General features: G+C 40.3%; 98 protein-coding genes and 2 pseudogenes (1 of these 100 cut by a window edge). 32 read left to right on the top strand and 68 right to left on the bottom strand.

Annotation, left to right across the window (positions count from 1 at the left end; genetic code table 11):
* Positions 1-366: 366 nt before the first annotated feature.
* Positions 367-852, bottom strand: a complete 486-nt coding sequence (locus HNW13_RS05460) for a VOC family protein (RefSeq protein ID WP_101086938.1) — start codon at positions 850-852, stop codon at positions 367-369.
* 336 nt (positions 853-1,188) lie between these two features.
* On the opposite strand from HNW13_RS05460, the gene HNW13_RS05455 reads away from it, so the two are divergent.
* Complete coding sequence (locus HNW13_RS05455; RefSeq protein WP_124013279.1) at positions 1,189-2,220, top strand: IS630 family transposase; 1,032 nt, start codon at positions 1,189-1,191, stop codon at positions 2,218-2,220.
* 110 nt (positions 2,221-2,330) lie between these two features.
* Here the strand turns inward: HNW13_RS05455 and HNW13_RS05450 are convergent, their stop codons facing one another.
* The 5 genes from HNW13_RS05450 to ppsA form a co-directional block, all read right to left on the bottom strand.
* Positions 2,331-2,963 carry a 3'-5' exonuclease domain-containing protein 2 gene (locus HNW13_RS05450; RefSeq protein ID WP_243756169.1) on the bottom strand — a complete coding sequence of 211 codons (633 nt, stop codon included), beginning with the start codon at positions 2,961-2,963 and terminating at the stop codon, positions 2,331-2,333.
* 145 nt (positions 2,964-3,108) lie between these two features.
* Entirely contained in the window at positions 3,109-3,528 is a 420-nt protein-coding gene (locus HNW13_RS05445) for a MarR family transcriptional regulator (RefSeq protein WP_192115060.1), read from the bottom strand.
* A 128-nt stretch (positions 3,529-3,656) separates the two neighbouring features.
* Positions 3,657-4,112 carry a DUF1285 domain-containing protein gene (locus tag HNW13_RS05440; RefSeq protein ID WP_101086935.1) on the bottom strand — a complete coding sequence of 152 codons (456 nt, stop codon included), beginning with the start codon at positions 4,110-4,112 and terminating at the stop codon, positions 3,657-3,659.
* Between the two features lie 9 nt (positions 4,113-4,121).
* Positions 4,122-7,169, bottom strand: a complete 3,048-nt coding sequence (locus HNW13_RS05435; RefSeq protein WP_192115176.1) for an FAD-binding and (Fe-S)-binding domain-containing protein — start codon at positions 7,167-7,169, stop codon at positions 4,122-4,124.
* Positions 7,170-7,299: 130 nt separating this feature from the next.
* The gene (ppsA, locus tag HNW13_RS05430) at positions 7,300-9,669 is read right to left on the bottom strand and encodes a phosphoenolpyruvate synthase (protein WP_192115177.1); all 2,370 of its coding nucleotides are present in this window, start codon (positions 9,667-9,669) and stop codon (positions 7,300-7,302) included.
* Between the two features lie 126 nt (positions 9,670-9,795).
* Here ppsA and HNW13_RS05425 point away from each other — a divergent pair, with 126 nt between their 5' ends.
* Both HNW13_RS05425 and HNW13_RS05420 read left to right on the top strand, forming a co-directional pair.
* Positions 9,796-10,608, top strand: a complete 813-nt coding sequence (locus HNW13_RS05425) for a pyruvate, water dikinase regulatory protein (protein WP_101086934.1) — start codon at positions 9,796-9,798, stop codon at positions 10,606-10,608.
* Between the two features lie 206 nt (positions 10,609-10,814).
* On the top strand, positions 10,815-11,879 hold the full coding sequence (locus HNW13_RS05420; protein WP_192115061.1) for a 3-deoxy-7-phosphoheptulonate synthase: 1,065 nt from the start codon (positions 10,815-10,817) through the stop codon (positions 11,877-11,879).
* A gap of 153 nt (positions 11,880-12,032) precedes the next feature.
* Here the strand turns inward: HNW13_RS05420 and HNW13_RS05415 are convergent, their stop codons facing one another.
* Entirely contained in the window at positions 12,033-13,256 is a 1,224-nt protein-coding gene (locus HNW13_RS05415) for an HD domain-containing phosphohydrolase (RefSeq protein ID WP_101086932.1), read from the bottom strand.
* A 400-nt stretch (positions 13,257-13,656) separates the two neighbouring features.
* On the opposite strand from HNW13_RS05415, the gene HNW13_RS05410 reads away from it, so the two are divergent.
* The 7 genes from HNW13_RS05410 (at position 13,657) to HNW13_RS05380 (ending at position 18,482) form a co-directional block, all read left to right on the top strand.
* Positions 13,657-14,373, top strand: coding sequence for an SIMPL domain-containing protein (locus HNW13_RS05410; RefSeq protein ID WP_162023308.1), 717 nt, complete (start codon positions 13,657-13,659; stop codon positions 14,371-14,373).
* Between the two features lie 4 nt (positions 14,374-14,377).
* The gene (locus HNW13_RS05405) at positions 14,378-14,929 is read left to right on the top strand and encodes a histidine phosphatase family protein (RefSeq protein ID WP_192115062.1); all 552 of its coding nucleotides are present in this window, start codon (positions 14,378-14,380) and stop codon (positions 14,927-14,929) included.
* 96 nt (positions 14,930-15,025) lie between these two features.
* Complete coding sequence (locus HNW13_RS05400) at positions 15,026-15,292, top strand: Rho-binding antiterminator (protein WP_162023310.1); 267 nt, start codon at positions 15,026-15,028, stop codon at positions 15,290-15,292.
* Positions 15,293-15,459: 167 nt separating this feature from the next.
* Complete coding sequence (locus tag HNW13_RS05395) at positions 15,460-15,897, top strand: acyl-CoA thioesterase (protein WP_101086928.1); 438 nt, start codon at positions 15,460-15,462, stop codon at positions 15,895-15,897.
* A 182-nt stretch (positions 15,898-16,079) separates the two neighbouring features.
* A complete protein-coding gene (locus HNW13_RS05390; RefSeq protein WP_101086927.1) occupies positions 16,080-16,742 on the top strand; it encodes a response regulator transcription factor in 663 nt (220 codons plus the stop codon).
* The gene (locus tag HNW13_RS05385; protein WP_192115063.1) at positions 16,742-17,356 is read left to right on the top strand and encodes a DUF938 domain-containing protein; all 615 of its coding nucleotides are present in this window, start codon (positions 16,742-16,744) and stop codon (positions 17,354-17,356) included. The genes HNW13_RS05390 and HNW13_RS05385 overlap by 1 nt, the downstream gene beginning before the upstream one ends.
* A gap of 280 nt (positions 17,357-17,636) precedes the next feature.
* Positions 17,637-18,482, top strand: coding sequence for a D-hexose-6-phosphate mutarotase (locus HNW13_RS05380; RefSeq protein ID WP_192115064.1), 846 nt, complete (start codon positions 17,637-17,639; stop codon positions 18,480-18,482).
* 182 nt (positions 18,483-18,664) lie between these two features.
* Here the strand turns inward: HNW13_RS05380 and HNW13_RS05375 are convergent, their stop codons facing one another.
* The 6 genes from HNW13_RS05375 to HNW13_RS05350 all read right to left on the bottom strand — a co-directional run bounded on the left by HNW13_RS05375 (position 18,665) and on the right by HNW13_RS05350 (position 24,008).
* The gene (locus HNW13_RS05375; RefSeq protein ID WP_174839642.1) at positions 18,665-18,838 is read right to left on the bottom strand and encodes a hypothetical protein; all 174 of its coding nucleotides are present in this window, start codon (positions 18,836-18,838) and stop codon (positions 18,665-18,667) included.
* A gap of 198 nt (positions 18,839-19,036) precedes the next feature.
* A complete protein-coding gene (ushA, locus tag HNW13_RS05370; RefSeq protein WP_101086924.1) occupies positions 19,037-20,755 on the bottom strand; it encodes a bifunctional UDP-sugar hydrolase/5'-nucleotidase UshA in 1,719 nt (572 codons plus the stop codon).
* A gap of 312 nt (positions 20,756-21,067) precedes the next feature.
* Positions 21,068-21,736 (bottom strand): dienelactone hydrolase family protein, encoded by a 669-nt coding sequence (locus tag HNW13_RS05365; protein ID WP_192115065.1) that lies wholly within the window; start codon positions 21,734-21,736, stop codon positions 21,068-21,070.
* Positions 21,737-21,866: 130 nt separating this feature from the next.
* Positions 21,867-22,094: a DUF3389 domain-containing protein gene (locus tag HNW13_RS05360; RefSeq protein ID WP_101086922.1), complete on the bottom strand. Its 228-nt coding sequence runs from the start codon at positions 22,092-22,094 to the stop codon at positions 21,867-21,869.
* A gap of 99 nt (positions 22,095-22,193) precedes the next feature.
* On the bottom strand, positions 22,194-22,676 hold the full coding sequence (locus HNW13_RS05355; protein ID WP_101086921.1) for a peptidylprolyl isomerase: 483 nt from the start codon (positions 22,674-22,676) through the stop codon (positions 22,194-22,196).
* An 84-nt stretch (positions 22,677-22,760) separates the two neighbouring features.
* Positions 22,761-24,008 (bottom strand): lytic murein transglycosylase, encoded by a 1,248-nt coding sequence (locus HNW13_RS05350; RefSeq protein ID WP_182743914.1) that lies wholly within the window; start codon positions 24,006-24,008, stop codon positions 22,761-22,763.
* Positions 24,009-24,493: 485 nt separating this feature from the next.
* On the opposite strand from HNW13_RS05350, the gene HNW13_RS05345 reads away from it, so the two are divergent.
* Positions 24,494-24,853 (top strand): DUF2750 domain-containing protein, encoded by a 360-nt coding sequence (locus HNW13_RS05345; RefSeq protein ID WP_041413601.1) that lies wholly within the window; start codon positions 24,494-24,496, stop codon positions 24,851-24,853.
* A gap of 64 nt (positions 24,854-24,917) precedes the next feature.
* Complete coding sequence (locus tag HNW13_RS05340; RefSeq protein ID WP_192115066.1) at positions 24,918-25,577, top strand: hypothetical protein; 660 nt, start codon at positions 24,918-24,920, stop codon at positions 25,575-25,577.
* 25 nt (positions 25,578-25,602) lie between these two features.
* Here HNW13_RS05340 and HNW13_RS05335 read toward each other — a convergent pair whose 3' ends face one another.
* A complete protein-coding gene (locus HNW13_RS05335) occupies positions 25,603-26,544 on the bottom strand; it encodes a chemotaxis protein CheV (RefSeq protein WP_192115067.1) in 942 nt (313 codons plus the stop codon).
* Positions 26,545-27,060: 516 nt separating this feature from the next.
* Between HNW13_RS05335 and HNW13_RS05330 the strand changes: the two genes are divergently transcribed.
* The 4 genes from HNW13_RS05330 (at position 27,061) to HNW13_RS05315 (ending at position 29,984) form a co-directional block, all read left to right on the top strand.
* Complete coding sequence (locus HNW13_RS05330) at positions 27,061-27,651, top strand: LON peptidase substrate-binding domain-containing protein (protein ID WP_101086917.1); 591 nt, start codon at positions 27,061-27,063, stop codon at positions 27,649-27,651.
* A gap of 137 nt (positions 27,652-27,788) precedes the next feature.
* Entirely contained in the window at positions 27,789-28,451 is a 663-nt protein-coding gene (locus HNW13_RS05325) for a sigma-70 family RNA polymerase sigma factor (protein ID WP_101087219.1), read from the top strand.
* Entirely contained in the window at positions 28,444-29,127 is a 684-nt protein-coding gene (locus tag HNW13_RS05320) for a ChrR family anti-sigma-E factor (protein WP_162023315.1), read from the top strand. Before HNW13_RS05325 ends, HNW13_RS05320 begins: the two co-directional genes overlap by 8 nt.
* 683 nt (positions 29,128-29,810) lie before the next feature.
* A complete protein-coding gene (locus tag HNW13_RS05315; protein ID WP_011637775.1) occupies positions 29,811-29,984 on the top strand; it encodes a hypothetical protein in 174 nt (57 codons plus the stop codon).
* Between the two features lie 223 nt (positions 29,985-30,207).
* Here the strand turns inward: HNW13_RS05315 and HNW13_RS05310 are convergent, their stop codons facing one another.
* Complete coding sequence (locus HNW13_RS05310) at positions 30,208-31,179, bottom strand: 1-aminocyclopropane-1-carboxylate deaminase/D-cysteine desulfhydrase (RefSeq protein WP_192115068.1); 972 nt, start codon at positions 31,177-31,179, stop codon at positions 30,208-30,210.
* Positions 31,180-31,375: 196 nt separating this feature from the next.
* Here HNW13_RS05310 and HNW13_RS05305 point away from each other — a divergent pair, with 196 nt between their 5' ends.
* Both HNW13_RS05305 and HNW13_RS05300 read left to right on the top strand, forming a co-directional pair.
* Positions 31,376-31,789: a YccF domain-containing protein gene (locus tag HNW13_RS05305; RefSeq protein ID WP_192115069.1), complete on the top strand. Its 414-nt coding sequence runs from the start codon at positions 31,376-31,378 to the stop codon at positions 31,787-31,789.
* A 156-nt stretch (positions 31,790-31,945) separates the two neighbouring features.
* The gene (locus HNW13_RS05300; protein WP_162023317.1) at positions 31,946-32,413 is read left to right on the top strand and encodes an EVE domain-containing protein; all 468 of its coding nucleotides are present in this window, start codon (positions 31,946-31,948) and stop codon (positions 32,411-32,413) included.
* Positions 32,414-32,600: 187 nt separating this feature from the next.
* Here the strand turns inward: HNW13_RS05300 and HNW13_RS05295 are convergent, their stop codons facing one another.
* Entirely contained in the window at positions 32,601-33,389 is a 789-nt protein-coding gene (locus tag HNW13_RS05295) for a TIGR00266 family protein (RefSeq protein ID WP_059743964.1), read from the bottom strand.
* Between the two features lie 173 nt (positions 33,390-33,562).
* A complete protein-coding gene (locus HNW13_RS05290) occupies positions 33,563-34,492 on the bottom strand; it encodes a LysR family transcriptional regulator (RefSeq protein WP_101086911.1) in 930 nt (309 codons plus the stop codon).
* A gap of 219 nt (positions 34,493-34,711) precedes the next feature.
* Here HNW13_RS05290 and HNW13_RS05285 point away from each other — a divergent pair, with 219 nt between their 5' ends.
* The 3 genes from HNW13_RS05285 to HNW13_RS05275 all read left to right on the top strand — a co-directional run bounded on the left by HNW13_RS05285 (position 34,712) and on the right by HNW13_RS05275 (position 37,704).
* The gene (locus HNW13_RS05285; RefSeq protein ID WP_192115070.1) at positions 34,712-35,872 is read left to right on the top strand and encodes a homogentisate 1,2-dioxygenase; all 1,161 of its coding nucleotides are present in this window, start codon (positions 34,712-34,714) and stop codon (positions 35,870-35,872) included.
* Between the two features lie 70 nt (positions 35,873-35,942).
* On the top strand, positions 35,943-36,983 hold the full coding sequence (gene hppD, locus HNW13_RS05280; RefSeq protein WP_192115071.1) for a 4-hydroxyphenylpyruvate dioxygenase: 1,041 nt from the start codon (positions 35,943-35,945) through the stop codon (positions 36,981-36,983).
* A 103-nt stretch (positions 36,984-37,086) separates the two neighbouring features.
* Complete coding sequence (locus HNW13_RS05275; protein WP_011637783.1) at positions 37,087-37,704, top strand: LysE family translocator; 618 nt, start codon at positions 37,087-37,089, stop codon at positions 37,702-37,704.
* A 41-nt stretch (positions 37,705-37,745) separates the two neighbouring features.
* Here the strand turns inward: HNW13_RS05275 and HNW13_RS05270 are convergent, their stop codons facing one another.
* Positions 37,746-38,924, bottom strand: a complete 1,179-nt coding sequence (locus HNW13_RS05270; protein WP_182743919.1) for a GNAT family N-acetyltransferase — start codon at positions 38,922-38,924, stop codon at positions 37,746-37,748.
* A 145-nt stretch (positions 38,925-39,069) separates the two neighbouring features.
* Here HNW13_RS05270 and ggt point away from each other — a divergent pair, with 145 nt between their 5' ends.
* From ggt to HNW13_RS05245, 5 genes are all read left to right on the top strand, one after another.
* Positions 39,070-40,788 (top strand): gamma-glutamyltransferase, encoded by a 1,719-nt coding sequence (gene ggt / locus HNW13_RS05265; RefSeq protein WP_243756220.1) that lies wholly within the window; start codon positions 39,070-39,072, stop codon positions 40,786-40,788.
* A 457-nt stretch (positions 40,789-41,245) separates the two neighbouring features.
* Entirely contained in the window at positions 41,246-42,862 is a 1,617-nt protein-coding gene (locus HNW13_RS05260; protein WP_192115072.1) for a methyl-accepting chemotaxis protein, read from the top strand.
* Between the two features lie 80 nt (positions 42,863-42,942).
* Positions 42,943-44,166 carry a hypothetical protein gene (locus HNW13_RS05255; protein WP_162023324.1) on the top strand — a complete coding sequence of 408 codons (1,224 nt, stop codon included), beginning with the start codon at positions 42,943-42,945 and terminating at the stop codon, positions 44,164-44,166.
* A gap of 11 nt (positions 44,167-44,177) precedes the next feature.
* Positions 44,178-44,573, top strand: a complete 396-nt coding sequence (locus HNW13_RS05250; RefSeq protein ID WP_192115073.1) for a phosphate ABC transporter substrate-binding protein — start codon at positions 44,178-44,180, stop codon at positions 44,571-44,573.
* Positions 44,574-45,164: 591 nt separating this feature from the next.
* Positions 45,165-47,264, top strand: coding sequence for a bifunctional 2',3'-cyclic-nucleotide 2'-phosphodiesterase/3'-nucleotidase (locus tag HNW13_RS05245; protein ID WP_182743923.1), 2,100 nt, complete (start codon positions 45,165-45,167; stop codon positions 47,262-47,264).
* A gap of 126 nt (positions 47,265-47,390) precedes the next feature.
* On the opposite strand, the gene HNW13_RS05240 is transcribed toward HNW13_RS05245, so the two are convergent.
* Together HNW13_RS05240 and cobB are read right to left on the bottom strand one after the other, a co-directional pair.
* Positions 47,391-47,837: an ATP-binding protein gene (locus HNW13_RS05240; protein ID WP_162024356.1), complete on the bottom strand. Its 447-nt coding sequence runs from the start codon at positions 47,835-47,837 to the stop codon at positions 47,391-47,393.
* A gap of 31 nt (positions 47,838-47,868) precedes the next feature.
* Positions 47,869-48,591 carry a Sir2 family NAD+-dependent deacetylase gene (gene cobB, locus HNW13_RS05235; RefSeq protein WP_182743924.1) on the bottom strand — a complete coding sequence of 241 codons (723 nt, stop codon included), beginning with the start codon at positions 48,589-48,591 and terminating at the stop codon, positions 47,869-47,871.
* 358 nt (positions 48,592-48,949) lie between these two features.
* Here cobB and fur point away from each other — a divergent pair, with 358 nt between their 5' ends.
* Positions 48,950-49,381, top strand: coding sequence for a ferric iron uptake transcriptional regulator (gene fur / locus HNW13_RS05230; RefSeq protein WP_101086900.1), 432 nt, complete (start codon positions 48,950-48,952; stop codon positions 49,379-49,381).
* 158 nt (positions 49,382-49,539) lie between these two features.
* Here the strand turns inward: fur and HNW13_RS05225 are convergent, their stop codons facing one another.
* From HNW13_RS05225 to sdhC, 9 genes are all read right to left on the bottom strand, one after another.
* Positions 49,540-50,466: an AEC family transporter gene (locus tag HNW13_RS05225; RefSeq protein WP_192115074.1), complete on the bottom strand. Its 927-nt coding sequence runs from the start codon at positions 50,464-50,466 to the stop codon at positions 49,540-49,542.
* 137 nt (positions 50,467-50,603) lie between these two features.
* The gene (gene sucD, locus HNW13_RS05220) at positions 50,604-51,476 is read right to left on the bottom strand and encodes a succinate--CoA ligase subunit alpha (protein ID WP_101086898.1); all 873 of its coding nucleotides are present in this window, start codon (positions 51,474-51,476) and stop codon (positions 50,604-50,606) included.
* Complete coding sequence (gene sucC / locus HNW13_RS05215) at positions 51,476-52,642, bottom strand: ADP-forming succinate--CoA ligase subunit beta (RefSeq protein WP_101086897.1); 1,167 nt, start codon at positions 52,640-52,642, stop codon at positions 51,476-51,478. Before sucC ends, sucD begins: the two co-directional genes overlap by 1 nt.
* Positions 52,643-52,718: 76 nt before the next feature.
* Positions 52,719-53,915 carry a 2-oxoglutarate dehydrogenase complex dihydrolipoyllysine-residue succinyltransferase gene (gene odhB / locus HNW13_RS05210; RefSeq protein WP_182743925.1) on the bottom strand — a complete coding sequence of 399 codons (1,197 nt, stop codon included), beginning with the start codon at positions 53,913-53,915 and terminating at the stop codon, positions 52,719-52,721.
* 28 nt (positions 53,916-53,943) lie between these two features.
* Positions 53,944-56,766, bottom strand: a complete 2,823-nt coding sequence (sucA, locus tag HNW13_RS05205) for a 2-oxoglutarate dehydrogenase E1 component (protein ID WP_101086895.1) — start codon at positions 56,764-56,766, stop codon at positions 53,944-53,946.
* A gap of 202 nt (positions 56,767-56,968) precedes the next feature.
* Positions 56,969-57,676 (bottom strand): succinate dehydrogenase iron-sulfur subunit, encoded by a 708-nt coding sequence (locus HNW13_RS05200; RefSeq protein ID WP_101086894.1) that lies wholly within the window; start codon positions 57,674-57,676, stop codon positions 56,969-56,971.
* Positions 57,677-57,692: 16 nt separating this feature from the next.
* The gene (gene sdhA, locus HNW13_RS05195) at positions 57,693-59,459 is read right to left on the bottom strand and encodes a succinate dehydrogenase flavoprotein subunit (protein ID WP_101086893.1); all 1,767 of its coding nucleotides are present in this window, start codon (positions 59,457-59,459) and stop codon (positions 57,693-57,695) included.
* Positions 59,460-59,807: a succinate dehydrogenase, hydrophobic membrane anchor protein gene (sdhD, locus tag HNW13_RS05190; protein WP_101086892.1), complete on the bottom strand. Its 348-nt coding sequence runs from the start codon at positions 59,805-59,807 to the stop codon at positions 59,460-59,462. It abuts the gene before it with no gap.
* Positions 59,801-60,175, bottom strand: a complete 375-nt coding sequence (gene sdhC, locus HNW13_RS05185; protein ID WP_101086891.1) for a succinate dehydrogenase cytochrome b556 subunit — start codon at positions 60,173-60,175, stop codon at positions 59,801-59,803. The genes sdhD and sdhC overlap by 7 nt, the downstream gene beginning before the upstream one ends.
* 429 nt (positions 60,176-60,604) lie before the next feature.
* Between sdhC and HNW13_RS05180 the strand changes: the two genes are divergently transcribed.
* Positions 60,605-61,891, top strand: a complete 1,287-nt coding sequence (locus HNW13_RS05180; RefSeq protein ID WP_101086890.1) for a citrate synthase — start codon at positions 60,605-60,607, stop codon at positions 61,889-61,891.
* 299 nt (positions 61,892-62,190) lie between these two features.
* Here the strand turns inward: HNW13_RS05180 and HNW13_RS05175 are convergent, their stop codons facing one another.
* The 38 genes and pseudogenes from HNW13_RS05175 to HNW13_RS04990 form a co-directional block, all read right to left on the bottom strand.
* Entirely contained in the window at positions 62,191-62,367 is a 177-nt protein-coding gene (locus tag HNW13_RS05175) for a hypothetical protein (RefSeq protein ID WP_192115075.1), read from the bottom strand.
* Between the two features lie 477 nt (positions 62,368-62,844).
* Entirely contained in the window at positions 62,845-63,192 is a 348-nt protein-coding gene (locus HNW13_RS05170) for a hypothetical protein (protein ID WP_192115076.1), read from the bottom strand.
* Entirely contained in the window at positions 63,189-64,616 is a 1,428-nt protein-coding gene (locus HNW13_RS05165; protein ID WP_192114076.1) for an IS4 family transposase, read from the bottom strand. The genes HNW13_RS05170 and HNW13_RS05165 overlap by 4 nt, the downstream gene beginning before the upstream one ends.
* Positions 64,617-64,682: 66 nt before the next feature.
* Complete coding sequence (locus HNW13_RS05160; protein WP_192115077.1) at positions 64,683-64,982, bottom strand: hypothetical protein; 300 nt, start codon at positions 64,980-64,982, stop codon at positions 64,683-64,685.
* Between the two features lie 105 nt (positions 64,983-65,087).
* A complete protein-coding gene (locus tag HNW13_RS05155; protein WP_192115078.1) occupies positions 65,088-65,567 on the bottom strand; it encodes a hypothetical protein in 480 nt (159 codons plus the stop codon).
* An 80-nt stretch (positions 65,568-65,647) separates the two neighbouring features.
* Entirely contained in the window at positions 65,648-66,421 is a 774-nt protein-coding gene (locus HNW13_RS05150) for a ChaN family lipoprotein (protein WP_192115079.1), read from the bottom strand.
* A gap of 51 nt (positions 66,422-66,472) precedes the next feature.
* The gene (locus tag HNW13_RS05145) at positions 66,473-66,916 is read right to left on the bottom strand and encodes a hypothetical protein (protein ID WP_192115080.1); all 444 of its coding nucleotides are present in this window, start codon (positions 66,914-66,916) and stop codon (positions 66,473-66,475) included.
* Between the two features lie 119 nt (positions 66,917-67,035).
* Positions 67,036-67,239, bottom strand: a pseudogene (locus HNW13_RS05140) (ISAs1 family transposase); the annotation flags it as partial.
* Positions 67,240-67,315: 76 nt separating this feature from the next.
* Entirely contained in the window at positions 67,316-68,566 is a 1,251-nt protein-coding gene (gene ltrA, locus HNW13_RS05135; RefSeq protein WP_192115081.1) for a group II intron reverse transcriptase/maturase, read from the bottom strand.
* Between the two features lie 560 nt (positions 68,567-69,126).
* Positions 69,127-70,047: pseudogene (locus tag HNW13_RS05130) on the bottom strand (ISAs1 family transposase); the annotation flags it as partial.
* 79 nt (positions 70,048-70,126) lie between these two features.
* Positions 70,127-70,882, bottom strand: coding sequence for a TIGR02594 family protein (locus HNW13_RS05125; RefSeq protein ID WP_192115082.1), 756 nt, complete (start codon positions 70,880-70,882; stop codon positions 70,127-70,129).
* A gap of 125 nt (positions 70,883-71,007) precedes the next feature.
* Entirely contained in the window at positions 71,008-71,475 is a 468-nt protein-coding gene (locus HNW13_RS05120) for a hypothetical protein (protein ID WP_192115083.1), read from the bottom strand.
* Between the two features lie 34 nt (positions 71,476-71,509).
* Positions 71,510-71,926: a hypothetical protein gene (locus tag HNW13_RS05115; RefSeq protein ID WP_192115084.1), complete on the bottom strand. Its 417-nt coding sequence runs from the start codon at positions 71,924-71,926 to the stop codon at positions 71,510-71,512.
* 125 nt (positions 71,927-72,051) lie between these two features.
* Complete coding sequence (locus HNW13_RS05110) at positions 72,052-72,366, bottom strand: hypothetical protein (protein WP_192115085.1); 315 nt, start codon at positions 72,364-72,366, stop codon at positions 72,052-72,054.
* Between the two features lie 2 nt (positions 72,367-72,368).
* Positions 72,369-77,363 (bottom strand): RHS repeat-associated core domain-containing protein, encoded by a 4,995-nt coding sequence (locus HNW13_RS05105; RefSeq protein WP_192115086.1) that lies wholly within the window; start codon positions 77,361-77,363, stop codon positions 72,369-72,371.
* A 6-nt stretch (positions 77,364-77,369) separates the two neighbouring features.
* Positions 77,370-78,314 carry a hypothetical protein gene (locus HNW13_RS05100; protein ID WP_192115087.1) on the bottom strand — a complete coding sequence of 315 codons (945 nt, stop codon included), beginning with the start codon at positions 78,312-78,314 and terminating at the stop codon, positions 77,370-77,372.
* Complete coding sequence (locus tag HNW13_RS05095; protein WP_192115088.1) at positions 78,311-79,411, bottom strand: hypothetical protein; 1,101 nt, start codon at positions 79,409-79,411, stop codon at positions 78,311-78,313. Before HNW13_RS05095 ends, HNW13_RS05100 begins: the two co-directional genes overlap by 4 nt.
* 21 nt (positions 79,412-79,432) lie before the next feature.
* Complete coding sequence (locus tag HNW13_RS05090) at positions 79,433-79,723, bottom strand: PAAR domain-containing protein (protein WP_011637812.1); 291 nt, start codon at positions 79,721-79,723, stop codon at positions 79,433-79,435.
* A 42-nt stretch (positions 79,724-79,765) separates the two neighbouring features.
* The gene (locus tag HNW13_RS05085; RefSeq protein WP_192115089.1) at positions 79,766-80,119 is read right to left on the bottom strand and encodes a hypothetical protein; all 354 of its coding nucleotides are present in this window, start codon (positions 80,117-80,119) and stop codon (positions 79,766-79,768) included.
* Between the two features lie 2 nt (positions 80,120-80,121).
* Positions 80,122-81,978 carry a type VI secretion system tip protein TssI/VgrG gene (gene tssI / locus HNW13_RS05080; protein ID WP_192115090.1) on the bottom strand — a complete coding sequence of 619 codons (1,857 nt, stop codon included), beginning with the start codon at positions 81,976-81,978 and terminating at the stop codon, positions 80,122-80,124.
* Between the two features lie 70 nt (positions 81,979-82,048).
* Complete coding sequence (locus tag HNW13_RS05075) at positions 82,049-82,528, bottom strand: type VI secretion system tube protein Hcp (RefSeq protein ID WP_101086880.1); 480 nt, start codon at positions 82,526-82,528, stop codon at positions 82,049-82,051.
* A gap of 366 nt (positions 82,529-82,894) precedes the next feature.
* Positions 82,895-85,501, bottom strand: a complete 2,607-nt coding sequence (gene tssH, locus HNW13_RS05070) for a type VI secretion system ATPase TssH (RefSeq protein ID WP_192115091.1) — start codon at positions 85,499-85,501, stop codon at positions 82,895-82,897.
* A gap of 19 nt (positions 85,502-85,520) precedes the next feature.
* Positions 85,521-86,528 carry a type VI secretion system baseplate subunit TssG gene (gene tssG / locus HNW13_RS05065; protein WP_192115092.1) on the bottom strand — a complete coding sequence of 336 codons (1,008 nt, stop codon included), beginning with the start codon at positions 86,526-86,528 and terminating at the stop codon, positions 85,521-85,523.
* On the bottom strand, positions 86,525-88,354 hold the full coding sequence (tssF, locus tag HNW13_RS05060) for a type VI secretion system baseplate subunit TssF (protein ID WP_192115093.1): 1,830 nt from the start codon (positions 88,352-88,354) through the stop codon (positions 86,525-86,527). The genes tssG and tssF overlap by 4 nt, the downstream gene beginning before the upstream one ends.
* Entirely contained in the window at positions 88,351-88,839 is a 489-nt protein-coding gene (tssE, locus tag HNW13_RS05055; protein ID WP_242445137.1) for a type VI secretion system baseplate subunit TssE, read from the bottom strand. Before tssE ends, tssF begins: the two co-directional genes overlap by 4 nt.
* Before the next feature lie 8 nt (positions 88,840-88,847).
* Positions 88,848-89,636, bottom strand: coding sequence for a type VI secretion system accessory protein TagJ (locus HNW13_RS05050; RefSeq protein ID WP_192115094.1), 789 nt, complete (start codon positions 89,634-89,636; stop codon positions 88,848-88,850).
* 14 nt (positions 89,637-89,650) lie between these two features.
* Positions 89,651-91,186, bottom strand: coding sequence for a type VI secretion system contractile sheath large subunit (gene tssC, locus HNW13_RS05045; RefSeq protein ID WP_192115095.1), 1,536 nt, complete (start codon positions 91,184-91,186; stop codon positions 89,651-89,653).
* Between the two features lie 51 nt (positions 91,187-91,237).
* The gene (gene tssC, locus HNW13_RS05040) at positions 91,238-92,731 is read right to left on the bottom strand and encodes a type VI secretion system contractile sheath large subunit (RefSeq protein WP_011637822.1); all 1,494 of its coding nucleotides are present in this window, start codon (positions 92,729-92,731) and stop codon (positions 91,238-91,240) included.
* Complete coding sequence (gene tssB, locus HNW13_RS05035) at positions 92,731-93,231, bottom strand: type VI secretion system contractile sheath small subunit (RefSeq protein WP_101086874.1); 501 nt, start codon at positions 93,229-93,231, stop codon at positions 92,731-92,733. Before tssB ends, tssC (HNW13_RS05040) begins: the two co-directional genes overlap by 1 nt.
* A 41-nt stretch (positions 93,232-93,272) precedes the next feature.
* Complete coding sequence (gene tssA, locus HNW13_RS05030; protein ID WP_162023341.1) at positions 93,273-94,379, bottom strand: type VI secretion system protein TssA; 1,107 nt, start codon at positions 94,377-94,379, stop codon at positions 93,273-93,275.
* A gap of 287 nt (positions 94,380-94,666) precedes the next feature.
* Positions 94,667-95,434 carry a protein phosphatase 2C domain-containing protein gene (locus HNW13_RS05025; protein ID WP_192115096.1) on the bottom strand — a complete coding sequence of 256 codons (768 nt, stop codon included), beginning with the start codon at positions 95,432-95,434 and terminating at the stop codon, positions 94,667-94,669.
* Positions 95,425-96,156, bottom strand: a complete 732-nt coding sequence (tagF, locus tag HNW13_RS05020; RefSeq protein WP_162023343.1) for a type VI secretion system-associated protein TagF — start codon at positions 96,154-96,156, stop codon at positions 95,425-95,427. The genes HNW13_RS05025 and tagF overlap by 10 nt, the downstream gene beginning before the upstream one ends.
* On the bottom strand, positions 96,138-99,686 hold the full coding sequence (tssM, locus tag HNW13_RS05015; RefSeq protein ID WP_192115097.1) for a type VI secretion system membrane subunit TssM: 3,549 nt from the start codon (positions 99,684-99,686) through the stop codon (positions 96,138-96,140). The genes tagF and tssM overlap by 19 nt, the downstream gene beginning before the upstream one ends.
* A 23-nt stretch (positions 99,687-99,709) precedes the next feature.
* A complete protein-coding gene (gene tssL / locus HNW13_RS05010; protein ID WP_101086869.1) occupies positions 99,710-100,999 on the bottom strand; it encodes a type VI secretion system protein TssL, long form in 1,290 nt (429 codons plus the stop codon).
* Positions 101,000-101,023: 24 nt separating this feature from the next.
* The gene (gene tssK, locus HNW13_RS05005) at positions 101,024-102,352 is read right to left on the bottom strand and encodes a type VI secretion system baseplate subunit TssK (RefSeq protein WP_192115098.1); all 1,329 of its coding nucleotides are present in this window, start codon (positions 102,350-102,352) and stop codon (positions 101,024-101,026) included.
* Positions 102,353-102,376: 24 nt separating this feature from the next.
* Entirely contained in the window at positions 102,377-102,847 is a 471-nt protein-coding gene (tssJ, locus tag HNW13_RS05000) for a type VI secretion system lipoprotein TssJ (RefSeq protein ID WP_101086867.1), read from the bottom strand.
* Between the two features lie 18 nt (positions 102,848-102,865).
* Positions 102,866-104,218: a type VI secretion system-associated FHA domain protein TagH gene (gene tagH, locus HNW13_RS04995; protein WP_192115099.1), complete on the bottom strand. Its 1,353-nt coding sequence runs from the start codon at positions 104,216-104,218 to the stop codon at positions 102,866-102,868.
* Between the two features lie 53 nt (positions 104,219-104,271).
* Positions 104,272-106,257, bottom strand: coding sequence for a serine/threonine-protein kinase (locus tag HNW13_RS04990; RefSeq protein WP_192115100.1), 1,986 nt, complete (start codon positions 106,255-106,257; stop codon positions 104,272-104,274).
* A 319-nt stretch (positions 106,258-106,576) separates the two neighbouring features.
* Here HNW13_RS04990 and HNW13_RS04985 point away from each other — a divergent pair, with 319 nt between their 5' ends.
* On the top strand, positions 106,577-107,068 hold the full coding sequence (locus tag HNW13_RS04985) for an OmpA family protein (RefSeq protein WP_011637833.1): 492 nt from the start codon (positions 106,577-106,579) through the stop codon (positions 107,066-107,068).
* A 395-nt stretch (positions 107,069-107,463) separates the two neighbouring features.
* Here the strand turns inward: HNW13_RS04985 and rhlP are convergent, their stop codons facing one another.
* Positions 107,464-108,306 (bottom strand): rhombotarget lipoprotein, encoded by an 843-nt coding sequence (rhlP, locus tag HNW13_RS04980; protein ID WP_182744349.1) that lies wholly within the window; start codon positions 108,304-108,306, stop codon positions 107,464-107,466.
* 320 nt (positions 108,307-108,626) lie between these two features.
* On the opposite strand from rhlP, the gene HNW13_RS04975 reads away from it, so the two are divergent.
* The 3 genes in view from HNW13_RS04975 to HNW13_RS04965 are tightly spaced (at most 12 nt apart) and all read left to right on the top strand, a layout consistent with a single transcriptional unit that may run on beyond the window.
* Positions 108,627-109,700, top strand: coding sequence for an efflux RND transporter periplasmic adaptor subunit (locus HNW13_RS04975; RefSeq protein WP_192115101.1), 1,074 nt, complete (start codon positions 108,627-108,629; stop codon positions 109,698-109,700).
* Between the two features lie 12 nt (positions 109,701-109,712).
* A complete protein-coding gene (locus HNW13_RS04970) occupies positions 109,713-112,964 on the top strand; it encodes an efflux RND transporter permease subunit (protein ID WP_192115102.1) in 3,252 nt (1,083 codons plus the stop codon).
* Positions 112,961-115,343, top strand: partial view of an efflux RND transporter permease subunit gene (locus tag HNW13_RS04965; protein WP_192115103.1) — the 5' portion only. It continues 683 nt past the right edge of the window; 2,383 of the gene's 3,066 nt are visible here — the first part of the coding sequence; the start codon lies at positions 112,961-112,963; its stop codon lies beyond the right edge, outside the window. Before HNW13_RS04970 ends, HNW13_RS04965 begins: the two co-directional genes overlap by 4 nt.

The raw sequence follows: 115,343 nt of genomic DNA, 5'->3' as shown, positions 1-115,343 counted from the left end.
TGAATTTAAGGACGTTGAAGACTCTTTACAATAGAATGCATGAGCCGGACAGGCCTTTCTCGCACATCTGACCTATATGGATATTGGAAATGTCGTTATGATATCGGAAACATCATTGACCCTGTGCTTCAAGGCATCCTGCGTATCAGAGTCAGGCTAGCTTTCGTTGGCCATGTTAGTTTTCGGTTTATATGCGATGAGAAGCTAAGCATTACCTTAATTAAGCTTTACCACTTGTTTGATGGGTTAATGTGAACGGAGTTTCTAATCCTGAAATACTCCAATGTAGCCTAGAAAATTTACCGCCAGACATAAAAAAGCTACCTTTTGGTAACTTTTTCATGTTGCGCAGAGAAGCTTAAAAAATTACTCGTAATCAGTAGAATAAGTTTCTTCATAGGTGTGCGAGTAAAGTTCAAACAAGTTACCAAACGGATCTTCTAAGTACACCATTTGGGTTAGATTGTTGTCGTCTTCTGGGTGGTAGCGCATGATATCCATACGAGCTTTACCGCCATATTGCACAGTACGTGCAATTGCCCCCTCAAAATCATCTGTTTGCAAACAAAAGTGGAAGATACCAAGACGGGTGAAATCAACTTCATGACGTTCTTGACGATCTTTCATTTCAAACATCTCAACACCAATACCGTCAGTCGTGACTAAATGTGCAATGTTAAAGCCTTTGAAGCCTTCACCAAATACTGCCACACACATTCTGCCAATAGCAGTTTCACGTTCTTCTTGAACCTTAGTGTTACCCATTACCACTCTTAGACCCAGCGCTTTAGTATAAAACTCAACCGCTTTATCCATGTCGCCAACCATCAAACCTACGTGATTCATTTTCATAACTTACCCCTAAAAACTATTGATTGATTCGTCATTTGTTTCGATGGAGTAATCTTACAGTGAACTAATAATAAATAAAAATTATCAAATATTATCAAATTAATAACTAAAATTTATGACAATTGATTGGTCAAAAAAGTAAGTTTTATCAAGTAATGGCTTAGCCAGAGTTAATATGACAGATTCAGCACAGCAAAGAAGCTTGAAAGCAATCAAGTAGAAATCAAATAGCAGGTTTTATAAATGAGTAGGTAAGCGCAGAGCCAAAGCGGACAGTTTATACCCGTGATCATTGAAAATGCTTGATTTTGTCCCAAATGGGATCATCATAGCCCCATGAAACAAATTACACTCTCGCCAGAACAAAAAGTAGCATTGGAAACTCGACATAAAAGCTCGAGTGATAGGCGTGAGTGTGATCGCATTAAAGCCATTTTACTACGCGATGAAAATTGGCCAACGCCAATGATTGCCCAAGCGTTACGTATTCACGAAACGACCGTAGTTCGATACATTGATGCCTATGCTCACGACCAAAAACTCACGTGTAATAGTGGCGGCTCCTTAAGTTATCTGAGTCAAGAGCAAACTGAACTATTGATTGCACACCTGTGTGAGGTGACCTACTTGCATAGCCATCAAATAGTCGCTTATATCTCAGAACAATTTCAGATTAAGTACACAGTGTCAGGCCTCAATAAATGGCTGCATAAACATCAGTTCAGCTATAAAAACCCTAAAGGGGTTCCTCACAAATTTGATGAAGACAAACAAACGGCTTTCATTGAATATTATGAGCAACTAAAATCCTCGTTAACCCCTGATGAACCGTTATTATTTATGGATGCGGTTCATCCGACCCAAGCCACAAAAATCACCGCAGGCTGGATAAAAAAAGGCGTTGATAAACCGATAGAAACGACGGGAAGCCGAACCCGTATTAACGTGGTTGGTGCAATCCGACTTGGTCACTTAACAGAAGCGGTCATTGAGCAATATAGCAAAACGGTTAACGGTGCATCCATCATCGATTTTTTAAACCAAATTAGAGCGCGTTACTCAACAAGTGGTGTTATCCATTTGGTGCTTGATGGCGCTGGATACCATCGAAATGCCTTAGTAGTTAAAGAGGCTAAAAATCTGAATATAACATTGCATTACCTGCCGCCTTATAGTCCAAATTTAAACCCAATAGAACGATTGTGGAAGGTAATGAATAAACATGCGAGGAATGGGCAATACTTCGCAACGACAAAAGAATTCCGACGAAAAATCACTGACTTTTTTAGCATCACCCTCCCCGATATTGCCGATACACTCGGTGATACAATTAATGATAACTTTCAGAAATTAAAACCTGCAGTTTGAATTCACTTGAGTATATAAGCACCTAACTCATCGCGATCAGCTATATTCACTTGGCCAAATAACTGTATATTGTCTATTGATTGGTGAGAGACTCACATGCTTTAGGGAGATTAATGGCTCTGTCTTTCTATTTCTAGTTCAATTTCTAGTTCTATTAATAGTGCGGTATGAGCATCATTTGCTGCGTATTTTTTTTGATGATCGTGTAGAGGAAATATTGACCAATTTGATTGTTGTGCGCTCTTTGAGAGCCGTTGATTAAAAAATATCGCAACCGCAACTCTAGCGCCAACGCGTTCTTTAATTTGCGTAAAACGCATCACTTTTGAAGATAGTTCTTCTGTATTGACTAATTTAATTCCAAATTTTCTAAAAAGAATTTTTTTATCTTCTTTCAACCCAAAACCTACCTTCCTTATTGTTGGGTCAGATAATATTTCTGCGATTGCAGTAAAGTTTTCATAAAATTTAGTAGGAAATAAGAATACTTTAGATTTTGTGGCTACCTGAATTAGATGAGGTCCATCACTGACCTCACCTTTTATAAAACAAGGTTTACTCTCTGTGTCAAACCCTAAACAAAAGTGTGTTCTTAACTCCGCTATTGCACTTATCGAGTCTGCTTTATTTGTGACAACGATTATATTATCTAGACTAATACCATTATAAATGGGTAAATCACGAATTTGTTCCTTTGTTGGCCTTTCCATTGGATCCTTATTTTCCAGAGAGTCAGTATTCATTGTGCTATTTACAAGGCATAAATCGCTTCTTGGATTTGCCCGATGCCACATCCAAATTATTAGATAAAGGTTTACTTAACCTGCTTACTTTACACGACAAATTGCATGATCTTAGGCCATAAAGAGCGCTAGTCACCGTTAAAGATTATTGACTAAACTGATTCACTTTATTTAACAGCCGCATAAACTCATCTTGCTCGTCATCAGCTAATGCCGCTAAAAAACGTTGATTGACCCACTCAGCTTCATGAATTAAATCTTGTTGAAGCGCTTTACCGTTGTCGGTTAAAAATATTTGGAATGCGCGGCGGTTATCCGCTTCTTGATGACGGGTGATAAATCCCTGGACTTGCAGATGGTCCAGCAGACGAGTCATGGTGTAATTAGCCACATCACAACGTTTAGATAACTCAGTTTGGCTTAAACCTTCCTCTTGCCATAAGGTAAATAATACCGGCCAAAGTTTACTGTCTAAGTCGTAGCGCTTTAAGCGCGTATCAATTTCTTGCTGCAAGGCAATATTAAGATGAGAAATCAGGTAACTTAAACTTTCAAAGCGTTTCAAATGATACCTCCTACATCGTCAGTGAGATAAATTGACTGTGTTAAGACAAATACTAATGCCTACACTGCAGTTCAACCACACTTGAACAGATTTTAGATTACCATCTCTATACGTTAAGAAAAGCTCTTTTAGTCAAAAGATAAGTATTCATTGATATAACGATAATAACAGGCTCGGTTTAATTGCCCCACCAAGCCTCTGATTAATGGCGCGTATATGCCATCATCTGTGACGATAATATCTGCGATATTAATGGCTGAGAGCTGCGTACCTATGCTGCTGGTAAATATCAACTGACTATCATTTACCTGAACTTCCGTTAATGCGGCTTGATGATAGTCCACCAGCAGGAATGGATAGGCTTCAACGGTAACTTTGACTTTTTCGACCGGGGTGATTAATAAATACTCATTGTCGATACAGTGCAAAATACTACTGAACAAAGCCGCAAACTTTGCAGGCAACGGACTATTGAGGTAAAGCCAATCGCCATTAGCTTGAATATGAAACAGCGCTTCATCACTGCAAAGTGCCACACCTTGAGGGTGAGTATACGAACCTAATGCTGCTGTTTCATCTGTCATTATGCTTACCTATCCGAGTAATTTAAGTAGCGCTTCTATAGGGTGTTGCGGTTTAAAACCAGCAAAGCGTTTAACTTGGCTACGACATGAATAACCAGATACTAATACTTGGCTATGCTCAGCAATTTTCTCAATGCTTGGTTGCCAAGACATTTCAAATAACTGCTCTGAGCGTTCAAGGTTTTCCAGTTCATGGCCATAGGTGCCCGCCATACCACAACAACCTAAATTAACGCTGCTTAGTTTGGCACCAAAGTGGCTAAATATCGCTTTCCATTCATTAGCCGTATTAGGTTTGGCTGTCGATTCAGTACAATGACTAAACCAGGTGAATTGCGGTGCATCTGTTGCTAAAGCAGATGCTTCACTTCGGTTTACTACTACATCGGTTAACCACTCATTGGCCAATAGCACCTCAAATGGCCCACGACGCTGACCTAAGACCTCTTTGTATTCGTCGCGATAACATAATACTAATGCAGGATCTAACCCCACCATCGGCATGCCAAGGGCATGTACGCGGTTTAAGAAATCGGCACTGTTTTGCGCTGTTTTAGCAAATTTGTCTAAAAAGCCTTTAATATGAGTCGGTTTGCCATTGGGCTTGAATGGCAGTAATACGGGGTTAAAGCCTAACTTTTCGATTAATTGAATAAACCGATAAACCAAACCTGCATCGTAAAAACTGTTAAATGGATCTTGCACTACTAATACATGTTTACTGCGCTGCGCTTGCGGAATTGCGCACAAGGCTTCTAAATCGTAACCACGGCTAGCATGACCATCTAAACGCTGTTTTAGTGTCGGCACGGATAACTTAGGCGCATCTACATAACCAATGGCTTTTTTAATCACCCACTTGCTCAGCGGATTTTGCGAGGCCAAATTAGTCAATTTAGGCATCGCGGCCATCAGTGGTAAGGAATCTTCGATACCTGCAACTAAATAATCTTTGGCTGGACGTAAATAGCGTTTGTAGTAAATATTAAAGAACTGGGCTCTAAACTTAGGCACATCAACTTTAACCGGACATTGGCCCGAACAGGCTTTACAGGCTAAACAACCTTTAAGCGACTCCATAACTTCGTGCGAGTAATCATAGTCGCGCTGGTTATTGAGGGTATTTTGAGTACGCTGCATCCACCCTAGTGGTTTAGATTTTGCTAACGCGTCAACATCAACACCTTCTGCTTCAAGTAATCGCAACCATTCGCGCATTAATCCAGCACGGCCTTTAGGTGATTGCACTCTATCGCCAGTGACTTTAAATGACGGACACATTGGTGAGTAACTGCTGTAATTAAAACATAAGCCATTACCGTTACAGTTCATCACATCTGGAAAAGCATCACGCACTTGAACGGGGATTTGTCTGTCGAAACTGCCGCGTTTGGCGCTGTCGACGTTAAACATTAATGGGCCAGATTTAGGAGGCGCCACTAATTTACCTGGATTTAAGCGATTATCAGGATCAAACAAGCCTTTGATTTGCTCAAGCACAGCATAAAGCTCATCACCAAACACCGCAGGGCCATATTCACCACGGACACCTTTACCGTGTTCGCCCCACATTAAACCGCCATACTTAAGCGTTAAGGCGGCAACTTGATCAGATATCACTTTCAGCAATTGCTCGTCGGCAACATCACACATATCTAATGCTGGTCGCACGTGCAGTACACCTGCATCCACATGACCAAACATACCGTATTGTAAATTATGGCTATCGAGCAGTGCACGAAACTCCATAATATAGTCGGCTAAGTTTTCAGGTGGTACGGCGGTATCTTCGGCAAACGCTAATGGTTTACGACTGCCTTTTGTTGCACCCAATAAGCCAACGGCCTTTTTGCGCATGGCATAGATACTGTCAATATCCGTTCTGTCGGTAATAACTTGAAAACCCACTAAACCAAATTGTTGTTGGCTGAGCTGCCCACTGAGCATCTCTTCTAGCAAAGCGACTTTCTGTTTCACATCGTCATCTTCGCCAGCAAACTCGACCATATTAAGCCCTTCAATGGTCTTATTAGGTACCGCTTTAATTTGCTCGGCAACTGAATGCCAAATAATGTCTTCGCGGGCAAGGTTTAGTACTTTTGAGTCAACCGTTTCGACTACCGTTGCTTTAGCTTGTACCAATGATGGGGCATGACGCAACGCAGATTCAAATGAATCATATTTGATGTTGACCATCATGCGGGTTTTCGGCAATGGGGTCAGGTTTAGCTTGGTTTCGGTGATCACCGCAAGCGTACCTTCTGAGCCCGTTAAAATACGCGATAAATCAAACTGGCTTAAATCATCGTTCCACACATGCTTTAAATCATAGCCCGTTAGAAAACGATTCAATTTTGGAAAACGTTCAATGATGGTGTCACGCTTTACGCGACAAACTTCTGCGACTTGACTGGCAATGCTATTTCCTAGTTGGTTGTCACTAAAAGGTTGCTCAGCCAGTTTATCTTGGTCGATTGGTGTGGTGGTTAATACGCTGCCATCAATCAGTACACTGGTTATGCCTAACACGTGATCGGAGGTTTTACCGTAAACTAATGAACCTGCACCTGATGCATCGGTATTGACCATGCCACCAACAGTTGCACGGTTTGACGTTGATAAGTCGGGACTGAAAAAGAATCCATGTGGACGTAAGGCGTCATTTAACGCATCTTTCACTACACCGGCTTGTACCCTCGCCCAACCTTCCTCGGCATTAATTTCTAGCACTTGGTTTAAGTGGCGTGACACATCTAAAATTAATCCGTGGGTAAGCGATTGGCCATTTGTTCCCGTTCCGCCGCCACGCGCACTAAAGGTCACTTGTTTATATTGTGGTTGTGCCGCTAACGATAACACCAGCTCGACATCTTGTTGATGTAGAGGATATATCACCGCTTGGGGCAAAAATTGATACACCGAATTATCGGTTGCCTGAATAAGCCGCGCACTGTAACGCTTGTCTATTTCACCTTCAAACTCGCTTTGTTCAAGCGCGTCAAGATACTCAAGATAGATAGGTTCTAATGTTTGTTTATGTGATAGCAAAGGTAACATAGAGGACTTATTATTTATTGGCATATTGTAACCATTATAAACAAAAAAAAGCCGCTAAAAAGCGGCTTTTATTACAACTTGATAAAAATACAGGTTGGAGAATAAATAAACCTGTAATTTTTACTCTTACTTAGCCATGTGCTTCGGCTAAATATAACCAAGTGTCAATGACCGTATCAGGATTAAGTGATACAGAATCAATACCTTGTTCAACTAACCATGCAGCAAAGTCGGAATGATCTGATGGGCCTTGGCCACAAATCCCCACATAAGCACCTTTTGCTTTAGCCGCTTTAATGGCCATTGAAAGCAATGCTTTTACTGCATCATTACGCTCGTCAAACAAGTGACTGATGATTCCTGAGTCACGATCAAGCCCTAATGTTAACTGAGTTAAGTCATTTGAGCCGATAGAGAAACCATCAAAATGCTCAAGGAACTGGTCAGCTAGCAAGGCATTTGAAGGTAGTTCACACATCATGATAACGCGTAAGCCATCTTTACCGCGCTCTAAGCCTTGCTCTTTCAGTAACTCAATGACTTGAGATGCTTCATTGACGGTACGAACAAATGGAATCATCACTTCAACGTTGGTTAAGCCCATTTGGTTACGAACACGTTTAATCGCTTCACATTCAAGCGCGAAACAATCGCGGAATGATTCAGAAATATAACGGCTAGCACCACGGAAGCCCAACATTGGGTTTTCTTCATCTGGCTCGTAACGGTCACCACCAACTAAGTTTGCGTACTCGTTCGACTTAAAGTCAGACATACGTACGATAACTTTCTTCGGATAGAAAGCCGATGCAATAGTGGCAATACCTTCAACTAAACGCGCAACATAAAACTCAACAGGCGAGTCATAACCCGCGATCATTTCGTTGATTTCATTTTGCAGTTCAGCAGTCTGACCGTTGAAATCAAGCAAAGCTTTAGGGTGAATACCAATCATGCGGTTAATGATGAACTCTAAACGCGCTAAACCGACACCTTCGTTAGGCAAACGTGCAAAATCAAATGCACGATCTGGGTTACCCACGTTCATCATAATTTTCATTGGCAAAGGAGGTAATGTATCAACACGGTTAGTGATGATTTCAAAATCTTGCTTACCTGAATAAATTAAACCGGTGTCGCCTTCTGCACAAGATACTGTGACGATGTCGCCCGTTTTGATACGGTCGGTAACATCACCACAACCTACTACAGCGGGTACACCTAATTCACGCGCAATAATTGCAGCATGGCAAGTACGACCACCACGGTTGGTCACAATCGCACTAGCACGTTTCATGATAGGTTCCCAATCTGGGTCTGTCATGTCGGTCACTAACACGTCACCGGGTTCAATTTGGTCCATTTGATCAATCGAGGTTAATACCTTCGCGATACCGGTACCAATTTTATGACCAATTGCACGACCTTCACAGATCACGTCACCCTTCGTTTTTAAGTGATAACGTTCAATTAACTGGACATCTTCACGACTTCGAACCGTTTCTGGACGAGCTTGAACAATATACAACTTACCGTCGTTACCGTCTTTTGCCCATTCAATGTCCATCGCACGGCCATAATGCTTTTCAATAACCATTGCTTGCTTAGCAAGCTCCATGACTTCGTCATCGTTAATAGAGAAAATACGACGCTGTTCAGCAGAAACATCTTCAATTTTAACTTGCTTGCCATGGCCAGCATCATCAGAGTAAACCATCTGAATCAACTTACTGCCGATATTTCGGCGCACAACAGCTTTATGCCCTTGCGCTAAAATCGGTTTGTGCACATAGAATTCGTCTGGGTTAACTGCGCCTTGTACAACCATTTCACCTAAACCAAAAGATGAAGTGATAAAGACAACGTCATTGTTTCCTGACTCAGTGTCCATGGTAAACATCACACCAGAAGCTGCTTTGTCTGAACGTACCATACGTTGTACGCCAGCAGATAAAGCCACACCTTGATGTTCGTAACCTTGATGAACACGATAAGAAATTGCACGGTCGTTAAAGAGTGAGGCATAAACATGCTTAATTGCTAGCATGACCGCATCAAAACCTTTAACGTTTAGGAATGTTTCTTGTTGGCCTGCAAAAGAGGCATCTGGCATGTCTTCAGCGGTAGCTGATGAACGCACTGCAAATGACGCTTCTTGAGTTTCGCTTGACAACTGCTCGTAAGCTTCACGAATAGCGTCTTCTAATGCCGGCTGGAATGGGGTTTCAATAACCCACTGTCTGATCTGCGCACCTACTTTTGCCAGTTTATTGACATCATCAACATCCAATGTCGCCAGAATGTCAAAAATCTTCTGGTTAACTCCACTTTGTTCAAGGAACTCATTGAACGCATGCGAGGTCGTTGCAAAACCGCCAGGAACTTGAACCCCTGCATTAGCCAGATTGCTGATCATCTCTCCAAGGGATGCATTTTTACCGCCAACCTTGTTTACATCGACCATGCCTAATTCTTGATACCAGAGTACGTATTGCTGCACAGTTTTATCTCCGCAAGTTTTTATTTCAGTGGCCACTTCACACGAGGGCAAGAGCATCTTACACTCCCATACAACAAGCGTAAATCTATAATTTTATTTGTAATTTTATTACTACAAGAGGTCAGAATGACACCAAAAGTATTCTATATTTCAGATGGGACCGCGATCACAGCAGAGGTTTTTGGACATGCCGTACTTTCGCAATTTCCTATAGAATTTGAAGCACTTACGATTCCATTCGTTGAAACAATTCAGCGAGCTCAAAAAGTTAAGCAACAAATAAATGATTGTTTTATTACAACAGGCGAAAGGCCGCTTGTGTTCCACTCAATCATTAATCCTGAGATCCGCAATGTGATTTTTTCGAGTGAATGTGTCGATTATGACTTTTTGAACACCTTTGTTGCGCCACTAGAACAACACTTAGGGGTACAAGCTAAGCCTTTATTACACCGAACTCATGGTAAAAGTAACCATGGTTATGAAACCCGTATCGATGCGATTAACTACACCATGGAGAATGATGACGGCCAAACCATGAAACATATGGATAAAGCTGACATTATTTTATTAGGCGTGTCTCGTTGCGGTAAAACGCCATCAAGCTTATATCTGTCAATGCAGTTTGGTATAAAGGCTGCAAACTACCCGTTTACTGAAGATGACATGGATAACCTCAAGTTACCTGAAGCATTGAAACGCAACAAATCAAAGCTCTTTGGCTTAACCATCGATCCTCATCGTTTGCATGAGATACGTCAAAGCCGCATGGAAAATAGCCGCTACTCTTCATTAAGACAATGTCGACTTGAAGTGAAAGAAGTCGAAATGCTGTATAAAAAAGAACGAATTCCCTTTGTAAATACCACCAACCATTCGGTTGAAGAAATTGCCACCAAAATTCTTGATATCACCGGTTTAGAACGTCATATGTTCTAATTTATAAACAATCATTTTTTGCATGAAATAGAATGAAAAACCACCAAAAGACGAACTTAACCCAGGTTGATTCGTCTTTGCCTTTTACGGCAATCTGTTTTTTAACCGTTAGAATCCGAGGCTAAGCCTCGCATCTTGAACTTCTTTGGGTATATAATCCCGTTCAATATGATGCAGATGCATCTCACGATTTCTCGGTAATATGCATGACAATTAAAACAGATGAACTCAGAACAACCTTATTAAGCAAAGTTATTTCTCCTGCTCAGTTGGCTTCAGAATATCCATTAACGCAAAATGCTGCAGACTACTTGGTTGCGCAACGTCGTGAAGTAGAAGCAATTATTGCCGGAGAAGATCAGCGCTTACTGGTCATCATTGGCCCTTGCTCAATCCATGACACTAAAGCAGCACTCGAATATGCAGAGCGTTTGTCGGCCTTACATCATGAACTAAAAGATGACTTGTGCATTTTAATGCGGGTGTACTTTGAAAAACCTCGTACCATTGTTGGTTGGAAAGGCTTAATTTCAGATCCAGATTTGGACGGCAGCTTTAGCCCGAATAAAGGCTTGCGAATGGCGCGTCAGTTATTACAACAAATCACTGAACTCAAGTTACCTATCGCCACTGAGTTTTTAGACATGGTAAACGGCCAGTACATCGCAGACCTTATTACCTGGGGTGCTATTGGTGCACGTACTACTGAAAGCCAAATTCACCGCGAAATGGCTTCTGCATTGTCTTGCCCTGTTGGCTTTAAAAATGGTACTGACGGTAACATCAATATCGCTGTTGATGCAGTACGTGCCGCACAGGCGCCGCATATTTTTTACTCTCCAGATAAAGACGGCGCTATGGCGGTTTACCGTACCCACGGCAACCCATTTGGACATATTATTTTGCGTGGTGGTAAAACCCCAAATTATTCAGCTGAAGATATTGAAGTTGCACGCGCACAGCTTGAACAAGTGGGCGTAACTCAACGTATGGTGGTTGATTTTAGCCATGGTAACAGTGAGAAACAGCATAAAAATCAGTTAAATGTTGCCGATAGTATTATGTCTCAGCTGCGCAGTGGTAGTACCGCAATTGCAGGTATTATGGCAGAAAGCTTTATGATTGAAGGCAACCAGAAAGTGGTTAAAGACGAACCATTAGTGTATGGCCAAAGTATTACCGATGCGTGTTTGCATTGGGCTGATTCTGAAAAACTTTTACGTGATTTAGCTCAAGCTTCAAAAGAACGTAAAGCCTTGCTAGTACAGTAAGAGCCTCGCTATGGGTTAATGGCTGGCAAAAACAAAGCCAACTAAAATCCTGTTTATATATCGGCTCTATTATTACCGTAACTGTATAATATTGTTTAACAATGCCAGTCCCCCAGGACTGGCATTGTTGTTTATACGTCTCTATCAATAACGTTAATCCTCTTCGAGTAAAGATGCTTTTGACAACACAGAAAATTGTTCACTAATGACCATAAAGCTATCGACCAATTTAGGGTCAAAGTGTTTACCTTTTCCTTCAAGAATCAACGCCATCGCTTCTTCATGACTAAAAGGCCTTTTGTAACATCGTGGTGAGGTTAATGCATCGTACACATCGACTAAGGCTACAATTCTGGCTGACAACGGGATAGATTCGCCTGCTAACCCATTAGGATAACCACTGCCATCCCACTTTTCATGATGGGCGCCGGCAATGTCACGTCCCATTCGTATAAATGTACACTGAGGGGCATACGCTAATAAACTGTTAAGCACTTTTTCTCCAATCACTGGATGAGCCTTAATCTGCTCAAATTCTTCTACCGATAAGCGCCCTGGTTTTAACAAAATATGATCGGCGATACCCACTTTGCCAATATCATGCAAAATGGCTGAGAGGCTAATTTCTTGAATAAAAGCGTCAGTTAACTCTTCTGGAACATGTTCATCGGTTAATCTTTGTTTTGCCAGCATATTGGCATACTGCTGCATTCTAATCAGATGCGCACCGGTTTCATTATCACGATACTCTGCCAATTTAGCTAAGCCCATAACCGTTGCCGTACGAGAGGCTAAAGTGGACTCTAATGAGTGAGTTAACTTACCCAATAAATAAGAGGTCGACTGAGTCACTATTGCATTAGTGACGAGAAAGTTAATCACCACTACGTACCAAATTAAGGTTGAAAACCCGTTTATATCAGGCCATACAACAAGCTCATAATGATAAGCGATACCGATTAATAATAACGATATACCATTAGCCACCTGGGCCCATACCGCCATTTTTTCGCCAAGAAGAATACTGCTCAAAGGAGGGAAAACGAATAACCAGAAAAAACCTGCCCCAGAAGGGCCAATAGCGAGTAAAAAACCGATGCCGATACCAAATGCAAGATAACACCCAATAGTAAATTTTTGTGTATCGCTAATTCGTGGATAAAACAAAATGAATAATAATACCCCGTAAGCCACAGTATCAAATAGTGCCATGCCCCAAAGGTTTTGAACAATACACAGATATACGCTGGTGATGTAAATCGGGATACATAACAAAGCCAACACACTAAACAGTCGCGTGAAAATGATCCGACGCCATATTGGTAAGCCATCATCAAAACCATGTTGAATAAGCGGTGCTGTTAACCGAGATGACATATTAATTCCTTTTAAAACGATGTAAATCTAACACCATTACATTCCATTAATCGCGCAAACAGACTTATTTAGATGACCGAGTCGTATAAATGTCAGATCGATTTAAATAACAACATGAGCCAGTCATACGCCAACCTAAGTATTGTTGCTAGACAAGCATTAAGCAAAACTAGGATTAAAATTAATCCATAAAACCAATATTCAACTCATATTCGATTATGATTGTCATTAATTTGGGTGCTTACCATTGCCAATAATCCATAATATTAGCGAAAATATTGACGTTTCATGACGTTCCATGACGGTGTGATGCGACAATTAACACGCTATAACAAAAAGTAACGTTAGCCACAAAGCCAACGCTACTCCATCACTCCCCACCTATAATAAGGATGTTGTTATGCAAAGTTCGTCTCGTAGTGCTGCTATTTTCGGAATATTAATTGCACTGGGCTTAGGCGCATTAGGCGTATTACTCAAACAAGCCATTGTTGAGTACAAGTTACTCGACCGCAGCGTCACGGTAAAAGGCCTGGCAGAAAATGAATATCCTGCCGACATCGTCATTTGGCCGATACAATTCACCGCAGCCAATAATAATCTCGATGAACTGTACAAACAGCTTGAAACACAAAACAACCAAGTGGTTAACTTTTTAGCCGAACAAAATATCGATCCCAAACAGATCACTCTCGCCGCGCCCACTATTACCGATAAATTGGCGCAACAGTATGGTGGAAATCAACCAATAGAATTGCGCTATACGGCGTCGCAAACCATTACAGTATATTCTAATGACATAGATAAAGTTCGTGGTGCCATGCCTCAATTAACTGAGCTAGGTAAAATGGGAATTGTTTTCTCACAAAATAACTATGATGCCCAAGTCGAATATATTTTCAGCCGATTAAATGACGTTAAACCAAAAATGATCGAAGAGTCGACCACTAATGCACGTTCAGTTGCTGAAAAATTTGCTACCGATTCACAAAGCCGATTAGGTAAGATAAAAAAAGCAACTCAAGGACAATTCAGCATTAACAATAGAGATAAAAACACGCCATATATTAAACAGGTACGGGTCGTATCTACCATCGAATATTATTTAGCGGATTGACACCATGAAACAATTAATCATTAGAGTCGTTTTCGGCTGTATCAGTTTAATCAGCGCATCACTAATGGCACAAACGCCAATCGTTGCTCCGATTGCGCTTGACAATACCGCCGTAGATAGCAATACCAAGAGCAATCAAGTTATTTTTATTGTCAGACATGCCGAAAAACTTGCAGGCAAAGACCCTAGCTTATCCGCACAAGGACAATTAAGAGCGCTACGTTTAGCTAAAGTACTATCTAGTACGCATTTAGATAAAGTGTACACAACGGATTATAATCGCACCCGTGAAACGGCCACCGCCGTAACGCAAGATCAGCAAGTGGATTTAAGTGTTTATGATCCACGTGATATGGCTGCATTTACCCAATATCTATTAACTCAACAGGGTAGTATTTTAGTGGTCGGACACAGTAATACTTCAACAGATTTAGTTGAAGGTCTCGGGGCAGAAAAACAAATACCCATTGCAGATGCAAGTGAGTTTGATCGCCTATATATAGTGACCCTCAATGCGAACAAGCAAATGGTTTCTACTGTGTTGTTACGCTATTAACGGGTCATTGAAAGTGAGTAAATGATAGCTGGTAAATGATTGTTCGTGAGTAATGGTTTTTAGCAAAAGACATAGCAGACAAAATAGGAGACGGACATGAACCCAATTAAATGTGAGATTTACGATTATATTGAGATCATCTGTTTGTATCGCTATAGGGTCAAACTAACATTAACAGATGGAACCCATCTTCAAGGTCAATTTGATCGAACATTGTATGTCAGTCGCAATCAACAAAAACATGAAGCCATTGCGGGCATTAATCAACAACAGCAAGCGATTGAAGTGATATTAACCGATATCACTTCAATTGATGTTCTCAGCAAAAATGCCTCATTTAGCCATATCTCGTTAATCGAATAGTTTACTCTACCCAACTCATCGGAACATTTACCTTAAAGGCCCGCGAAATTTGGCCCTTGGGTGACTAAACAGGCGCTACGACATCGACAGAGATCCACGCAATACAGTATAATACGCGGCTTTTTTCGCTGAATTCTTTGTTGATCTGCATAACATTAGGTAGTTGTATGTCCCTTGCTCAAAACCCTGCTCAAACTCAAAACCATTTCCCTGATGACATTGCTGCACGTATTGCTCAATCAGAAGCGCGCGTTATAAAGGCTATTTTCCCGTCTAATACCAATCACCATAACACCTTATTTGGTGGTGATGCTTTAGCATGGATGGATGAAACAGCCTTTATCGCCGCCACCCGTTTTTGTCGTAAATCATTAGTGACCGTCAGTTCTGACCGTATCGATTTTAAAAAAGCGATACCCGCAGGCAGCTTAGCAGAGCTGATTGCTAATGTGATTCATGTTGGTAATACATCACTCAAAGTTGAAGTGAACATTTATGTCGAAGATATGTACAACGATCATCGAGAACATGCAATACGCGGAGTATTTACTTTTGTTGCGGTAGATGAAAACAGAAACCCAACCCAAGTGTGGCCACACAATTAATACACCCTTGCTAATGTAGTCAGATAGATGGCTGCATTAGCACTTTATTTACTCGACTAAAGTCTATAATTTTACGGTTTTTATTCAAATCAATCACAATGTGACATAAAGCAATAGAATACTCGATTACTTTTCTGTTACATTGAGTTTATCTTCACGTGCAACATAGAATAAAAAACGCCATGAAGCTCGAAAATTTAAACATCATCATTGCAGATGATCATCCATTATTCCGTAATGCCTTAAGGCTAGCGCTGAGTAATGCGTTTGAACAAACTCAATGGTTTGAGGCCGATAGTGCCGAAGCGTTACAAAGGGTTCTTGATCAAAAAGAGACCCCATTTGACTTAATCCTGCTGGACCTACAAATGCCTGGATCGCACGGTTACTCAACCCTGATCCACCTTAGAACTCATTATCCAGATATCCCCGTAGTGGTGATATCTGCCCATGAAGACATCAATACCATCAGCCGAGCGATACATTATGGCAGTAGCGGATTCATTCCTAAATCTGCGTCAATGGAAGCGTTGGCAGAAGCATTAAATGCGGTGTTATACGGTGATATTTGGTTGCCAAAAGGTACTCAAATCGTGCCAGTTTCTGATGACCCAACCGATAAAATGGCCAGCCGATTATCAGACTTAACCCCGCAACAATATCGCGTGTTACAGATGTTTGCAGAAGGGTTACTCAACAAACAAATTGCTTATGATTTTGGGGTATCAGAAGCAACCATCAAAGCGCATGCCACGGCGATATTCCGAAAACTGGGTGTTCGCAATCGCACTCAAGCGGTGATAGCATTGCAGCACTTAGAAATGGACAGAATTGATATCTCGTAATGCCTCAATCATTATCGCTACAACAGCTGCCTTTTTCACAAGCGTGTGAAAATAATAAACAGCCTATCTTAACCCTATTGGCAGAGTGGTTTGCCAATAGGCAACATATACTCGAAATAGGCAGTGGTACAGGCCAACACAGCGTCTATTTCGCTGAACACCTTCCTCATGTCCGCTGGCAACCAAGTGACCAACAACATTATTTACCTACCCTACAAGCTCGACTCAATTTGCAAACACAACCCAACTTACAACAGGCCATCGAGCTTGATGTCACTCAACCATGGCCCCTGCTTGTATCTGATATAGATGCCATATTCAGTGCTAACACCTTGCACATTATGAGTAAGCCAATGGTTGAAGCGTTCTTTGCTGGCGTTGGTAGTGTATTGCTTAATTCAGGCTCATTAGCAGTTTATGGTCCCTTTAATTATCAAGGCCAATTTACCAGTGACAGTAATCAACAATTCAATTTATGGCTGCAACACAACAACCCTGATAGTGGTATCCGTGATATTGAATGGATCTGCCAGTTAGCACAACAACAAGGGCTAATACTTCAAGAAGACATCGCCATGCCAGCCAATAACCGTCTGCTACATTTTAGTAAATAACCTCAACTCTACATTAGAGATGGGTTAAATCGATACAGTGTGATGATTTCAAATCTGTAATATCAAAACGCGTTATTTTGCTCACAAGGCGAGTTGAACTCGTAATCGCTTATCTATGGCAGTGATGCAATGCTTGGTACTGAATCAATAGCGGTTTGATGTTTACTTATTGACTAAAGTTGACCGTTAACACCCGTAAATCATCCAAACGATTAGTGACTTACTTGCCAAAAACCTTGTAAGCTATCGACTAGAGTCAAAATACACAAGGACACACACTATGGGTTCGGTTACCACTAAAAGACATCCCAATGGTCTTGATTATGTTGCTGTTGACACAGCACTTTGCCAAGCACGTATTTTTATGCAAGGTGCACAAATAGATCAATTTATACCTGTAGGTAAAGCACCACTATTATGGGTTTCAAGTGCAGATGATTACCAACCTGGTAATGGTATCAGAGGAGGAATCCCCATTTGTTGGCCTTGGTTTGGTATGAGCGACACTCCAGGGTTTCCGCAGCATGGTTTTGCACGAAACAAAACCTGGTCGCTTGAATCAGTCAAAATGCGTAACCAATTAGTAGATTTAGTTTTCACCCTGCCCGCCAGTGAAATGGATAAACAATATTGGCCCCATAATACCCAAGTAAAGGTGCTATTCACCTTAGGCGAAACCTTATCAGTCAGCTTGGTGAATACTAATAATGGAAATGATAACGTGAAGCTTACCCAAGCATTGCATAGCTACTTCCCTATTGAAGATATTCATCAATTGCAAGCGAGTGGCTTTAGCGGGTCACAATACATTGAATTTGGTGAAGGGCCGTTTAAACAAGTCGATGATGTCGTTAAATTTGAACGAGAAACCGACAGGGTTTATACCCTATTAGGTGATACTCAGAAGTTACATACACAAAATGGCACCATTGTAGTCAGTCGCGAAAACAGTCAATCAGCGGTTCTTTGGAACCCTTGGATAGACAAGTCGATGCGCCTTTCACGCTTTAATGCAGACGATTACTTATCCATGGTGTGCTTAGAAGCCGCTAACGTGTTGGAAGACTGCGTGGTGTTAGCACCTGGACAAAGTCATACATTAACCACTCATATTGGCTGGAAATAACACACCTAATTGAGTGAGATAAACAGCCATTCAGAGAACGTCATAGCTTTATAATAGAAAAGGCAACCTAGGTTGCCTTTGTTACTTTCAAATATCCATTTACGATTTCAATACTCTGCCCAATACCATCATAAGCAATTCAACAAGCAACCTCTGATAACCGATAACTGTTTAAGTTAATATTAACTAATGCTTCTATTTTTAGATTTTTTAAACAAGCCAAACCAAAAGGCTGTTTCAAGCAATCCACCTGCCACAAAAAAAGTCACCGCTCCCGTTTGGCTACCGGCTAGATAACACGTTAGTGCAAGCACAATTAAAGTGACTAACAACAATAATCTGTAGGTACCTGTCATATTAATTTCTCTCAATCCTATACATGCACTGTTCAACAATAGTAACAAAACCTATTGATTACATTACCGCTTTATTAAACCACGAGTCAACTAAACTCTCGCCAATAAAAAAGGCAGCCGAAGCTGCCTTTGTTGCAATCTAACCTTAGCTCGGAATAATAAATGGGTACCCCATCTATTAACCTAAATTGAGTTTAATTAGTTTGCAGTAACTTCACAACCTAATGGGCTGTTTGAGTTTTCATAAACAATGTCACCTATTGGCGCATAGTCAGCGGCAGCAATAGTGCCTTTGTCTTTGAAGAAAGTGTATAACACTTCAGCATCAACATAACCTGTTTGGATTGGGTCTAATGTTGGATAACCGTCACCGCCAGCAGCATTAAAGCTTGGTACAGTGAAGCTATATGAATCAGTGGCACTGTAATCTTTACCATTAATTTCACTGATAGCTACTGTTTGCGCAGTACAATCAACCGTCATTTTCACACCAGTGATTTGTGCATAAGCACCAGAACCACGTTGGAAAGATGCTACAGTATTAAGATACTCAGTCACTTCTGCACCTGTCATAGTGCTCAACGTTACCATGTTGCCAAAAGGCTGCACAGTTAACACGTCACGATAAGAAATATCACCCGCTTGAATAGAAGCTCGTACGCCACCAGAGTTCATCACGCCGATATCTGCACCCACTTTAGTACGCTGTGCTTCAGCAACTAAACGACCTAAGTTAGTTTGCATATTACGTACATTTGCACGCTCACCGTCTAATAATGCATCTGTAGTAGCAATAATCTCATCAAGTTGGCCTTGACCACGTTCTTGGTAATAAGAAAGTAGTGCTTTTAAATCTGCATCGGCTGTGATTTCATCAGCAACTAAAACTTTAGTTTTGTTACCTTCAGCATCTTCAACCGTTTTCTTCAAATTAACCGGAATTAACTTGTAGCTTGCAAGATGAAGCTCACCGTTGAAATATTCAAAATCAGCACGGCCAACATACTTACCCCATTCATGAGCTTGCATAATGTAAGTGCCATTTTGCATGTCAGGAGTACAAGCGTCACCAGGAGCAAACTCTGCATAGTCGTTAGTATCTGGTTCCATACATACAGGGTTTTGTGAGTGACCACCAATAATGGCACTTAAATCACCTGCAGCTAGTGCGCGAGCTAATGTTACATCGCCAGGAGCATTACTACCATTTTGCGCATCAGCATAGTGACCCATATGAGTCGTTGCGAAAATTAAATCAGCGGTATCTGCAGCTTTAATTTCTGCAATCACTTTAGCTGCTTCAGTTGTTGGGTCAGTAAAGGTTAAATCTTTAATAAATTCTGGGTTACCGATTTTAGCCGTGTCTTCGGTGGTTAAACCGATAACAGCAACACGAACACCGTTAACGTCAAACACTTTATAAGCATCAAAATAACGAGTACCGTCTGCTTTATAAATGTTTGCCGCAAGCATTGGGAAGTTTGCTACTGAACGTTGAGAATCTAATACTGCTAATGGGTTATCAAATTCATGATTACCGACAGCCATTGCATCATAGGCAATTTCGTTCATACCGATAAAATCTGGTAATGCATCTTGTAAATCTGATTCTGGAACACCTGTGTTGATGTCACCGCCAGATAGCAATAACGTTTCGCCACCGTTTGAACTGACTTCAGCACGAATTTGGTCGATCAACGTCTTACGCGCTGCCATACCATATTCGCCATCACTGTTAGACCAAAAACGGCCATGGTTATCATTGGTGTGTAATACTGTGAATATTTTACAATCTGCACCTGCTTCGGCACATGTTGTTGGTGCTACGACTGCTGTATTGTCGTCGTCACTGCCACAACCGGTTAACGCTGCTAGTACAGCCGTTGCGACTAATCCTTTAATTAACATATTTGTCATGATTTACCCCGATGTTATAATTTATATTTTTAAATCCGTGAATTATCCTATTCACGGCCAGAATGATAACAAAGATTGGCGGATTTTGATGTCATTTTTATGACAGAATGTGATTTTAAATACACTATTTAACAGCAGCTTACCCTTTAACAATTCCCTGAGAAAAACAATAACCATGTTAACGGGCTTGTTAATGCAAAGTAAAAAAATGGCTTAAGCATTTTTACTGCTAAGCCATTTAAATAGATTGGTTTTTTAAATACTACGTAACACCATCGATTATCCCAAAAAAAGAACAATACTTATTTTGCATTATTTCAAAACTTGTTGTAACCATTGACCAATATCAACAAGTTGATTAGGTAATACGCTGTGAGCCATAGGATAGGTTTTCCAAACACTCTGATAACCTGCTGTTATCAGAGCATCATGTGCCATTTTTCCGGCAAACATAGGGACTACATCATCTTGCTCACCATGATTTTGGAAAATGGGAGTATGAATATTGGCGTCAGCAAGTTGCTCTGGCAATGCTTCTCCACCAGGTAAATAACAAGATAATGCCATAATACCTGCCAGTTTTTGTTCAAAACGCAGACCGGTAAACAAACTCATTACTCCGCCTTGACTAAAACCCGCTAAGACTATTTTATCTGCTGGTATACCGATGCTGATTTGATCGACGATTAGCTGACGTATTGCTTGCTCAGACGCCATAACACCTTGGATATCTGCACGGTCATGCAAATCCATGCTTTTGATGTCGTACCATGAACGCATCACAAACCCGCCATTAATCGTCACAGCTTGCTCTGGTGCATGAGGGAAAATAAAACGAATACTATGCTGACTATTTAAGCCTAATACTGGTACTACTGGTGCAAAACCAGCACCAGAATCGCCTAAACCATGTAACCAAATGACACAAGATGTTGCAGGTGATTGCGGTTCAATCACGATTTTATCTAACTGAGCAGTCATATTTATTAATCCTATCAATACAGTCACAATATTGGTGGCTATCTTACGTTAATTGATTTTTAACATCGAACGATTCACGTTTAAACATCATAAATAATCTAGTGTATTCAGATAGATTTATGACTAATGGCTATTGTGCGTGGATCCCGGTGTGATCAAGTAACGCCTCTAATTGCGCTGGATTATCGAGTTTGAGACTCCACCGCACCGTCCCCGCATCGGCAACAATCACTAAACCTTGATGAAAACAGCTAATATCATCTACTGACGCAGCAAGCACCAGTTGACTATCATGAAACCGGCATTGAATCTCATGCACAGTGACAATAATTTTACCCAAAGAAAAATCAATAACCATAATAACTCACTGTAAAAACAAAAATCCCAAGTATTCACTTGGGATTTATACAAGAATTAAGTTGCTGTTAAATTAAGAATTAACAGCAAATCAATCTCATTAGTGGTGATGACCACCGGCACCATGGGCGTGGCCATGAGCAATTTCTTCATCTGACGCATCACGAGCACCGACAATTTCGATGTCGAATGTTAATTCACGGCCAGAAAGTGGATGATTAACATCAACCGTTGCCATGAATTTACCCACTTTAATGATGGTAACTTGACGTTGACCTTGTTCAGTGTTCACCACTGCAGCCATGCCAGGTTTCCATACTTTTGCGCCGACAAGATGTTTAACTGATACACGCTGCTCTGAATCTTCTTGGCGTTCACCATAAGTGTCAGCGGCTGGCGGAGTAATAGTAAACTTTTCGCCAATTTCTTTACCATTAATAGCAGCTTCGATACCAGGCATCATGTTGTCATGCCCATGCAGATATGCAATCGGCTCACGACCTTCATTTGATTCAAGCACATCGCCTTTTTCATCACGTAGCGTGTAATTAAACTGCACTACCATATCGTCTTTAATGATCATTATCGTTCCTTAACTCTAAAATTTGCCGAAGCTTAGCAAAAGCGTGCTAATGCATCCACAAAAAAGTAGCCTTTTAGGTGGCCATTATAATTTGATGCCTAATGCATTAAATGTTTGTTCGTCAGGAAATCCATCCGCAATTAGCCCTTTTTGCTGCTGAAAAGCTTGCAACCCTAGCACTGAATTACGACCTAAAATGCCATCTGGCTTACCGACATCAAACCCAGCATCATTCAGTTTTTGTTGTAATTGCTTTACCGTTTCTCGGCTTAACCTTGGCTGCTTAGGTACCGCACGTGTTAATTCCGCACCACCATTAATTCTGTCGGCTAAATGACCGACTGCTATGGCATAAAATTCAGAGCGGTTCCAACGCATAATCACATTAAAGTTGTCATACCCTAAGAAAGCTGGACCCGTATGCCCTGCTGGTAAATATAAAGCGGCTTGCATATCTGGTGTCGATAACTGCTGACCATTAGATTGTTTAATATCAAGCGCTTGCCATTTTACTAATGGTAACGGGTGTTTACCGCCCAAGTAAGCAAACGGGTAATCAACAGGTAATAATACTTCTCGTCCCCATCGCTCATCTGCTTTCCAACCTAGGTGTTGTAGAAAGTTAGCTGCAGAAGTTAATGCATCCACTTCACTATTCCATAAATCGGCAATACCATCACCGTCACCATCTACTGCATACTTACGATAGTTAGTTGGCATAAATTGGGTGTGCCCCATCGCCCCAGCCCACGATCCAACCATTTTGTTATCTGCGAAATTATATTGCTGCTTTAACTTCAACGCTTGTAATAACTCGCCAGTGAAATAATCGCTACGCCTTGGATCGCATGCTAGCGTTGCCAATGAATCGAGCACTGGCATGCTACCTTTGTAACTACCAAAGTTGGTTTCTAGGCCCCAAAAAGCAACAATATATTGCCCAGGCACACCATACTCTTTTGTTAGCTTAGTTAATAATGACCCATGTTTGGCCATCATTTTTCTGCCTTGTTCAACCCGCCATGGTGTGACGCGTTTGTCGAAGTAATCACCAAAGCTAGTGGTAAATTCTGGCTGCTGATTATCTAATTCAATCACCCTAGGGACAAACTTTAAATTTGCCACCGTTGTATCGATAATCTGCTGTGAAATCCCTGCCGTTTTTGCTTTTTGCTGTAAATTAATCACACAGGTAGCAAAATCGGGATGCTCTTGAACTGGAGTAACATCAACAACAGGATCGGGTGATGCCGACACAGCACAGGCACTCAATAAGGTGCTAGATACAAACATTGAAGCAATAAACACAGAAAAACGTCTTTTATGAGCCATGAACAACACTTATTTTACAAAAATGAATATTGAATATCGTGACGCATCGGCTTTCAGTAAACAAGACCTGTTAACATTAAACCCTGTTTATTTATGCCAAATTCAAGTGAAAAATAACAGCACCGATGACAAGTGATTAATAATGAAGCCGTCACTCAAAACCACAGACACTCGTCTTAATCGCTGCACTTGATTTGAGTCATACAAACAGCTTGATAAATAAGCGGGTCAATAACGCCAAGACTATCGATTGATTTAAATGACCCAACGAACGACAGCGAATACAGTTACAACATTGACGCATTTAATCGTGTTAGTTTCTAATAAGAGACTAAATGCCCGATTTGCGTCTAGATTCTGGGGCAATTTAGTTTCTAAATGACCACCAAGGATCCTCATAAACAAAATTGTCATTAATTAAGCCTTTTCCTTATTCATTGAGTCCGTATAATGATGTTAATTCTCACTCATTTAAGCGATTTATCATGACAGAACAAACAGCAGCACTAACAGGCTTTATCGAAAGCGTAAAACAACATCAAGTCTTATGGGGCTTACAAGATGAAACAGGTGAAGGTTGGGTTGTATGTGACTCATCAGAATTTGAAGAAACTGATGTTATGCCACTTTGGTCAAGTGAAGCTGCTGCAAAAAGCCATTGCACTGATGAGTGGGCAGACTACAACCCAGTGACTATTACACTGACTGAGTTTTTAGAATACTGGGTAAGTGATTTAAATGATGACGGTGTATTAATAGGTGTTGATTGGGAAGCTGAACAAGAATGCCTAGAAATTGACCCTATCGTATTGGCTAAAGAATTAGTTGATTTTGAAAAAGAATAATCATTAATTGATTTGATCTTACTACCCAAGCTGTTCAGCCATTGAACAGCTTTTTGATATTATTATGCCCATGCCTACACTGATTGATATTCCTTTTGACAAACGCCACACCTGTTGGTTTTGCAACGAACCCAGTAATCATATTTTTGATTACTATAGAATGACTCACACTCCCCACCCCTCTCTAGCCATTCCTGCTTGTAAAGAATGCCATATGTTAGCCAAGAAAAATCTGCTGACCTCTATTTGGGATTGTCGAGATGCGGTTAAAGATAATTTAATGCATATATATAGCAAAGACTTGGCGATTGGCATTAATTGGACTAAGCAAGAACTCGAAGAATCAGATTTTGATTGTATGATTTTTGGTGGATTTAAAAAAAGTGCCTGGATGATGTATCAAATAGCCCAAAGTCGCATGAATGCGCGGGGCTGGCCATTAAGTCTGGACGGGGTTTTACTTGAAGGCGAAATAGCGGGTGACAGTAGTCAATATCATACCGGTTTCGAGTTTGACGATATAATGTTTACCTCTCTAACAAAAGCCATTAGCCACTATAGCAAGACCTTATCTTTAGACAGTGATTTTTTACAGCAACTGGTTACCTTACTTGGTAAAGCTCAATTTGGCCATGCTGTCAAAATAGCGAGACTCAATATTGGTATCACCCCAGGGCATCAACGTCGTATTCTTGACGAGTTAATCGAAGATATGGATCAATAAAACCACTTAATCATTCAATTGTGGCCTAACTAAGAATACTCCGTAAACGATCTTGAACAACGCTGACTAATAAGTCGGGCTGGAATTTAGAGATAAACTCATTACAGCCGACTTTTTTCACCATCGCTTGGTTAAAGCTACCGCTTAAAGAAGTATTGAGAGTAATAAAGAGTGCCGCCATTCGAGGATCGTTACGCACCTCAAAGGTCAACTTATAACCATCCATTTCGGGCATTTCGGCATCAGTAATCATCATTAGCAATTCATCGGCAACCAGTCTGCCTTCATCAGCCCACGATTGTAATAATCGCAAAGCTTGTAATCCATCTGACGCCTCAATAATCTCTATACCAAGTTGATTGAGAGTGTCCCTTACTTGTTTACGCGCCGTTGACGAATCATCCACAATTAATATCTTACGACCAGGCATGTAAGAAACGAGCGCTTCATCTAACACACCGTCAGATAACTTCACATCGTAATCAATAATCTCAGCTAATACCTTCTCAACATCAATAATAGACACTAATCGTAAGTGTCCTTGGTCTTCAATTTTCGTTATTGCGGTTAAGTAATTATGTCCGCCAGTGGTTTTGGGCGGCGGCATAATATCACTCCAGGTCATGTTAACGATATTCTCGACTTTACCGACTAAAAAAGCCTGCACACTGCGGTTATACTCGGTAATAATCAAGTTACAATCGTCATTCACTGGCATCGGCGAGAAACCAATCGCTTGTCGTAAATTAATCACTGGGATCGACATCCCTCTAATGTTGGCTACTCCATAAACATTATGATTACTGCCGGGTAACTTATTTAAGGGTGGCAACTTAACCACTTCTTTGATTTTAAATACATTAATGGCAAACAACTGGGTTGAGTTAATGCGAAACAACAACAATTCTAAACGGTTTTCGCCAACTAACTTAGTTCTTTGATCTACCGTATCGAGCACTTTTCTCATGAACAGGTTCCACCTAAAAACATACAAGCAACATCAAAGATGCGTCATCATTAACAAGGGTAATTATACTTAAAAAATATCATTAAACAGTGTTGAATCAGGATTTATGCCGCAAAAATAAAAAATATATATAAACAAGATCAAAAAACACCCCTAATACGTAAAATGTTTAATTCGAAACTCGAGTTATTTCATCTCACAAACGTTCTACTAAAGTTAACACCAATAAAAAGACTCCTGAAACCGCGGCATCAATTCACCCTCGGTTTTGCTTTGTTAAGTCTGTCGGCTGTTATCCTAATAGATAAGCCTGTTACTGTTGTAAAACCATTTAACTCAATTAATACTTAAGACGTTCATATGAATAGCCCGTCTTGATAATGCATTTGAGCATAACTTTTCACACATAACACAATATAATTTGGCATGTTTAAACCACAGATCAAGGTGATCATTAACCTGTTTGTGTACGTACAACAGTGTAGATTATTCGTTAAAAGTCATTCAGGGGCCGTTATGATCATCCCATTATTCCCATTACCGATTTGCTTGTTACCTCAAGGATATACCCAGTTACGTATTTTTGAACCTAGATATAAACGCTTAGTATCAGAATCGCTAAAAAGTGGTGTTGGTTTTGGCTTATGTATGTTGGCTGATGATAAAAAAACCATATTACCCATGGGCACATTAACCCAGATTATCGACTTTGAAACGCTTGAAGATGGCTTATTAGGTATTAGTGTGCAAGGGCAAAAAACGTTCATTATTAACAAAATAAGTGTTGATAGTGACGGTTTAAAGCGTGCCGATGTCAGCTTAATTGATTCTTGGCCGTGCGATATCATTGAACGACAAACTGAACAGAGCCACGATCACACTGATGAGCGTAAAAAAGATAAAGCACTTAGCAATACGTTAAAGCAAATTTTACAGCAATACCCACAGCATCTTGCCCACTATTCTGAAGAAAACTTTAATGATATTGCGTGGGTTTGTCAGCGATGGCTTGAAATTATCCCATTGAGTTCCAAAGAAAAATATCAGTGTATCAATAGCCATGATCATCAATTAGCTAAATCATTCTTAGCCGACATTATAAAATAATACAGAACTGTGATCCGAACCCAATAATGCCACGTATAAGATAATGATACTGCAGCTTGTTTGAGCTCAGGATAGCCACAGCATAATGACGTAATCTCTTATGCTCAATGAGTTATTTATTGGATGCGGGTGAAATAATGGAAAATGTTCAATCACAAAGCACACAAAGTCGTTATGATAAGGGGCATCTTGCACAAAGATCCCTAATTAAACTAAGCGGTGCTATGAAATCAAACGAACCCAATCCAATGGCTGATGAGCTTGCGTCATTAATGATGCAGGTGGCTAATGATCGATGCAAAGCATCTTTTGCAAAACTTTTTTCGCATTTTGGCCCAAAAATTAACTCTTTTGGTGTTCAGCGCTTAAGCCAACAGGGCTTAGCCATGGATTTAGTTCAAGAGACAATGACTCGAGTATGGACAAAAGCCCATCTTTACAATGCAGACAAAGCAGCGGTAAGTACTTGGGTATTTACCATCATGCGTAATCAATGTTTTGACATGCTCCGTAAAGTACAACATAACCGTGAAGATTCTTTCGGTGATGATATTTGGCCTTTATTTGAGTCTGATGAAGCTGAAAACAACGACGATGATTTTTTATTATCGGCAACTTTATTGCTGCATGTAGAAGAATTACCTCCTCTACAACGCCAAGTAGTACAAGGTATTTATATGCAAGAGCTTACTCAACAAGAGTTAGCAGACAAACTTAACATTCCAATTGGAACGGTTAAATCACGACTCAGACTTGGCTTGGAAAAATTAAAAAGCTTTATGGAGAAACACTATGATTAATTACCACCCAGACCAGCATTTGCTGTCTCTCCATGCTAAAGGCGAGTTGCCGCTATCGATGTCGATTGCTATCTCCGCTCATGCTGAATTGTGTCCTCATTGCCAGCAACAACTTGACCAGGTGACAATTGCGTTGTCTGAGCAACAGTTTGAGTCGGCCGTAAAAACTCAGTCGGTAGACACTAATAATAATCAATTAGACGCACTACTCGAGCAGCTATTAAATTCAACCTTAGATACTTTAGAGGTTGAACAAGCTAGTACAGTTGATCCGATTGAAGACAATAGCGTTAGTATTAAAGGTCAGCATTATCCGCTGCCTAAGGTATTTCGTAAGCAAATTAATGCTTCTTGGCAGGGTATTGGTAAAGTCAGCCGTTTGAGACTCGATACCGGAGAGCCACAAGCAAGAGCAAGCTTGTTGCATATCGCAGCAAATGGTGAAATTCCTGAACATACACATAAAGGTGCAGAGCTAACATTACTGCTCGCAGGTGAGTTCAGCGACTGTTACAACACCTACAAGCCTGGTGATTTTATGCTGCTTGATAAAGAGCACCAACATTCACCAAAAACACTTGAAGGTTGTTTGTGCTATACCATTGTCGATGCCCCGTTATACTTCACTAAAGGGTTCAGCAAACTATTAAATCCAATTGGCGATTTACTTTACTAACCATTACGTTAGTTTCTTAAAATGTTAACTACTAAGGTTTGTGCATCGACAACTTGGCCGCTATTTATCATTAAGTTGTACCAGCAATAAGGGATGATGAGTGAATTTTCGTCATCCCTTTTAACACTATCGACATCCGAGCAAGGTGAGAATTGTCGATGATTAGTCACTAATTGCTATTTTTTAATCGAAAACTGCATTAATTTGATTAAAAATTGAAAAAGACTATTGCCATATGCAAACACTCAGTATATTATCCACACAGATTTAGTTTTCTTGTTAATTTTGGTTACCTACCTGTAAGTCTGCTCAACTTCACTTCGTAAATAAACCCAAGACAAGCTTCTGTACATCGTTTTTGATTTCAATTGATTTCTGTTGATATGATAATTTAAATTATATTCACGTCATCTTGTTGTCATAAAACTATGTTTAACTTACAAAGTTAAGTACTAAATATGTATTAATTTTTTTATGGCTATATGTCATGTGACAACATCAATGTTGCAAGCATAAAATAGACCTTAATCAACTATTTACATATCAACACTTGATTAGTGAGTAAAGGATAGGTTAAGTTAAATCTCGAAACATTAATCTTTTGCAACACTAAAAAATGCCAAGGATATTTTATTGAACAATTTTCTCACCTAATGGTGAATATATAAGAAGGAGTGTGACCTATGTCATACAACATGAATGGACACGAAATTTCAGTTAGCTTTCCGGTTAACTCTATCTCGTCAAACAAGAATTCAATTGCTTTTACCGACAGCCTAGGTAAAAACAAAAAAACCTTTTCAAAACGTATTGAAGCATTAAACTTCATGAAATGGTTAATCTCTGCCAATAAGTAATACCCCCTAACGCTTTGCGTTAATCATTTGCTCTGTTATTTAATAAACTCATTTCTCGGTATTCTCCTCTCACTTACCGATGTTTATTAAAACAGGGCAAAATGAATAACTCACTCGCATCATTTTAAGTTATTCTTCAGCGTTACATCCCAGTTAACCCCTCTAAAATATCTAATTTTATATCAACAACTTATAGAAAAAACATCTTGCATTCACCCTGTAATTAAACAGTGTGCGAAAATTTTCGTTGGTATCTTGGCAACATTGTTTTATTTCCCAAAACTCCCCCCTGATGTATATAGAGAATATCGGTTGCATTGGCAGTTTTACTATTCAAATAATGTTGTAACACTAGAAATCCAACCGGGTCGTACAATAATTCAAATTCAATTCCCGACTGGCATACTGTATTCCACATATCAAAACAACGTCGTGATAGTTTGCCAAAATGATATTTATGACCATCATTAATAATTGTAGGAAAATAAACCTCATCGACTAATTGTGAGAATTGTTGACGTAAATATTCATCCCCTCCCACGGTACTGCAAGTTAACACCTCAATGGTAAAAACTTTCGTTAATGATAAATGAGCCAATTGTTGAGTAAGTTGTTTATTTAAATAAGCCGCAGTGGTCCCCGTACCTGAGGGTAAAAATACCTTTAGCTTATTTTTTTGTTGATCTTGCGCCCATTGAATTATTTCACAGGCAAGTTGTGTTATCCCGGTTTCGGCATACTCACAACGCCCACCTTCAGGAATAAAAAGTAATTGTTTTTTATCTGCGTAGCTTGGATTCGATGAAACAATATATTGCATCGCATCGTCTAAATGCATACTTTGAAGATTTTCAACATCGGTCAAATGACTAACATCAATAATATTGGCGCCATTTTGTATCGCAGCGGCATAATTGCCTTGAGGATGTTGTAATAAAAACTCGCTGATATGGCTTACATAGTAATCAAATTTCCACCCTTGCCGCTTAGCCAATACTGACATGGAATATAATGAGTTGGCTTGGGCCGAACCCGATGCCACTAGTTGGGTAATATGTGAATAATCATGATGTAAAAAATGATAAAATTTACGTGCTTTATTACCACTAAAATCAGCATGTAATAAATCATCTCGTTTAATGTAGATGCTGCGGCCAGCAAAGTTCATCGTTTGCACTGGGCTTATCGAAAACATGAATTGTCTCAATCAACTGTAATATGAGCATTTTAACTAAAAAATGATAAATCTCATCGATTCATTTGCGTGAATCCTCGCACTGTTCTATTTATACAATACCACAGCAACACTTAATCCTTAATAATCAACAAATTGAAAACATGGCATGAAAATGGCTTTATATTGAGAATATTGACTATTGATAGGAATGAAAATGTCTCTTTTACGCTTAATCTTTAATATTGCTTGGTTTTTAATGGGTGGTTTTGTTATGGGCCTAGCTTGGTGGTTTGTTGGAATACTGTGCTTTATCAGTATCATTGGCATCCCATTTGGTCGTGCTTGTTTTGTTATTGGCGAACTGGCTTTCTGGCCATTTGGACAAGAGACCGTTAACCGAAAACACATTTCAGGCCAAGAAGATATTGGCACTGGCACGTTAGGTTTGGTGGGTAATGTAATATGGTTTTTATGCTTTGGTATTTGGCTCGCGATTGGTCATCTAGTCCATGCTCTGGCTTGTTTTGTAACGATTATAGGTATTCCGTTCGCGTTACAACATCTTAAGTTAGCCTTATTAAGTTTAACCCCTATTGGTCAAACCGTTATTGCCAAACCGACTTATTAACATTCGTTAATAACCGCTGAATGACCACTGTTGTAAAAAGCCGATAGCATAATGCTGTCGGCTTTTTATTTGCCTAATCGTATCTGCACCGTGTACATTGCCATTCTTAAGCACTGAAAGGTTATTCAGTCACTTTAAAGACAATAATGGGATCACATGAACTATTGGTTAATGAAGTCTGAACCAGACGACTTTAGTATTGATAATCTACAGATGAGTAAGCAGCAAACTGTTGCTTGGCAAGGTATTCGTAACTATCAAGCACGTAATTATATTCGCGATCAAATTACAATTGGCGATGTAGTGTTGTTTTACCACTCTAGCTGTAAAGTTCCTGCCATTGTGGGTTTAGCAAAAATTAGCAGTGAAGCTCAAATTGATAGCAGTGCTTTTGATAACCGTTCACCGTATTTTGATGCAAAATCTAACGCTAATGCGCCTCGATGGTGGCAAGTCGATATTCAATTTATGGCCAAATTTTCTAAGCCTGTGAGCTTGAAGCAATTGAAAGCCGATCCCGCGCTGCAAGATATGGTATTAGTGGCTAAAGGTGCCCGCCTGAGTATTCAGCCCGTCACACAGTTGCAATACCAACACATTATGCAACTAACAACCTTAGAATAATAACGTTAGATTGATGACCTTGCATCGGTAACCTTGAATTAAAACAGACCAGCTTGTCAGCAGGCCAGTAAACATCTTCTTTAAATCAGCCTCCTAAAGACAGCTCAGACTACGTAAACACTATTAGCTATAAATAGTCTGAGCTCAAATACTAACGGCACAGTGATAAGATCACGCAATGCCCATGTTAGTTAATCATTCGCCCTATTCCGCCAAGTACAGAACCTTCACCTTGGTCTTTGCCACCACTTGATGGTGCATGAGCAATAATTCTGTCAGCCATACGAGAAAACGGTAAGCTTTGTAACCACACAGTCCCATGGCCTTTTAAGGTTGCAAGGAACAAACCTTCACCACCAAATACCATCGACTTTAATGAGCCTGCACGTTGTATGTCATAATCAATTCCGGGAGTGAATCCAACTAAACAACCGGTATCGACCCGCAATGTCTCACCGTGTAATTCTTTTTTAATCAGTGTCCCACCAGCATGCACAAACGCCATGCCATCACCTTTAAGGCTTTGTAGAATAAATCCTTCACCACCAAAGAAACCGGTGCCTAATCGCTTATTAAACTTCATGCTTACTTGCGTGCCTAAGGCTGCCGCTAAAAAGCTGTCTTTTTGGCAGATAAGTTCGCCTTGATGTTGAGCTAAGTCTATAGCCAAAATAGTGCCAGGAAATGGCGCAGCAAATGCCACTTTTCGTTTTTGTTGACCTTGATTAGTAAAGTGGGTCATAAAAATACCCTCACCCGAAATGGCCCGTTTACCTGCACCAAGTAGCTTGCCAAAAAAACCGGATTCTGGTTCAGAGCCATCACCCATTCTGGCCTCAAACATAATGTCTTCTTCGAGGTAAGTCATCGCACCCGCTTCAGCAATAACAGACTCATTTGGGTCTAATTCAACTTCAACCAGCTGCATACTAGAACCTATAATTTCATAATCTACTTCATGACTTTTCATGCTCATTTTCATTCCTTAAAAATTTATTTAATGTTTGCAGTTGCCCAATTCAGTATTAAGGCATTATTCCTTATGGATGATTTAAGGTAACAAAATGATCATCCATTTAACATGACAACATTTCAATAAAATATCCGCGTTCTGTTGCCACTGCATTTGTTTACCAATTGTGTCCATCGTTAACCTAAACCCGCACCGCTCAATCCTGATTGTTGTTGTAATTGATATTGAGCAAATTCTTGCAAAATAAGCTCGGTAAATAACTGCCCAGCTCGCCCAAGCGGACGTTCAAGTGTGGACACTAATTGCGGTGTAAAACTAAAGCGATTACCACCAATAAAATCAACTTCAATAAGTAGTCCTTGATGTAATTCTTCGGCAATTAAAAAATCCGGCATCCAACCAAAACCCAGGCCTTTTAGTAAGGCATTTTTTTTCATGATAAAGCCTGACAAATAAAAGACTTTATCGCCGCCAAATTGCATTTCATCACGGTCACGTTTACCAGGAGATGAATCTTCTATGGTTAACTCAACATGTTGTTGCAATTCAGGCAAACTAATGTCTTTAAGCTGACTTAATGGATGTTGAGATGACGCGACTAGCACGCTGGTAATAGCAGGTAGCGGTTTAGGATGATAAGAGGGGCCAGTACGATAATCCTTAACCAGCATTAAGTCGGCCTGGTCGCGCTCAAAGCGATGCTGTACCCCGCCTAAAAACTCCATATTAAGCTGCACTTTAGTCGGTATGTTGTGTTCTGACATGCGCTTAAGCGCGGTCATGATCGGTTCCATCGGTAAAGCACCGTCTATCACTAACTCAAGTTTGGGCTCCCAACCCTGACTAAAACGACTGGCCAGATGTTCAATATTGGCTAAATGCTGTAACAGTCGTTGTCCTTCGGCCAAAATAACCTTCCCTTCGGGTGTTAATTCCGCTCGATAATGATCTCGATTAAATAATGTCACGCCGAGATGTTGCTCTAGTTTTTTAATCTGATAGCTTACTGCCGATTGCGCCTTGTGTAATCGCTCTGAAGCTTTTGCAAAACTTCCTTCTTCAACAAGTACTTGCAGTACATTAAAGGCATCGATATCTATTCGCATAAGATTTCCACTGTCCCGTTATCCATACACAAATGTAAAGTTAACATAACAATCTAAAAAATAGATTGTGTTGAGTTATTTATTATTCTTTTTTTTGTTGATCTTTACCACTAAATTGTAAGTTAGATCACATATTGGTTTGCCCAATGCGATTAGGCCATAACAACAAATAACATAAACGCCACGACACTCGCAGTCGATTCACCATAGGACAATCAGATGCCATTCTATGTTAAACAAGGTCAGATCCCGACCAAACGTCACATTGCCTTCGAAAAAGACAATGGCGAGTTGTACCGTGAAGAATTATTTTCAACCCATGGCTTTTCGAATATCTACTCCAATAAATATCATCACAATATGCCAACCAAAGCGATAGACGTTCAACCTTATTCGTTATCTCATGGTGAACAATGGCAAGACTCGTTAATTCAAAATTATAAATTAGACTCGCGCCAAGCCGACTGCCAAGGCAACTTTTTTAGCGCCCGAAATAAAATATTTTTCAATAATGATGTCGCCATGTACACCGCGAAAGTGACTGAAGACACCAATGAGTTTTATCGAAATGCCTATGCTGACGAAGTGGTGTTTATTCACGAGGGTGAAGGCCAATTATTGAGTGAATACGGTGTCATTGAAACCAATAAATGGGATTACTTAATTATTCCACGCGGGACGACGTACCAACTTAAATTTAACGATTATCAAAATGTACGCTTGTTTGTTATTGAATCATCCTCAATGGTCGAAGTGCCAAAGCATTTCAGAAACGAATACGGCCAAATGCTTGAATCTGCACCTTACTGTGAACGAGACATTCGTACGCCAACCTTGGCTGATGCCGTGGTTGAAAAAGGTGAGTTTCCGTTAATGTGTAAATTTGGTGATCGCTATCAAAAAATGACACTGCAATGGCATCCATTTGACTTAGTAGGCTGGGATGGTTGCGTTTATCCTTGGGCATTTAACATCAGTGAATATGCACCAAAAGTTGGCAAGATTCATTTACCACCGTCTGAGCATTTAGTGTTTACTGCACACAATTTTGTCATTTGTAACTTTGTGCCACGCCCATACGATTTTCATCCGAAATCGATACCAGCACCTTATTACCACAACAACATCGACAGCGATGAAGTCTTGTATTACGTCGATGGTGACTTTATGAGCCGTACAGGCATTGAAGCGGGCTATATGACGTTACACCAAAAAGGTGTGCCGCATGGGCCTCAACCTGGTCGCACAGAAGCCTCTATCGGCAAAACCGAAACATACGAATATGCGGTGATGGTTGATACCTTCGCCCCACTGAATTTAACCGCTCATGTCAAAAATTGCATGAGTGATGATTACAACCGCTCTTGGTTAGAAAACTAAGACCACATTTATAGCTAACCCAAGTCACCAAAGAGTGATTGCGTGTTGACATAAAATAAAGGAAAACAAAATGGCAAGCGAACTAAATCCACTGGGCCTTTTAGGCATTGAATTCACCGAATTTGCTAGCCCAGATACAGAATACATGCACCAAGTATTCATTGATTTTGGTTTTTCGATGTTAAAAAAAGCCAAAAATAATGACATTGTTTACTACAAACAAAATGACATTAACTTTCTATTGAATAAAGGCCGTGCAGGGTTTTCTGCAGAATTCGCCAAATCTCATGGTCCGGCTATTTGTTCAATGGGTTGGCGTGTAGAAGATGCACAGTTTGCATTTACAGAAGCCGTTGCCCGTGGTGCAAAACCAGCCGATGATGCCAATAAAGACATGCCCTACCCAGCTATTTACGGTATCGGCGACAGTCTGATTTATTTTATTGACACTTTTGGTGAACAAAACAATATTTATCAAACTGACTTTGTCGATTTAGAACAGCCTATCGTAACGCCTGAGAAAGGCTTTATGGAAGTCGACCATTTAACCAATAATGTCTACAAAGGCACCATGGAAAAATGGGCTAACTTTTATAAAGACATCTTTGGTTTTACCGAAGTACGTTATTTCGACATCAGCGGCGCTCAAACTGCTTTGGTATCTTATGCGCTACGCTCTCCAGACGGCAGTTTCTGTATCCCGATTAACGAAGGTAAAGGCAATAACAAAAATCAGATTGATGAATACTTAGGTGAATACAATGGCCCAGGTGTTCAACATCTGGCATTCAGAAGTCGTGACATTGTGGCCTCTCTCGATGCTATGGAAGGCACCTCAATCAAAACACTGGATATTATTCCTGAATATTACGACACCATTTTCGAGAAGTTGCCACAAGTGACCGAAGATCACGACCGTATCAAGCATCACCAGATTTTGGTTGATGGCGATGATGACGGTTATTTATTGCAAATTTTCACCAAAAATCTTTTTGGGCCTATCTTCATTGAAATCATTCAACGTAAAAATAACCTTGGCTTTGGCGAAGGTAACTTTACCGCGTTGTTTGAATCGATTGAACGCGATCAAATGAAACGCGGCGTGCTGTAATTTTATAGACACTAAGTGATACATAAAAACCAGCAAATTGCTGGTTTTTATCATTTTAGGCCTTTACACTCTGCCATCTACATTCTAATCAAAGACCTTTCTAATGCCAGATTACGCCGTACTCGCTGTGTTTATTCCAACGTTCTTTTTTGTGTCTATCACCCCCGGTATGTGCATGACTTTAGCCATGACACTCGGCATGAGTATTGGTGTACGCAGAACCTTATGGATGATGTTAGGTGAATTAGTGGGCGTGGCGTTGGTCGCCATTGCAGCAGTACTTGGGGTTGCTAGCATCATGCTAAATTACCCACAGGTGTTCGATATTCTTAAGTGGGTGGGTGGCGCTTACCTTGGCTACATTGGCATTAATATGTGGCGTGCTAAAGGCAAAATGGCCATCATCACTGGTATTGAAGTTAAAGCCAGTCGCATGAGCTTAATCAGCCAAGGATTTATTACCGCGATTGCCAACCCTAAAGGTTGGGCTTTTATGATTTCGCTATTACCGCCGTTTATTAATGTAGATAATGCCGTTGGGCCACAACTCGCCGTTTTGCTTGGTATTATAATGGTCACCGAAAGTGTGTCGATGCTGGCTTATGCCAGCGGCGGTAAGAGTTTACGATTATTTTTAAGTCGAGGCGATAATATCCGCTGGATGAATCGTATCGCCGGAAGTTTAATGATACTGGTTGGTATTTGGCTAGCGCTAGGCTAACCCAGAAAGCACATTTGATGAGTAATTAACCTCATACTATTTTATGTATTTTCAATCGATTTATACGGCAGTTGTTCGCACATTTGCTGTATATAAATGTCGATATGAGCTTGCTCTTGTTGACAAAAAGCACCGATGGCATCATTAAAACCTTCATGAGCAACAAAATGGCTTGAGGTGGTTTTCACAGGACGAAAACCTCGAGCCACTTTATGTTCGCCTTGTGCTCCTGCATCAAAAACTAATAATTGATTAGCGATAGCGTACTCAATGCCTTGGTAATAACATGCTTCAAAATGGACATAGTCGCATTCTGTTAACGCCCCCCAATAACGACCATATAAATGCGTGTCTGACACAAAATATAATGCTGATGCCACTAATTGTGCGTCACTATTTTCAATCAATAATAATCGGATCATTGAGCCCATTGTTGCTGCTATCTGCTCAAAGAATGCTGCCGACAAGTACCCTTTATGACCAGAACGCTTTAAATAAGTATTTTGATAACAACGCACAAAATCCTGCCATTGCTCTGCACTCGCCTTATCGCCATCGATAAATCGGAATTGTAGCTGTTGCCTTGCAGAGATTCGTTCTTTAGTGATGTTTTTGCGTTTACGTGACGTTAATGTACTCAGAAAGTCATTAAAATCAGCATAATTTTGGTTGTGCCAATGAAACTGACAACCAACACGCTCCATTACCCCTGCTTGTGCAAACTGTAGATGTTGCTCGGTATTGGTAAATAAACAATGCCAAGATGACCAACCCTGTTTAATGACAGTTTGTGACAGATAGGTTTGAATACCGTCAATCAAGGGCTGTTGATCGTGTTTTGGTAACCTTGGGTCAATACCAATACGTCGCCCAGTTGTAGGAGTAAAAGGTATACTGCCCACAAGCTTAGGGTAATAGCCTATATTGTGACGCTCATAAGCTTCTGCCCATGCCCAATCAAACACATATTCCCCCCAAGAATGACTTTTAAGGTACAAGGGCATCAATGCAATAATATTATCGCCATCCATCACCATAAGGTGCATCGGCGTCCAACCCGTTTCAGCACTAACACAGCGACTCATTTCCAGAGCGGATAAATATTCATGCCGGGTAAAAGGATGAGATGATCCAAAAAAGATATTCCATACTGAAGAATCTATATTGCTAATACTATTAACAAATTTATATTGATAAACTCGCGTTTGTGTTTGTTCCACCCACACCTACCCTATAATAATTAACACTCAACCGCTAAAACTCATACCAATTATTGCTATCATGTGGCATGTTCTATCACAGTATCTTCTCAATACACACCAAGGATTGATCGTGACACGATTCCCTAAATTAACACCGCTTTTTTTGAGCACCGCATTAACACTCACACTTTGTTATCCTGCGCTTCATATTGCTGACAGCCAAGCAAATGAAGCTTCAATCTTCAGTGAAATGGCAACGGCTCAGCCAATCTATGCTAAGCATGGCATGGTTTCAAGCCAAGAAGCCATAGCTAGCCAAATTGGTGTTGATATTTTAAAACAAGGTGGCAACGCGGTCGATGCGGCCGTAGCAGTGGCATATGCACTTGCAGTAACCTTACCTCGCGCGGGTAATATTGGTGGTGGTGGTTTTATGCTAGTGCATTTAGCCGAGCAAAATAAAACCATTGCTATCGATTACCGTGAAACAGCCCCAGCTAAAGCGCACAAAGATATCTTCCTTGATGAACAAGGCAATGCAGTTGACAAACTCAGTCGTGAGCATGGACTAGCTGTGGGCGTACCTGGAACCGTTATGGGGATGGAACTGGCCTTAAAACAATATGGCACCATGAAAATGGCGCAAGTGATCAAGCCTGCGATTAAGCTCGCCAAAGACGGTATAGTTGTTACTTCAGATCTATCAAACTCATTAGCGGGCCTTAAATCTCGTATTACCCAATGGCCAAGTTCAGCAGCAATTTTCTACCATGCCGACGGCAGTAATTATCAAGTCAATGAATTGCTCAAACAACCTGAGTTAGCACAGTCTTTATCGTTGATTGCCCAGAAAGGTAGTAAAGGGTTTTATCAAGGTGAAACGGCTGAAAAAATTGTCTCTGCGGTCCAAAATGCTGGCGGGGTAATGAGTTTAACTGATTTAGCTAACTACAAAGTTGTTGAGCGCGAACCGGTTCGAGGTAATTATCGAGGCTACGAAGTGGTATCTATGCCGCCGCCATCTTCAGGGGGTATTCATATTATCGAAATGCTCAATGTACTCGAGCAATTCCCCATTGATAAATTAGGCCACAATAGCGCAAACACTTTGCATCTTATGGCCGAAACCATGAAATATGCCTATGCTGATCGTAGTGAGTATTTAGGCGACCCAGATTTTGTTACTGTGCCTGTAAAACAATTGACTAGCAAACAATACGCAAAAGAGATTGCCAGTAAAATCGCCATCAATAAAACCACCCCTAGCAGCGAAATTAAGCCGGGGAAACTAGCACCATATGAGAGCGATCAAACTACCCACTTCTCGGTTATCGATAAATGGGGCAATGCTGTTGCTAACACCTATACCCTTAACTTCAGTTATGGTTCAGGCTTAGTCGCTAAAGGTACTGGGATTTTATTAAACAATGAAATGGATGACTTTTCGGTTAAACCAGGTACCCCTAATGGTTATGGCTTAATTGGTGGGGAAGCAAATGCAGTGCAAGGAAATAAGCGCCCTCTTAGCTCCATGAGTCCAACCATGGTAATGAAAGATGGCAAACCTTTCATTGTTACCGGCAGCCCTGGTGGCTCGCGGATTATTAATATTACGCTGCAAATGATCATGAATGTGATTGATCATAACTTAAACATTGCCGAAGCAACTGCTGCTGCACGTATGCATCACCAATGGTTACCTGATTTTATTTGGGTGGAACATACATTGAATCGCGATACTATTTCATTACTTGAAGCCAAAGGTCACAAAGTGAAAGTGCAAGAGTCGATTGGCAGTACTCAATCGATAATGATGACAGAGCAAGGTCTTTTTGGCGCTTCAGATCCAAGACGCGCGGGTTCTGCCGCCATCGGCTATTAATACCATTAACCATTACCCTTAAAGCAATAGCGGCTTTACATAATCTAAAGCCGCTATCATTGATAATAAAGTAACAAAAATCATTAACAATATCGTTCTCACGCTAGCGGTACTTACCTAATTCGAAATCATTTCGAATACATAAAAAGTTCATCTTGATGGTTCACAATTAAAATATGTTAAATCAAACATAAACTATATTAACTCACAAAAAATAACATATTCATCGGCTATCAAACTTGTTTATAATCATAATGTTAAATGAACACCTCATTCAGGGGTGAATAATATTTTATTATATTAAAACAAAATCAATATTGTATTTCCAACGAGTTGAACAATACTAACATCGCAATGTGATTGTTTATTAAGCTTTAGCTTTTGTTAGTGATTTTATCCCATTATTTAAAGTGATATTATTGTAACCATGTTAAATAAATTGATTACATAAGGTTATATGCTGCTGACAAATTTAAAAATTAAGCACAGAATTACCCTACTTACTGTTGTCGCCATTTTGTCGTTTGTGATTTCTTTAATTATTAACAATCAAACTGGTGAAAACAATGCACAACGGTTAAACGGACTTCAAAACCAACTTTATCCCGCACTTAATCTAGCAACCATAAATCAAGGGTTGTTACTGCAATTAGATCAAACTATTCAGTCAGCAATAACCACAGGCGAAGAAGACAGCTTAGACATAGCTAAAACGATGGTGAAGCAAATTACGGATAATTTAAATGAGTTAGCCATTTTACTTCCAACTGAAGAAATAAATACAGAACAATTGATTCGTGACATTACCCTTTATCATGAAAATGCTAGAAGCCTTGCTGCCGAGTTTATAAAGGATGATGTTGACTTTAGTAAAATTCAAACTCAAGCGACAGATAATGCCAAGCGATATCAAACTTTAGTTAAACAATTTGCGGCCAAGAAGAAAGATTATTCAACAGAGTTTGAGCAACGGATCCAATTAACCATAGCCAGTACTGAACGTGCAGAAAATAGTCTAATGCTCATTGGTATTGCGGCTACAGTCGTCATGATTGTAGTAGGAGTCTTAGTTAATAAATCAATTATTAGTACTATCGACAATGTAACCCAGTCACTTCGTAACATATCCCAAGGTGAAGGCGATCTACGATCACGGATTCAGTATGCAGGCAAAGATGAAATAGCACAGCTTGTTTATTGGTTTAATCAATTTGTGTCTAAACTTCAATCGTCTATTGCCGATACAAAGAATACCACTGAAAATTTAACCGAAGTTGCAGCAACGTTACTCAGTGGTAGTCAATACAGTGAACTCAATGTACAGCAACAAAATGAATCCATTGAGCAGATTTCACAAGCCATGAAAGAAATGTTTGTCAGTGTCACTCATATTGCTGAATACGCATCAAGCGCAGCGCTTGATGCTGAGAATGCCAACACTGAGGCAAAACAAGGCGTTGTTATTGTTAACGATGCTGTTATTACCATTAATACCTTGGCTGAAGAAGTACAGCAAACTGCGGTTGTCGTTAATCAATTGGACGCATATACCCATAATGTTAATGACATATTAGACACGATAAGAAGTATTGCAGATCAGACTAATTTACTAGCACTTAACGCTGCGATTGAAGCCGCGCGTGCTGGTGAACATGGGCGCGGGTTTGCGGTAGTTGCAGATGAAGTCAGAACATTGGCCTCTAGAACACAAACCTCGACCCAAGAAATCCAACAAGTGCTACAAGAATTACGCTCCACGTCTAAACAAGCCGTTGACGCGATGGCTCGTGGTATTAACACTGCAGCAATAGGGGTTAAATCAACCTCTTTAGCCGGTGAAGCCTTACAACGTATCACAGGTAAAGTGAGTGCAATATCAGAGGTTAATGACCAAATTGCGGCTGCCACCGAAGAACAACATACAACTTCGGTGTTGATTCAGCAATATGTAGCTGAAATGGAAGCCGGTTCACAGAAAGTCAGGGTAACGACGGCTGATATGGGAGGGATCAGTGTTGATATTCAAAATATAAGTGAAAGACTACAATCAATTACTAACCAATTTAAGGTGTGAGATTGATTGTAAATGCAGTAGCAGAAAACCAAAAATATAAGCCCTAAAGGCATATTGAGTGATGATCAAGGAGTAACACCATGCAGTTTAATTTAAAAGTATTATCTGTTGCAATATCAATGGCAATGATACCTAACCTAGCAACAGCAGATGAAGCTGCTGATGCAAAAATAGCTAAGTTAGAGCAGCAAGTTCAAACGCTGCAAAAACAACAAAATGCTAGCCTAACTGACAAAGTAAAATTTAACGGCTTTATTAGTGGAGCCTATATCAGCTCTGACAATGATGCTGGTTATAATAATGCAGATTCAAGTGCTGATTTTAACGAAGACAGTAAATTAGGGCTACAAGGTACCTTTAACATTTCTGACAATACTCAAGCAGTATTACAGTTAATGATGCGCGGTAAATACGACTGGGAAGTTGAAGCAGAATGGGCCTATTTATCTCATCGCTTTGAAAACGGCGTCAAGATTCGTGGTGGTAAACTGCGAGTCCCTTTATTCATGTACTCTGATTACTTAGATGTTGGCTACGCACAGCCATTTGCTCGTCCACCACAAGAAGTATACGGCGCTATTCCGTTTTCGTCTTACACAGGCGCTGGCGTGTCATACGATGTTGAATATGATGACTCAACCTTAACAATGCAAGCCTTTGGTGGTGAGTCAGATGTTAAAAATTCAGCGGTTGAACTCAGTAACCTTATGGGTGCTAACCTGAGCTGGACTGACGAAATATGGACTTTACGTGCCGTATACGCTCAAGCACAACTAGACGGACCTATTGTTAATGAAGTTGACGTAACATTAGCGCCTGGAGTGAACACCCAAGCGAACTATACGGTATTAGAACTTGATGATGATAAAGGTTCTTTCGTCGGAGTGGGTGCAAGTTACGACAATGGTGAAGTCATTGCGATAACAGAATGGACTCGTTCAGAAATTGATAACGCTTACCCTGATATTGATTCTGGTTACTTAACATTAGGCTATCGTATTAAGGAATTTACGCCTTACGCTACTGTTGCTTATACGAAAACTCAAGATAATGATGAGCGTCTACCTTTATCTACAGCGGCTGCAATTCAGATGGTCGCCTTTAATGCTGAACGTATGGCTTACAGTATTGGTTTGCGATGGGATGCAATTGATAACGTTGCGATTAAATTTGATGTCACCTACGCCGATGATTTTGGTGACACTTCAGGTGGATTCTTAGGCAACAACTTGGACACGTCAACAGGTAAATTCACTTACGATGACACCTTGATTTACACCGTTAAATTCGACGCAGTATTTTAAGGGGTATGATAATGAAAAAATTATTAACAATTTTAGCACTAAGTTTAACTGCCGTTACCTCAGCTAATGCTGCTGTAGTGATTATTGGCAATCCTGCTGCTGCAGATATTTCAATTAATGATGTAAAAAAAGCTTTTTTAGGAAAAGGTGATTCTTCAGTCGTCGTTTACGAATTAGAAGAAGGTAATCCTATTCGCAGTGAGTTTCATCAAGCTGTTACCGGTAAGTCAGATGCTCAACTGAAAGCATTTTGGTCTAAGCAAGTCTTCACAGGTAAAGGTACTCCACCTCCTGCGGTTTCTGGTGCAAGTGCGATGAAATCAGCAATTGCAAGCAATCCAAATGCCATTGGCTACATTGATGAAGCAGACGTTGATGCCACAGTAAAAATCATACTGAAGCCATAGATTGATTACTACTGTGATTAACTCACCATAAAAACGTGAGCACATAATCACCGATCTTAGTTAATTGGAAGATGAAATATAAACCGAGTAATGATATTTATTGCTCGGTTTTTTTATGACTAACCTAATAAAAAATCAGCACCAAAACTTGTTTGGTTTATAACCATCATTTATAACGTCGAATTAGATGATGACGAGCAAAAGCAATATATCGCACTCTATCCTTAATAGCTTATCGAGTTAAATTTAACAATTCAATATTACGTAAATTCTGGCGAATATAAAATACTCAATTATTCGTTGCGTTATTTCGCCACATTTTTGCCGAAGAAAAATAACACCACTTATTAACATTGACACCGTAACATTAACATTGCGTAGCCTGTTATCATTTCTGATGATGATTAATTGCGCAATCTCACTCACGAATAGATTTTATTTAGCCTTGTATCACAATTTATTCATATCTTATGCTTATAATCAGCGCGGTGTTTTCATTTTATTATCAAAATAGTTAAGGAACGTTAACACTACGTAAGAGGCAAAAACAAAAAATACGCCTCGGGGTCAAATAAATATAGAGAGTAAATTATGTTAAATAAAACACTTCTTGCCGTTGTTATCGCTGGTGCACTGGGACTCGGCGGTTGCGGCTCTGATAATGACGATCAAACAAGTACTGTTACTGCAGATATCAAGTTACGTGTAATGGAAACGACTGATCTTCATACCAATATGATGGATTACAACTATTACTCAGGGAAAGATGATAAGACCATTGGTCTGGTACGTACAGCAAGTTTAATCAATGCAGCACGCGCCGAAGTCACTAACTCAGTTTTATTAGATAACGGTGATTTATTGCAAGGTAGCCCTATGGGAGATTACATTGCCAATAAATTCAAAACTGACAGCAACATGTTAACCGACACACACCCAGTGTACAAAGCAATGAATACACTAGATTATGAAGTAGGTAATATTGGTAACCATGAATTTAATTATGGCTTAACATTTCTTGAGCAATCAATATCGGGTGCAAATTTCCCCTACATTAACTCGAACGTAATTTGTGCTGATAAAGATGGTTGCTGGGGTGATGTGCTATTTAATGAAAACATGTTCACACCGTATATCATTAAAGACAAAGTTGTTATCGATGTTGACGGTAATGAACACACAATCAAAATCGGTTATATCGGTTTTGTACCACCACAGGTTTTACAATGGGATAAAGCTAACTTAGACGGTAAAGTTGAAGTCTTAGGCATTGTTCAAGCGGCTAATAAGTTTATTCCGCAAATGAAAGCTGAAGGTGCTGATATTATTTTAGCCATTCCGCATTCTGGTATTGGTTCAAGTGAAAACCCTGGCGATCCATGGGCAGAAAACGCCACTTATGCACTCACCAATGTTGATGGTATTGATGCTATATTCTTTGGCCACAGCCACTCAGTTTTCCCAGCCGCAAGCTATAGCGATTTACCGAACACTGACGTAGAAAAAGGGCTATTAAACGGCATTCCAGCTGTAATGCCTGGTCGTTGGGGTGATAACTTAGGTGTGGTTGACTTAGTTGTACGCCAAGTAGAAGGGAAATGGACCGTAATTCATGAAGAATCAACGGCTAAAGCACGCCCAATTTACGACAATGCTAATAAAGTAGCATTGGTTGAAGGTGAAGCGAGCTTACGTGATGCAATTGAAATTGAACATAATGGTACTATCGAATATGTTAGCCAACCTATTGGGGTTGCTGCCGCTAACATGTACAGCTTCTTAACGTTAGTTCAAGATGATCCAACGGTTCAGATTGTATCTAATGCTCAAATAGCGCGTGTTAAAACATTAATTACTGATGATTTAAAAGATTTGCCAATCTTGTCAGCTTCGGCACCATTTAAAGCCGGTGGACGTTATGCTGAAGGAGATGCAAGCCAATATGTACAAGTTGATGCTGGCGACCTTTCGTATAAAAACGCAGCTGACTTATACCTTTATCCAAATACTATGGTTGCAGTTAAAGCCACCGGTGCGGAATTAAAAGATTGGTTAGAATGTTCTGCCAACCAGTTTAATCAAATTGATCCAACCATCAGTGCCCCACAAAATTTAATTAATCGCGCAGGCCACCCAACCTATAACTTCGACGTTATTGATGGCCTAACTTACAAAATTGATGTAACTCAACCAACTAAGTTTGACCGTAGCTGTGAAGTTGTTAACGCCGGTGCTAACCGTATTGTTGACTTAGCTTACACTGCTGCCGATGGTACGGTTATTACGGGTGATGATTTAGCCGCTATGTCATTTGTAGTGGCATCAAATAACTACCGTGCATTTGGTGGTTCATTTGCGGGCACCGGTTCTGACCACGTAGTGCTAGAACTGCCAGATACCAACCGTGATGCATTATCAGCTTATATTACTGAGCAATCACAACCAAATGCAACTGGCGGATATGATGCTATGGTCGATCCATCAGCTGATTACAACTGGGATTTTAAAACTATTGATAATGCAACTGTTGCATTAGACATTCGTTTTGAAACTCAAGATAGCGATGTTGCTGACAAGTTTGTTGCTGATAATCAACAACGTAAAATGGTGAAGTTACCTACAACAGCTGATGTTGTCGCAGGCTTTGCGATTTATAGCATCGACCTAACGACACCTGTTGCTGCTAAATAATTATTAGCGGACTCAATACAAAGAAGGCGCTTTATGCGCCTTCTTTATTTTTATAGTTCTGGCCTAAAATATGGCCACACAACTTAAATACAGTCACCATTATTTAAACAATGAGTTTGCAAACTATTACTCTTCAAACAACTGCGCCATTTTTTGAATATGCACTAATGAAACGTGATGTTGATTTCGTTGTGCACAAAGCTGTTGATGTTGGTCATCATCTGGATTCCCTACTAATACCACTTTAACTTGATAGCCTAACGCTTTTGCTGCTGCGTCATAAGCCATAAATTCCCACTTGGCGATATTAGTATTATCACAAATAACTATTGGTTCATTTCGCGCCAACGCCTGAATAAAAGCCGTTAAATTAGCCTGATGATATTGGCCAATTTTTTGCGGATTAAAGCGATATTGTCCCTGTTGATAAAAATAGCGATCTGTAGAGAATAGACCATGCTGTCGGATATGAATCGCCTGCTCAATGCCTTGAGAAATAATAAATTGTTCAACCCAATAAGACTTACCACTGCCAGGTAAACCACGCATTATAATCGCCAGCTTTGACGGCATCACGTCATTTACCGCTCTATCAACTAACGTTTCACTCACTTCCAACCACCTTACCTGCTAAAATATCGTCAACTAACTTAGGTAAAATATCACCCGCTTTTCCGGTAAAATGATATTGAAACTGACTATGACGGTCTGCAGGATCAAGGTTAACCTCCACAGTTTGAGCACCGTGGTGATTCGCACTATCGACAAAGCCTGCCGCGGGATAAACCGTACCAGATGTGCCAATCGCAATAAATAAGTCACAGTGGTCTAAAGCGTCGTGGATTCTGTCCATACCAAAAGGCATTTCCCCAAACCACACAATATGTGGCCGCAAGCGTTTTCCCGGGATACAACAAGTGCAACAGTTTTCAGCACCAAAAGGTTCACGTAATACAAAGGTTTGTAATGATTGTGGGCATCGACCTTTTGCTAATTCGCCGTGCATATGCAGTAATCGTTTAGACCCTGCCCGCTCGTGTAAATCATCAACATTTTGGGTTATCACTAGCAATTCACCCGTAAATTCTGTTTCAAGTTTCGCGAGTGCTAAATGTGCTGCATTTGGAATGACATCATCACTGTGTAATTGTTGCCAGCGGCTATTATAAAAACGCTCCACTAACTCGATATCTCTTGCATAGCCTTCAGGAGTGGCAACATCTTCAATATGATGCTGTTCCCATAAACCATGCTGATCTCTAAACGTGCTCATACCCGACTCAGCTGAAATACCTGCGCCGGTCAGCACTACAATTTGCCGGTACATTGTTTGTCCTTTATTGTGATGATGTAAAATAAAATGTAATGACTTTTAATACAATATCAAAAATACGTACTCAGGTTACAAAATGTTGTCACTACACGGTCTAAAAATTCACATAAAATTCATGTTATAGATTTGATAATAATATCGGATATCCGAATAGGTACAATAATCCCTTAGTATAAGTAAGCTTATTGAGAGATCCTTAACAAATAATATCAGCTTAAGTGACTGTTTTACTAAATATCCTCTATATAGGTTGATAAAGCAGCTTAAGAGGTTTATGTTTTTAGACTCAAGACATATAATGATTAGAATATCCACCGATGAACCGATTGGTTCTGCAATCAAGAGATTAGCAATGACAGATGGAAATCAAGCACTCAAAAAAGCCGGATTAAAAATAACTCTGCCGCGAGTTAAAATTCTAGAACTGATGCAATCCCCAGACAACCAGCATATCAGTGCAGAAGACTTATATAAAAAGTTACTCGAAATAGGCGAGGAAATTGGTCTCGCTACTGTATACAGAGTATTAAACCAGTTCGATGATGCGGGCATTCTAAATCGTCATCATTTTGAAAGTGGTAAAGCGGTGTTTGAAATGTCGACTCAACAACACCATGATCATTTAGTGTGTTTAACCTGTGATAAAGTGATTGAGTTTACTGACGACGTAATTGAACGTCGCCAAGATGAAATCGCCATGCGTCATAACATCAAGCTGACTCACCATAGCTTGTACCTTTATGGCCATTGCACCAATGATACTTGTGATCACGCTGACGAATAGTCAGTATGTGAGCAACAAACAAACCAGCAAATTTGCTGGTTTTTTATTGGTTGAAATTTATCATCTGCATCACTTTTTTGGGGAAAAGTATAAAACCGGGAGTCGTGCATAGCACACAAGTGCGGATGGCATTGTAAAGTCTTATTAAATAAATACGCTTAAATTAACAGTGTTAACCATAGACTGAAACTCAGCACAGATAGCAAGGTCGATAATACCACTGTGCTGCCCAAGGTTGATTCATGCTGTTTAAGCTCTGTAGCAATTAAATAAGCATTAACACCTAATGGCGAGGCGCTAAGTAACACTAACATGGCCGTATTTTGTAATGTTAACTGAAACACAAAATGCGCCATCACATACACTAATGCGGGTAACAAGATAATTTTCAAACTGCTTGCCACTAATGCTAAACGCCAATGATCGCCAATCCGATAGAAACTTAAATTAGCGCCTAGAACAAATAATGCACAGGCTAATGCCGGTTTTGCGAGTAATGCTAGCCCTGCACTAAGCTGATCCCCCAAGTTAATACTTATCGCATTAGCTAAAATGCCCAAGCTAATGCTCATCACCACCGGATTGAGTAGCATAGAGCGAGTAAATCGACGCCACGAAAAGCCTTGCTCTTGCGCGCATGCCGCTAAGATAAATGTCAGTGCAAACAGGGTGGCGCTATGAAAAGTAATGATCATAAATACCTGCCCTATCATTGCTGGGCCTAATGCCGCGATAATAATGGGTAAACCTACCAATACCGTATTGGAATAACTGGCGCCCAACGCGAATACCGCACTGGCATCACACCCCTGCATCGCTATTGGACTAAAGTGTCGATTAATTCGGTAACCTATAGCAAACACTAACAACACTGGTAAATAAAAAGCCAGCAATGCAAATGGATCAATGCTTTGCGCTAATGGTGCTGCCAGCATATTGATAAATAAAAATGCCGGAATACTAACATAAAAAGTAAATTTGCTGATCCCGGCAATGTGTTCTTTATTAAAGAAACCCACTCGGGTTAATACAAAACCTAATACCACCATAAAAATTAACGGAAATATAATACTGATGATGGCCATACTTACCTTACAAATACCGAACTAAATGCCAACTGATTGTCTATTATAATAATATGAAAAATATAACAGTATGAAAAATAGTGTAAAAAAAACCAATAAAAAAGGCGCCTAAGCGCCTTTTTCAAGCCGAGTAAATATTACCAGCCAGTACGAATACGTAGTGCTTTACCAATGTCAGCTAAAGAGCGAACAGTCGTAACGCCTGCAGCTTCAAGAGCAGCAAACTTATCTTCAGCAGTACCTTTACCACCAGCGATAATTGCGCCAGCATGGCCCATGCGCTTACCTTCTGGTGCAGTAACACCAGCAATGTAAGATACAACAGGCTTAGTTACGTGTGCTTTGATATATTCAGCAGCTTCTTCTTCTGCATTACCACCGATTTCACCGATCATTACAATCGCTTCAGTCTGTGGATCGTTTTGGAACATTTCCAATACGTCAATGAAGTTAGTACCAGGAATTGGATCACCACCGATACCTACACAAGTAGATTGGCCGAAACCTTCATCAGTAGTTTGCTTAACTGCTTCGTACGTTAATGTACCAGAGCGTGAAACAATACCAACTTTACCAGGTAAATGGATGTGACCAGGCATGATACCAATCTTACATTCACCAGGCGTGATAACACCTGGGCAGTTAGGACCAATCATGCGAGTGCCAGTTTCTTCAAGCTTCACTTTCACTTGCAGCATATCAAGTGTTGGGATGCCTTCAGTGATACAAACGATTAACTCAAGGCCAGCATCGATTGCTTCAAGGATAGCATCTTTACAAAAAGGTGCTGGTACGTAGATAACAGTTGCAGTTGCACCTGTTGCCGCTACAGCATCTTTAACTGTGTTAAAGACTGGAAGACCTAAGTGAGTTTGACCACCTTTTCCAGGAGAAACACCACCAACCATTTGCGTGCCATAAGCAATCGCCTGTTCAGAGTGAAAAGTACCCTGACCACCAGTGAAACCTTGACAGATCACCTTGGTATCTTTGTTAATTAAAACAGACATTATTTGCCCTCCGCAGCTTTAACAACTTGCTCAGCCGCGTCAGTTAGACTTGTAGCCGCGATGATATCAAGACCAGACTTAGCCAATACTTCACGACCTAATTCGGCGTTAGTACCTTCAAGACGAACAACAACTGGCACTTTAACGCCAACTTCTTTAACCGCACCGATAATACCTTCAGCGATCATATCGCAACGCACGATACCACCGAAGATGTTAACCAATACTGCTTTAACATTGCTGTCAGAAAGAATGATCTTAAAGGCTTCAGCAACACGTTCTTTAGTTGCTCCACCGCCAACGTCTAAAAAGTTAGCTGGCTTGCCACCGTGTAGGTTTACGATGTCCATTGTACCCATTGCTAGGCCGGCACCGTTAACCATACAACCTACATTACCGTCTAAAGCAACATAGTTTAATTCAAATTTTGCAGCATGTGCTTCACGAGCATCATCTTGTGATGGATCGTGCATCGCTTTGATTTTTGGCTGACGGAATAATGCGTTGCCATCAATACCAATTTTGCCATCTAAACAATGAAGGTTGCCTTCAGTGGTGATAACAAGTGGATTGATTTCTAATAACGCAAAATCATGGTCGTTAAACATGTTCGCTAGACCCATAAAGATCTTAGTAAACTGCTTCATTTGTGTTGGGTTTAAACCTAACTTGAAGCCAAGATCGCGAGCTTGGAAAGCCTGAGGACCTGTTAACGGATCAATGATAGCTGTGTGAATAAGCTCTGGCGTATGTTCAGCCACAGTTTCAATATCAACACCACCTTCAGTCGACGCCATGAACACTACACGACGTGTGCTACGGTCAACAACTGCACCTAAGTACAATTCATTGGCGATGTCAGTGCAGCTTTCAACTAGAATTTTAGCAACTGGCTGACCTTTAGCGTCAGTCTGGTACGTTACTAAGTTCTTACCTAACCAGTTTTCAGCGAATGCTCTGATTTCGTCTTTACTTCCGGTAACTTTAACGCCACCTGCTTTACCACGGCCGCCAGCGTGTACTTGACACTTAACAACCCATAGGTTCCCGCCAATGTGGCCAGCTGCTTCAACTGCTTCTTGAGCGGTATCACATGCAAAGCCTTCAGAGACTGGTAAACCATATTCGGCAAATAAAGATTTTGCCTGATACTCATGCAAATTCATGATGATCTATCCATATACTTCTAATCAAATCCAACTGGCTCAATATGAGCCAGCGACGAGGGTTTTATCTAACTACTTATAGATCAAGTAGCAGACGAGTTGGATCTTCTAGGAAGTCTTTAATCGCGACTAAGAAGCCAACTGACTCACGACCATCAACAATACGATGATCGTAAGAGAGTGCTAGGTACATCATAGGCAGGATTTCAACCTGACCATTGACTGCCATTGGGCGATCTTTAATGGCATGCATGCCTAAGATTGCGCTTTGTGGTAGGTTCAAAATGGGTGTAGACATTAGCGAGCCGAAAACACCACCGTTTGTCACAGTGAAGTTACCGCCAGTCATGTCTGCAACAGACAGTTTTCCGTCACGGCCTTTAATGGCTAATTCACGTACCGCTTTCTCAATCTCAGCTAGGTTCATGGTATCAGTGTCACGTAATACTGGTGTCACCAGGCCACGTGGAGTCGATACTGCAATGCTGATATCAAAATAGTTGTGATAAACAATGTCATCACCATCGATAGAGGCGTTAACTTCAGGGAAACGTTTTAGCGCTTCAGTCACCGCTTTGATATAGAAAGACATAAAGCCTAAACGAATACCATGACGTTTTTCGAAAATGTCTTGGTACTGTTTACGAATATCCATGATTGGCTTCATGTTCACTTCGTTAAACGTGGTTAACATTGCCGTTGAATTTTTCGCTTCTAAAAGACGTTTAGCGATAGTCTTACGAAGACGTGACATTGGTACACGCTTCTCACTACGGCCTTCTAATACTGCAACAGGCGCTACCGGCGCTGCGGCTTTAGCTGGAGCAGACTTAAGGAATGCATCAACATCATCCTTAGTCACACGTCCACCAACACCAGAACCTTTAATTTTACTGGCATCAAGATTATGCTCAGCAATAACACGACGAACAGATGGACTTAATGCATCGTTAGATTCATCAGTAGCGACTTCAGTCGTTGCATTAGTAGAAGGCGCTGATGCTTCAGCTTTAGTCACTTCTTGGCCAGACACTGCACCAGCGACGAAATTAGCAATCACTTGCTCACCTAAAACGGTGTCACCTTCTTGGAATAACAATTCAGAGATTGAACCGTCTTCTGGTGCAACCACTTCTAATACAACTTTGTCAGTCTCGATATCAACTAAGTTTTGATCGCGTGTCACCTGTTCACCAGGTTTAACATGCCAAGTAGCAATAGTTGCATCAGCAACAGATTCTGGTAATACGGGTACCTTAATTTCGATACTCATGGAAAGCTTCCCTTATATAAATTATCTATTACGACAGTTTTAATGCGCTATTTACTAATGATTCTTGCTGCTGTACGTGCAACCCAGGATAACCACATGCTGGTGCAGCAGAAGCTTCACGACCGGCATAAGTTAGTTGAGCGCCTGCAGGAATATTAGCCCAGAAATGATGCTGACTACAGTACCATGCACCTTGGTTTTGTGGCTCTTCTTGACACCAAACAAAATCAGTAACATGTTGATATGTTGCTAATGCCTCACGCAATTCCACGTCAGGGAACGGATATAGCTGCTCAACACGCACAATGGCAACGTTGGTAACATTCTCTTTGCGACGTTTTTCAAGTAACTCGAAATACACCTTGCCGCTACAGAATACAACGCGGTCAACTTGGCTTGCATCTAAGGTATCAATCTCACCAATAATATTTTGGAAAGTCCCTTCAGCAAGCTCTTCTAAGGTAGACACCGCTAATGGATGACGTAGCAAAGATTTAGGTGACATGACTACCAGCGGGCGACGCATTGGACGCACAACCTGGCGACGCAACATGTGATAAACCTGCGCCGGAGTTGATGGCACACACACTTGCATGTTGTGGTTAGCACATAATTGCAAGAAGCGCTCTAGACGCGCACTTGAATGCTCAGGACCTTGGCCTTCATAACCATGAGGTAATAGCATCGTTAGACCACATAAACGGCCCCACTTTTGCTCACCAGATGATAAGAATTGGTCAATAACGACTTGGGCACAGTTGACGAAATCACCAAACTGCGCTTCCCAAATGGTCAAGCCACCGGGTTCTGCCGTAGCGTAACCGTATTCAAATGCCAACACAGATGCTTCAGATAATACTGAGTCAATAATATCAATTGGCCCTTGTTCATCAGCCACATTACGCAAAGGTAAATAGGTAGTGCCGTCTTTTTGGCTATGCAATACAGCATGACGATGGAAGAACGTACCACGACCAGAGTCTTGACCAGTAATCCGCACACGCTTGTTATCTTCAAGGATAGAAGCATAGGCCAAGGTTTCAGCGAAGCCCCAGTCTAATAACTTTTCGCCTTTAGCCATCGCAGTACGGTCAGCACAAATTTTGGCAACACGAGATTGAAGCGTATGGTTTTCAGGAATATCAACTAACTTATTGGCTAAGTTTTGTAGACGTTCCATTGACATAGCACCCGCGTAATCTTCATCCCATTCGCGATTAAGATACGGCGTCCAGTCAACAGTATGTAACGTCATAGGACGCCATTCTTTAACCACACAATCACCAGCATCTAATGCATCACGATAATGGTTAATCAAACCAGTCACTTCATCGGCTGGAATACTATTTTCAGCGATTAACTTATCTGCATAGATTTTACGTGGCGTAGGGTGCTTTTTGATTTTAGCGTACATCAGCGGCTGTGTAGCACTAGGCTCGTCAGCTTCGTTATGGCCATGACGGCGATAACACACTAAATCAATAACCACATCACGTTTAAATTCATTACGATAATCCACTGCAAGTTGAGAGATAAACGCAACCGCTTCAGGATCGTCAGAATTAACATGAAAAATTGGCGCCTGAACCATCTTAGCGATGTCAGTACAGTATTCGGTTGAACGTGTGTCAGCCTGATTAGATGTGGTAAAACCAACTTGGTTATTGACCACTATTCGAATGCTACCGCCAACAGTAAAACCACGTGTTTGAGACATGTTAAACGTCTCTTGCACAATGCCTTGGCCAGTTATAGCAGAATCACCATGAATAGTAATTGGCATGACTTGCAGACCGTCTTTACAACCACGACGATCTTGACGAGCACGAACAGAACCAATAACCACTGGATTAACGATCTCTAAGTGAGATGGGTTAAAGGCAAGTGCTAAATGAACGTTTCCACCTGGCGTTTCAAAATCAGATGAGAAACCTTGGTGATATTTTACATCGCCAGAACCGTGAGTGTCGGCATGCTTACCCGCAAACTCATCAAAAAGTTCAGCAGGACGTTTACCTAGCACGTTAATGAGCAAGTTTAAACGACCACGGTGAGCCATACCTACCACGATTTCTTTAGTACCCGCTTCGCCTGCACGGTAAATGATTTCACGCATCATCGGAACGAGCGAATCACCACCTTCTAAAGAGAATCGCTTAGCTCCAGGGAATTTAGCACCAAGGTATTTTTCGATACCTTCTGCAGCATTCAACCCTTCAAGAATACGCTTTTTGACGCTGTTATCGTACTGGGCTTTACCTAATGTGGGTTCAAGACGTTGTTGGATCCAACGCTTTTCATCGGTATCAGTAATATGCATGTATTCAGCACCAATCGAGCCACAATAAGTGCTCTTTAGTGCGTGAATAATATCAGCCAGTTTCATGGTCTCACCACCTAGGGCGAATGAACCAGTATTAAACTGACGCTGCATGTCATCTACGGTTAAGCCGTGATAAGCAGGATCTAACTCCTGAACTTCCTCGCGCTTCCACAATCCTAATGGATCTAAATTGGCATTTTGATGGCCACGGAAACGGTGAGCATTGATCAGTTGCAGAACCTTAACTTGCTTCGCATCTAACTCTGGATCGCCGACGCTGGTAGCGTTTTTTAAACGACCTTGTAGAGCTAAACTGCGGAAATAGTCACGAACTTTAGAGTGAGCAGTTTCGGGTACTTCTACTGAGGCACCGTTAACCGGAGGGAGATTATCAAAAACAAGCTGCCAATCAGGGGTCACTGATTGCGGATCTTCTTGATAGGCTTCATACATCTCTTCTACGTAGGTCGAGTTCGAACCACTTAAATGTGACGACTCGAGCCAGGCTTTCATGATGCCTTGGTGCATTGTTATTCCTTTCAAACTTGATACACGTGCTAGCCATAAACATAACAGTGAGTAACGTAAGTTACATCACACGTAGACTGAAACTATCTTTGCAAGATAGTAGCAGGAGGTCTTACATAAACACGCAAAAGAGCCATCTCCAATAATGAAGATGACTCTTAACAGAGCTAATAAGTCAGACTATTTTGCTCTTCGTCGTGCATTAAACAGCTCGCTTCAGTAACATCGACTTGATATGACCAATCGCTTTAGTTGGGTTTAATCCTTTAGGACAAACATCAACACAGTTCATGATGCCATGACAACGGAACACACTGTAAGCATCATCTAGATCAGATAAACGCTCCTCAGTTGCCGTGTCGCGGCTGTCAATCAAGAAACGATAAGCATGCAATAAACCGGCTGGACCGATAAATTTATCCGGATTCCACCAGAAAGATGGACACGAAGTTGAACAACATGCACACAAAATACATTCGTATAAACCATCTAAATGAGCACGCTCTTCAGGTGATTGTATATGTTCACGAGCTGGCGCCTTTTCATCATTGATCAGATAAGGCTTAATTTTTTCGTATTGCTTGTAGAACTGAGTTAGGTCAACGACCAAATCTCGAACTACTGGCATGCCTGGTAAAGGACGGACTTCAATTTTCTTCCCTTTGAAGGTAGATATTGGCGTAATACACGCTAATCCATTTTTACCATTCATGTTAACACCGTCAGAACCACACACGCCTTCACGGCATGAGCGACGAAACGCAATCGTTGAGTCTTGTTCTTTCAGCTTAATTAACGCATCCAACACCATCATATCAGAACCATCAGGCACTTCTAGGGTGTAATCCTTCATGTAAGGCTTGGTATCTACATCAGGATTATAACGATACAATGCAAATGTTAATTTCATCTTTTGCAACTCCTGCCTAATAGGTACGTTTTACTGGTGGGAATGCATCACGTAATTTAGGTGTCATGTTGACATCACGTTTGCTCATATTCTTAGTCACTGGGTCAAATAAGCTATGACACAACCAATTGTCATCATCACGATCTAAATAATCTTCACGAGAATGCGCACCACGGCTTTCAGTACGGAAGTTAGCTGCATAAGCAGTTGCCAGCGCTGTTGCCATTAAATTATCTAATTCTAAACATTCAATACGCTGAGTATTAAATTCATTTGAGTTATCAGATAACTTAGCATTATCAAGTCGCTTTTGAATAGCTTGTAGCTGCTCTAGACCTTCAGCCATGGCTTCACCACTGCGGAAAACAGAGAAATTTAACTGCATACACAATTGAAGCGCTTTACGAATAACCGCAGGTTCTTCGCCGTCTTTGTTGCTTTCCCAACGATTAAGACGAGCAAGTGATGCACTAATTTCTATGTCTGATGCCGCTTTTGGATCAGGTGTCGCGTCTAACGCTTTACCTAAATGTTGACCCGCAGCACGTCCAAAGACCACTAAATCGAGTAATGAGTTACCGCCTAAGCGGTTTGCACCGTGTACAGATACACAAGCGATTTCACCAACCGCAAATAAACCTAATACATCTTGCTCACTGCCATCTTTATTCTGACGAATAACTTGACCGCTCACTTTAGTCGGTAAACCGCCCATCATGTAGTGGCATGTTGGCAATACAGGAATAGGACCGTCTGCTGGATCGATATGAGCGAAAGTACGTGATAATTCACACACACCAGGAAGACGCGCTTCAAGGGTTTCTTTGCCCAAATGATCAAGCTTTAGTAACAAATGCGGACCTAAAGGACCGTCTAAACCACGACCTTCGCGAATTTCAGTCATCATTGAACGTGCTACCACGTCACGAGAAGCTAAATCCTTCGCATTCGGTGCATAGCGCTCCATGAAGCGTTCGCCATCTTTATTTAATAAGTAACCGCCTTCGCCACGACAACCTTCAGTTACCAAGGTACCTGCACCAGCAATACCCGTTGGGTGGAACTGCCACATTTCCATGTCTTGTAATTGAATGCCAGCACGTGCTGCCATACCTACACCGTCACCGGTGTTAATATGAGCATTAGTGGTCGAAGCATAAATACGCCCTGCACCACCCGTTGCTAATATCGTTGCTTTGGCTTTGAAATAAACAATATCGCCTGTTTCAATTTCAATTGCGGTACAACCCACTACAACGTCATCTTCATTTTTAACCAAATCTAAGGCATACCACTCAGAATAAACGTTAGTTTTATGTTTAACGTTTTGTTGGTATAAACAATGAAGCAATGCATGGCCTGTACGGTCAGCAGCAGCAGCGGTACGAGCAGCTTGCTCGCCACCAAAGTTACGAGACTGGCCACCAAAAGGACGCTGGTAGATTGTGCCATTTTCGAAACGAGAAAAAGGTAAACCCATTTGCTCAAGTTCAATAATCGCTTCCGGACCCGTTTTACACATAAACTCAATAGCTTCTTGGTCGCCGATAAAATCAGAACCTTTAACCGTATCGTACATGTGTTGTTCCCAATGGTCCTCGTGAGCATTACCTAATGCTACGGTGATACCACCTTGAGCAGAAACGGTATGTGAACGAGTTGGGAATACTTTAGATAACAGCGCACAGCTCTTACCTTCTTTAGAAATCTGTAATGCTGCTCGCATACCCGCGCCACCGGCGCCGATTACGATTACATCAAATTCGCGTACTGGAATACTCACTTAAACACCCCACACTATTACAATGCCTGACGCTAAATAACTGATCGCGACCATAACAAAGGTAAACTGTAATACACCACGTAACGCTGTGTGTTTGACATAATCAGTCAACACTTGCCATACACCAATCCACGCATGAATAAGTAAAGCAACTAACGTTATAAGGGTAAAGACTTTCATTGGAAGTGAACTAAATAAGCCACTCCAAATTTCGAAAGTTAACGGGGCACTACACGCGATAAAACCTACTAAGAAAATAGTATAACAAGCGAGGATCACTGCACTTGCGCGTAATAGAATATAGTCATGAACACCACTGCGTCCAAAACTTGCTGCATTTGTTACCATACCCAAATCCCCGCTATGATTGAAAAGACTACTGCTAACACAAAAGTAGCCTTAGCTGATGCAACACCCGAAGTTAATTCTTCCCAGTGTCCGGCATCCATAATCAAATGACGAATGCCACCTAATAAATGATAACCCAACGCAGTTAGAATACCCCAAATGATGAACTTCATCACGAAACCATCGAACAAGGATTGTACGCTAGCAAACCCCTCTGGTGATGTTAAAGTCGAATTTAACAGCCATAGAAGAATACCAATTGCGAATAGCATGATAACACCGGAAATACGGTGTAGGATTGACGCGATAGCTGTCGCAGGAAAGCTTATCGTCTGCAGGTCTAGATGGACAGGTCTTTGCTTTTTCACGTTCTGCTCACTCAGCTCCGTCGAGCATTATTTTTGTTATCTATCTGTTTTTTGTTTAACTATTAACGCTAACACTAGGCATACGTTTTAAAACAAATAACGGACCACTCTGAAACATCTAATCAATTGAGAAACCACTATTTAGTTCGTAAATTCATCATTCCTAAACTGTGATGTTCGTCGCCCTTGGGGGCGCAGGCAAGTATACTCGTGGGAATTGTCAAATACAAACCTCACATTATGCAAAATAAGTTTTTTTAGTATTTTTTTATTCTAATCCAAGCGCAGAGCGGTTTACAGGGCACATATACCATGGTCTAACAAATTTAAACGCTTATTTAAATTGATCTGTGATCCCGATCCACTGTAAAGTAATGACCGCTTAACATGCCGCACTCATATAGAAGAATGAAGTAAGGAGAACGGGGTATGGCTGATAATATAGCCAAATTAGAGTTACCAGGAAACGAATCAATCGACCTACCTATCAAGAAAGGTACTGAAGGTTTTGACGTTATCGACATCAGTACACTTGGAAAAAAAGGGTATTTCACCTTTGATCCAGGCTTTTTAGCTACTGCATCTTGTGAGTCAGCAATTACTTATATCGATGGTGAGCAAGGTATCTTGTTACACCGTGGGTATCCAATTGAACAACTTGCAACTGAATCGACCTACTTAGATTTATGCTACTTGCTATTATATGGTGAATTACCGTCTAAAGCTGATTACGAACAATTTGTTTCCACAGTGAAAGAACACACTATGGTTCATGAACAAATTGCATTCTTTTTCAGAGGTTTCCGCCGTGACGCACACCCAATGGCAATGCTATGTGGTGTAACAGGTGCATTATCTGCTTTCTATCAAGATTCTCTTGATGTTAACAATCCAAAGCATCGTGAAATTGCAGCTTACCGCTTAGTGTCGAAAATGCCGACAATAGCAGCGATGTGCTACAAGTACTCAATGGGGCAACCTTTTGTTTATCCACGTAACGATTTAAGTTATGCGGGTAACTTCTTGTCGATGATGTTTGCTACTCCGTGTGAAGAGTACAAAGTTAATCCTGTTGTAGAAAAAGCAATGGACCGTATTTTTGTATTGCATGCTGATCATGAGCAAAATGCATCTACATCTACTGTTCGTTTAGCTGGCTCTTCAGGTGCTAACCCATTTGCATGTATTGCAGCGGGTATTGCTTCGTTGTGGGGCCCAGCTCATGGTGGTGCTAACGAAGCTTGCTTAGAAATGTTAGAAGAAATCGGCAGCGTTGATCGCATTCCTGAATTTATCGAGAAAGCGAAAGACAAAAACGATCCATTCCGTCTAATGGGCTTTGGCCATCGCGTTTATAAGAACTTCGACCCTCGCGCTAAAGTGATGCGTGAAACTTGTCATGAAGTCCTTAAAGAACTTAAAGTGGTTGATCCATTATTAGACGTGGCAATGGAACTTGAGCGTATCGCTCTTGAAGATGAATACTTCATCTCTAAGAAGCTATACCCGAACGTTGATTTCTACTCTGGTATCATCATGAAAGCCATTGGTATCCCTAACGATATGTTCACAGTGCTATTCGCATTGTCACGTACTGTTGGTTGGATTTCACATTGGAAAGAAATGTTAGATCAACCAGGCCACAAAATCAGCCGTCCACGTCAGTTATACACTGGTGAGTCTGCACGTGAATTTGTGAGCGTTGATAAGCGTTAATCTTTTGATTAACCAAACTAAAAAAGCGCCGAAAGGCGCTTTTTTGTTATCTAAAGTTTGATGTCAGTGACTATTCAACGTAGTGTGTAAATCAGTCCTAAACACCTTCAATGATTTATAATCGGTTAGAGGTGATGTTTAATAGAACATTTAATTTTACAATTTTTAACAGATTGAAGTCGTATGACAGTAATCAGTATTGAGTTGGTGGTAGTTAAACTCAAATTAGTCTTTGCTGATGACGCTATTATAATTTGGATCAGAAAAACTGATTACTTTGAGGGTTACGTTTTTAATTCTTAGAAGTTAAAGAAGTCTTCGTTATTATCATCTAATTCATACACATCAAAATCGGCTTCCCAACGACAAATGCTTGTTCCATCAAACTCTACATTACGATTACGTTTATTTGGAAAAGTAAAATCTACCTCTTTAGAGGTTAAATCAGCATTCAATGTTGCTAACTTTTCTTTCATTTCTGGGTACTCTTCGATACCTCAATACCACCAGCAAAAATGTACCCACAATCCAACCTAGCCACTCCTAAATGGTTTGAGTGTAAAATTCGCGTCTAATTTCGCCAAATATATCGTGCATAGTATTCCTTTACCTTATTGATAATGTTGATCTCATCTAATGTCTTTATGAAGTTAGACGTCAGATATTATTATGTTAAGTTTATTGATTTAATGTTGGTACTAGACCACTAATCACCAAGACTATAAAATAACTCCATTTATGCAGCAAACGCTTTAACTGAATTAGGTGTTGAATAAGAGTTGAAGGACAGCATAAGTCATAAAGGTGGATAGTTTTTTGCGTAATAATAAAGGGTTATTATTCGCTGCTTCTTGATGCTGGTTAGTGTGCCACTATAGCCACGACAAAAACATAAGTAACAAAACAATAGAAAATGGTAACTTCATATACACCTATCAATAAGTTTATTTTTGTTAACGTTTAGAATGGCCTTCCTCGACTAATTTATCTTGTGCGAGCTTCATCAATCGAGCCGCATATTCTTTATTAAATTCAAACGTAGTATTATTAAAAACGTATTGAGCGTGCTCACTAACCGCTAGCCAGTTCTGTTGTATTTTATACAACTTTGCTAACTCTTCATGGGTAGCAGTAACTGACGATTTAGGTAGATCAACATCCAATGCTAACAACTTTTTATGGAGTGAAATAGCATAATTAATATCTTGGTCTACAAACATACCGCCCTCATAGACCCAAGCGAGTGTAGAATAAGCTATAGGATCTTTCGCATTAACTCCTGTCTCTTGATCAGATTTCATAAGCTCTCGCCATCAGCAATCATTTCTTTCGCGACTCGGTAGCCTACAACATGAGACTGCAATGTACTCCAACCTTCCCAAACCGCCGTCCAGCTTGCGATCCCTGTTCGTTTGGTATCGGTGAAACCACCCAACTTTGCGATTGATTGATACGCCCATTTCAGACTCGGCGCGCCTTTATCTTTATGCCCTCTAGGCTTATTAAACCGCATTAGCACCTTCCATTCATCTTCTTCGAGTACCGTGTCACAGCGTTGAGCCTCCACTGCTTTGGCCTCCTCAACCAGCCCTTTTTTACGTAAATAATAAGGGATGGTGATGGCTTCTCTGAGTTGCAGTAAACGGACGCCGATAAAAGCTAAGATTGAAACCGCTCTTTCTAAGTTCTTAGGCTCTGTCATTCTTTGGCGCTCAGCTCCTGCACCCGTTTTCCATGCTTTATGAAAATCCTCAATTCGCCATCTTGCGGTGTAAATATCAATAATATGAAGTGCTTGAATTAACGTATCGATTGGCTCTGTTGTTAATAGCACCCAGCGCAACGGCTCAGTAACGCTTTTTGATGTTTTTTCTTGAGCGTACACCACGTTTACTGGCTTAGTCTCACCTTTCGTTTTGAACGTAACCTGTGCCACTTTAATGGTTAGCTTGGCTTTTCTTGCCACGCGGTTTACAGGCTTCCCTTTACTATTTTTTGTCCCCTTCTGGGCGATATCGATAGTGTATTCACCCCGTTCGGCTTGTGATTCAAGATGTTCAAATAACGTAGAGTCAGTCTCTATCAGCGCTCTAGAATGTTTCGCTCGAACGACAAAACGCTCATTATGCTTCTGTTTATCTTGAATATAACTCAGTATGTCTGCTTCTCTATCACACACTGAAATTACCCGTGACATGAGCTTTCCCAAGCGTTGACGGCAGAAATAAGAGGCTTCTGACCACTTACCGCTTTCTTTTTCGTCAGCATCTTCAGGATTATTAGGACGAAGCCAGTATTCTTGATGAATGAGCCCGATAGTCTGAGTCGTGAAGCTGTCTAATAGCAGGGTTGAATGAACCCACCAACCACGTGATTTATCTGTCGTCGTCCCCAGTTTGCCAAGCTCTTCTGCTACTTGATGTTTGTAACTCAGCGCAGTGGTGTCATCAATGGCTAATATCTCAGCATAGGGCTGGGCAAGCTCTGCAGTATGTTGAAAACCAGAAGCTCTAATTACTTCTGGAGAAATGTTGTCGTTACGGATCAATCGATAAGCCCCTTCAACTTTAGCCTCATTACCTTGACATGATAAAGCGATAGACTTACCACTACAACGTGCCATATCTGCAGCGACTTCGATGACACGATCTGTGCGACGCGGGTCACCAAAGAAACCGTTTTTAAAGTGATTGTATGACCATTGCTCTGGGTTGAATATTGACATGGTTTTTCTCTAAGTAACTGAAGTTACTTGATCTGATCACAGTTCACCCCAGAAGTTCAATATTTTTTATACTTGTGTAGAAGAGTCAGCATTAACTCTTTTTGTTGCTTCCTTAAGTAACCGTTCTCCATTACCAGTGTGCAAGCTAAGAGGTACTAAGCCTCTCCAATAACCCATATTGATGGCTTTTTCACACCACAGTTCCAGCTTTTCAGGAGCATTAATTAAGCTTTTTTGGCATTGTTCCGCGGCAACATTAATTGTTAAGTTGGGATCATCTATATCAATTGAATCATCCCACCTCGGACCCGCTGCGTTGGCGAAAATAGCCACCAAGATAAAAGATAATAAAAATGGCTTTACCATTTTAAAGTGCCTTCATAATATATTTGGGGAATATGAAAAGCTTGCGAACAGTGTTATGACATTAAGGTAATAAATCATAACTTATCACACAGCTTATTTAGATAATTATTTGCTAATATCTAACATTTCATTTTTGAAAAAAATGTTATCATCTTCGTCATTATCAATAATAAATTGCAAGCTTTCTAAGGCTTCTTGCCAGTTTTGTAATTCTTTGTATATTGTATAAATAGCTTTGTGAACTGTAACTAATTGTTGTTTTGTGAGTGATTTATTTTTCTTATGGTTCAAATAATCGGTATATAGATTAATAGACTTATTAAGATCCCTTTCAACGAAAGACCCTGTACTATAAATCCACGCTAATGCTTTGATAGCTTCAACATCATCGCTTTGCGCATGTTTTTTGGCTTCATTGACATAGCGAGTCCCATCACCTGTATAGTATCCAATGTATAGAAGTGATCTCCAACTGCCCATCGAATAAGCCTTTTCACACCATTCCTCGAGGCTGTATGGTGCAAACATTGAACTTTTCGCACATTGTTGCGCGGCCTGTTCGACTGTTAAGTTTGGATCGTTCATATCGATTGCATGCCACAGACTGTTTGCATGCACATTATTGCAGATTGAGTTTAACGTTAAGAATATAAACAGACTTATCCTTACCATTGCAACTCACCATCTAAATTGACTCGTTTTTCAGGAATATGAACCTGAAAAGACTTAATAGCGGACTTATAGGGAAATCCTTCACGGTAAAAGTACTGCAGCTTAAGCGGAGTATCTTCAGCAGAACCTTCTCTGCAATCCTTTTCGGTTAGACACAACATACCTCCAATAAAGTCTACAAAGACAACATTATGTATCCCTTGCTTTTGGATTAAAGTATCAATACCTTCTTGATAAGATGCAGCTTCAACAGCATGCCACCGATGCATGAAAGCCACCACACGATGTTGGTTTGATTCTTTTATGATACTCAGAATATTATTTGTCCAGCTATCATTCCGTTTCGTATGAGTATCCTTACAAATACCCGCCTCGGCATTGTCAGACGAGCAAGCTGCATCAAGACTTGCCATTTGCTCTAATGTCATGTCCAAAGCAACTATTTTCAAACCTGCAGTTCTTGCTGCTTTAACAAGTTCACCGTATGCATGAGGAACCAAATATCCCCATGCCCAATTTTCATTAAAGTAACGCTGAATAACTTCAAATCCCTTACCTGTACGTTGATAAAAAGCCACTTGTTCCTTCATTGATTGTGGTAACATCTCTATAGCAAAATGGGTAAAGCCAGCTGCTTTTAATTGTTTGATCGCTCTAATCGCTTCATATTTATAACCAGCGGTGTTGTGATTAGACTCACCTAGCATAACTAAGCGAGCATTACCTGCAATCGTTTTGTAATTTACATCCGTGTTAATTTTATTCATTATTTGTCCGTGATTTTTATTAAAACTAACAGTCTAATTTTTGAAATAATACTACTTACACCAATCTGCTACAGAAACAATACCCATCAACTTTTCTTTATTTTCAGCTAACCATACATCGATCGCTGTTGAAGGTTTGAATTCAGAGCCAGTACCCGGCCAGTAGTAATTCCCTGCACTATCTAAACACAGCGCGACATAAACTGGAGTCGAATTAAAAACGACATCTTCACCTTGCTCGACAAGCATTTCATAGTTTATGTTTTTGTGAGATTCACCTTTATAAGTATCGAGGACTTCAGCAAAAAAAACCTGCTTTTCTAATCCATCATTCTGAACCGTTACTTCCACTTTAGTGACTTTTAATTTAGCAAGATAATGTACATTTTTTATAGCTTGTATAAAGCCGTTTAATTCTGATGAGGCTTCGTTTTGAGCGAGCGCTGGATGGATAACACCTACTAACAAGAATAGGAGAACTATGATATTTTTCATTATGCTTCACTTCCTGCAATCGATGACTTTTGAGTATAAACAGGTAAACTGGCAGACGATGAGTCAAAGTTAGAAGGAACAACAAAAGCATCCCACACCCAGGGCAACCGCATGAGTGCTTAATTTTTACACATCTCGCTAAATCCCGCTTTTAAAACAGCCTCTAAGAAGGTTGGTTTCATCCATGCTCGTTTGCGTTTTGCACTAATACTCCCTTTTGAAGACTCTGCCCTGAGCATATTTAAAGAGAGTTGCCTTAACATTGCCCAATTTTCAGCACCGTTTTGATGATGAATTTGGCATTGGTCTTCTCCCAAGCTGAGGAGAGTAGACCGCTGGAACTTCCCCAGCAGCCCCTCGCAGAACGGTACGTGAGCCTCTCGACTCATACCGCTCCCATTAAACCATCGACCCTCTCATTCCTGCTCGCCAATGGGCAAACAAGTAACGATGAGTGCAGGCAAGGTTTTCCATAAACTTACCGGCTCTCGTTTTGCGTCGTTGAAGTTTCTTGTACTTGTGCCTCGCCCACCAGATTAACGCTTTGTTTACCTCGCGGAAGACCCTGTACAACTCAGAACGACAGAAGCTGCCATAGTAGTTTATCCAACCATTGATGATTGGGTTGATCCACCGGGCTATTTGCTCAAGACTTAAATCTGTTCGCTTACGGATACCTAGCATTCTAATTTTCTTCATCATCCCTTTTTGAGCATTTCTGCTCGCTGCGGGCGTAAAACTGATAAAGATACCCTGTGTTTGTCTATTCCGACAAAGACGTGGTCTGAAAGTGTACCCTAAAAAGTCAAAACTGATGTTCTCGTGCTTACCTTTTCTTGAACCATCTTTGCAATACGCAATTTTGGTTTTCGTTGGGTGAAGCTCAAGCCCACAGGCTTCAAACCTCTCTTTAAGCTCTACTAACATTTGTTGAGCTTCCTTCTCACTATCACAGTGAACAAGCCCATCATCTGCGTATCGACACCATTTAACATTGGCATGATTCTTTTGCATCCATTTATCAAAAACATAGTGGAGAAATAAGTTGGCTAACACTGGACTAATGACACCACCTTGTGGCGTCCCTTGCGCTCGCTCAATTATTTCACCATCCGCTTTTATCATAGGCGCTTGTAGCCATCGCTCAATATACAGCAGCAACCATTTGCAACCCGTATGTTTGCGTACTGCTTTCATTAGCAAATCGTGTGAAATGTTGTCAAACAGCCCTTTTATATCAAATTCCAGAACCCAGTCTTGATACCAGCAGCGTTTTCTTGTCACCCGCACTGCATCTATCGCTGATTTCTTTGGTCTATAACCATATGAGTCATTAAGAAACTCAGGTTCAACCAAAGGCTCAAATGAAAGTCTCGCTACCATTTGGGCGATACGGTCTTGGATCGTAGGGATACCGAGTATCCGCTCACCACCTGATTTCTTTGGTATCGCCACAGCTTTAACTGCGGGTGGAAAATAGCAACCAGAAGACATCCTATTCCAGATTTTATAAAGGTTGTTTTTTAAGTCTTTTTCAAAATCAGCCATTGATTGCTTATCAATGCCTGCGGCTCCTTTATTCGCTTTTACTAATTGATAGGCTTTAACAACTTGCCATTTATCAATATTGAATCGATGTGCATTCGTCAAGATATCTCCTCCTGCTTAACAGTTGGATATAAAATGAATACTGTTTAACACGACCCCTTCGCTCCACATTCATTACAAATGCTTCTTCACTACTACAGGTCGTTCCGCCCCAGTGCCAGACATTGGTACTCTCATACTTACCATTTTAGTGATTTGTATTTCTCCCTTAACATTCTGACGACTGGTTCCCACAGTTCCTGAAAAGAGCCTGAAAATGAGATCACGCCCACTTTACACCGGACACCACTTACACAGCCTTCGGAGCAACCTGTAAATTTATCACCAGTCTTAGACGCTACTGGCTTTTGATGTCGAGTCTTTGGTTTACGATGCGTCATCATGGGTTCGATAACTCGTCTTCTCATTTCTCACCTGAGCATTTAAATATGCTCGTTTCTTCAACGCTCACCACGAACACTCTTAATATTCGCAGCTTGAAGCGGTTTGAAGCCAGCTTCCGACAGCAGACTTCGATGGGCCAAACCATCATCTCTTCTCAAGCTTAGCCATAAGCTTTTAACATATCCTTATGCTGCAAACCTATGTGCCTGTGGCACACCATCCAGTACCCAATGCAGACTATTTTCGATGGACCAATGGGCTCGTACAGCTTCGGCTAACGTTTTTTCGCTAAGCTCGGCGGAGCTTATGTAATATCGATAACCCAGTTGTGGTGCTTTACCTTTAACTTGACGGAATCCGATGCTCAAGCCAACGCTGCGCAGATTAGGCCATTGCGGGAAGCGGGTCGCCAGTTCGCTGGCATCTTTGACATAATGTACGCGGGCTTCTATGCGTCCATGATTTGTTTCTATCGCCAAACCATCCAGCGGTGCTGCATGCTCATCAATAAATGCATCACGAAGCGCCTGATGTAGCTGGCCTTGATTACCTTTTACGGCTAATAGGTAGTCTGCTTCTTTCTCTATTATTTGCTGTGCTATTTTTGTTTGGCAGCCCATCGCATCAATGGATACCAGCGCACCTTTTACCTCCAATAGCTTAATGAGTGCTGGGATAGCGGTAATTTCATTCGATTTTTGTTCGGTTTTAAGCTGTCCCATCACCACTTTGTTGGCACACGCAAAGGCATTTACCATGTGAATAGTAGATTGCCTATCACCGCGTTTGTACGAGCTACGTAAGGTTTTCCCGTCGATGGCGACCACTTCGCCTTCAGTTACCTGATGCACTGCCTGCATCCAGTTAATAAAGCATTGGCGGAACTGCTCAGGTTCAATTTTAGAGATAATACGGGCAATTGTGTCATCGACAGGTACGCCATCGATAAGAAAACCCTGTTGCTTGAACCAGTCGTGGTGACCTTCAGCGTAATCATATATCTCAGACCAACCTTCTGCGCCTGCTATCACCCCACAAAGGGTGACGAACAACACATCACACAAGGGATAGGTAACTTTAGCTGATTGACGTTGATCGGCAATGGCACTGAAATGAGTCGTAAACGCTTCGAGATACATAAAGGCCCCACAAAAGGGAGTATAAGATCACATCTAACATTAAAATCAAAGAATTATATTTACGAAAAATTCTAATTGTCTAAAAAACGTTCACGATCTCGCCCTGATCCCACACCTCTTTTTTATACTTAGAAACTTTCACACTATTACTTTGATTACCTCCGAGCATAAATAAATAATGACCATCAACGCTTTGCCCTACTACAAAAGCAACATGCCCGCCCCCTTGTCTTGATTTGATGCCTATAGCACCGTAAACAGGTTGAGTTATTGGTTTACCAAAATCAATCCACGATTTGGCTCTAAAAGCATTTTTTACAGGTTCAATATTATTTTGTTTCATCACCCAAGCAACAAAAGAGCCACACCAGGCATTTTGACCACCACTGTCATCACTTCCCCAAAACTTAGAAGCTTTAAAATATTCTAAAATTTGAGGGTTTGCTTTAGTACCTGCAACTTCGGATTCACCCACCTCATTAACAGCTGTTTTCATCCAAAAAGCATTAGTTACAGGCATTTTTAAAGAGGTGTTTACATTAGGAAGTACGGCTACACTCAACAGTTTTTCATTCATCTTTCGATGAGTTCGACCATTAGCGTCAATTTTGCCATCTGGACGTACCATATTAAGTACTTTGCTTTGAAATAATCTAATCGCTGCAACAGTTTTAGAGCTTTCAGGCCTAGAGCCTAAACAGCCATCAACAATTAAAGGTTTTGTAGGGGGAATGAGTTTAAGTAGTTTGTTTAAACCGGTTTGTACTGTTTTTACATCGTTTAAATTGTTAGCTCCACCCAGCCCGACAGCTTGAGTTATTTTTATTGATGACATCGTATTATCCTTGTCATTGTTGATTTAAAGAAAAGGTTAAATCTACATATTTAACTTTTATTATTCTGATAGTAATTAACTTTTTCGCACCTAGATTGTGTTGGGCTAGAGGCTAAATACCCTCATCACTGAGGATCTCCCCAAACCTGCTCAATAATGACCATCGGATTAAATGGTTTTTTTAATGATTCGATACTTTCCAATTGAGTTTTTATATTTTCAGTAAGGTTTTCATACTCTCGAGCAGAAGCTACTGTAGATTTAGGAAAAACTAAAAGACGTATATTTTTAATTTGCTCACTTATAGCCTGGGACTTTTCAATCTTATTCTGCTCTTGCAATGTCAGTATAGCGCGAGCTAAATTAAAGACTTCAGGCTGAGCACAATTATATAACGCATCATCAAAAAGCTTACCCAGAACACCAGCGGTTTCTCGAGGCATCTGTTTTAATTTCAACATATCAGTTTCTGGTAAAATGAAATCAGTTACTAGCTTGAAGCAATGGCTACTTTTATTCTCATATTTAGCTAAGTTAACCTGCATCATAAGTGTTGCATATTTCCCATCTTCTGAAATTTCAGCTTTAGCCATAAAAGATACGAATAAAACAAATATCACAATACATTTATTCAACATTGGGCTTACATCCTTTCACTATTGAACTCCAAAACAAGTATTCCTTTGGGTTTCCGTTATGAGCCATAACCTGTTTAAATGCAATTTTGCTTATAGACTCCATGGCTATCTTATCAAAAGCACTAAATGACTCAAAAAAATATTCCCAATTGGCTTGACTAACAGCATACTCAGTTTGCGCCGCGTCAGAACCTGCAATTTGAAATGCCAAAGAATCATCCAGAAATCTTACACCAGAACCAGAAGATCCTTTAACGGCAAGCCCTCCAAATATTGAATAAAACTGACCAATTAACAGAGCAAACCGACCAATTTTTGTGAGATCATATATCTCATTAATCTCTTCAATTCCCCTCTTACTTTCCTCATCAAAACTTAAGCCTACTATTGCTGGACATTTTTTCATAACTATTTCCTTTAGTTAACATAATAGAGAATCCTTACCACTTTATTTTCTTTTTTTTAATTTCTAGTAAATCACTTTCAATGACTGAACTTTTTCATTTTACGACAAATCATTCTTTTCACAATTTAGCGATATAATTCCATTTCCATCAAGTATTCCCCGTATGCTCTCATTGTCAAAAACTGCTTACCTGCCAAATAATAATCTCTTTCAATTTCATTAATCGCATCTTTTATCTCTTCTGGTGAAGACGCTTTTTCATAGCGGTAGCTCCAGTATTTCTTAAGCTCGCTTAAGTCAAATAATTCCTTACCTATTAAGGGGGCCTCAGCTTTGTTTCGTTGAAACTTATCCTCTTCTTCACGAAATGCTCTTTCAAGAGTTTCTTTACCTCGTTTATTTTTATCTAATTGTTCTTGAGAAATTTTGTTTTTATCCATAGTTAGTTGATCTCACCGTGTTTAGTTATCGCCTGTTTCCACGTCATGCCTTTATGACTTTTCAGAGTATTGATTGCATTAAACTTAAATTCCCCCTCTGGCAGGCTAGAAGTAACTCTTTCAATTTCTTTAGTGTCTATAATAGTACTTGATAATAGCTTAACGTCCTCTGTAGGATCTATGGCTAGCGTCTCCCATTGTTCAATGTCACTAATAACTAATTCGCCATTATATACTTTCGCAACCAATACTTTATCACCGTTAGAGGCTGTGCCGTATAGTTCATATCTGCCAAGAGATGGATTCTCTTCATAATAACTTACGAAGTGTTTTCTATTCTTTCTTGCCGCTTGGAACCCTCCTGCAACAATATGAAATGGTACAATAGGATCATCTCCACCCGGTTTCCGCATTAACACGCCTAATAATGACATTTCAAGTGGCGCATCTACATCAAATACATTTACTTGACGATCCGTTGCAAGTGCTTCTTTGTGTAGCGCTTTTATCTCATAAAGCCCACCAAGCCTTTTATCGACGATAATAGACGGTACTTTGTCTTTATTCTCAGGTTTAAGCAACTCAGCTTTAAGTTTATCCGAAAGCATTGCCGCTTCCCAATGCGTTTGATCATGTGTTAGCGTTGTATTATCCTTTTTCGCTTCATCAATCAATAAAGGTTTAATATTATCTGGGTTTATTACAGGAATATCTCCTAAGGCCAGTTCAGGGATAACGCCAGACTTCATTAGCCTTGATTTACCCGCTCCGGTATTACCTCTCATTGCATGAATAGCAGGTAAACCTACAAGTGTTTGTACTTTAGATAAAGCTTCGACTGTAACTCTATTTAAGATATCCGCATGTAATAACCTTCTTTCATCAAGCCAATTTTCATCTACTGCAGCTTTATCCCAGGACTCTCCCATTGCACTATCATCTGTAAATGCATCTAATGTGGTCATGGTACCATTGCTATTTGCTAGCTTTGTTTTACGAGCAGCATAGGTCTGCGAGTCTTCTTTACATAACCCAAATGGATCCACCCAATTTACTGGATTAGGAGCATATTGATAATGGTTTATGCCGCCTATCAATCCTATTGGGTCTTGATGAATAAATCGCGCTTGTTGAGGGCTGTAGTACCTAAAGCGGTTGTAGTGTAACCCTGATTCGTCATCAAAGTATTGACCTTGAAAACGGATTGGGTTAGTAATTTTTTCTTGCTTGGCTGCATCATAAACATCAGCATGCCCATTACCCGCATCTTCAATGTCTGTATCTTTAATAGATGTGCTTTCAATTGTTTGACCAAACACATCTTGTTGTCTGCGCCAGACTATTTGAGTATTTTCATCGGTTAAGCAAATCGGTGTGCCGAGTTGGTCTAGGTGATAATAATAAACCTTCCCTGCTTTAATCAGTGCCACTGGTGTAAAAGTGTCGGGCTGATAGATATACCAGCTGTATTCACCTAAGATGCATTCGCCAATCAGCTGGTGATTATCCCAAATAAAGTCGGTGCGACCGAGTTCGGTGATTTTTGCACTGCGACGGCCTAGGGCATCATATTCGTATTGCGTCAGCTTGCCATTAACGTTGATTTGAACCAGTTGGTTTAAGCCATTAAAGCTGCGTTGTTGTTTGTCACCCCTACCCACTTGGCTGATTTGGTTGCCACTGGCGTCATAGCGGTAATCGATGCCCGCCATGCTCATTAAGCGGTCGTTGTTAACCACTACATCGTTAAGGTTTTTATTGGGCCTAACTGTTTCAGCTGATTGACTGCTAGCTGTTTCATTAGCGCTAACATGATTACTACTTATATCTTGGGTATGGGTATGGCTATGAATATCACTAGCACGAATAGCCTGTAATGGGTTACCAAAAGCATCCCATTGGTATTGCTGTCGAGCATTAGATGCATTATCAGCGATATTTGGGTTTTCGCCAGATACGCCAGTATGACTATTACTGATTAATTGGCTAATTTTGTTATAGCTAAACTCTTTAACCTCTGGCTTGTGGTTAATATGCTCAGAAGATTGACCATCCACAGCGCTATCGTTGCCAAGCTTACTTTCGCAGCGTTGTAATTGGTGCTGTTTATCGTATTGATAACGCCTTGATTCAAATAATCGAGTTTCTTTTTGTGTATGTCGCCATGTCTGCTCAATTAATCTTGAATGGCTGTCATAGGCATGAGTGAGTTCAAGCTGATTACCCTGGATTGTTTTGTGCAATAACCCTGATGGCAGATAGTGATAATCCGCCAGCGGTATACGTTGTTTCGATGGGCCATTGACTGCAAATCCATTACCTGTAACGCTAATGCCACTTAATTGACTGTTTTTAGTGTATTGATAGTCAATTTGTTGCCCGTCAGGTAACGTTAAACCACTGCGATTGCCTGAATCATCATATTGATATTCAAGTTGCCACTGGCTTTGTAATACCCTATTTATACGCCCTTGAGCGTCAAGGTGTTGTTGCACTGTGCGGTGTTGGTTGTGGGCGCGAGTTATTTGCCCTATCGGGTTATATTGATAAAAGTTCTGAGTATTCAGTAATGCAGATGTGGCACTGGGCTCAAGTTTGACATGGCTACTTTGCTGACAAATTCGCCCCATAGCATCACGTTTTAGCTCAACAAACCGAATATCACTGTCGTTCACTGCCACTAATTTGTCATTAGCGTCATATTGATAATGTTGCTCACGGCCATCAAAACCAATTAAGGTTTTAGGTTGCTCTGTTGGCGTGTATTCAATACGGTACTGAGCACCGTCACTTCGCTCGATGCGATTTAAGTTACGTTCTTTATCGTAAAAAAACTTCAGCCAACTGCCATCTGCAAAAGTTTGTTGGCGTGGTTGAGCTAAACCGTCATAGTCGATAATGTTTTCAATGTACTCGCTATCGTTACTGAGCTCTTGCTCACCAACAACATCAGCCTGTTGACGCTGGCGAATAATACGGCCGGCATCATCATATTGATAATAATGACTAATGGCTTCTTCAGAGTTATCTTGTTGATCTTGTTTGTCTTGTGGATAAGATTTACTTTCGACAATTTGGCCTTTGTTGTCACGAATAAATTCAGTGACCAAACCTTGCGGATTAATCGTGGCGTTAACTCGCCCCAGTCTGTCATGGCTAAAACGGGTTAACGCATCACCGACTTGCGTTGCCAGCAATTCGCCATCGCGGTCCCAATGGTAACGATGAATGACACCATTAACATCGACTTTTTGAGTTAACTGCCCAGCATCATTGTATTGAAATTGACTTTGACGGCCATCAAAACCACTCTCAGACAATAATCGTCCCGTGGCATCGTAATGTCTTTTAGCCGTTCGGCCTATGGCATCTATGGTAACAATTCGTTGGCCTAGGCGATTATATTCAAACCTTGTGGTACCACCGTCCGCTTGAATAACAGCCAGTAACTGCCCTTGCTCGTTATAGTTGTATTGTATTTTATTATCACACGCATCAACGGTAGCCACTTTGCGACCAACAGCATCATATTGATGACGTATCACACTGCCATTAGGCTTGTGATGCTCAGTCAAAAGCCCTTGTGCATTGTGAATAAAAGTCTCGCGATGACCTAAAGAGTCTGTACAACTGCTTTTTATTCCGTTAACGAGTGCCGTATATTCAAAGTGATAATGATAAATATCATCATCACCCCATTGCTCAATACATTTAGCGCGCTGGTCTTGTCCGTCCCACGAAAAGTGATGACTAAAGCCTGATGCACGAGTTCTGCGTTGTAATAGATAGGTGGTACTTTTAGGATTGTATTGATGATCACTGTCAGATGTTATGTCGGCTGACTTGACCTTAACATAACTGTAACGCTCTACTCGCCCATTACTATCTGTGGCGGCTATAAGTGCTTGAGCGTCATCATATTGATAACTGGCTAACAAATTTTGGTGAATTTGTTTGTTGCCTTCGTTATCTAACATGTACGAAGCGACTTTTAACAAATTGCTTTGTGCATTGTAAAATAACAATACGCCACGTTTTGGGCCTGTGGTGATTTGGGTTAAACGCCCTTGCTGATCATAATACAGCTGAAAATATTGGCCTTGATGATTACTAATGGTTTCAAGTTGCCAAACATCTTTACCTGCAACTTGTTTTTGTATAAATGCCCAATGGCTGTCATCGGGCTTTATTAACACATGGCGGCCATCAGCTTGATGTACTAACGACCAACCTGTTGAAAGTTGGATACTGGTTTGCCCTCGTTTAACAGAGTCGAACACATGCACTCGGCCTTCATCGTCGGTTAATTCAAACCAATATTTACCGGGTTTTTTAGGCCCAACTTTCGCTGGCGCTTGATATTGATGATCCAGCTGCACACAAAAGTTATGTCGCCAGCCGTAACCCATACCAACATTGCTAAGAATTTTGCTCGAACGATACAAACGACGCCACGTTAGCGGCATTAAGCCATTAAGCTCAAAATCGACTAACGGTAAAATTTCTTCGCCACTTAACATTGATACGGGATCGCTGCGGCACTCTTGCTGATCAATAGCCACTTCCGTCGGGGAATGATTCGCCACAGTACCGGATTGAACTGACGCAGAAGTTTGTTTACCCTTATTGGTTTTGGGTGCTTTGGTATTGGTTGAACTCGCGCCTAGAGTGCCTGTTTCAGTTGAATGCTGAATTTGTTGTTTGGGTGTTTCACCATACACTCTGAGTAAATTGCGCTCAATAATGTCACAGAGTTTACGGGTAATATCTCTTGGATTTAAGCTAGCATTTACACCCGCATTCATCACTAGACTGCGCGCATAAATTAATGCATTACGATCACGAACTAAATGAGGCGAGATTTCATTAATTATCTCACTAACATTATTGTTTTGCTCAAACGTTAATAACTGGAATCCAGCTGGCGTTGACGCACTGGCAGGCACGATAACGATATAACGGTTATGACCTTTAAAATTGAAATTACTGACCGTCATGTTCGTTTATGCCTTCTCTATCCATGAGTATATTGCCAAACCAAGGTGAAGTTGTTGAGATACTTCCAGTTGTAAGCTTGTTCCAGTAGCATTTTGTTGTTGGTAACGGTTATAGATGTGCAGCAAATTATATAACCCCGCCACACAACCGATATCGCCTGTAAAATAACTAGATTGGGAAATTTGTGTCTCTTGATCGATTCTGCCGGCTAATTGCTCATAAGCATTAAGCCAGTTATCTGTTACAGCGGCATGGTTGCCGGGTAAATACAATTGAGCAAATACATCCAAGTCTTCAATCTGGCAGGCACGATTAAACAAAGCTTTTATTGTTTGGGTTTGTTGAACAGCACTACATGAATCTTGAAATAAATCCACTATTTCCATGCCTTCGTTTGCAACATTGATGCTGGCCATGATGACCGCTTCAGCAGGACAACGTCCTGTCTCTTGTTGTTGAGTAATCAGATCTTGGTCACGGTTAAAATCCACAAGGTCGAAGAACAAGCTGTCTACGGCAATAAATATTGCACTTTGATTGTCGACCGGCATTGCCTTTAATGCGCTCAAAGCAGAAAAAATACCAGCACTGCCCATAGGAAAAAACCGGCTATTGGGATGCACAAAACAATGCGGAAAAAGTGCATGTAAACGAGTGACCCAATCAACAAGTTGTTGTTTTTCTAGGTGAGGTAAAATCCAAAAAATCGCTTGGTGAGAGTACGGTTGCCATTGAGTTTTATTTTGAATAGGTAATTTATGCAACATATCAATTAGGCGGTTTAATTGAGTGTCTGTAGCAAGCTCGTGCGCCATGACCGCTGCCACATGCTGACCATCAGATAATTGATAGCTGAAATCGACCCCTTCGGATAAAGGTAAGTTAATTAACTGCTGTGGGTTTTCGTATGACCCTACGACCATATTAATGGCCTCTGCATGCATAATCATAAGGCCACTTTCACACGTTGTGGGCTGCAACTAACCACATTATTCAGCCGAAGCTTATGTAAAAAGGCAATACGCTGGTGCACGGGGCTTGAATGACTAATGATCTTATCAATACTGGTACCATTAACTTCAACACCATCAATCAATCTGACATCTGGCATTTTAAGCGCCAATAACATCCACCGATGTAATAATTTGGCACTGTAAAACTGTAGGTATTCACAACGTTCGACTTCATCTTCTTCAAACTGCCATTGATAAGGCACCGCTTGATCCAACTCTGGCCCTAAAATAGTTCGAAGTGCTCGAAAAGCCATTAATGTTTGACTAGGTTGCTGCATTGCTCGAGCTAAAAAAGGCACGAATTTACTAAAACCTGAATAACCCATTAACTCAATGACTCTTAGGGTTAAATCTGCATTCTCACTCATTAAATTAAATATTTGGCTCAATATTGCTTCGTCTAACGAAGTAATAAACACTTCAAAAAGCGCACTATGGCAATAGTCTAATTGACAAAATACCCCATAGAGTTTTAACGGTTCGTTAATGTTGATCATCAACATTTCAATATACAAAGACGTCAGTGATGACCGAGAAATGTTGAGGGAGTCAATTCCGTCGGCACGCTTTAAACGTTTACCTCGATAGATGCAGAATAAGATGTATTGCTGGATTTGTTCAGGCGTTTTGTTGCTGGCTGTAAAATTAACTTTATCAAGATTAAGTTGGCTGGCCATTAATGCAAATGCAGGGCTATAGTGGCCAACATCTATAATTGTACTGGCAAACAAAGCTTGAACGATACCTGATTGCTTAACTGGCTGAGCCTTATAGTGCAGTTGCAATAGTAAAGATAAGATCACCATTTTGTCTGTTGGGCAATAAAACACATCTGTTTCAAATGCATCGACAATTTCATCACAGGTGTTAGCAATAAGTAATGGCCATTCAGCATCTTTTCTTTGCTGGATCATCTTTAAAATGACCATTAGCGATTGAGTATTATCTTCAATATTTTTTGGCATACACTGAAACGACGACAACATGACATGTCGTTGTGCCAACAGAAGATTAAAACTATCAATCAAATTCATTTACCACAATCCTTGTTTATACTAGCCGATCATTACTGTTGGATTACCCACAATAATTTTTCCACCATGTGCGGTACCATCACCCATTCTGGCGGCTGGTTTTCCGTTAATAAGTACCGAACTCGACCCCGCATTAATGGTATCAGGCGGGCCGACACAAATTAACTTGTCACCTTTGCGCGCTGCAGGTAACGAACCAATAAGGACATTACCTGAGCCCATCACAATGGGACCACCAACATGTGGAACGGGACCGGGATTCATTTTCGGACAAAGATGCATACACGAAATGGTTGCTGCTGGCATTCCCATCAAATATTCCTTTATTTGTTGTAGCGCATTGATACCGGTAGCTTACTGGCTGTCTAACGGGATGACCAGCAAAGCACGCTGTTCAAACGACATCGCAAGAGTGCATATCATTGCAGCTTCAGCTTGTTGAACGGCTGCGTAAGTATCATTATGTAGATAACAGTAAACTTGGTTTAACAGTTCAGGAGAATTCTTCCAACTATGCCTATTAACCAAAAACTGCTCTCCAAATGTAGCACTGACCCAAAACGTCATATTGGGTGTATTAAGGAGTGGGTCATGTGGCTTATCGACCGGTTTGCAGATTAAATGTCGATAGCCAAATTGACAGACAATTTCATGGCCTCGACAAAATGGCCCAGCTAAACCGACTCCAGGATAACGAGATAATGTCATGGCTAGTTCAACTTAATTTGAGCAGCTTTTAAGGCAATACTGGTACCATTAACCTTAACGTTTGTCCCTTTAATAGTAATGTTGGTGCCTTCGATAGATATCGAACCGTCGCTGCTCATTTTGATTGATGCGCTGCCAGTTTTAATGACAATTTCATTACCCGCTTCAATATTAAGCACTTTACCGACTTTTAAGCTGTCATTATTGGCTATGTCTTCTAGTCGATCATTACCAATTTTAACGTTATCGTTATTAACGATGTCAGTGAAACGGTCGTTTCCGATAGTGTCTTTTTGATCATGTTTTACATTCAATAGATGATCTTTTTCTGCTTGGAGGAATAATAACTCTTTGCCTTTTTCATCATCAAAACGTAACTCGTTAAAATTGTCGGCTCCACCGTCTTTAGTGCTATGGGTTTTAATCCCAGACTGAGTTTTTTTAGCCGGTAATGCATAAGGAGGCATTAAGTCGGCGTTATAAACAGCACCGCTGATAATCGGTTGATCAGGGTCACCATTGATAAACTCAACTAACACCTCCTGGCCTACGCGAGGGAAGAAGAATGCACCCCACTTGTTGCCAGCCCAGCTTTGAGCGACACGGATCCAACATGAACTTTTACTATTGAACTCGCCTTCACGATCCCAATGAAACTGTACTTTTACACGGCCAAATTTATCAATATGTTGTTCATCACCAGGTTCACCAGTCACTACCGCTGTTTGTACGCCATTAATTAATGGTTTACGTAAATGAAGCTGTGAGCGATAAGGAGTACTTTTAGGCACACATTCAAAATCATTTTGATAAACACTGCCAGACATTGATTGGCTTGTGCCTGACTGGTTAGGCTGAGTAGCCGACGTTCTCAGCGAGCTTAGAACAAAGCTCTTACCTTTATAACTCGCGTTTTCATGATCTTTGAAAGTAAAAAACTTACCCACCATAAAACTACGGCAATCGCCTTGGCCACTGCACTTATTCATGTCTTTTTGCAGGGCTTCAAGTTGATTATTGGCAAACGGTTGAGCGCGCTTGTTGAACTCTGACTCGCCTAAATAATCGTACACCTCAAGTGCACTTTGCTCAGGAAGATTTGCGTTAGTATGATTACCTGAAGGGTATAATTTAGGTTGTTCGTAGTCGTAACCTTTTTGAATAAAACCGCCGCTCACCATACTCATGCCGCCTTGCCAATGAGACACGTGCGACTCGGCTAAATGGCCTGAGAAACAACGAACCTTCTCTTCTGCACAAGGTTTGTAGGCGTTTATATCATCAGCAAGTGTGAGGGTATGAGCACCAACACTATGCTCGAAGAAGAAGAAAATCCCCTCTTGCTGTAATAAACGACAAACAAAATCGACATCTGATTCTAAATACTGCACACAGTATTCATACTGAGGGTATGTGTTGGTAGTTTTATTTTGAAATTCAACTTTATGTTGACCAAATAAGTCTTTAACAATATCAATGACTGACTTGTTTTGAAAAATCCGACAATTACTGCGTTTTTTCATCAATGCCATCTGAGGCACTATAACGGCTTGATAATCTATATAATTCTGTGCATCGTCTGACGCTGCGGTCCGCATTCCAGCAGACTCAAGATGACTTACCACCCCATGAAAGTATCGAACTGCACCATTACTTTCGGCATTACGTAAAGTAATACAAACATTTTTACCCACTAAACTGTCGAGACTAATCTGGGTGCCAACAGTGAACATGGAGACGCTGATTGAAAAAAGCTGAGAGATGGCTTCTGTGGCAGTAAAATGCGTTAGGTACAGAGTATCCTTACCTAATGGCGTTGTGATACTGATGATATTATTTTTTTGAGTGGCCTTAAGCATTCCTTGCCTCAGTCTTTAAGAGTAAAGATCTTGGGGAACAAGTTCCCCAAGATATAAGATCACAAACAACTTACATTTGTTGACCTTTAACACCGCTGTAGCCATAACGTAGCGCTGCAGTAATGTTGTTTTTATCATCAGTTGGCGTAACAGCCATCATCATTTCAGTGTAGCTAATAGTGATTGTCTCTACAGGACGGTCACCATGAACTGAAACACTGTAGCTAGAGATCATTGCATCTGTTAATTCGATTTGCATGATTTCTTCGATTTTGTCACCTTGCTTAGTGATGTGGAAAACCGCTTTTTTACCTTTACCGATAGTCGCTTCTTTGAACAAGTCAGTAGAAGAATTATCTTGTAATTTAGTAATGGTCACATCACCTAAACGAGTTGAGCTAGCTTCACGGTCTTTTGCAGTACCAGTGAAAGAAGTGATCTCACGGCTAATATTCCAATCGACTGATAACACAGTAATCAGATCTTTGAATTCTTCAGCAGTGGTTTCGCCTTTAATCCCTTCATAATTTAAATATGTATTCGCTTGCATTATTAATGCTCCTTTTGCGTGGATGTCATCCATTAATGGACAGTTTTATAAGTTCAATAATCAAACTTAATATTTCAATTTATTAAAAATGCACTTACCAACAAATAATACTCAACTGCATTATCCATTTAAATATAGTGAGTCCTCATAATTAAGCCAACGGATTATATCAAAGGTTTTTTGATAATCAACTAATCGTTTATATAAATAAAAAAATACAACCAAGACTAATAATTTATACATTAATAATAACTACACGACATTACAAAGGGTATATACTTTATTATATACCCCTCAAATATGATGTTATAAATAACCAAACTAATACTTACTAATTAGTTATTAATGTCACGGTTTTATATTCATTTAAATTTTATAAATAAACTCATCGTTTACTACGTTTACTTTTACATTGGTTGTTTTCTTATTGTTAGCCATATTGTGTAAGATTTTGATCGAAAGGTCAGGCAACATCGTATTTTGTAAAATATTATGCACATTGCGAGCACCTGAACCAGCATCCTGACACATAGACACAATTTGGCTCACGACATCATCACTGTAAGTGAACTTAGCTTGATAATGCTCAGCTAAACGATTAGCAACTCGCTGTAATTGCAATTTAGTGATTTCATTAAGCATAGGTTGTGTCAGTGGAATATAAGGAATGACATTCAAACGGCCTAAAAATGCCGGTTTGAAATAACTCAATAAATCATCTTGAAGTGCTTTACGTAAACCTTTAATTGATGGCGCAATTTGTTCATCTTCAAATAAGCCCATCGTGGTTTCTGTACCAGCATTTGAGGTCATAATGATAATAGTATTTTTGAAATCTATATCGCGCCCCTCACCATCTTTAATGGTGCCTTTATCAAAAACTTGATAAAAAATATCTTGAACGCCTGGATGTGCCTTTTCCATTTCATCCAGCAAAATAACACTATAAGGTTTACGGCGAACGGCTTCAGTCAGCACTCCACCTTCACCATAGCCAACATAACCTGGAGGTGAACCTAAAAGTAATGAGACTTTATGTTCTTCTTTAAATTCGGACATGTTGATGACTGTCACATTGTCTTCACTGCCATAAACTTGCTCAGCCAATGTTAATGCCGTTTCTGTTTTACCTACACCGCTAGGGCCCGTCAGTAAAAACACACCAATGGGACGTTTTTCATCACCCAGCTGTGCACGGGATGTTTGCACTGTTTTGGCGATTAAATCCAAGGCATGATCTTGGCCGATAACGCGCTTGGCCATGGTGTCTTTTAAGTTCAAAATTGTTTTTATTTCATCATCCTGCATTTTACCTGCCGGAATGCCAGTCCAATCAGAAATGACTTCAGCAATCAATTGTTCATCAACTTGCCAATGCACCATAGGCTGTTTATTGGCTGACAATATTGCCTTAAACGCCGTTAACTCCGCTAACAAAGGTGCGGTATCTGTTTCTGATGCTTGAATCTGGCCAACTAATTCAGCAATTTTTTGAACGGTAACTAATTCGTCCTGCCATTGTGTTGTCAAAGGAGCGAGTTCTTTTGAAAGCAATTTATGTTTTTTGGTTAACTCTGTAATCGACTTTTTATGATCTGAACCGGTTTTTTGCTCACGAGTAAGAATGCTAATTTGTGTGTCTAGTTGCTGAATTTGTCGTTGTAAGGATTCAACCATTCCAGGGGTAGATGCTTGACTCATAGCGACACGCGCGCATGCAGTATCTAATAAACTTACCGCTTTATCTGGCAGTTGTCGGCCAGTAATATATCGATGAGATAAGTTAACTGCAGCACATAAAGCTTGGTCGGAAACAAGAATTTTATGATGCCCTTCCATTACAGGTAACAAGCCCCGCATCATTGCAATAGCTTGTTCAGGAGAAGGCTCTTCAATTTTAACCACTTGAAAACGACGAGTTAATGCGGCATCTTTTTCAAAGAACTTTTTATATTCTGCCCATGTTGTTGCCGCAATGGTACGTAACTCACCACGCGCTAATGCAGGTTTTAATAAATTTGCCGCGTCATTTTGTCCAGCTTGTCCGCCGCTGCCAATCATGGTGTGAGCTTCATCTATAAATAAAACAACAGGTTTAACAGACTGTTTTACTTCTTTAATTAAAGCTTTTAACCGATTCTCAAATTCCCCTTTCACTCCGGCTCCAGCTTGTAGTAAGGCTAAATCCAGTACGTGAATACGAACATTTTGTAATGCAGTCGGAACTTCTTTCTGGGCAATTTTAAGCGCTAAACCTTCCACAACAGCGGTTTTACCAACACCGGCTTCACCCGTTAAAATAGGATTATTTTGACGGCGACGGGTTAAAATGTCGATCATCTGCCTAATTTCATTATCACGTCCAAGAATAGGATCTATTTTCCCCAGTTCAGCTTGCTCGGTTAAATTTTGGGTAAATTGGTCTAGATTTGGCGTTTTGCTCGGCGCTGATTGCATCGCCTGAGTTTCTTCAATATCGCTACTTGACACTTTATGCTCGGTAGATTGACGAGCAAGCTGAGGCCATGCATGTTTCAGCTGTGCTGGATCTATTTTAAGAAGCTGTTTTGCAGAGCGCGAAACCAAAGAGTTTAATGAATCGTCAGTCAGTAAGGTAAAAATCAGATAGGCAGTTCTTATCTCACTATCGTTGAATTCAATACTGGTATTTAACCAAGTTTGACGAAGCAAACTCACTATATGTGGAGACAAACTTGGCGCTGCACTGTTGCCTGTTTTAAACTTTTCTAATCCCTGACGGATATCACTAATCAGCTGATCTTTTTGTACTGAAAAACTGGCCATGATGATGTCTAAATCACCTGAACCATTTTCTAGCAACGCTAATAGCCAATGCTCAATCTCAACGCTGAATTGGCTGCGGCTATGGCATACGCTGGCAGCAGTTTCTAAAGATTGTCGACATACTGGGTTAAGTTTTCCTACCAATTTACTTAAAGTCATCGCTGACATATTCATAGTCCTTTATTAATTAAATCATTAAGCTTTTTATTTGTTGTCCATTCTCTGCACGGCTCATTAGGCCACAACCTAACCCTAGTCCGATTGCGGACTTTGATAATTGAGCTGTAGGTGCATCTTGTTGTTTTATTTCTAGAAATATTTTGTATTTCACTGACTGGCCTAAATAGTTAGAAACCAGTTTTTTAAGTGATTGATAACTGGCTGTTCCAGGCATAAAAGCGTTAACCGATGCACCTTCCTTCGGCTTGATATGAATACTGACACTAGAATTAATATCCCATACCCGGCTGCCTATGCTGGCATCAACACCTAAACGGGCGTATTGCCCTTCTGGCATACTTCTACTCGCCATTCGGGTTTGCTCTGTTTTCGCTAAGGACTGCCAACGCCCTTGAAAAGATAAAATATGTACATTACAGCCAGTAAAATCATTTAACATTTTTCGTAATGACTCAGCACTCGGCGTTTTAGTGTGACAAAAACCTGCGTAATAGCGATTTAATGATTTGTTACCACTAAGCAAACTCAATACATGGGTAAAGCTGTCGGTAACGCCTGTTTCTGGCGATTGATAATTTGCCGAAAAACGATACTTTTCCCATGACCGATAGAATAGTGAGATAAGCCGATGGTTAAATAAATCATAAAAGTCACGCATCCCATTATCTTTAAGTCGCAAGCGCTCTAGTAGCAACTCGGTATAATGTGAAGGCAGTACACCACTCGGTCCGGTTAATCCCATAAATGAAATATGCATATCGGCGGCAACTTTATCAGTTTGACTTGTCGATGTAGACGCTACTTTGCTGATTGCTTGTCCTGGAAAACCAAGATGCTGATCAGACTTAAAACGTAACAACTCTTGGCTTGGAATGGCGTCATAACCCACCTTATAACCTTGCTCTCGCCCTTGAGATAATTGTTGTTGAAACTGATAAACGGCTTGATAAAAGTCATATTCAGATGGCGTATCGATTATCGCTTGTAACTGATTATTCATTACTTGTTGGGTCATAGCAGCGGCCTTTGTCCAGCTCGTGCTGGCCAGGTATAGGCTATCGAATTATGATCTTTAAAGCGCATACTCAAGCGGGTAAAACTATTGATTGCAGCAAATTGCGCAAAGAAGTGATCTAAAATAGTGCAAAAGAAAAACACGCCACTGCCAGAGTAATGGTCTTTAATAAAGGTAATTTCAATATGACTGCCACTGCAAAAGCTAATCCGGCCATGTTGGTTGACCCTAGCTGTATCTGGGCTCACTTCAACAGAATGGATATTCTCTATTAAATTTTTATTTTCTGGCGAACACTTAAAATCGTATAATTTAAGGGTTTCTTTTAAGTTAGACAGTGCATCTTTGCCGCTAAAACTATCAATAGATAAATGGGTGACTAACTGCCATCGCGAAGCATCACTCAGCGATGCACGCACAGGTAGCGTAGGCGCAAGCAAACATTTAACGTGCTTAATAATGTCGGCACGTTCAGGTACGAACATTTTGGGCTCATTAGTACCAAACGGAAGATGTGCCGGCAAATTACGGTTGCTGCATTGAGCGGTAATACTTAATATCCAAGCGCCATAGTCGTCTTCAGACTTAAATCCTTTAAAGTTATGATCGACTAACGATAAAAACGATTCAGTGCCTAATTCAGCATAACCACCAGACCAACTAGCAGATTCACGCCTAACATGCCAAAATAAATTATTATGACCTAAATATTGCGGATGTGATTCACCATAAAATGGGGTAACGTCTACCTTATTGTCCTTAGGATCATACGCAATAACATCTTCAATGCTGATAATTTCAGTCACTTCAGAGTCAGAATAACGGGCAGCCAATTTATATTCATACTGAGACGCATCGATGCTCACCGGTTCTAATTTTTGTTCAAACAAATTAATCACCGGCGTACAACCTAACAGAAAATGATTGGCACTAACTTGCTTCTCTAAATCCTGAGAGCCTTCCTTTAAATAAATATAAAGTGAAAACTTATTGTCGATGCCTTGCCAGCTGCCGTCTAAATCATCGATGTCAAAAAACAAGAATTTTTCTGGGAAAATAAAGTTTTCCAATAATAATCGATAACCAGAACTGGTACGCTGACTGTAAGGTATCACTTGTTGTTCATCTTCAAAGCCAACCGCTTTTAAATGTCTTTTGGTTAAAAACTTACAAACAGTTTGCTGCTCATTCACTAAAGCAAAACCGAGGCTGTGTTCAAATAACAATTGATAAAGTTGAAACGTTTGATGATCTTGGCCATTCAAGAAAAAGCGTAATTTATCAACACCGAGGCTTGGCATACTGATTTCGTCAAACTCACAGGCGATATCAAGCTTAATAATAGCCTTAGCACGTTCTGGCCATTGCGGTTCAGGGGCATTAAACGGTGCATTTTGAAACTGGGCTTTCTGCACTTCAATTGGCCATAATTTCATGTCATATGACGTTTGAAAATGGCACGTTTTCATCCCCTCTACCTGAGTGTCTACCTGAGTTGCTCGGGGTAATAACACGCCAGTCGTCGACAAATTTTCAGTGGTGACTTTGATAACTGACATAGACGGTATTGGCGCTTGGTAATCGGGATATAACTGGCCTAATAACGCCTCGGTTAATTCAGGAAAACTATCATCAAGTTTTTGCCTAATTTGTGCTGTTAGCAAAGAGAATGCTTCAATTAATCGTGAAACATGAGGGTCTTCAACGTGTTCATCACTTAAGCGTAAACGCCCGGCAACTTTAGGATATTGCTCAGCAAATTCCGCTCCCATATGACGAATGAAAGCAAGCTCACGATTGTAATATTCCAATAATTCCTGATTCACAGAATTCCCTCATTAACTATCATCGCCAAGTGGACTGGCTCAACTTCAGAGTCAAACGAAATATATTCAGGCTCAGGTTCTGCATACAACAATGCATTGATTTTTAATCTTAAAACCCGGTCTAATGGTTGTTCATTATCGACTGTTTCAACCATCACTTCTAAAAATCTCGGTTCGAATCGTTTTATGGTATCGGCAACTTGTTTACATAAAAGCTGACGCCCGTCTAAGCTCGCGACTGGCATAGAAGAAAAGTCACGCAAACCATAATTCATCAAAGAATTATCAAGCTCAGTTAAATGTTCCGGCCACGTTTGCCACTGCAATTTAGCATTGAGTAGGTTTTCTAAATCGCGCCGAACATTAGACCTTAACTGACGTAGATTTAGACCACGATGGCTGTCTTTGACATCTTGCTCGTTTGGCGCATCATCAATCAATCTATCTAGAATTGACGCCATTATCGGTTGTTGGTTTTTGCTCAACACAGGGCCTACTGCAACACTGGAGTGGTAACTTTAGTAATTTGATTTAATGCAATAGCATTATCATCGACAAACCACATTTTTAAGCCCTTGCCAGCAACAACATTAGTTGCGATTTCATGCCAATCGGTTTCTCGTCCCAATTTTTGCGCATCAGTTTCACTGCCACCATAAATCATTGGAATATGCGCTTCTCCACTCGGTCCATTTTTAATGGCTAGATCAACCCGGCGCCAAACCATTTCCAGTAATGAGGTCACAGGTTTAAAGTTGATATAGTCAATTTCAGATAACTGCGCTAAATAGAAATTACCGTCAGTACCAAAAATTTCTATAAAACCACCTAAAGTGTCATCTAAATCACGAATTTCTTGATGAGTGATATCATTTAACACTAAGTTAACTTCGGGACGCAGAGTTTCAAGGCTGCTCGCACACTGAGTCACATCATCTTGAGCATCAACCATTGCTAAGCGTAATTTCATTAATGCTTCAACATGTGCATCAGACTCAGCAAAAAGTTGCGGCACTGCTTTGCCTGCCATAAAATCTTGTCGGGCTTGTTCAGCACGGATCAACTGACGTAAATTTGCTGCGCCAATTAAAAAGTCGGGATGCTTTTGCACTAAAAAGTTTAATTGTTTGTCTGCACGTTCAAGCTCACCATTAATACACAACAACTCAACATGTTGACCTTTTAAGTCAATATCCATCGGGTCGTCTTTTAACTGTGCCTCAACTAACTGAATTGCATCTTGTAGTTGGCCGCTCTGCAGCATTTGTTGAATTTGTTTCATTTGATACCTTTATCTTAATTTCTTGATGTCAGTTCAGTGACCAATTTAATACTGGACACCATCTGATCTAATTGAAAATGTGGTTGTAACTGAATAATCGAATAGAAATGCCCAGGCTTGCCGCGAATTTCTTTTACCTGTACTTGGGCACTTCGCAGTGGGTATTTACTTCTTACATCATCTGAAGACACATCTGAAGCGGTAGTGTATTTATGCAGCCACAGCTGTAGCTCTCGCTGGCAAGCCTCTGCAGAATGAAGTGAGCCTATTTTTTCACGACCTAATACTTTGATGTAATGAGCAAAACGTGAAACACACAAAATGTACTGCAACATCGATGATAACTTTGCATTAATACTGTCTTCCAACAGTTCATATTTAGGTGGTTTCTGAACAGAAGCATTACTGTAAAAAACTAAATGCTCACAACCTAATACCGGAGATAAAGGTATAAAACCTTGGTCTGAAATAGACTTCTCTGCCCGATCACTGATTAATAAGTCCACCGATGGCTTCATGCGTTTCCGATACAAATCTGGCTCATATTGGCTCACAGCAAGATCGCAAACTAATCCTTTCTTACGAGCCCCAGGCTCTAGCCCACGGATATGGCCAAACCAGCCAGATTCACTAAATGCACGAATTAATACCCCACCGAATGCATAAGCAGCATTGCCCCATAAATGATCTTTTTTAGGGTTTTTAATCGATTCTTTAAACTTAAACCCTTCGCTACGAGTACCATCAATGAGATAAGGAGAACGCATGAGAATATTAGGCATTGTTAACCCAATAAAGCGAGAATCGTCCATTTTACGTAACGAATTCCACTTAATGTACTCGTGTTGTTCAAAAATTTTGGCGATATTCATATGAGCAGATAAATCGGAAAAATCATCAGCACCAAACAAAGAAGGACTAGCCGAGGTAATAAAGGGCGCAAAAGCGGCGGCTGCAGTGCGGGATATTTCTTTTAAAATATCAATATCATTAGTAGAGACACCAGGACGGCTTTTATGAGTGATTTGATAATCACCAATTAATGTGCCGAAGGGTTCGCCACCAGACATGTCGTATTCATTGTTGTAAATCAGTTTAAAAAAATCACTTTGATCAAACTCAATGGCCCGATTAATGTCTTTAGACAGCGTTGTCCAACAACAATCGAGCATTTTTACTTTCACTTTCTGGTCTTTATCATGCAAATCCTGCTGTTGAACAAGATAAAGCACCCCACGCCAACTGGCTTCTAACGCCTGAAATGCATCATGATGAATAATAGCGTTAAGCTGTTGTTCTAATTGTCTATCAATGCGTTCAATGGCTTTAAGTAGGAAAGGTAAAACAGATGTTTTATCGAATTGTTCAAGCGAATGGCTTGAGTTTTCAAGCCACAGCAATAACGACCTAGTCGAGTCCGACTCTCGTAAGAACCGTTCGACTAGGTGTTTATTTTTTAGTGCCTGTGTCGTCGAAGATACTGGTTTGTTAACACCAGTATCTTCTTTGAAAATTTCACTTGTTACAAATGAAATGGTTTCATGCTGCATCGTTTGTTTCTATCCTTGAAAACAAATGAGGGTCACTGCATTAGCGCGTGATTATCCTACTTTAGGGATCTTCGCGACTAAACGTAAAGAGGCTGTAAGCTCTTCCATTTGTAACCAAGGACGTAACCATGCAACTGCATTGTATGAACCAGGTTGACCAGGGATCTCTTTAACTTCAACTTTTGCGTCTGCTAATGGGTACTTGGCGCGTATCTCTTGCCCACCACCTTCTGAAGCATTAACAAACGATAAAATCCAGCGATTTAACCAAGACTCGACATCTTCAGCTTCCATAAAGCTACCAATTTTGTCTCGAGCCATCACTTTAAGATAATGCGCAAAACGTGATGTTGCCATTAGGTAAGGTAAACGTGCAGAAATGGCCGCATTCGCGGTAGCATCATGGTTAGACATTATTTTAGGTTTTTGGCAAGATTGAGAACCAAAGAACACGGCATAATCAGTATGCTTATAATGACATAGTGGTAAGAAACCCAACTTACTTAATTCAGCTTCGCGGCGATCGGTAATGCCTATCTCTGTTGGACATTTTAAATCTGGATCACCGTCATCACTGGTAAATACATGAGCAGGTAATCCTTCAACCTTACCACCACCCTCGGCGCCACGGATTGCGGTACAGAAACCATATTTGCTAAATGCTTGTCCCATATTAGTTGCCATAACATACGCGGCATTCATCCAGCAATAGTCATCATGATCAGCGACTTTAGCACGGCCACTTTCTAAATCTAATTCGAATTCTTCATAGCAAAACTCTTCAACAGGTTTTGTTGCTTCACCATATGGAAGACGGGCAAGCACTCGAGGCATGGTTAATGTGACAAAACGAGAGTCATCACTGTCACGGAAAGAGCGCCATTGAGTGTATTCTAAAGATTCAAATACTTTTTCAAGATCGCGTGGTTTACTGAGTTCAGTCCACTCATCAAAACCAAATAAAGAAGAACCAGCAGCAGAAACAAATGGGCAGAAGCCAGCGGCTGCAACATTAGATATCAATGATAATGTTTCAACATCTTCAGGATGATTACTAAACTCATAATCGCCGACTAAACAACCATAAGGCTCTCCGCCCGGGGTGCCAAATTCTGCTTCATAGATTTTTTTGAACATTTGACTCTGATCAAACTCAACTGCTTTACTCAAATCTTTGTGAAGTTCTTTTTTAGACAAACTCATGACACGAATTTTAAGCGTTTCATTTGTTTCAGAATTTTTCACTGTATGATGCAATCCACGCCAACTGCCTTCCAGTTTTTGCAGTTCTTCATTGTGCATGATGGCAGCTAATTGCTTAGAGATAATGTCGTCTAATCGAGTAATCGCCTTGTTAAAAGTCACTGTGAGGTTTTTATCCCACTGTACAGTGCCTTTCAAGGCTTCTTCCGTTAACGAACGAATAAGCTCTTCAGCACGCGAAGAATCGGTTTGCTTGGTTGCAAAAATTGCTTGCTCTAAAATAGAAACACTTTGTGCTTGCTCTTCAGATACAGCATCTAATGACGCGGCTTCCATGCTCATTATTCCGCTCCTTTGAGGTTAAGTTCACCAGCTAATTTATCTAGGCTAGTAGTGTTATTTAACACTTCTTCTAAGATATTTTCGAGATTCTCAGAACGATCAACTTTGGTCATCAAATCACGGAGTTTGTTACGAGTTTCCATTAATTTTTTTAATGGTTCAACCTGATTAACAATGGCAGCAGGCTCGAAGTCTTCGATGCTGCTAAATTGTAATGCAACCTTCATTTCAGTATCGTCACCGGCAAGCGTGTTAGGCACTGAAATGTTTAATTGGGGACTCATACGTTTTAATACATCATTGAAATTTTCACGATCGATTTGCACAAAACGGCGGTCTTTCAATGGTTTTAAATCTGCGGTGTTGTGTCCAGTAAAATCACCTGTAACACCGATAACAAAAGGCAGTTCTTTTTTTACAACTGTACCTTCAGTTTCGACATCATAGGTAATATGGACACGAGGTTTTCTTACTCGCTTTAATTTATCATGTACACTCATATGAACTCCTTTCAATAATATGTTGAGTAATCAACTACAGATTAATCTTCCGTTTTTATTCCAGATAACTTGAAGAAACCATTCCTTGCTTCACCATCTTGGATTAATTCTTGTAACAACTCAGGCAAACTGAGATCACTCCAACGTATAACTTGTTCAATGGCATAAGACATAGGCGAATGTGGTTCGGTACGTCTAAAAAAGTCCGCTATTGTTTCAAGATTATTAATGGCTTGTGCTCTCGAGTTAAGCTGCCCATCAACACCTGATGACGTTGTGCTGTGGTCATTAGGGTCGCTGTGTTGCTCTTTTTCGTGATGTTGTTCTTGTTCAAGGTTTGCTTTGTTTTTTGCAATAATGGGAGCCGTGATAGCGCTGATTTGTAGCGCACATGCTTCTAATGCCTTGCGAATGTAACTGGTAGGCTGTGGCTCACCGCTCATGGCAGCATCCATGGCAGCAGATAGTTTGCTAAAAGCAGCGATGGCATCTTGAACATCACGGTCTAATTCAATAAAGAAACTGTCAGAGGTTTCTCTTATGCTATGTTCGACATCTTCAAGTGACACTGAACCTGAATCAAAACGTTTTTCTTGTTTGTCTTTATCTAGACGACTGGTGTCTAAAGCTTGCTCATATTGCCAAGTAGAATAAATGACGCCACCATCAGTGATCGGAATCGTTCTGATTGGATGAATTAAAGAACCTTCGCTTTCGATACCGTTTAAACCAATAAGCGGCGCAATGCGCTCTGCCAAATCATTTGGTTCAGGTGTTGGGTAAATAGTGTCCCAATAGCGCTCAACGAGCTCTGTAGCTAGAGTGAAACCAAAACAAAGTCCTTTAAAACCATATAACCTGCAAGCTGCCTCTATAAACCAAGCAACATATTCAATATCTTTTGATTGTTGTTTTAAGATACCCGGAACTTGTTCGAAAATCGGTCGCCATTCAGCTGCAACGGACAATACATCTTCTTCGTCAGTTAGTGCTTTACGCTCTCTAGAACGTGCAATATTTCGCACATCTTTAAGTAGATAATAAGTTGATGTCGGACTTATATCTTCACGAGGATCAACTCCTGACTCCGCATCAATGGTAATGGGAAGAATTAATTCATCAATTGTTAAATTCTTTAGCTTACTCAATCTAATTCAATCCCTGAATAAAAACGATTAATTTATAATAATAAAAGTATAGAACTTCAAAAACAATACTTATTGCCCTTTAATAGAAGCAAAATACAATATAATGCCAATAACTAATTACAATGGATAATCACAAAAAAACAAACACACCCCATGTGATTACACCCAATATAATTACATTTTAAATAATGTTACAGCACATCTAAATACAACATTTATAATTAATGGCTATCGACAATTAAACTCATCAAACAAAAACACTTATATGAGTTTAATTCATCAAAACATTAACCAAATATTGGAATTGTTTTATCACTATCATCAATGATATTTATTTTTTTAGGTGTATTTTTAACAAGAATGCAGGTGACATTATCTCGTGCATTCCTGACTAAAGAGGCATGGAGTAGTGCCATACCGGAATCAATGATGTTGCCAGACTTTATTGTTCGTTCAATTTCAACATCATTTAATTCTTTATTTAAACCATCGCTACAAAGTAAAAAGACATCACCCTCTTTCATATTATCGGTGCGATAATCTATGTCTAATTGTGAGTCAACACCGACAGCCCGAGTGATTACATTCGCTAATGGATGAGATTCAGCCTCTTCAGGTAGAAGTAACCCTTCATCAATCATGTCATTAACTTGACTGTGGTCTTTAGTGACTTGCTTCATTTGTTGATCTCGTAACAAGTAAATTCGACTATCGCCTACCCATAACAAGTGATAGTTATCTTGGTATAACCACAAAACAACGACAGTACTGCCAGCCACCTTCCCATCAAATTCATGCTCACTCATTTGTTGCAAAAAACGATTACTCGTAATAAGCGACTGTTTTAAAACATCTAATGTAATAGTCTCTGGTTGTAAATGTTCAACGGCCTGCTGGATGCCATCAATCACTAATTGACTTGCGACATCTCCTGCTGCATGTCCACCCATACCATCTGCAACCACCCAAATACCTAAATGTGGTAATTCAAGATATGCATCCTCGTTGATTGCTCTTACGGTGCCTCGATGAGTTAATGCATGACTTAAGTGCATGATGTTTGATCCTTAATGAGCTCTGCAGTATTCCAACCACGCTGTTGCCATTGGCCATTTAACATAGAAATAAATTGACTGATCTGTGGTAAACCTTCAGTAATAATCGTGCATGGTTCAACATCGTCAGAGCCTTCTGTCCACCAAATGCTGTAACGATCAAAGCGTTTTCTGTATTGCTGGTCCAGTAATAAAAGTACATCAGGAGAATTGTCGCCTTGAAATACCCACGCTTTCTTGTTGCGATCCAACGATTCGCTCTCGAGTAGCTTGTCGTTATTGGCGGCAACCGTTAAAGTCTCTTTTGTAATGGCATCGAACCATTTACTAAGAACAGTATCATCTTCAAGCACTTGTAATATATTCTGTTCAAAAACCTCAACCCACTGATTGTCTTTCCAACCTCTTAAAGCCGATTGATTATGTAATCCGGCTAATGTGAATGGATAATGGCGACCAACATGGTCAACACTTGGTATGACGGTCCCGACAACAGCTTGGTCGCAACACACACCGGCAGATAACGAAAAATGCCATATGGGACTCGTCAGATAATAATCCAACCAATTGTGTTCGGTTTGTTCTTTACTCACCGCAATAACAGCTTGTAACCAGTCATTCCAATTTTTAAGAAAATCAACATTTAAGTTCTGCTGAATAAAATCCCCTTTTGAGGGGACTTTGCCACAGTAACCTACTGATGTTAAAGATTCGCAGGACATCTAAACTTCTCCATATTTGCCATCCAAAATGGATTGTTAACACTGTTTGCGGTCAATTTCAGTACAGCATTGTAGCCTTTGAGATTGATGAGTAACTTGCCATCTTTTTTAGTTTGTGGACGCTTTTTACTTAATTCATCTAATAATTTGAAGAATGACCATTCACCTTCATATTTCTTATTGATAGAGCGCCCGCCGTTAGGAGGTGAAAATGCAATTCGTGTTTCGTTATTTGCCCCAGGGCCAGGCCAGGTAAATAACTCTTTGCGAGTAGGACCGTGTCGATACTTCAGCTGTTGGCTATCTATTTCGAATAAAAACATACTCACACTTCTATCTAATAATTCCGGTTCTAATGAAAAGTTAACAATAGGCTGCTTAGATCCCGGTTCGAAAAATGCTTCTTTAATAATTTCTGCGCGTTGATACATTTCTAAAATGTCATTACGAATGCCGATATTACGCTTAAAACGCCAAGGTTTTTTGCTGGTATCGACATGTGAAGCGAGGTATTGATCCCAAAATTTATCTAAGGTGCCGCCATAACCAAAAAACTTACTGAAGTCTTTTAGTCTGACATCTTCTGACGATTTTCGGTCAAATGGGTAACGCCCTGCGATCGCTCGATTGAATTCAGCCAACACTTGCGAACGCCAAATACCATTGAAACGCTGACTTTGATTGGATTTAGCAAACGAGCGAGTACGATAAGCCACTTCACTTAACCAATTTTTTACTGGATAAGGTAGATCCATCAATTGCTCAGATAAACTAGAACCTAGTTGAGCAAAGCTTTCTTCTGTGGCTTGATTAACAACGTTACCTTGTCCTTCTGACTGCATTGATAATTTATTGTAGTTTCGATTAAGAGCCCGCAACGTCGTTTGAATTTTATCAATGTCAGCAGGATTTATTTTGAGCAATTCTGCAAAAGCAAATTCCACATCTTTGCCCGGCAAATCAATATCTAACTCTATTGCTGTATCGGGTAACAGTCTATTTAATCGTGCTTTTTTAGACCGAAATGCAACATCAGAAATATTACCGGCCACTTCCGCCGCGGCCTTTAAATTATTTGAATCGGCAGGAAGCTTAGTTAAATTCACATTTTTCTGAACTGCGGTAATAATGGTTTTGATCGGTTGATCTGGGCTCGCAAGCGCTGCAGTAACACTCTCAGCTTCCTCACGTGTTGAATATGGTTTGATAGCAAGGTCGCTTAAGAAATCTTCCCAATAGAAAATATAATCACGAATGTATCTGTTTTCTAACTCTTGGGTAATCTGCGCTTTCGCTTGTTCATCTAAATCAACTAACTCATCACCATAAACCCAACTGTCTGCGGTTAGGTTTTTTATTATCTTATTCTTTTCTATACTAAAAATGCCATGAAAACCATTAAAAGTATAAAGACCAGGAATACCTTGATTAAATTGGCGACCACTGATGAACACCAGGCCATCTAAACTGTCTACACCCAGAATATCAACCAGTTTAAAATCTGGGATACTGCTGTTTGAAAAATCACTTTTTAAACGCTGATATGCGCGCTCAACCAGAGGTAACATGGTCAAATTAATCCGGGCACTATCCACTGTCATACTGTCATATTGATGACCTCTAATCCCTAAAGACAGTAATGTATCTATATGCTTATTTAGCTCCTTCCTAACCTCACCATTTACATCACCAACCAGGTTTCTATCGATATAAGCCGAGAACCAGACTTGCACATCACTTTTGTCAAAATGCTCGGGAAAATACAACATTAAGTAGGTTTTTAATGTCTCATAGAGGTAGTTAAGGTGCCCACCATTAGCGTCCATTTCTGCACTTAGCACACCTTGTAGGTAAGGCATTAAATGTGTTTCTAAAGCACGGTGATAAGCCGCTGTAGCAGGTTGTTTAAGCTTATCTCCTTGATACAAACCAAAGGTATATGCATCCTCAGGCTTGTCAGTACCAAAACCAACAGGGAGATCACGAATTAATGTTAAGCCTTTGGTTAATGTAATGACATCAGACTTAGCATTTAACCCACCACTGGTAACCGTTTTATATGCTGTGACACCTTGATAAGTATCATCAATCAATTGTCTATTCCAATCATAACTTTGCCACCAAACATAACTCGCAAACAAAGTGACACCTGCAGCAATGCCTACTGATATTTTTCGTAAAAGTTTATTATGGTTTGTATGCTTGCGATTGGTTGATGCTAAATTTTTCTCCGGAAAAATAACATCTTCTAGCAGGCGTTTAATAAAATAGCTGCGTTGTTTATTGGCGGCGAAGGTTTTAGCTTTACTCTTAATACCACTGGATAAGTGACTAGAAAGATGATCAATTGGGGTACCTTCTTGAGTTGCACTGGTTAAGTAAACACCACGCAATAGCGGTGCTTCTTCGTATGCATTAGGCGCGAAGATTTCTTTCAGAAAATCATCGGCTGAGCTCTGTAATAACCGAAGCTGCTTTGGAAACTCATAGATGGCCGCACGACGCTCTAGGTCGCGTTCGTTTTTTAAACGGCTATTTAATCTTGCATTTAAATTTAATAATAAATCATGAAATTCTTTATTAAATGAACTGACAATATCAGTGTCTTCTGTATCGGCATTGAGTGGGAAGGTAATACCCCAAATTTGTTCACAATCTTCTATGGTTAAATCATCAAAAAATTCATTAAACCCGGCAACTAAATCTGATTTCGAAAATAAAACATATACCGGAAAAGTCATACCCAGTTGATTTTGCAGTTCTTGTAAACGCTGCTTAATTGCGCGTGCGTGTAAATTTCTCTCTGTCTTGGTTTGGTTTAACAAATCAGACATGCCCATGCTGATTATCACCCCATTAATAGGACGAACTGGGCGGTATTTTTTCAATAAACCCAGAAAACCTTGCCATGCCCGAGAGTCTTGTTTTACATGACTATCTTGAGTCGTATAACGACCCGCCGTATCAATTAATACTGCCTTATTGGTAAACCACCAATCACAATGTCTTGTGCCACCAACACCTTCAATCATATCTACACCCATTTTTTCTTTTAATGGGTATTCAAGACCTGAATGCTGAATCGCTGTGGTTTTTCCACTTCCAGGTGGACCAATCATGATGTACCAAGGTAATTCGTAAATACTTTTATTTTTAGTTAACTTGGTATTTTTAAGAATATCTAACGCTTGGGTCATTTTATTTTGTAAAACAGTGATTTCACTTTTTGCTAAGTCATCACTGGCCACAGAGCTACCCTCTTCACCATTTATTAAGCTATCAACCATTTTCTCGCTTTGTTTTTTATTCTTGAGTTGTCGAGAAAAGTGAATGGCACCAAAAATAATAACAATAACCAGTAGTAAGATAATCCGTGTGGCTGCTGATGCTAACGGTTCATACCCCGCTATAGCCACTAAAGGGCCACCAAACCAAATAAGTAAAGCCAAACATAAAAAACCTATTATGGTAATTGTCCATTTAGACTTAAGTGTGTCGACAATTCCTTTGCCAATTGATTTTAAAGACATTGATGCGATTCCTTTGTGTCACACTAAAACAATAAGTCGATTTCGATTCGACGATTTAACGCGCGGTTCTGTTCACTGTCGTTCACCACACGGGGCTCAGACTCACCACGGCCTTCGGGCCACAAGCGGCCACTTAGCGATGCGTTATTAGCGAGAACGTTCGCAATCGACGTTGCTCTTGCTAATGAAAGATGCCAATTTGATGGGTATTTAGACGTAAAGATTGGCTCATCATCGGTATGACCGGTGATCAATATTTTGCCATTTGTGCTCTCTAGCGTCAGAGCAATTTTAGCTAAAATAGCTTCAAAATCTGAACGAGGTTGAGTGTTACCAGAAGCAAACAGTTCAGTCGCCCCAATGCGGATCCTCACACGATCACTTAATTGTTCTACTTCGAGTAGATTCTTGCCAATTTCAGTTTGTAAAAGTTGTTGCAGTAATAATGCTTCATCACGACTAATTTGTTGTTGCGCATCAATGGTTTTCTCCCAAGGCACAATCGAGGTCAATTCTTTATAAGCCTCTGATGAGTAATTGTTGATGCTATAACTAAAACCCATATAGATAAATAAAATAACCACCCCAAATAATGCCCCGATAACCCATAAAGGAAATGGCTGCTGGAAGGTTAGATTAGGGACAATATTCTGTCGCCATCCTGGTGATAATTCTCGATGGAAATCGCCTTTGCAAGATTGAATGGCTAAATACGTTTTTTCACGTAATGCTTCTAGTTTTTGATCGCCTTGAGGCTCAACTCTCATTTTGCCAACAAAACCAAGAGTTAAACATAAATACATCAACTCAAGTAAATTACACTTTTCAGAAGGATGACGAAGTGAGGCGTCAAGCAAGGTATAGAAATATTCGCCACCCAAGGTTTCATTGTGAAAAGTAGAAAGTAAACTGTCAGACGCCCAATAGCTTTGCTCTCCCCAAGGCGTATTGAGGACCACCTCATCTATAAAGCAACACAAGCAATATCGAGCAGACTTAATGTCATCTGACGCTAAATTTGCATTACGTAATTGTTGCTCATAATTCTTGATGAGTTCGACACAATGCACCCGTAGAGTATTGACATCATCATGCTCGGTACTATTTCGTAACTGAGTACAAATAGATAAAAGCGTACCCGCAAAATCAACGATTGGGTTTTGCGATAAGCTTAGTTGCGATCGGTTGTCGCGATTATCGGCACGATGATCTTGAATCAAGGTTTTCTGACTATCATCATCGACCTTTGTTTTATTGCCAGCCATACCCGACCCTTTCCCTGGGCGAGGTTTAACGATGGTTTTATCGTTCACAAAATTATCCTTAATGTTTTGGCGTTAAATACTCACAGCCCAAAGTTCAATTTGTAACTCTGGATATGCTCCAGAAATATGCATTGCTACACCGCCACTTGATTTAAGCTTTATCCAATGGCTATTGTTTTTATCTAATTGAAAATAGTGATAACCCGCATGGTATGGCACCTGTCTTGGCGCGACTGGGAGGTTGGATATTCCAATACCGGGTAATTGGTTATTAACCAGTTCACGAATGGTTTCAACTGACCCTATTTTAATTTGTGAAGGTAGGCGTTGACGAAGCTCATCATGCGGAACATTTGCTTTAACAGCGAGAATAAATTCAGCATTATCAAGCATACTTTTGTCTGCAATCGTCGAGAAATACACACCAAATTTGGTCTTCTCTAGGATCAGCTCTGTGGCACTTTGTTCCAATACACTACTTAAGCCATGATTAACAATTACCATAGTGTTACTAAACACATAGGTTAAATTATCATGTTGATATACAGGAAATTTTGGCGGTCGCTTGTTGGGACCACTGAACGTTGAAAGCTCACCAGAAAAACTAATGAGTGTGCGAAATAGCAATTCTGGATGAATATGACTAACAACCCCATAATGTTCAAAAATAGGTTGATACTTATTCAAAAGTTGTAACATTAAAAAGTCTGCTATCGAACTGGAAGTCCCTTGGGATTGACTTAAGCGACCGGCTATGGCTTCTGCACGCTGATTAATCATGCCAGTGACTTCAGTTGTCATATTCATTAAGGTTTTAATGTGTTCAATGCCAATACATGCCGGAATAAACTTTTTATCTAATCGAATCACGCCCTCTTCAGACACATCAATAACCCGAGCGATCGCAATTGAGACGTAGCCTGAGCGATCTTCCGTTTGTAACTTTAACCGACAATCTAATTTGGCAACTTGCAGCACTTCCATAGCATCAGAGCCAACGCTTGTGTCAACAATGTTGTGATCTTCATAGCTGTAGCGAGTAATTTGATTTTGTTCAGAAGATGAAATATTCATCCCATTGCTTTTCGCAACGGGAAGAACAAGATAAACAAGCTGATCCAATGTACCTGCTGGAACAGTAATAGCCGTTGGTAACGGGCTCTGCTCAGGAAGACAAGCCAAGGTGTTATCAGGAAAAACACAATCGATGCGGTCTAACCCAAATTGCCCCAGTGGTAGTAGGCCATAATTGACTTCATAGCTCACAACCCCCCAAGCAAGTGGATTGTTATTCTTGGCAGTTCGCGCTTGTTGATGTTGCAAAAAACGTTCTTGCTGCTGCATATGTTGCGGACGAAGAAACATGCCCTCTGTCCATGCTATTGGGCTAAAATCGCTCATAATTTCCCTATTTATTCACAACAATTATTTTTCAGAGTTATACACAGCTATTTTTTCGATGTTGATAACGACATCATCATAACCAGTAGGATCGACAGCGACGACTGAACGCCAACGAGATGAATCAATATCTCTGTATGCGACAATAACACCAACAAATCGGGTGTTTTGTCCCAGTGTCATGGCATATTCACGCGTTTCTGATGGCTGTAATTCCAACTCATCTTTACGAATAAGATCTGGACCAAGTACACTTTCAGCTGACTCATCAAGGGTAAAAAAATCTTGAGTATCAAAGATAGTTCTTGATGATAATTCAAATATTTTCACCACCACTGGTGATGGCCGATCGTTAATGTCAGGATTGATGTCTGCACTGGCATTAAAGGTAAGATCTGTCGATGGCGGGACGACAGCATTAATCGTTTTACAGCCAGAATTAAGTAATAAAAAGCTTACTAATACAATTTGATATAGACCTAACTTCAATTTCATTTATTAGCCCTTAATAATTTATAATGTTTTAATTTTATTGTCGTATGCTTTAACAAAATCATCTGATAATGCGGCAGCACTGTCTTGCATAAATTCTGTTTTTAAATTGGAATGTAAGCTTTTATATACCTTCCATTGGCGCATTTGTTTCTGTCCCGGCACTAACATGTCTGTAAGCGACTGGTTTTGACTTTTGGCTTCAATAAATTCAGGATCTAATTGATTTAGCAATCCACGGATAGCGCCTAATGTGCCTGCAGTTAACGCGGTATCATGCTTTCGACCGTCATTAAAAGCTTCGGTAATCGCTTGTTGAGATGACAAGAAACTCGCACTTTTCCTTAAAAATAAATTTTGAAATACATCATCAATATTGGCCGAAAATTTCAATGGATTATTTTCACGCTGCTGGAATGTTGTTTGATTGATTCTAAACTCAGTTTTCAGCTTTGAACGTTGACGTAGTGATTCCATCAGGCCAGTCAACATAAACTGCATACTTTGGCCCAGTTCAAACATCAACTCTTCAGTTAGCACATTGACATAATCTTGTTCATTGACTCCCATACCCTGAAAAAACGCTTTGCTTAATGCAGATGAAGGGCTTACCTGTGTACTAACGGGTACTTTGGTATTTGGTGACACGGGGGCCACTTTTTTCACCTCCGCTTTTACCGTTTCAGGCACTTTTATAGGGTTAACTGGAGCTTTAGCAACCAGAAGCTCGGGCTCTTGTGGAACAACAGATCGGATATCAGTTTTTGCGTGAGCTTGAAAATGTTGTCCAAAAATATCTTTATCCCATTCTTCTGGAATGGCTACTGGTGGTTGAAAATGGTCTTGTAAATCAGCATTCATCTGCGAGAGACCTGCTGATTGTTGTCGAGATTGGTTCAGTAACATAGCAGAATCAAATCCTGCTAAATCAGATTCAAACCCAGTATCAAGCATTGATGAGGAAGAAGCTGGAATGAGTTTATTTTGCTGCAAAGTAGCAACATGTGGGGCGTCATGTATCTCTTGTTGAGGTTGACTATTAGAGGCCACATGTAACATTTGTAACTTCGCACTGATCTCATAATCACCAAAAGTAAACAGATCATCGTGTTCAATTTTATGCTCACGATTGGTGCCTAACGCTTCGACTGCGCGATTGACATATAATCCGTTGGTTGATAAATCCTCAATGAAAAAATCATCACTGCGCTTGGTGATCCGAGCATGAGTACCAGAAACCACTTTTTCTGGATCAGGCATATGCCAATCACATACATCAGAGCGCCCTAACGTTAAGGATTCTGTGACATCTTTTGTTATGACCTGCTCAGGGGATAACCTGTGATAACTCACAATCTCTAGCAATAATTCCATTTCTATTACATCTTCCTTCATCAACTTGTTGACTAGCCATCATACCCATTGCGTTATAAGCGTTGAACACCATTTAGACGTTCATACATTTCATTCCCTCTGGCAAATAACTCTCTGGCTGTTTTCAGATATTGCTTATCAAGATACACATTTGCTTGGCGTAAAAAAGAGGCGGCTAAACGTTTATCAAGCGTTAGCAGGGGCTCAAAATCATCGGGTAAATTCGTGGCGAGCCCCCTAACTTCTTTATCAAACTCGTGTAGATCTTTTGGGTTATCTATTGCATCTAACCTCACGGTTAATTGATTAAATGTATCTCGATAATAAACTTCAGCAGCTTCGTATGGATAAACGACCGTTTTACCTTTTGCCGTTAAATCGTGATAGTCATTTAAGCCTTTAACAGCCACTTTCAATTCGGCGCCATATGTAATTAATGACTTAGCCTGCGGATAGTTTGAAAATATATTTTCGCCAGTTGTAATGAGTGCACTTATTTGATTAATATCATGTTTCTTTAAGGCGTTATCAAATGAGCTTGCATAGAGGGCATATTCTTCATTAGACGCGGTATAAACATATCCAGGCTCGACAAATGTTAACCCTTCAACAATGGCTTGAATATTATTACTTCCCTGTTCATTGTAACGGGCTTGAGATAATAACAGGCTCAATCGTTCAGACAGTGCATCTACAACTGATTGTTTACTTCTCTCTGCTTGGTTTTTTATTTGTAGCAAACGAACTGAATCAGGATAAAAACGTTCTATGTCATTAATAATTTGTGCTATTTTTTCATAATTTTGATACAGACCATTATCGCTTTTCGGTAAGGAAGCTATACGTTGTTCCACAATATCCAACACTTCAGATTGATGTGTCTTTAACAAACCATTCTTAATCAGCTTTTTATCTTCTGGAATATCTTCTATTTGGGCTAATAATGCTGAAGCAGGAATAAATTCAAATGCTTGAACTTCGCTTTTGGCCTTATTTGTCAGCGCGACTTTATTTTGTAAGTCGTCTAATTGAATCTGGTAATATTGTTGAATTTGAAATCCACCGATAACAAGTACTGCACCCGCAGCAATAGCGGTGAGTAGTGGCCAACTTTTACTGTGGAACTTATTGATAATTAGCTCGATGGAAGGCGCACGTTGTACTTTTTTAAGCGCGAGACCTTTTTTCAACATAGGCCATAATCGTGAACTAATATTTTTTGGTTTAATCAACTTATTGTTGGTGATATCAACTTCATTTGCAGCTACACGGTTATAAGGATGTTTACTTGTTAGTAGCTCATAGCTAATACACGAAAAAGCAAAAATATCGTCTGCCGCGCAGGCATCTTCTCCAGATAACTGCTCAAAACTAGCATAAGCAGGGGTATAACCTGTTAAAGGAGAGTCTTGGTCGACTTCGGCAAATGCGTATCGGTCCTCTCTTTGCTGTAAGTTTTTCGCAACGCCAAAATCAAAAACTTTAATGTTCCCTTGGCGAGTGAGGAAGATATTTGATGGCTTTAAGTCTGTATGGACAATACCTTGTTGATGAGCATACGATAATGCAGAAGCAATCTGATCAATGATTTTCATTGATCCTTTGAAGTTGATGCCTAATGGTTTTGAACGTTTGATCACTTGGTCTAATGATTCGCCATCTAACCACTCCATCACCATAAAGTGAAAGCCATCATCGGTATCTACATCATAAACTCTGATGATATTTGGATGAGATAGTTTTTGAGTTTGTACTGACTCTTTGATAAGGACTTGCTGAGCTTCGGGTATATCCGATATCTGAGATAATAATACTTTAATCGCAACAAAAGGTTCTGTTACGTTTAATGACTCCAAATAGAGATCTTTGGCGCGGTATATATCACTCATACCACCATGACCAATTTTCGACTCAATTAAATAGCGATTTTTGAAACACTTCCCAATCAAGTTAACTTTATTATTATTTCCAGAATGTTCAAATCCTGCCACAACTGTTTTATCTTCAGCAAAGTGATTTGGTGCTTTACTCTTATCCATAAGTACAGGTTAATCCCTTAATATTATCCTAAAGTATGTAAACTATCTTCCTAGTGAATCAAAATTACCCCAATATGTTGCAGCAAGAAAATGCAAAAAACAACATTTAAAAACTTGCTTAATAACTTTTAAATAAATTCATTAAAATAAACCACCCATTAGTATGTATTAAAATCTAAAAACATTAAAAAGTATGTTTTTAATATGAAAATAAACATCTAATTAACTAAAAAACAGTTTTTCTATTGACCCAATAAAACATTATCGGTAATTTACGATTTCTTTTTAATGGACCACATTTTTAAAGGATTAAACAAATATGAAACGCGTCAATCTTTCATTACCTGTTATTGCGTTATTAACACTTGCGGGTTGTCAATCAGCACCTGTCGTTGTATCTGAACCAATCAAAACATTTTCTATTTCTCCAGAGTGTATTGAATATACATTACAAACAGATAATGAAATGATTATTGGGTTCACACCTGTGTATTTCGAAGTTAATAGTGATAAGTCATACAGTAAGCTTGATACTCACATGTCTTGCGTTGCGACTTACCTCGCCAATAATTCTGATAAAGAACTAAATGTTCAGGGCTTTACAGATGACAAAGGCACAGTTAAATACAATAAAGCGTTGGCACAACGTCGTGCTGATGGTTTAGTGGAGTTTTTAATCTCTTTGGGCACATCTAACGACCAATTAATTTCGACTACTAAAGTCATTGAAGATAACGGTGTAAAATTAACCAGTTCTGAGCGTTCTAAGACTCGTCGGGTTAACTTTTCCATTACGAATAAATCTTCATAAAAAATGAATTAAAGTATTAATAACATACTGTAATTCAAGTGTATTTATTATATTTATCATTGAATCTCAGCTTATTACAAAGCTGAGATTCAATAATTTATCAACAAACCCTCAGTTATATCGCACCTTATTCCATCTAAAAAACCTGCTTACTTATATTTTTGTCAATATCTGGACTAAACATGGATTCTCTAAATTTATTTGGAAATTTTAGACACACGACAGAGCCCATACTGAAGATAATTGTGCTGCGTTAACGCGCATCACAGATAAAACGACTTCTAAAAAATGATAGTATAAAAATGATTAACCGAACAACGTGACTCATCGATTAATCACTGCTCATTGAAAATAGATACTTGAGCATAGTCAATTGAACATAGCCCACAGTAAGGTTAGCGTTCAACATCCTTACTGAGTCTTAATCGAATGAATAACATTATCAATAATAGTAAACCAAACTGAATATCAATAGTCCCGCCACTGTAATTATTGCTATGTTCCACCTTGGCAATTTTTTCCTCTTTAACTCTCACTTTAAAACGAGCTAACTCATCGTCTAAGTTTTTAGTCATATCAGTAACTGCCAGGTCAAAACCTTGCATCGATTTTTCAGCTAATGTTTCGTCAATACCAATAGCGGTTGTGCGCTTTTCGAGCTTACTGATCCCTGGTGCTCTAAAGAGCATTTTCCTACTTTTAATGTCAAACACTGCAGTATCGACAAAGGTTTGTACGGTATTTTCATTGCCCGGAATCACATACATACCCACGATGGTCCAATACAATAACGCGGCATTATTCTCTACAGACTGAGTCACTTGATCGTAAGACACCAACGCCATTACATCGACATCATATAAACGCCCAACTTGTTCTAATGTGTTAAAACCATCACCACCAGCAAGATAAGTACTCGGAATGACTTCAATGCGGTCAATATAATCATATTGAACAAAAGCCGCTTTCACTTTTTCAAGTAATTCGTATTGATCTTTACTATGCACAGCCTCTTTTTGAAAGCCTGTTGACGGTACAAAGGCAATACCGACTTTTACCGGTAATGTGAGCAATGGAACTTCGGCGCTATGTACTGCACGGGCTTCTTTATTAGGATACAAAAAGTCCATCAGACTGCTCGAAACAGACTGTTTCCCCGACTGCTGGCTCACCAACATACTGCATGAAGACAATAAAAAAACTGATGCCATCATGCCCAACCATGTTGTTGTTTTCATTTACGCTTCCTTTTAAATTATTTTCCATTTATTGATATCAATGAATCTGTTTATTTCTACAACACGAAAATACATAAATAACCAATCACACCAAATGTTAATTATTTTCACTACATTAACATTGTCAATTTCGCTAACCCTTAACTAAAAATACTATAAACCTTTGTTATTTATACACTATAAAAAGTGGCACAGTTAGTGCTTTGATGTATTTAATTAACATTAGTTACAAATGATAACGTGACGTTAACTCGCTTAAGAATAACAATAAGTACATTAGCGTCATTTAATTCAAAAAATATAACACTAGCAGGTACCCCATGGATAGGTTCATCAGCATGAAGAAAATGGCAATTCCTTTACTTTGTATTGCAGTATTGAGTGGTTGCAGCGGCGAAGAAGAGCAAGCAAAAAAAGATGATAAATTTGCTATTCCGGTTGAAACAGCACTGGTCACCACAGGCAATGTATCGTCTTTTTACAGCACCACCGCCACACTCGAAGCACCGGAAGAGTCTCATGTGATGAGCCGCATTGCTGGGATAATCGAAAAGATTAACGTTGAAGAAGGCGATCGGGTTACCAAAGGGCAAATACTTGCGGTAATTGATGCCAAGCGTCAACGTTATGATTTCAATCGTTCAGAAGCCGAAGTGCAGATTATTCAGCAAGAGTTAAATCGTTTAAATAAAATGAACAACAAAGAGTTTATTAGCCAAGACCAAATGGCCAAGCTCGAGTTCAACCTACAAGCTGCTAAAGCACAGCGCGACTTAGCAGAGCTACAAGTTAAAGAAAGCCAAATCACCTCACCCATTAATGGTGTCGTTGCTTCACGCTATGTTAAAACAGGCAATATGGCAAAAGAGTTCCAAGAGTTATTTTATGTTGTTAATCAAGACCAACTTCACGGCATATTACACTTACCAGAACAACAACTTGCTAGTTTACGGATTGGTCAACAAGCCAGTATTATTCAACAACACCAAGGTACAGCGGCCAATATTATCGATGCAAAAGTGCTGCGTATTAGTCCGATAGTGGATGCTCAAAGCGGTACGTTTAAAGTGACGTTAGCCGTGCCAAATCAAGATGCAACATTAAAAGCGGGTATGTTTACTCGGGTTGAACTTAAATACGACACCCACCTTGATGTACTTACCGTGCCTTATAACGCATTAATCAACCAAGACAACACTCAAGCTTTGTATGTGATAAAAGACACGAAGGCACAACGACGTGAAGTCACCTTAGGATATCGTGAAAATAACACGGTTGAAATTTTATCGGGTGTTGAAGATGGCGAACAAATTGTCATCAGGGGCCAACAAAACCTCAAAGATCAATCATTAGTGGAAATTATTACCCCACTTAGCTTCGCAGCTATTCGATAACGGAGCGGGATAATGTCAATAATTAACACTTCGGTTAAACGCCCCGTCACTGTATGGATGTTCATGTTAGCTGTGATGCTTTTTGGCATGGTAGGGTTTTCTCGCCTCGCGGTAAAACTGTTACCCGATTTAAGCTATCCCAGCGTGACCATACGCACAGCCTATGACGGTGCTGCTCCGGTTGAAATTGAGCAGCTGGTATCAAAACCAATTGAAGAAGCGGTTGGGGTGGTAAAAGGACTGCGGAAAATAAGTTCAATTTCACGTTCTGGCATGTCTGATGTTGTGCTCGAGTTTGAATGGGGCACAAATATGGACATGGCTAGCCTTGAAGTGCGTGAAAAAATCGACACTATCGAGCTGCCCTTAGACATTAATAAGCCATTATTACTGCGTTTTAACCCCAATCTTGATCCCATCATGCGCTTAGCTTTTTCTGTACCCAATGCCGATGCGGAGCAGTTAAAGCAAATGCGAACCTTTGCAGATGAGGAGTTAAAACGACGTTTAGAAGCCTTATCCGGTGTTGCCGCCGTAAGGCTATCAGGCGGGTTAGAGCAAGAAGTTCATATTGAATTAAATCAACAAAAACTAAGCCAATTGAACCTTAATGCCGACCAGGTTAAGCGCCGTATAAATGAAGAAAATATCAACCTTTCAGCAGGTAAAGTGATTCAGGGTGATAAAGAATACTTGGTCAGAACCTTAAATCAATTCAATTCATTAGATGAATTAGGTCAAGTGATTATCTACCGCGATGGCCAAACGTTAGTCAGATTATCTGATATTGCGGTGATTAGTGATGCCTACAAAGAACGCAGTGATATTACTCGCATCGGCGAAGTAGAATCGATTGAATTAGCCATATACAAAGAAGGTGATGCCAATACCGTTGCTGTTGCGCAAAAGCTACGCTCTGAACTTGAAAAAATCAATCAAGCTAATGAGCACAATAAGTTAAAAGTTATTTACGACCAATCTGAGTTTATTGAAAGCGCTGTCAATGAAGTGACATCGGCAGCGTTATTTGGCAGCTTACTGGCGATGCTGGTAATTTACCTGTTTTTACGGGACATTATTGCCACATTAATTATTTCTATCTCGATTCCCTTTTCGGTTATTGCCACCTTTAACATGATGTACTTTGCCGATATCAGCTTAAACATTATGTCGTTAGGTGGTATTGCGTTAGCCATTGGTTTATTGGTCGACAATGCCATTGTGGTATTAGAAAACATAGACCGTTATAAATCTCAAGGCATGAGTAAAGTTGAAGCTGCCGTCACAGGATGTAAAGAAGTCTCAGGCGCCATTTTTGCATCAACACTCACCACTCTGGCGGTATTTGTCCCTTTAGTGTTTGTCGACGGCATTGCAGGAGCCTTATTTGCCGACCAAGCGCTCACGGTCACGTTCGCCCTACTCGCCTCATTATTTGTTGCCTTAACAGCCATTCCTATGTTGGCATCGCGACAAGGTTTTACTAACCTACCGCAACCAGTTGAAGTCGCCCAAAAGCCTAAACCTACTAGCCGAAAAGGAAAAGTGGCCTATTACTTACTGGCTGTGCTGAGCTTTCCATTTAAACTCTTGTTTAGCTATTTGCCTTCAGGATTATTAACCGCCATTATTGTCATTAGCCGTTTTGTAAGTAGTGTATTTGGAATGTTACTCAAACCCATCTGCACTGGCTTTAACTACTTATATCGCATAGTCGAATCAATCTACTTCCGTGTATTACATCACGCTCTTCGCCACCAAGTATTAACCATTGTGTTAGCACTATTGGTGACCCTAGCGTCAACCAGTTTGCTGCCTAAGTTAGGGGTCGAATTAATTCCGCCGATGAATCAAGGTGAGTTTTATGTCGAAATTTTATTACCGCCCGGCACCGAAGTCAGTGAAACTGATGCCGTATTACAGCAGCTAGCCCTGTCGATTAAAGACAGTGACGATGTTAAACACGCCTATAGCCAAGCGGGTAGCGGTGGGTTAATGACATCGGATACTGCTAGAGGTGGTGAAAACTGGGGCAGATTACAAGTGGTACTAGCTGACCCTTTAGCCTTTAATGCCGTTAGTCAGGTACTGCGTAATACAGCAAAAAATATTCCTGAATTAGAAGCTCAAATTGAACACCCAGAATTATTCAGCTTTAAAACCCCACTTGAAATCGAGCTATCGGGTTATGATTTAGCTCAACTCAAACAAAGCGCTGACCAACTGGTTAATGCTTTATCTCAGTCTGATCGCTTTAGTGACATCAATACTACCTTACGAGATGGCCAACCAGAGATCAGCATTCGCTTTGACCATGCCCGTTTAGCCGCCCTTGGGATGGACGCTCCCACAGTAGCTAACCGTATTGCCCAACGTGTCGGTGGTACTATTGCCAGCCAGTTCACGGTACGCGATCGTAAAGTGGACATTTTGGTGCGCAGTGAATTAAGCGAACGCGATCAAATTAGCGACATTGAATCGTTAATTATTAATCCTAATAGCGCCCAGCCGATCCCCTTAAGTGCTATTGCTACCATCGATTTACAAATTGGTCCTTCGGCGATTAATCGTATCAGCCAACAGAGAGTCGCCATTGTGTCGTCTAATTTAGCATACGGTGATTTAAGCGAAGCGGTGATTGAAGCCCAGAAGATACTCACTCAACAACAGTTTCCTAGCTCAATCCAAGCAAGATTTGGCGGCCAAAATGAAGAAATGGAGCACTCATTTGACTCATTGATAATCGCCCTCGTCCTAGCTATCTTCCTAGTGTATTTAGTGATGGCTAGCCAATTTGAATCATTGTTGCATCCACTGCTTATTTTAATTGCCGTTCCGATGGCTGTAGCAGGCAGTATTATTGGTTTATTCATTACCGGTACCCATTTAAGCGTGGTGGTATTCATTGGTTTAATTATGCTGGCAGGTATTGTGGTCAATAATGCGATTGTGTTAGTTGACCGTATCAATCAATTGCGCCAAGAAGGTTTGGATAAACTGACTGCGATTAATGATGCTGCACAATCTCGTTTACGTCCTATCATGATGACAACCCTAACCACTACCTTAGGTTTATTACCAATGGCAATAGGCATTGGCGATGGCAGTGAAGTTCGTGCGCCAATGGCCATTACAGTCATTTTCGGATTAAGCATGTCAACCTTGCTTACATTGTTAGTTATTCCAGCTCTATATGCGCTATTTGATCGTAAACAATATACCCAAAGCGACGTTGAGTTTAATACAGCGGAGACGCCAGCATGAACATAACTCAACTGGCGATAAAGCGCCCCGTCACCACCTGCATGTTTTTCTTGGCCATTATGTTGTTTGGCATGGCGGCCAGTAGAATGCTGCCATTAGAAATGTTTCCAGGAATTGATATTCCACAAATTGTGGTGCAAGTTCCGTACAAAGGCTCCAGCCCTGCAGAAGTTGAACGCGACATCACTAAAGTGCTGGAAGAGTCACTTGCTACCATGAGCGGCATAGAAGAGGTGCGATCAGATTCAACCCAAGACGGTGCGTTTATTCAGCTCAACATGAAATGGGGTGAAGATGTTGCCACCAAAAGCCTAGAAGCGCGCGAGAAAATTGACTCGGTAAGGCATTTATTACCAAAAGATGTTGAGCGCGTCATGATCCAACAGTTCTCAACCGCCGATATGCCGGTGTTAACCATTCGCATATCAAGCGAGCGCGAACTCTCTAATGCATTTGATTTGTTAGACAAACAGCTTCGTAAGCCGCTTGAACGCGTTGACGGCGTATCAAAAGTCACCCTTTATGGCGTTGAACAAAAGCAGATTGAAATCCGACTTGATGCAGATAAATTGGTCGCATCAAGCCTTAATATCCTCGATTTACGATCGCGTTTACTGGCAGAAAACTTTGTCATCAGTGCAGGTACCCTAAGAGAAAACTCAAGGGTGTATCAAGTCTCACCAAAAGGTGAATTTACCAGCCTTGACGATATCAATAATCTGGTGATAGTGCCGGGTATTCGCCTGCAAGATATTGCGATGGTGAGCTATGCCCTGCCCGAGAAAATTGAAGGCCGACATTTAGATCAAAAATATGCGGTGGGTATTGATGTATTTAAGGAATCTGGTGCCAATTTAGTTGAGTTGTCTGACCGTGTACTAAGCGTTATCGAACAGGTTAAGCAAGATCAGCAATTTAATGGCATCAAACTGTTTATCATGGAAGACCAAGCCTATGGGGTTAAATCCTCACTCAAAGACTTATTACTGTCTGGCTTAATGGGTGCGGTACTGTCATTTGGGGTGCTGTTTCTGTTTTTGCGTAACCTTAAAATGACCTTAGTGGTTATCTCATCGGTACCGATTTCATTATGTATGACATTGGCTGGTATGTATTTTTTAGGCTACAGCTTAAATATTTTATCGATGATGGGATTGTTATTAGCCGTCGGCATGTTGATTGATAATGCGGTGGTGGTCACCGAAAGCGTGCTACAAGAGAAACAAGCTGGGCACATTGACGACACTTGTCAGATAAAAGCCAACCAACAAGCCGTGTTAACTGGCGTTGAAAAAGTCTCTTTGGCGGTTTTAGCAGGTACATTAACCACCGCCATTGTATTTTTACCGAATATTTTTGGCGTAAAAGTGCAACTGACCATCTTTTTAGAACATGTTGCTGTGGCCATTTGTATCTCGCTAGCGGCTTCATTATTGGTAGCGAAAACATTAATCCCACTGATGCTCAACCACTTTCACTTTGAAGTGCAGGCCGCTAATGACAACAATCGCTTAGGGCGTTTTTATCAACGCAGCCTCACGTGGATATTAACCCGACCAAAACGTTCTGGTGTCATCGCAGTGGCATTGTTGGTATCAACAGCATTGCCATTAAGCATGGTGCAACAAGATCAGGGAGATGGTGAAGGTAATGACCGTTTATACATTAATTACCAACTAGAAGGTCGCCATAATCTAGCGGTGACCGAAGCCATGATTAATAGCATGGAAACGTATTTATACAGCAATAAAGACACGTTTTATATTGATGCGGTTTACAGTTACTACGCCCCGCAAGATGCACAATCAACCATTTTATTACAAAAAGACATCCCAATAGACATTGGTGAGTTAAAGAAAATGATCCGCGAAGGATTTCCTAAATTTTCGATTGCTACGCCACAATTTGGTTGGGGCAATGAAAATAACGGCATTCGTGTAACCTTAACGGGACGCTCAACAACCGAACTAATCCGCATCAGTGAACAAGTGATGCCATTGCTCGACAATATAGAGGGCTTAGTCGATGTGCGCTCGGAAGTGAATGGCGCCCAACAAGAAGTGGTGGTGGTGATCAACCGAGAAATGGCTGCCCGTCTGGATTTAACCTTAAGCGATATAGCATCGAACATTGCCATTGCCTTAAGAGGGTCGCAGTTACGTTCGTTTCGCCATAATCCTAGCGGCGAACTACGTATCGAACTGGCCTATGACAAAAGCTGGCAGAACTCTTTAGAAAAACTTAAGCAACTGCCGATCATTCGCCAAGGTGACCGAGTTTATACTCTGGACAGTTTAGCTGAAGCAACCGTAGTTCCTCGATTTGATACTATTCGTCATTTTAATCGCCAAACGGCTTTATCCATTGGTGCAAATCTTG

Source organism: Shewanella sp. BF02_Schw (assembly GCF_014596695.2).
Classification (GTDB): Bacteria; Pseudomonadota; Gammaproteobacteria; order Enterobacterales; family Shewanellaceae; genus Shewanella.
The sequence above is the reverse complement of the archived record's forward strand: the minus strand, read 5'-3'. Positions and strand labels throughout refer to the sequence as shown.

Coding starts and splice junctions, on each gene's coding strand:
- HNW13_RS05460 (WP_101086938.1), bottom strand. CDS start 852: ATGAAAATGAATCACGTAGGTTTGATGGTTGGCGACATGGATAAAGCG.
- HNW13_RS05455 (WP_124013279.1), top strand. CDS start 1,189: ATGAAACAAATTACACTCTCGCCAGAACAAAAAGTAGCATTGGAAACT.
- HNW13_RS05450 (WP_243756169.1), bottom strand. CDS start 2,963: ATGAATACTGACTCTCTGGAAAATAAGGATCCAATGGAAAGGCCAACA.
- HNW13_RS05440 (WP_101086935.1), bottom strand. CDS start 4,112: ATGACAGATGAAACAGCAGCATTAGGTTCGTATACTCACCCTCAAGGT.
- HNW13_RS05435 (WP_192115176.1), bottom strand. CDS start 7,169: ATGTTACCTTTGCTATCACATAAACAAACATTAGAACCTATCTATCTT.
- HNW13_RS05425 (WP_101086934.1), top strand. CDS start 9,796: ATGACACCAAAAGTATTCTATATTTCAGATGGGACCGCGATCACAGCA.
- HNW13_RS05420 (WP_192115061.1), top strand. CDS start 10,815: ATGACAATTAAAACAGATGAACTCAGAACAACCTTATTAAGCAAAGTT.
- HNW13_RS05415 (WP_101086932.1), bottom strand. CDS start 13,256: ATGTCATCTCGGTTAACAGCACCGCTTATTCAACATGGTTTTGATGAT.
- HNW13_RS05410 (WP_162023308.1), top strand. CDS start 13,657: ATGCAAAGTTCGTCTCGTAGTGCTGCTATTTTCGGAATATTAATTGCA.
- HNW13_RS05405 (WP_192115062.1), top strand. CDS start 14,378: ATGAAACAATTAATCATTAGAGTCGTTTTCGGCTGTATCAGTTTAATC.
- HNW13_RS05400 (WP_162023310.1), top strand. CDS start 15,026: ATGAACCCAATTAAATGTGAGATTTACGATTATATTGAGATCATCTGT.
- HNW13_RS05395 (WP_101086928.1), top strand. CDS start 15,460: ATGTCCCTTGCTCAAAACCCTGCTCAAACTCAAAACCATTTCCCTGAT.
- HNW13_RS05390 (WP_101086927.1), top strand. CDS start 16,080: ATGAAGCTCGAAAATTTAAACATCATCATTGCAGATGATCATCCATTA.
- HNW13_RS05385 (WP_192115063.1), top strand. CDS start 16,742: ATGCCTCAATCATTATCGCTACAACAGCTGCCTTTTTCACAAGCGTGT.
- HNW13_RS05380 (WP_192115064.1), top strand. CDS start 17,637: ATGGGTTCGGTTACCACTAAAAGACATCCCAATGGTCTTGATTATGTT.
- HNW13_RS05375 (WP_174839642.1), bottom strand. CDS start 18,838: ATGACAGGTACCTACAGATTATTGTTGTTAGTCACTTTAATTGTGCTT.
- ushA (WP_101086924.1), bottom strand. CDS start 20,755: ATGACAAATATGTTAATTAAAGGATTAGTCGCAACGGCTGTACTAGCA.
- HNW13_RS05365 (WP_192115065.1), bottom strand. CDS start 21,736: ATGACTGCTCAGTTAGATAAAATCGTGATTGAACCGCAATCACCTGCA.
- HNW13_RS05360 (WP_101086922.1), bottom strand. CDS start 22,094: ATGGTTATTGATTTTTCTTTGGGTAAAATTATTGTCACTGTGCATGAG.
- HNW13_RS05355 (WP_101086921.1), bottom strand. CDS start 22,676: ATGATCATTAAAGACGATATGGTAGTGCAGTTTAATTACACGCTACGT.
- HNW13_RS05350 (WP_182743914.1), bottom strand. CDS start 24,008: ATGGCTCATAAAAGACGTTTTTCTGTGTTTATTGCTTCAATGTTTGTA.
- HNW13_RS05345 (WP_041413601.1), top strand. CDS start 24,494: ATGACAGAACAAACAGCAGCACTAACAGGCTTTATCGAAAGCGTAAAA.
- HNW13_RS05340 (WP_192115066.1), top strand. CDS start 24,918: ATGCCCATGCCTACACTGATTGATATTCCTTTTGACAAACGCCACACC.
- HNW13_RS05335 (WP_192115067.1), bottom strand. CDS start 26,544: ATGAGAAAAGTGCTCGATACGGTAGATCAAAGAACTAAGTTAGTTGGC.
- HNW13_RS05330 (WP_101086917.1), top strand. CDS start 27,061: ATGATCATCCCATTATTCCCATTACCGATTTGCTTGTTACCTCAAGGA.
- HNW13_RS05325 (WP_101087219.1), top strand. CDS start 27,789: ATGGAAAATGTTCAATCACAAAGCACACAAAGTCGTTATGATAAGGGG.
- HNW13_RS05320 (WP_162023315.1), top strand. CDS start 28,444: ATGATTAATTACCACCCAGACCAGCATTTGCTGTCTCTCCATGCTAAA.
- HNW13_RS05315 (WP_011637775.1), top strand. CDS start 29,811: ATGTCATACAACATGAATGGACACGAAATTTCAGTTAGCTTTCCGGTT.
- HNW13_RS05310 (WP_192115068.1), bottom strand. CDS start 31,179: ATGTTTTCGATAAGCCCAGTGCAAACGATGAACTTTGCTGGCCGCAGC.
- HNW13_RS05305 (WP_192115069.1), top strand. CDS start 31,376: ATGTCTCTTTTACGCTTAATCTTTAATATTGCTTGGTTTTTAATGGGT.
- HNW13_RS05300 (WP_162023317.1), top strand. CDS start 31,946: ATGAACTATTGGTTAATGAAGTCTGAACCAGACGACTTTAGTATTGAT.
- HNW13_RS05295 (WP_059743964.1), bottom strand. CDS start 33,389: ATGAGCATGAAAAGTCATGAAGTAGATTATGAAATTATAGGTTCTAGT.
- HNW13_RS05290 (WP_101086911.1), bottom strand. CDS start 34,492: ATGCGAATAGATATCGATGCCTTTAATGTACTGCAAGTACTTGTTGAA.
- HNW13_RS05285 (WP_192115070.1), top strand. CDS start 34,712: ATGCCATTCTATGTTAAACAAGGTCAGATCCCGACCAAACGTCACATT.
- hppD (WP_192115071.1), top strand. CDS start 35,943: ATGGCAAGCGAACTAAATCCACTGGGCCTTTTAGGCATTGAATTCACC.
- HNW13_RS05275 (WP_011637783.1), top strand. CDS start 37,087: ATGCCAGATTACGCCGTACTCGCTGTGTTTATTCCAACGTTCTTTTTT.
- HNW13_RS05260 (WP_192115072.1), top strand. CDS start 41,246: ATGCTGCTGACAAATTTAAAAATTAAGCACAGAATTACCCTACTTACT.
- HNW13_RS05255 (WP_162023324.1), top strand. CDS start 42,943: ATGCAGTTTAATTTAAAAGTATTATCTGTTGCAATATCAATGGCAATG.
- HNW13_RS05250 (WP_192115073.1), top strand. CDS start 44,178: ATGAAAAAATTATTAACAATTTTAGCACTAAGTTTAACTGCCGTTACC.
- HNW13_RS05245 (WP_182743923.1), top strand. CDS start 45,165: ATGTTAAATAAAACACTTCTTGCCGTTGTTATCGCTGGTGCACTGGGA.
- HNW13_RS05240 (WP_162024356.1), bottom strand. CDS start 47,837: ATGCCGTCAAAGCTGGCGATTATAATGCGTGGTTTACCTGGCAGTGGT.
- cobB (WP_182743924.1), bottom strand. CDS start 48,591: ATGTACCGGCAAATTGTAGTGCTGACCGGCGCAGGTATTTCAGCTGAG.
- fur (WP_101086900.1), top strand. CDS start 48,950: ATGACAGATGGAAATCAAGCACTCAAAAAAGCCGGATTAAAAATAACT.
- HNW13_RS05225 (WP_192115074.1), bottom strand. CDS start 50,466: ATGGCCATCATCAGTATTATATTTCCGTTAATTTTTATGGTGGTATTA.
- sucD (WP_101086898.1), bottom strand. CDS start 51,476: ATGTCTGTTTTAATTAACAAAGATACCAAGGTGATCTGTCAAGGTTTC.
- sucC (WP_101086897.1), bottom strand. CDS start 52,642: ATGAATTTGCATGAGTATCAGGCAAAATCTTTATTTGCCGAATATGGT.
- odhB (WP_182743925.1), bottom strand. CDS start 53,915: ATGAGTATCGAAATTAAGGTACCCGTATTACCAGAATCTGTTGCTGAT.
- sucA (WP_101086895.1), bottom strand. CDS start 56,766: ATGCACCAAGGCATCATGAAAGCCTGGCTCGAGTCGTCACATTTAAGT.
- HNW13_RS05200 (WP_101086894.1), bottom strand. CDS start 57,676: ATGAAATTAACATTTGCATTGTATCGTTATAATCCTGATGTAGATACC.
- sdhD (WP_101086892.1), bottom strand. CDS start 59,807: ATGGTAACAAATGCAGCAAGTTTTGGACGCAGTGGTGTTCATGACTAT.
- HNW13_RS05180 (WP_101086890.1), top strand. CDS start 60,605: ATGGCTGATAATATAGCCAAATTAGAGTTACCAGGAAACGAATCAATC.
- HNW13_RS05175 (WP_192115075.1), bottom strand. CDS start 62,367: ATGAAAGAAAAGTTAGCAACATTGAATGCTGATTTAACCTCTAAAGAG.
- HNW13_RS05170 (WP_192115076.1), bottom strand. CDS start 63,192: ATGAAATCTGATCAAGAGACAGGAGTTAATGCGAAAGATCCTATAGCT.
- HNW13_RS05165 (WP_192114076.1), bottom strand. CDS start 64,616: ATGTCAATATTCAACCCAGAGCAATGGTCATACAATCACTTTAAAAAC.
- HNW13_RS05160 (WP_192115077.1), bottom strand. CDS start 64,982: ATGGTAAAGCCATTTTTATTATCTTTTATCTTGGTGGCTATTTTCGCC.
- HNW13_RS05155 (WP_192115078.1), bottom strand. CDS start 65,567: ATGAACGATCCAAACTTAACAGTCGAACAGGCCGCGCAACAATGTGCG.
- HNW13_RS05150 (WP_192115079.1), bottom strand. CDS start 66,421: ATGAATAAAATTAACACGGATGTAAATTACAAAACGATTGCAGGTAAT.
- HNW13_RS05145 (WP_192115080.1), bottom strand. CDS start 66,916: ATGAAAAATATCATAGTTCTCCTATTCTTGTTAGTAGGTGTTATCCAT.
- HNW13_RS05125 (WP_192115082.1), bottom strand. CDS start 70,882: ATGTCATCAATAAAAATAACTCAAGCTGTCGGGCTGGGTGGAGCTAAC.
- HNW13_RS05120 (WP_192115083.1), bottom strand. CDS start 71,475: ATGGCTAAAGCTGAAATTTCAGAAGATGGGAAATATGCAACACTTATG.
- HNW13_RS05115 (WP_192115084.1), bottom strand. CDS start 71,926: ATGAAAAAATGTCCAGCAATAGTAGGCTTAAGTTTTGATGAGGAAAGT.
- HNW13_RS05110 (WP_192115085.1), bottom strand. CDS start 72,366: ATGGATAAAAACAAAATTTCTCAAGAACAATTAGATAAAAATAAACGA.
- HNW13_RS05105 (WP_192115086.1), bottom strand. CDS start 77,363: ATGACGGTCAGTAATTTCAATTTTAAAGGTCATAACCGTTATATCGTT.
- HNW13_RS05100 (WP_192115087.1), bottom strand. CDS start 78,314: ATGATTATGCATGCAGAGGCCATTAATATGGTCGTAGGGTCATACGAA.
- HNW13_RS05095 (WP_192115088.1), bottom strand. CDS start 79,411: ATGAATTTGATTGATAGTTTTAATCTTCTGTTGGCACAACGACATGTC.
- HNW13_RS05090 (WP_011637812.1), bottom strand. CDS start 79,723: ATGGGAATGCCAGCAGCAACCATTTCGTGTATGCATCTTTGTCCGAAA.
- HNW13_RS05085 (WP_192115089.1), bottom strand. CDS start 80,119: ATGACATTATCTCGTTATCCTGGAGTCGGTTTAGCTGGGCCATTTTGT.
- tssI (WP_192115090.1), bottom strand. CDS start 81,978: ATGCTTAAGGCCACTCAAAAAAATAATATCATCAGTATCACAACGCCA.
- HNW13_RS05075 (WP_101086880.1), bottom strand. CDS start 82,528: ATGCAAGCGAATACATATTTAAATTATGAAGGGATTAAAGGCGAAACC.
- tssH (WP_192115091.1), bottom strand. CDS start 85,501: ATGTCAGCGATGACTTTAAGTAAATTGGTAGGAAAACTTAACCCAGTA.
- tssG (WP_192115092.1), bottom strand. CDS start 86,528: ATGACCCAACAAGTAATGAATAATCAGTTACAAGCGATAATCGATACG.
- HNW13_RS05050 (WP_192115094.1), bottom strand. CDS start 89,636: ATGAAACAAATTCAACAAATGCTGCAGAGCGGCCAACTACAAGATGCA.
- tssC (WP_192115095.1), bottom strand. CDS start 91,186: ATGCAGCATGAAACCATTTCATTTGTAACAAGTGAAATTTTCAAAGAA.
- tssC (WP_011637822.1), bottom strand. CDS start 92,731: ATGAGCATGGAAGCCGCGTCATTAGATGCTGTATCTGAAGAGCAAGCA.
- tssB (WP_101086874.1), bottom strand. CDS start 93,231: ATGAGTGTACATGATAAATTAAAGCGAGTAAGAAAACCTCGTGTCCAT.
- HNW13_RS05025 (WP_192115096.1), bottom strand. CDS start 95,434: ATGCACTTAAGTCATGCATTAACTCATCGAGGCACCGTAAGAGCAATC.
- tagF (WP_162023343.1), bottom strand. CDS start 96,156: ATGTCCTGCGAATCTTTAACATCAGTAGGTTACTGTGGCAAAGTCCCC.
- tssM (WP_192115097.1), bottom strand. CDS start 99,686: ATGTCTTTAAAATCAATTGGCAAAGGAATTGTCGACACACTTAAGTCT.
- tssK (WP_192115098.1), bottom strand. CDS start 102,352: ATGAGCGATTTTAGCCCAATAGCATGGACAGAGGGCATGTTTCTTCGT.
- tssJ (WP_101086867.1), bottom strand. CDS start 102,847: ATGAAATTGAAGTTAGGTCTATATCAAATTGTATTAGTAAGCTTTTTA.
- tagH (WP_192115099.1), bottom strand. CDS start 104,218: ATGGAATTATTGCTAGAGATTGTGAGTTATCACAGGTTATCCCCTGAG.
- HNW13_RS04990 (WP_192115100.1), bottom strand. CDS start 106,257: ATGGATAAGAGTAAAGCACCAAATCACTTTGCTGAAGATAAAACAGTT.
- HNW13_RS04985 (WP_011637833.1), top strand. CDS start 106,577: ATGAAACGCGTCAATCTTTCATTACCTGTTATTGCGTTATTAACACTT.
- rhlP (WP_182744349.1), bottom strand. CDS start 108,306: ATGAAAACAACAACATGGTTGGGCATGATGGCATCAGTTTTTTTATTG.
- HNW13_RS04975 (WP_192115101.1), top strand. CDS start 108,627: ATGGATAGGTTCATCAGCATGAAGAAAATGGCAATTCCTTTACTTTGT.
- HNW13_RS04970 (WP_192115102.1), top strand. CDS start 109,713: ATGTCAATAATTAACACTTCGGTTAAACGCCCCGTCACTGTATGGATG.